Below are 113,512 nucleotides of genomic sequence, written 5' to 3' on the forward strand. Positions count from 1 at the left end.
TATTCTGACAGGTCGCCACATCTAAAGCGCCTACTGTTGGTGCCGGGTCGATGGAGGACTTTCACCACCCAGTCATCCAGCCGCCACCATGCGTACTGGAACAGCGCCGGTTGGCGCTAAGCGCCATACTCGGCGCACCATAAAAAAAGGCAACACCCTTGGGTATTGCCTTTTTGGCTTCACGCAATGTGAAGCAGTAAGCTACATTAGATGCAGCTTAGTCTTTACAGAGGACGGATGTCTTCTGCCTGAGGACCTTTCTGGCCCTGAGTCACTCGAAATTCAACCTGCTGGCCTTCTTTCAGAGTTTTGAAACCGTCGCCAACGATCTGACGGAAATGGGCAAACACGTCAGGACCGTTCTCCTGAGCGATGAAACCAAAACCTTTCTCTTCGTTGAACCACTTAACAGTACCGGTAGTAGTAGACATAGTCATATCCTGATATTTAAAAACAAATTTAGCCTTATTGTATTACAACATTAAGACACTGGAGCTAGAAGTTTTGTTATCGCTTATGAAGAACATGACGAGCTACTACACTCGGAACACTTAATCTATACATAAAGATTCAAACACACTTGTAACGTGGTGCATATTTTACATGACTTAGAGAGGTTCTCAACAGGTATAACCAATGATTTTTAGATGGAACCAGTTGCTTTATGCATGCGGTAGAAAAAAACCTTTCCAGATCAATCATTTACCTAGCAAACCATCTAAAACGAAAGCAAAAAAAGTTTGCTTCTTTAGTGCTTTAAGCATCAAAAAGTCTATTTTTTAAGACCAAATTAGCGAAATTCCAGAGGAAACATCTGGGACAAAAGGCTCTTCTCACCAAAGAGATAGCAATAGCTTTACCATAACTCAGGCTCTGTCCTGCTTGAGCCCGAGAGGGATAACTCAACACATTCCCCCTCTCGACTCCTCACCCTGATAGGAAAACCACTCTATAGAACCTATAAATCTACAAACTGAGTCATCATCACGAAGGGCACGAGGAAGGCGGGGTAAAAGAAGCAAACCCATCCCACGGATCAGTTCACTTCATACCCTATCAAGGATTTCAGCCGAAATTGGCTTTCACCCAAGGTTTATGGAGAAATCAGTTACCAGGACCAATACGCTCAAGAAGGTTCATATGGGGTGAAGCGTCCTGAGCCCTCAAACGAATGCGATCTTCATAGAGCCTGGTCTTTTCATTTCGCAGACCCGTTATCAGCGCATAACACATAAACAGCATGATAATTGAGAACGGCAATCCGGCAATGATCGAAGCAGCCTGCAGCGCTGCAAGCCCTCCGGTGAGCAAAAGAATGGCAGCCACCAGCCCCTGACCTACACCCCAGACAATTCTGTGCCGCATGGGCGGTTCATCATCACCCACAGACAATAATGTGGTAATCACCAGCGTGCCGCTGTCACAGGAAGTAATAAAGTAGGTACAGATCAACAGCGTCACCAGAACCTTTGCAGCCGGTTCAATCCACCCCGTATTCATCAAACTGATGGTTTCATACAAGGCAACAGTGACATCATTATTGACCGCATCGATCACTCCGCCAGACCCAAACAGCTCAATATGCAGAGCAGTACCACCAAAGGCCGTTAGCCAGAACATACCCAGCAGTGATGGAACCAGCAACACACCAATAGCAAACTCTCTAATGGTGCGACCTTTTGAAATACGGGCAATAAACATTCCCACAAAAGGTGACCATGAGATCCACCAGCCCCAGTAAAAGGTTGTCCAGCTGGACTGCCAGGAAGAAACCCCATCAGCTTCCGAATTCGTCCAGAAGCTCAGGCTGACAATATGCGACAGGTAATCACCAATATTCTGAACATAACTGTTGAGGATATAAATGGTAGGGCCCAGTGCCACAAAGAACAGTAAAATGAGAATACTCAACCAGAGGTTCAGCTCTGACAGAATACGAACACCTTTACCTACGCCCGATACGACTGATAGCGTAGCGATACAGGAAATCACAGCGATCAGGATCAACTGATTGGTCATAGAAACATCAATTCCCAGCAACTGATTCAGACCAGTATTCACCTGGGAGACACCCAGCCCCAGAGAAGTAGCCACCCCAAAGACTGTGCCGAACACAGCCAGCACATCTACAGCATGCCCCCAGAAACCGTAGATTCTTTCACCCAGAATCGGATAGAGAACCGACCGGATAGCCAGTGGCAATTTTCGGCGGTAGCTAAAGAAAGCCAGCGACAACCCCACCACTACATAGATGGCCCAGGGGTGCATTCCCCAGTGGAAAAACATCAGCCGCATAGCCACTTGCGCAGATTCGGGGGTACCACCCTCAGTAATAAACGGGTTCGACTGAAAATGAAATATCGGTTCAGCAATGCTCCAGAAGATCAATCCAATACCCATGCCTGCACCAAAAAGCATGGAAAACCAGGAGAAATAACTGAACTCCGGCTTCTGATCATCGTCGCCTAATACAATGTCACCAAAGCGGCTGAAAATAAGAAAGACTGCAAAAAAGAAAAACAGCGCCACTACCAATATGTAGTACCACTTGAAGCCGGCAATAATATAATCCCGCAGGCCGGTAAAAGATTCTGCCGCGAGTTCCGGGCGAAAAGCACCTGCTAACAAAAACAGGGCAATGATGGTCATGGCGGTTACAGCCATGGGTGGATTAAGGCCTCGTAATAGACCGGACTTAGCTCTCATGCCGGCTCCTTAATCTTGTGTAAAAAACTCTTCACCTACATGGTCACCTGCCCCACGGACAGCTCGATAAACCACCTCGCCCATCGCCTGCTGACGATGATCAACGAGCGTCACAGAAGGCTGTGCATTCACTGCATGGCGCTGACCAAGAAAGATCGCGACCGGTAACTCCAGATTACTGATCCCACGGGTTACCCACATGCGGTCAAAGTCATAGTTGCCACCAATAAACTCAAGTTGAGCCAGGCCTGTATTCATGCCTGCCAGGTAGAAGTCCATGGCTTGTTCATCCGGGAACGCATGAACCAGTACATAGGCAAAGCGAAGTTCATTCACGAGATTCTTAAGAGTAAAGGAGCCGGTTTTCCTGGCGCTGACGGCGGGATCCCCCCAGGACGAATGGACCGTCAGTTCTTCTGGCTGGTCGTCGTCAAAGCGAGTCGTATATCGGACCAGAGCCGAGGAGTCTGGCATTTCATAGCGAACTCGAATAATTTCAAGGCCGTTAGTGATATCTTCAAGAGCTAGCTGATTAGCACTCATACTACATCCATACACTTTTAGCGGGCTGCAATACTAACAAAATCAGCTAGACAGAGACAGCTTAATACCCAATTAATACCACAATTAGCGCCATTGGTAGTAAAAGTCACTACTATAATTCCTTGCTCAAAAAAAGAGCCCTATTCCCAGCCATCCTCTGCTACCAGACCGTTAGTGCCAGATTTAAAACAAGGCTACCTGCTTCCCCACTGTTCTCTGATTTCTCATCTGAATCAGTGCTTCGGGAATATCGTCAAAAGACAACGTACTTAACTCAGGGACCCGAATTTGACCGTTCGACAGTAACTGACTGAACACCTCTCCCACTCTTACCAATGTATTTCTGCCAACTTCGCCATGTTCATGACCTGAACCCAGGCTTAACTGATGAAAGCTGAGGCCTTTAGCGAACGCATCCGGATACTGTTCAGGCCTGACAGTCCGAACCAGATCACACATAGCCCCCTCAAAACCCAGAACAGAAGCACAGATAATATCGTTATCTCCTCCCACACAATCCAGTGCCGTATGCACCCCTTTTCCGTCTGTCAGCGTCATGACCTCAGCAATAACATTCTGTTGGGTGTAATCCAGAACATCAGTCGCGCCCAGGTCTTCAACGAATTCTCGATTACTCTCTGAACATGTGGCAATAATGGTATTGACACCAAAATTATCCGCCAGCTGAACGGCAAAACTACCAACACCGCCCGAAGCACCCGAAATAAAAAGACTGTCGGACTTATGGATATTCAGCTTTTCAGTTAATGCCCTGAACGCAGTCCAGCCCGCACAGGGAGTCGCTGCCGCCAACTCTGCTGCCACATTGGGGTGTTGAATCAAGGTTCTGCTGTCGTGAATGGCAAATTCGGCAAAGCCACCGTATTTACGGTACCTGTTCCCGTGGTAAAGCACCGGGTCTCCCACGGCCCAATCGGTCACCATGGGACCTATGGCAGTGATTTCGCCTGAAACATCCAGCCCACCCACAAAATGGTCGTCCATATCAACCACACGGGTATGCCAGGCATGTACTTTGGTATCAACCGGGTTCAGTGCTACCGCTTTAACTTTCACCAGCACATCGTAATCTGATTGCAGCTCTGGAACAGGAAGGCTACTGACCTTGAAGGAATCAGCAGAACGAGAGTAGGTTATGGCTTTCATCGTCTTGAATTCTAAAGATTAGAAACACAAGGATAATGAACATTGCGCCCACTCACCATGAAGTCCCACTCTTTCTACCCTTTTTGATGACTCTCGCCCTGCTGTTGCTGCCAAGCATGCATACCCTACAACCCCCTGCTCATCCTGAAACTATCGAAAGATGCCGGTAATGCTCTTCGAAAGTCTCAGTGCAAACGGTATGAGGTATAACGCTTGGCTGCACCAGGACCTGTAAAGATGCCCCTTCATTGTGTGATCTCAACTGCCCATAGCAGGGCATCCCAGACCAGCACTGTTTCGATCTATTTTTGTGCAGTAAAAAGATCATGCGGAATAGTTTTTCTACCCAAACCACAGAAAATCCGTTTTTTTTTCGCCGCCTAAAAAACACCTCCAGGCTCTGCATACCCCTTTAGGGATAGCCTCCCTACCACCTAATAAGCATTACTTATCCCTCTAATAAAATCATTAAAGTTTACTTAATTTGCGCACCTCATTATTGTGCCGCCGTGGATTTGAGTTAATCAGCAAAACAAAGATAAGGAATTCATTGCTCCGATGGATCGGATGACAGTGTTATTAATCAGATGACTTTTATATGGCTTCAGGCTGATATATAGCTTCAGGCTGATATATAGCTTCAGGCTGATATATAGCTTCAGGCTGATTTAGAAACTTTCTAAGTTGAGCCATCGACAGTGACTGCTTAATCAGATAATTCAGCAATCTTTATGTCGAATGTTAACCGGGGAACCAGAACCATTTAATTAAGATTGTCATTATAAATACTTTCATTTAATTGAATCGATTCTGACAAGCAACTCATTAAAAATAAAACAACTAATTAATCTATTAACTAGTTGTCATTAACAACAGGTATCAGCATGGCAGTAAAGCAGTTAATTGCCGCATCAGCATTGAGCCTTATGGCTGCAATCGCTCCTGCATCATCTTATGCAACGGGTATTATAGAACCGGAAAATAAAGACTTTACCTTACAACTGCTGGGCTCCGGCGGTCCTATTTCTGATGACCTGCGGGCCTCTTCTGGTGAATTAATCTGGTACAAAGGCAAGTCCCGGGTTTTGATTGACGCTGGAGGTGGTGTTTACCTTCGTTTTGGTGAAGCCGGTGCCAAACTGGAAGACCTGAATTTCTTTGGTATCTCCCACTTCCATACCGATCACTCCGCTGATATTCCAGCCATTCTCAAGGGCGGTGTTTTCTTTAACCGTGAAAAAGAACTGGTCATGTCCGGTCCAACCAAAAGCGATGCTTTTCCGGGTCTGAACGATTACATGGCTTCTTTGTTTAACCCTGAACATGGCGCTTACAAATACCTCTCTGGTATTTACGATGGAACCAATCAGATGTTCCCCGTAAAAATGGAAGAAGTCGATTACCACAGCACCCATCCCACCAAAGTATTTGAAGAAGACGGTCTGACGGTTTATGCCCAGGGTATCCCTCACGGTGACGTACCTAACCTGTCTTACAGAATTGAATCACCTGAAGGTGTAATCGTTATTTCTGCTGATAACAACGGCACTAACGACCATTTCATCGATTTTGCCAAAGGCGCCGACATTCTGGTTATGCCAATGGCTCTGGATGAGAACGCTGATGAAATCTCAAGACAACTGCACATGGTGCCTTCTGACATCGGTCGTATAACTGCCGCTATCAATCCCAAGCAACTGGTTCTTAACCACTTCATGGGACGCAGTCTGAAGATGAAAGACTTCTCCATTGCCATCGTCAAGAAAGCATACAACGGCCCTATTTATGCCGGTCGCGATCTTGCCAGCTTTCCAATCGCTCAATAAAAGAGCCTCGATAAAAGGTCATTGTCATGAAAAATAAAGTCATTCTTTCTATCGCCATGGGCTCCATGATTGGCATGGGCTTTAACGCAGCACAGGCTGCCGAGACACCAGCCACCGGCGGTGCAGAAAAAGTAGCCAGCAAACCAGACACCTCCAACGGCGGAAAATGCGCCAGCGGCAAGTGCGGCACAGTAAAAATCTTTGAGAAAGCCAATGTCGACGGCGATCACCAGGACCTTCTGGTGTATGCCCGTGACGGAAAATGTGGACTTTCCGGTAAAGGTGTAGGTGCGACTGAAACCGTCGATTCTGAAAAGCAGGTTACTGGGCTATGCGGTCAATAAATGACACAGCCAAAGGCATAGGTCTGCGGGTAGAACACCTTAAGACACTGTGCGAACAACCGGTCAGGGAAGACATCGACTTTCTGGAACTGGCACCGGAAAACTGGATGGATATTGGTGGCGCCAAGCGTGAATGCCTGGAGCAGCTGTCCGCGAAATACCCTCTGGTGGCCCATGGACTCAGTTTGTCCATTGGTGACGCAGAACCACTGAACATCGAATTTGTAAAAAGAGTCAGAGATTTTCTGGATCAATACAACATCGGTATTTACAGCGAGCACCTGAGTTTGTCTCGCGATCAGCAAGGGTATCTCTATGACCTGATTCCGACACCTCGCCACAGGGAAAACATTCCCTACCTGGCAGAACGAATCAAGCAGGTTCAGGACATCATCCAGAGACCACTGGTACTGGAGAATATCTCCTACTACCACCGCTACGACAACGAAATGCCAGAAGCCGAGTTTCTGTCAGAAGTGGTTGAACAAAGTCAGTGTGAATTGCTGTTGGACATCAATAACCTGTATGTCAACAGTCAGAACCATGACTACGACCCAACCACTCTGTTCAAGGCGTTGCCCAGTCAGGCGATCCGTTATTTCCACATAGCCGGTCACCTGGAGTGTGAAGACGACTTTCTGCTCGATACTCATGGCAAAGCCGTGACCGACAATGTTGTGCAACTGGCAAGACAGGTCATGGAATACCACGGTAGCAGACCACTGTTACTGGAACGGGATCATCATGTTCCTGCACTGGACGAACTGAGTCACGAACTGACATCGATTCAGGACGCCATTGGCGTTTATTGAACAAACAGGTACCCGGTATGCTGACTGCACCACCGACATTGAAACAGAATATTGAAACACTCACCCGCACGATACGTTCTCAGGGTATTCAATCGATTCCTGGAAAGAATATCAGCAGTCGATATTACCGTGAGTTTGTCCGGGGCAATATCAAAGAAGTGGTTCAACACAGCTTTCCAAAGTTCTGCTCATGCATTGATGAAGAAACAATGGATTCTCTGGCTAATGGTTTTTTAAAAAACCATAAAACTATTGAGCCAGAGTTTCATCACATCGCTACTGAATTTGTCCGCTTTATTCAGGCGCACTTTTCAGAAAACCCGGTGTTGTTATCCATGCTTGAGTACGAATGGGTACTGTTCTGCATTGAAATTGATTCTCAAACCGTGACCAACCTGGACAGAACGCTGTCCTCTGAATTGATTTCGGACCTGGATCTGACGTTAACACTGAACCCAACCCTGCAATACATCAAACTGCCCTTCTCTCTGGATGAGCCATTTGATTGCAAGGCATCGGTTAAACGTGGCGACTTTTATTACGTACTGTTTCGCAATAAACGCCACCAGATTCTGCAAAAGTCGCTGGGTGAACTCGACCATTATTTCCTGACCCGAATCAGTGAACACAATGGCGAACCCACCTCCATTATTCAACAGGCCTGTACCGACAAAAACAAACGGGACTTCATGGAATGGCTGCAACATTCCATCCAGACAGACCTGATTATTTGTTCTTAAGGGGTGAACAAAATGATACAACGTTTTATGCAAATCTATGACAACTTCTTCGAGAAGCTTCGCCGTGCTGATTTTGTAGCACTGCTACTGATTCGTCTTTATCTGATTCCGGTCATTTACACCGGAGCCCATTCCAAAGTGGTAGGCTTCAGTACTACCGTTGAATGGTTTGGTGCTTCCATAGCCGACGGCGGTCTGAACCTGCCCTTCCCTACTTTGCTGGCATTTCTGGCCACAAGTACCGAAGTAGTCGGCCTGATCTGTATTGCTCTGGGTCTGTTTACCCGTCTGTTATCCATACCGCTCATGTTCATGATGAGTGCTGCCAGCCTGCTGGTACATTTGCCTAACGGCTGGTTGGTGCTCGCCAGTAAAAGCATGGAGTCTTCCCAGCGCCTGAGCGGATTCATGACCTGGCTGGCTCAAAACTTCCCTGAGCGTTTCAACTATGTAACTGAGCTGGGCGATCCGGTCATGCTGAACAACGGCATCGAATTTGCTGCCACCTACTTCATTATGTTCCTGGCTCTGTTCTTCTACGGTGGTGGTCGTTATGTCAGCGCTGACTACTGGCTGAAGAAAAAGTTTTCAGGAAAAAACGGCAACATGCTGTAAAGCCTTCACCAACTTTTAACGGAATGATACCCGACAGCACCCTCAAAAAGCTGTCGGGTGAGCACTTCGTTTCACGATTTAATTCACTCTGACTGTACGGGCAATGGTGACTGTTCAACGCCAAGAACTTGAATAGTGACCTTTGCCGTAGCGGCTTTTAAAGAGTGACATCAGATCATCGATTAAAGGGGTTTATATGATTTCTGATGCTGTCGTCGAATTATCGCGGTTCCAATTCGCGATGACGGCCCTTTATCACTTTTTGTTTGTGCCACTGACACTGGGCATGAGCTTACTGCTGGCTATCATGGAAACGGTGTATGTCGTTACCGGCAAGCAGATCTACAAGGATATGACCCGTTTCTGGGGCAAACTGTTCGGTATCAACTTTGCTCTGGGGGTGGCCACCGGCCTGACCATGGAGTTCGAATTTGGTACCAACTGGTCCATGTTCTCCTACTATGCAGGCGACGCTTTTGGTGTAACTCTGGCCATGGAAGCCCTGATGGCTTTCTTTATGGAATCCACCTTTGTCGGTATGTTCTTCTTCGGCTGGGATCGTCTCAGTAAAAAAGCTCACCTGACCTGCACCTGGCTGATGGCCATAGGTACCAACCTGTCGGCCATGTGGATTCTGGTAGGTAATGCCTGGATGCAAAACCCGGTCGGTGCCGAATTCAACTTTGAAACCATGCGTATGGAGATCACCAGCTTTGCTGAGATGTTCCTGAATCCCGTGGCTCAGGTTAAATTCCTGCATACCGTATCTGCAGGATACACTACAGGTGCCATGTTTGTGCTGGGTATCAGTGCCTGGTATCTGCTGAAAGGTCGTGACACAGAGTTTGCCCGTCGTTCCTTTACGGTAGCGGCCAGCTTTGGTCTGGCCGTCATTCTGTCCACTGCCATGCTGGGTGATGAATCCGGTTATGAGCTGGGCGAAGTGGACCACGTTCAACAGATGAAACTGGCAACCATTGAAGCAGAATGGGAAACCGAAGACGCTCCGGCCGCCTTTACAGCTTTCACCCTGCCTTCTCAGGAAGAACAGGAAAATCATCTGTCCGTTAAAATCCCCTACCTCATGGGACTGATTGCCACCCGTTCTCTGGATACCCAGGTCAGTGGTATCAAGGATCTGGTTGAAGGCAATGTAGAACGCATTACCCGCGGCATTGACTCATACGTCATGCTTCAGAAACTGAAACATGGTGAAGACACCCCGGAAAACCGTGAAGCCTTTAAGGGTATGGTCGATGATCTGGGCTATGGCCTGTTGCTGACCCGCTATACAGACGACATTGCCAATGCAACACCTGAAATGGTTCGCCAGGCTGCTGAAGACACGGTACCTACCGTATGGCCGCTGTTCTTTGGTTTTCGCATTATGGTGGCCTGTGGCGCACTGATGGTGCTGCTGCTGGGTCTTTCATTCTTCAAGAGCCTGCGCGGTACAGAAATGAACAGCAAATGGTTCCTGAGACTCTGTTTCCTGGCTATTCCACTGCCGTTCATTGCCTGTGAAATGGGCTGGTTTGTTGCAGAATTTGGGCGTCAGCCCTGGACCATTTCCGGTGTTCTGCCCACCTATCTGTCGGCGTCCAGCAAAACAACAACCGACCTATGGCTGAGTATTGCCGGCTTTGCGATCTTCTATACCATCTTCATCATCATCGAAATGTATTTGATGACCAAATACGCACGTAAAGGCCCCAGCAGCCTGCAAACCGGTCGTTACCATTTTGAACAGGAAGTCAGACCCCAGCTGTCTTGATACTGACCAAACTCTGGGAATCTCCTCCCTGGCCGGGTGAGATTCCCAATCTACAGGATAATGTTATGGATTATGCAGTTTTAAAATTCATCTGGTGGGTGCTGATCGGCGTATTAATGATTGGCTTTGCCATTATGGACGGATATGACCTGGGTACCGCTAACCTGCTGCCGTTTATGAGCAAAAACAACGAAGAACGTCGTATTATGATTAACGCCGTAGCCCCACACTGGGACGGCAATCAGGTCTGGTTCATCACGGCTGGCGGTGCTCTGTTTGCGGCCTGGCCACTGGTTTATGGTACGGCTTTCTCCGGTTTCTACTGGGCTATGCTGCTCGTGCTTTTCGCACTGATGGGACGCCCACTGGCCTTTGAATACCGCGCAAAAGTGTCACCAAAATACCAAAAGATTTGCGACACTGCCCTGTTCTTTAGCGGTATTGTGCCATCACTTGTATTTGGTGTGGCCTTTGGCAACCTGTTTCAGGGCTTTGGCTTTGATCTGGATTACACCATGCGCTCCACCTTCACACAGGGCTTTTTCTCCCTGCTGAACCCATTTGCACTGCTCTGCGGTCTGGTGAGTGTGGCCATGCTGACCATGCAGGGTGCTTCCTGGCAAAACATGCGTTCTGGTGCACCTATCCAGAAGCGCGCAGCAAAAACAGCGAAGTTATTTGCCCTGATCACCATTGCAACCTTTGCTCTGGCCGGTCTCTGGGTTAGCAATCTGCCTGGTTTTGAAGTAGTCGGCAACATTGATATTTCTGGTGCAGCCAACCCATTGAATAAAACCGTAGAAGTCGCTGGACCAGGCGTATGGCTGGCAAACTACAGCCGCTACCCGCTGATGATTCTGGCACCTGCAATGGGCTTTCTGGGCGCCATCGGTGTCTTCTTCCTGGCGGGTAAATCCAATCAGGGGCTGACCTTCTTCTGCAGCTCTGCCACCCAGGCTGGTGTGATCATGACAGCAGGCTTCTCCCTGTTCCCATTCGTGATGCCTTCCAGCCTGAATCCTAATGTCAGCCTGACACTCTGGGATTCTGTATCCAGTGAACTGACACTGGACATTATGACGGTAGTGGCCGCGATTTATGTGCCTCTCATCATTGGCTATACCACTTGGTGTGTCTACAAAATGTGGGGCAGAATGACCGCACAGCACTTACAGAAAAACAGCCACTCACTGTACTGAGCAGAACAAATTATTCAGAAAGATCAGGAGAAAAGATTATGTGGTACTTAGCCTGGATACTCGGCATTATGTCAGCCTCTTCTCTGGCGATTATCAGCGTCATTAAATATGAGTTCAGAAGCGAGAAGAATAAACCCTCAGCGAACTGATCCATAGTTTGCGAAATCGGCAGTGGTTAACAACTGACCACTGCCATCATCTCTCCAGCCCTTACCGTCCTTCACCCAGGCCATTACTCAGTTTTCAGAAATTAGACCATAGACGTCTGTTTCATAAGCAGAAAACTTGGCAGAATCGGGCACAGAAATATAAGCAGTACTGGACAAATGGATTCATCAGTTGGTTGTAAAGGGAGTTTACCCTGCTGAGAAGGAGCTGAGGGGCGGTAGCGTGCCTGGACAGAACTTGAAAAAACGGTTTATTTAAACGGGGCTTTCGCAAGTTGGCTGATGAAAAGTGAGGGGTTGAAGCAAAAATAGCCTTCAGGGAATGATTGATTTTTATGGATCAACCTTTCTGAAGGATCAGCCATGTGTGTAACACCCTCACTTCGCCCTATGTTCGAATTTTCTGGTTGGGTAATCGACCGTATTGATATCGACTGGGATGCCTCTGAAGCATTTGTGTATTGTATCCATGGCTGCCTCTTCACAACAACCTGAGTGAGCGACAGATTCGGGAGTATGTAAAACGGCGAAAGACCAGCCGTAGAATCTGGATCAGTCTTACAGTAGAATTGACAAGCTTAAGCTAATATCTAAGAATCCGTTTAGCAAAAATTTGGGGTTTCTATGAATTTAGCTATCCTGAATTCAAGTCATAAGTGCATAACCCATGACTTTTCTTGCATCTATTCCTGTTAACTCTTTAAATGCCTCATAAGGGGTTTTGTAACCCAGGCATTTTCTAGGTCTACCATTCAGCTTATCGACCGCAATGATGACTTCTTTGTCTGTGACATTATCAAGCTCCATCGACTTGGGAAAATACTGCCTTAGCAGACCATTAGCGTTTTCATTCTGGCCTCTCTCCCATGAGTGATAGGGTACAGCGAAATAGCTGTCACAGCTCAAAGCTTTTGCTACCTCTTCATGCTCAACAAATTCTCTTCCATTGTCGTAAGTTATGGTTTTGACAAACTTCTTTAAAGGCTTGAGAGAGCTAACCATCGCCTGTTTAACTGCTTTCGCCTTCTTTCCTGGCAGTGGTACTGCAAGGCGAAGCTTGGTCTTGCGCTCATCCATTGTGACAACGGCTCCTTTATGGTTTTTGCCAATTATTGTATCGGCTTCCCAGTCTCCAACCCGTTTCCGGTCATTAGCAATCTCCGGACGGTGTTCTATGCCAACACGGTTAGGAATGCCTGTTCGATTATGGGCTGAACCATATCGTTTTCGGTACGTTTTACCTTGGTGGCGCAAGTGCTTATAAAGCGTTCCACCGGTTTTTTTGTCTTCCAGTATGAACTGGTAAACGGTCTCATGATGAAGCTTTATGACACCTTCCTGCTCGAGCCTTCCGACAACTTGCTCAGGGCTCCAGTCTTCTCTGATATCACGCTCAATCCGTTGTTTAATGTCATCAGTAAGCTTTATCGACTTGGTCTTTTCCTTATGCCGTTCTTCAGCCTTGCCGTGCGCTTGCTTGTGACGGTAGCCTCTTTGTCCTGTATTGCGGCCCAGCTCGCGGGACAAGCTACTCTGGGATCGCCCCAGTGCCTTGGCAATCTTATTTTGAGAGACTCCTTCTTTCAGTTGAAGTTCGATATAATGTCTTTCTTCAAGGCTCAGGTGTGTATAGGCCATCCTTGGCTTCCTCTGCTTGGTTTCGTCGCTAACAGAGTACCCCTGAGTCTTGATTCATTTCAAAGGTGTGTAGCGATCAGTTGATTACAGAGGTTATGCACTTATGATACGAATTCAGGTATTAAGATTTCCTTACTAACTTTGATTTTTTCTACATCCCTGATGGCTCAAGAATACACCTCAAAACTACTAGGGGGTGAAGATGAGGAAATATTCAGAAAAGGTTTATTTATTGTACCTGAGATAGAAATATACAATCCATTATTAGGTCAATACGCTATTAATATAGATCTTGTAAATAAGTTAATGTTATTTTCAGTTGAAGTACTGCAAAAAAACACATGCCTCTATTTTCAAACAGAAGTCTCTAAAGCCCCACGATATTATGCGAGAGTTTATGCACTTGCGACAAAACCAGGGACTACTACGACAATAAAACTCAGTGGTAAGACTATCGACAATATTAATTTCGGTCCCAGACTATGTATGATATGCAAAGAAGATGATAATTCAGTCACTCTTGAACCAATAAAAGGAGTACATGGGAATGGTGAAGAGTTTTCAATAAACATTTTCGAGAATATTGTTGGTAATTCAGAAGCATACTCAATCAATTTCAACTCAAATAATTGCCATTAATCCAAACAAGGCCTAAATCGGGTAAGGGCTGGCTTTTCTTCAACCCTTCCCAGTCGAGTCAACCAAGGGACCCTCCCCCTCAGCTGCTCACAGACCCGGACATGAAGGTCTCCCTTCATCCGGCTCTTCTTATCCAACCGGTGACACACAGCCAATGCGACAGTGTGCCATTAACCATGGGCTTCGTTTAGCGACTTTCCCCAAACACCGGGAAGCCCATCTTTTTCGTCCCCTCAATTTCTTGTATTTGCCCATCAACCAGCGAACCAGTGTTTCTTCCACATAGTTCAGAACTTTCTTCAATTCTGATGGGTAGAATTTCCCGTAGTAATTGATCCAGCCCTGCACATAGGGATTGATCAGCTTTGCCAGCTCATTAAGCGAGTAAAGTGATCGCTTGGTCGGAACTTCCAGCTCTCTAATTGTATCCCGGATATGCTGGGCAGAAGTTTTGCTTATCGCAGGCAGAAAGCTGACAAAGAACTTCCCATACCGGTTTCTGGCCAACCTTGGGCGAAAGGTGTAGCTCAGAAAGTAAAACGCCGTGTTTTCATGCTTTTCCGGTCGGTCTTCATCCATACAGTAGACCAGCTTCGTCTTTTCCGGATGTAGCGTCAGACCACTGTCTTTTAAACGCCGTCTGACCTGTTCCAGCACAGACTCCGCTTCCTGTTTGGTACTACTCAAACAATACGCGCTGACCGGAGACGATATGCTTTCTGACATACTCACCAAAGAGAATCTTGATAATTTCCAGTCACAGTACACCGGTGGCAGAGTCAGGGACTTCCCTCCACTAAAGACCCTCAGTTTGTTTAGGCACAAGGTGTGCCAGTGAAAAGCGGCTTAAGGAGTAGTCCTAAAATAACTTCCTTATTCAAATCTGCTCAAAATCCGTTCGGGCTGAGCTTGTCGAAGCCCAATGCCATAACCCTTCGACAGGCTCAGGGCGAACGGAGTCCGGGTGAAAATCGGGAAGTTATTTTGGGACAAATCCTAAGTCAGTGCCATTGGTTTATGGATATCCCTATGCTCCCGAACTGGAATTTTCTTGATTTTATACCATCTTGAAATACAGTTTTCCTAACACGTATTGTCATGAGTCAACCCGCTCCTGAATTTCAGATTATAGTTACCCTCCTTGCAATCGTGAGTGAGCAACAGGAGCAGATCGCCAGTCTGACTGAGCGGGTAGCAATGCTGGAAGCAAAGAACAAGGCACTAGCCAACAGGCTTAACTGGGTGCTGAATAGTTACAATTCATATCTTTTTCTGAGTTAATTAAATTCAGGTAATGCGTTTTGAAAAAACACTATCGTACGTATTTATTGGCGTTTTATATTTTATCTCCCCCCCTGATTGGCTCACCAACTCTAACAGAAGAGTCTGTTACACACTCTTCGCAGATGTCTCGCCTACTTATACTGTCGTCCCTGCTTTACCCTGTATTTGAAGCACAAACAGATTTTTCAGAGATCATAACCAATCCGGATGAAGACCTTCTGGAAGAGTGGCGCTATGACTATTCAGCGGGTGATAGTCGGATTGAGCAGTTTATCAATTGGATATTGAGCTCAAAAAAAATATCAAGCGAAGAAGAAATCCAACAATATAAACAGGAGCAACTCTTTGAAGAAACGGCCAGCCACTCTCTGATTGATGAAGCATTGCAGCAGTTTAATCAAAGCTTTTCTGACAATATTGTCGGATACGACATTGCGATTGAATCACCACCTGAAAACTCAGATGGTGTGAGCATCTATACAGTTCCTGGCGTAATCGTGGCAAACACAACTGATTCTGGTTCCACTCCGCCCCCCAACATTGACCAACCAGAAAACGGGGGGAATGATACGGATTCTGAAGAGCTGAAAGATCCAGAGGGGGTGGTTACCCTGTATTATTTTAATAAACAGAAGATCGCGGAAATAAAGGACTCAGCAAAAACTTTTCTACATAAAAATGAGGACGAAATAGTTACAGCAGCAGATACAGCAGCAGTTAAAGCAACAGAGAGGAGAAAAGCCTTCATCCACTATGGTAAATCATTGGTGGTAAAATCCGCTTTACCTAAAGGAGGTTCTCTGACAGAGTTACAAGAAGATAGCAGTAGCGTAAGACGTCAGATGGCAACCGAGGTGTACTGGCTCAAACGACTAAATCATAAAAATGTTATTTCGCTGTTTGGGTTTGCCCAGATAAAACCAACTGAACAGAAATCAAAAACAGCAAGCAACTCTGTTGAAAAGTTGACACAAGAGACAACAAGCGACTCTGATGCAGTGTTGACTCTAGAGTTAACAAACAGTGACAAATCAGAACAGGGCTCGCTTGACGAGTGGCCATATACAGTCGAAATGCTGTTTCTTCAAAACGGCGGCATAAGCCTTCAGGAATATATTAATGATTCCAAACTTAACCTTCTGAAGCCGGTAGCATTTATTATCTGCCAGCAGTTAATAGATGGAATTGCCTATCTCCATTCAGAAAACTGTGTGCATGCAGATATCAAGCCACCCAATATTGTAATTGAACACTTCTCTAAACCCAGAGGGTACTCTCAGATATCTGTTAAGATTATTGATTTTGGTATTTCTTTTCGTTGTAACGAGAGATCCAGAGTCGAATCGGGAACTCAAGGCTTCAGGCCTGCTGAAGTGTTTAGACCTTACCGTCATGGCACAGATCGCAGTCTCAGGGATGTGTATGCATTTTCTATTATTGTTTTTTATCTGCTCGCTTATGATGAGATGAAAAGAGATGATGGAAGGGAGTTTCAGGGCTTAATGGCAATACCAGATGATGAAGCCATTCCAGACAGATATCATTATTTTTTTCTTCACATATTAGCAATCACTAACAATCTGATTTATAAGAGACAAGATTACAGTCAATTATCTATTGATAAGTTTGATATTAAAAAACTGGCCTTCTCGAGAGAATATTCATGGTTTCTTGGAGTGATTATGGCTCTTGCATCACGAACCGAAAAAAAACGCCCTACTTCAGCCAAAATCAAAGAAATTTTTGAGAAATTTCAATCAGAATTTAACGCCTATGAGTCTGATGAAAGGCTATGATAGCCTTAATGGTTGCATCAAGTAATCCAAGTTCCACCAGCGTTCCTGCCTTGCCTTTGCTGATCCATTCGGTGTGGGGCTCAAAAATTGGGCTCTTCCTCAATTTGAGTGGGTGGTTTAGCATAATCTGAAGCACTTAATGCAAGGATGCATCGATGCGTGATAAGCAACTCTATTCTCAAATATTGGGTATCGAATCCCCTTGGTTCGTTTCTGAAGTTGAGCTGTCACTGCAAGAACAAAAGGTTCACGCGAAGACCGACTTTTTTGACTTTTAATAAGGCATGACTATACCAAAATCTGAGTTTATGCAGATTGGCAAATAGCCGGTGACAGCCATGCCCGCAGAAGAGTTTATCATCAATACTTATTGTCTGATCGATGATTTGTACAAAGAGCTTTTTCCCAACCCCATTCGCACCCGTGGCTATAAGCCGAAGCTCAGCGACAGCGAGGTGATTACTATGGAAATTGTTGGAGAGTGGCTCGGTTATCACAAAGACATTGAAATCTGGAAGTACTTTCGACGACACTGGTTTCACTTCTTCCCAAATATTCCCGCCAGAACCAAGCTAGCCTCTCAAGGTGCGAGCCTCTGGTCAGTAAAACAGAAAATTACAGAGCGTTGCTGAACTTCGTCATCTTTGTCCACGTCAGGGTGTGGCGCTGACTGCGCTTTCGCAGTAACCTTAACCAATAGCGAAAGATTTCTCTTCTGAAGAGGTTTACCGCTTTCAGGTTTCCGGGCACCGCAAAGTAGTTGTTGCGCCCTTGTACGATGCTTTTCAACCATTTCCCCTGTTCAAAGATATCCCTGTGGCGAATTCTCAGCAAGGTCTGTTTGACCTCCTTCAGCTTGGCCGTCAACTTTTTCGCACAGGTAAACTGTTTTATCGTAAAGCCCTCATATGAGCGCCTTGTTTAACAGATATGCGTAAAGCCCAGAAAGTCGAATGTCTCCGGTTCTGGCCGGTTCTTCTGCTTTCTGTTGCCTGCCGCAAACCGGCCAAATTCCAGCAATCGGGTTTTACCTGTATTCACCTTACAGACCAAACTTTTCCAGCCGTCAATGCAGTAGTTCCATAAAATGAAGCGCATCTGACCGATACTGGTATTCCATCACACTGTCGTCCGCAAAGCGGACGATGCATGCCTCACCTCTGGTCTGCTTCCTGCGCCACTGGTGAGCCCATAGATCCCATAACATAGTGGAGGTAGATATTCGCCGGTAATGAGGAAATAACCGTCCCTTGAGGTGTTCCAAGCATCGTCTACCCCTTTGGACGCTTTGCGGTTCAGGCGATGGCATGCCTTCACCAGCAGCTCAGGAGTAATAGGATGAAGCAGGTTGTTGAATTGCAGCGACCGATCCCGTTTTGCTGCTGTATACAGCATCTGAGGCACTGCCTCTTAACTAAACGGTTATGCGCTTCGCCAATATCAAGCTAAACTTTGTATCGTATCTATTCAGCCTCTCGGCAATTTTTAAACTGTTATAACATGGGTTTTTAAGGTATGGCTTTTCATGGTTACAATAGGTTATTTCTTGTCATTTATTTCCAGTTTAGATACGATTTAAATTGTAAAATACGATGAAAATCGGCATCAAGCCAATGATTAGGCAGCATTGTCTAAAGTTGGCCAGTGAGAAAAATCACCTAATCCATTGCAACATAAAGCTTCTGTCAAGCTACAACCTAATTGGGACAGGCATCAATAGATGCAAACTTTTCATTCACTGGTAAAGGAATGGGTTACTTGTATGGCTAAAGAGTTAAAACCAATAGTTTCATTCGAAAATTCATTAGAAAAACTAGACATTCGTGTAGGTAAAATCATCGAAGTAGAGCTTGAAGAAAAAACACCAAAAACAACCTACAAAATGATCGTTGATTTTGGAAAGTTCGGTGTAAAAACAAGCTATGGACGATTTACTAAAACTTCTGCTGATGATATTAAGAATCAATTAGTCCTTGGAGTATTAAACTTTGAACCAAGAGCAATGGGATCAGTTGTGTCAGAAGTTCTTATTTTAGGTGTTCAATACCCTAAAGCTGATAGCGGCGAAGCAACATTTATTACTCCAATGGAAAACGCAAAACTTGGAAGTAAAGTTTTCTAAAGCGCACATAAATTGGATAAGGGCTGACTTTTCTTCAACCTGATGTGAAGCAGTAGTTCTGAATATCTCTCTAAGGAATAGTCCGGAAATAACTTCCTTATTTGAACAAACCCCGTTCGGGCTGAGCCTGTCGAAGCCCAGAGCCACCACCCTTCGACAGGCTCAGGGTGAACGGAGCCCATGCTCTAATAGGGAATTTATTTTGAGACAAACCCTAAGAGAGTAAAATCACTCTGTAAGGTGACCAATAGCGTAACTGCTCAAAATCCGTAGGCAGATTTGCTCGTCAACTGAGCCGATTTTTCCTCACCACCTCTGATAAACGGGGAATAATTTCGGCTCCGGAGATTCGATCCTTCAGATACCAGAAGAATGACACACCATGAAGCCTGCAAGTCTTTTTCAGACTTGCAAATGTGTCCCGACACTTTTGACCGACCGCGCTTTGAGTACCACCACTGATCTTTCGCCATTTTACATACTCCCTTATCTATCTTCCATACAGAGTGAAGAGTGAACTACGCGGCTGACCTCAATCTCTATCAGTTCAATACCAAGACAGCCAGGCATTATTTCTGTTCGAAGTGTGGAATCTATACTCACCATCAGCGTCGATCCAATCCAGATCAATACGATATCAATGTCGCCTGCCTGAAGAATATCAATCCACTAAAGATCGAGAATACTCCCACCTATGATGGAGCGAGTCATCCTGCTGACCAATGATAATGTCTGTAAAGCCACCTGATCCGGATGACCTTTAATCATGGCTGAGAATAAGTCAGTTTTACGCCTCCACTTTTTATCTTATTGGCAAATTCTCTGCTTCTTCACAGTAGCAGTCCGTTGTAACCGACTGACACCCCTGCCCTCCTATAGCAGGTATTTTCCCTTCTTTAACTGCCTGCAAAAAATGGCTGCACTGAGCTCTCGCTTCAGGTAACTGGAAGGCGACATCATGCCCTGAAAGTACATTGTCACTTGGGTACTGGATCGCTGCCAGTGTCAGAAGCCTTCCTGTAGAATGATTCTTCCTGTTTCCGCTAACACATTTACTGTACACACCACCATAAGCCTCTATCTCAGGTAGAAGTTTTTGACTGTCGGGCAGATCGGGAAGAATCGAACCCGCCAGATCCACCTCCAGCCCTCTCAATAGTTCCTTCTGCATATGAACCGAAACCATTGAATCGAATGTCCCTTCCAAGACGAGAACATGAGTATTGAGTTGCTGCGATTGAGTCATACGATTGAGATGCAGGGCGACATTAGACGCTGACAGTCCATCTTCCGCCATAGCCCAGACGGGATGAAATAGATTGCCGGTGATTGCACCTGCACTTTCCTGAAAGAAAAAGCCTTCCTGAATAGACCCCAGTTTGTATTTCGAAAACTCTATAGCCAGTCCCAACCCGTAATTACCTGCCCCCGATAAAATCGCCCCCTGATAGGGTTTGCTGTCTGTCGCTATCAAAGCACCTGCCACCATTGAACCCAGAGACTGACCCATCAGTACATGGATGTCAGGATCAACAGAAAACTCCGATAATGGCATACCCTTACACAGCTGATGGTGACTCAAGGTAATGGATTGCACCATACGACGGAAAAGTACACGTTCCAAGACCATCTGATAGAAAGAGGCTACCATGGTGACCGGTGTCGCGGGGTTATAGGCTACAAACGGACAACCTGCTTCCAGCTGAAGAGACGGAGCCTCTTTCTTGCAATATTCCGCACCCATATAATTGGCCATGGCGGCAGAAGCGTACCCTTGCCTTGCCGCAGTTTCTGCAACATTCCCCGGACGGGGTTTCGTCAGATAATCCTTTATGCCTTCTTTCTGAACTTGCCCACGGGTACGAAACTGGGTGGCTCTGCCTTCTGTTCCCTGATTATATATGAGTAGCGGAAACCCCTTCACAGGCATTGAGTTGTTTTTCGGAACGGATAGATAGAAATCTACAGTTCTGATCTCTTTTGCCGTGACCAAACCATCTGCACCAAGATGAAGACCCGACTCGCTATAGTAAGCTGGCCCCTTTTCAACAAACAACGGCGCCTGCCAGCTTCCTTTAATAATACAGACTTCATCCGTACTCAGAGTGTCATCAGCACCTTCTATTTTGTAACTCCGATATTGTTCGCTCTGCTGAATGACGCGTTCAACCTGTTCCCGCAGATGTCGGGTAGGCTCTCCGGTTGTCCAGACCAGTGCTGCGGCAATATGGGAAGACTTTACGCCTCCGGCTTTAATAAAGTCCCTTAAAGGCTGATAGGCTTGATAAAGCGCTCCGCCGTCAGGAAATTCTTTCTCTGACAACAGTTTGCGAATGAGTGAAGATTGCTGTAATTGATAAGGTAGTAAAAGAAAGTGATCGTATACCAGGAGCACATAGGTGTTCTTCTCCTTGAGCAATGGGCCGGCAGGTCTGACCTGCAATACACTTTCGAACTGATCAAATCCCAGCTTAGACAGAGTAAAATCAACCTCCCTGCTCTGCCCGTACTCTTGACTGCCTTCTGTCAGGTTAATCAGCTCAATAGATCTGCTTTTTTTGCAGTCTGGCTGCTTGCAGACATCAGAATCTGATATCGCCTGCTGATCAAAACGCAGATAAAGCGTACCAACCGGTGAGAAACCTCCACCATAGAGCTGTGCTGAATAATAATATCGGCTTTCAATCAGGTTCATCGGCCAGGAAAAGCCCGGATAGAACCAGCTACGCCATTCAGGAGAGCCGTTGACCTTCAGATGATCGGAGGGAAATCCAGCATCCAGCAGCCCCATACTCTCGGTATTTAATTGCATTTCGACTGGAATTTTATTGTCTGAGAGAGCTGAAGTTGAGAAGAGAAAACAAAGAAAAACGACCCGGCAAAAAGTGTTGGTTTTTAACTGCATGCCAGAACCTGCCCCTTAAAAGTAAGATAAAGTCTGGTCGACAAAGGGACAATCAGCCAACAATCCGAGTCGGAAACTTTGTCATGTCGCTTGCTTCAATATCAAGAATGCATTCTTAATAAAATTTCTTGGTTGATTTTTTATTGTTCTGACCCACACTCTGCCCTGTTAATCACTCTTCTCACAAAGCGAATACTGTATACAATTCATTAAATGTATTTTCTGACAAGTTACCGATCAGGGAATACATGAACCAGTTCACAACCTCTTTAGGTGTCATGAGAACTGGTTCACTTAAATATTCAGAAGTGGATGTGATGCAGCGGGAGTTTCTGACTTTGAAAGAAGCCAAGAACAGGTATCAAAAGCCGTAAAATTGTACAACAAAGACCACCAGGAGCAGACTCATCCACTCCCGGCTTTATTTATACCCCCTTAATAATCGCCTGTGAGCACAATGGGCAACTCAAGCTTTCCTTCCAATACCAGAGCGTGGGTTAACATCCAGTTTCGGGTGTTGGATGCTGTTGCTTTCTGCGCCATACTTCTCAGAGCATTGGCTTTGACCTGCCTGGCCTCAATACTGCCGGCACGTATGGCGTAGGTAGCCAGTTGCGCCGACCACTGGTATTCACCTTTTTTCCCGGCTTTTTCAGCACGCTTAACAACGGTGTCCATACCGCCCATGGCTTCAATCATCTTGTTGGCTTCGTCGTTTCTTGGCAGAGGGTGTAGTTCAATAGAATCATTCCCGAACCAATGCATTACATGGTTGTAATAGCGTCGTGTATGGTAAGAAAACTCACCGTAGTTTTCTTCAAGGTGGGGTGACTCGGCCAGCTCTTTCGGCAGTTTAACTTGATACTGTATTTCATCCGGTGCCATACCCTGACCAATGGCTTTTTCTGTTTCTTCCACTAAAGCCTTGATAGTGCCCATCTGATCACTTAGCTGAGCCTTGAAGATTTTACCCGTCACGGGCTTACCGTGTACTTTCAAGCTGTGTTCTATATCCTGATCCAGCAACCATTGTGCCGCCTGTTCCAGCAGATCGATATCGCGCCAGCGATCGCCCCTTAATGTAGAGAAGTTAAACAGTCCATGAGCCCAGTAGGTATTATCAACACTGACCTTTTTAGACGGCACATAAATGCTAATACCATCCAGGGTATCCGTATGTCCTGCATGGGTAACAAACTCGACTCCGTCAATAATGATGGAGGTTTCTCCATCTCCCACCAGCTTGTTGGGTGCTACATATTTACTGATGTCATCTACAGTGACATCAGCCTGCCCTGTGACAGACGGAGCATCAGCGCCTTCTTTAGGCAGGAAAGCCCCCAACTGAATACTTGCTCTGACCTGACGCACCGATGACAGAGGTGACTCAGTATCTACGGCTGCATGCAGTTCTGAATTATGATTCTTATGGGCGACAACCATTGTGTCATCCGTCACATTCCACTCACCTGCACCAATAATGTAATGCCAGTGGGTATAAATCAGCCCTACAACCGGCTGTTCAGCCACTCGCTCCGGCAATAATGACATGGCTTTACGGGCGTAATCTCGAGTCATGCCACCATCAAAGACAACAATACCGTTTTCAGTTTCAATAACATTGACGTTATCCATGCCCAGACCGGTTACAGACCAGACACCCGGTGCCACTTCATAAGCACCATCGGTATATTGCTGGTCCTTGTTATTAAGACTTTCTGCCATCACAGCCCCTTTCGGGTTGACGACACTGTTCTGATCCACAGAAAGTGATGACGTATTGGCCATGGCAAATGGCACTACAGATATCATTGCAATGGCAGCAATTCGGGTAAGTTGGAACATACTTTTCCCCTGAGAGGTTCGAAGAAAGAGAGAAAAAAGATCTTAGTGATTGAGATGGACGGGACCAATCTCATCTCTGATATGGCACCTATATCAAGTCCGGTATAACGACTCAGTAGGCATAGGACAGCGACACAAGATGTAGCCGGTTATTGGCTAGGCGGCCTGTCACTCCAGGCACTGCGTAATGGACAGAGGGATTGCCCATATCCCGATATTCATAGGCAATTCCGAGTCGATGTTCATTGCGCAGCCGCCTTTCAGCCCCCATACCCACCAGCCATTGCCTGCCGACTGAAAGATCGGGTGCCATATGCCTTTGCTGCATCATTTCAGTGTCATAACGGACACCGGTTTGATAGGTCCAACGCCCCTTCGTGTAGCGAATGGCAGCCCCCAGGCTGTGTACGGATTCCATTTTCTTGCCATCGGCCTTTCCATAGGCTTTCCAGTCTTCATAGGCTGCACGCACTTTAATGTTGACCTGATCACTGAGGTCATGACTGATACCCATGTCTATGACGGCAGGCCAATAAGTATCCTTTGGCAGGTTGGGTAATGAATGGCTGGTTTTCAAACGATAATCATGGTCAATCTGACTTTTATAGTTGAGGCTGATATAAGTCAGACTTCCAAGGTCGTACATAGCGGAGAACATAAAGCCAAGAGCCGTCGATGAGCCTTCTGCCGTTAAGCGATTGCCCAGAACATTGGCTTGCAGATCAGCCTGTGCCTGCTGAATAATCAAAGCACCACCAAAAGACAGATCAGAGGTAGCCTGTAATCCTGCAGCGAAATGGATATTGATGGTACTGATGGCCATTTCATCCACCAGGCTCAAACCGTTGAGGCCATTACTGTATTCCATGCCCAGCCCACCCTCTACATGAAGGGAGCTCGCCAAAACAGTTTTGTCGTTGACCTTGCGGGCATAAGCCATACCTGGTACCCATTGATCACTGGAAGCTGAAGTGTTCAGGTCGCCCAGCTGTGGCTGATGGCCTCGCAAGTCATAGGCGGCGTTAATGTATTGAAGCCCCAGGGAATAACTCTCTGCTTTGATATGCGTCAAACCAGCCGGACTGGTCATAGCCGCTGAAGCATCATTGCGGTTCAGGGCATTGCCTACCCCAGCAGAAGAAAGACTGTCAAAAGTGGCGACTTCGGAAAGCAGCAGCCCTCCTCCAAATGCATTCATTGAAAGCAAAGGCATGACTAACAAGTATGTTTTTTTCATTGAATATAAAACGGCTATAAATAGAAAAGGAATGAATGTGATGCGAGCTCAGATCTGATAATTCACTTCGATCCGATGATCACCGTCTTGAAATGCTGTTTTATTACTCCAGTTGGCGAAATACCGAAGATTCAATCGTGGCAACAGTTGATAACTGACTGCCGCTTCATGCAAAGTCTCAGAACCGGCATTCATATAGAAATCAGCACCAGAAAGTGGTTTTACGACCATGGGGTTATAGTTAAGCCAGATGCGATCCGTAATATCGAGTTTTCCATACATACCAGCAATGGCAAAAACGCCGGGCAATGTGTACCCACTCTGCTCATCTTGCACATTATTACCAAAAGCAACGCCCATACCTGCCAGAGGGTAAAGCGTGACAGCCCCCATTTTCGGTAGCGCTTGTATGAAACTGTATGAAGCCGAGCCCATTTCCGAGCGCAGGTCATAACTCAGATCAAGCTGAGTGCCCCTTCCACGCGTCATGTCGGCGCTAAAGTTACGGAATCGAAAAGCATCGGGCTGATTGTTTCGGGTAGACTGCTGTCGCTTGTCACCCCCACCATTCCAGCCTATCAGATCCCCTGCCAGACCTTTCAGTTCAATGACATTCATCCCCATTGTCGACTCACTTCCTGTGTCGTACATTTGACCTATTTTGATATTCATTCCTTTGTCAGAATACCCCACGCCCAACTGGGTATAGACTGCCAGTGGGTCGGACATATCCTGAATGTCCTGCTCCGGAGACTCACCCATGGCCCAGGAGCTAAAAGAGACGGACAGAAACACGGCCAAAGCAGCCTGCGTTGTTTCAGAAACTTGCATATTAATCACCTGAAGCGCCATTCAGCCGGACCAGAAAACTCCCTCGCTTGTTGAGATTTGAAATCTGATTTTTAGCTGAAAAATACATTAAATAATCAGGTGGCGATTTTTAATGAATCGATGCAAGGTACCAATGTGGGAAGCGATATTCGTGATATATCAGAGGCGGTATGAGCATTAATAAACTGTTCAGAACGTTTACATCTGCCGTTTGAAGAGTTCTGTTACGAGCGACTCAAGCCATAAGTATCGGGGCGAGGATGAATGTCGATGATTGAAAATCAGAGCCAGTTTCTGTTCGAGCATAGCAGGGTCACAATCCACCTCAACATAAGCGAATCTATGATGATCCAGGCTTTCCATCAGGGAAATGGGAGCAACAAACAATGTATCCGACTGTTCAACCATGCTAAGAATAGGGTTCAACTGTTGACTGCGGAATCGTGTTTTTACCTCAACGCCGGCGTCTGCATACTTTTGAGCCACCATCATTCGGATATTATGATCAGGTATGATCATGCCTGCCAATTCATAACGAAACACATCAGACGTCGGTATCTTTTTATTGGCCATGGGATGATGGGCTCTGCAAATCAGTCCGTACCTTAATGAACCCACTGGCAACTGCCGTAGTTCCTTGGAGATATCCAGAGGGTAAAAGTTGATCGCTGCATCCATTTCTCCACTGATCAGCTGTGCAACAGTCATGGGACTATAACTGTGCAATTCCAGCTGAATATTGGGAGCTCGCTCCGCAAACTCTCTATAGATTTTATAACCGTGGCTCTCGATTAAAAAACCGTTCAGAGCCAGTGACCATTTCCCAGTCTGCTGACCAGGATCAAAAACATGTTTCTGCAGGGTTAATTCAAGGCTGGTCATAATGTCCGGCAGTTCTCTGGCCAGCTGTTCAGCTCGCGGTGTCAACGTCAGACCACGGGAATATCGGGTAAATAGAGGGTCGTCCAGTTCTTGCCGAAGTTTTGCCAGGGTTCTGCTCACAGCAGGTTGACTGGTTCCCAGACGGTCAGCTGCTCGATTGGTATTTTTTTCCTGGAGAAGCACCAGCAGGGTTTTCAGCAGGTTAAGATCAAAACGTTCAAGTTTCATGATTACATGATCGCTGACAGGGTAGGTCCATTATGAATTCATCTCGAATGATTAGTTACTCATTGGTCTGGCGTGGCGTACCTTCCAGGGCGGCGCGCACTGAGTCGGCCGAAGAATCGGACCGATCATCAATACGATTATAATCATCAAGGAGACTGACGGTGTCCTGGAGCAGGAATAGAACAATCACAGCCAACTCGATGTTCTTTATGAACTCTTTCCAGAACCGCTACTCAGATGATCCCCCCCCGGAAGACCCTACGTTAATGGCTGCTTCTGGCTATGAAGATGATGCCTTTTTAGAGTTTCCATCCAGTGTGGTTGTAGAAAGTGGTGTTGTTATTGACCTGACACATTCCCCCCTATCGAACAGATTCTATTTTTGCTCCCTGAGATACGTACGAAGACGTCTCATAGATTTAATATAAATTGTCTCCATTGTCGAACCCTCTTTCTCTTCTTTGCTGAACGTCTGGAACAACCAGTAAGCTGGAAAGTCTCTGAAAACAGCGATTTTTGTTGTAATCCATGGCAGGATAATAAACATGGATTCACAAAAAGAGTCTGACATCATGGAAAAGACGATTTTTACAGACCGATTACACCTCCGGGCTTTTACTCTGGAAGATGCTCAACAAGTGAAAACTCTGGCTGGAGAAGAACAGGTTGCCAGACTGACTGAAAATATCCCTCACCCATACCCTGACGGACTGGCAGAAAAATGGATTAGCAGCCATGAAGACCTGAGAGAAAACGACAGTGCTTTTGTCTATGCCATTACATTAAAATCATCAGGTGAACTGCTCGGTGCCATCGGCCTGAATAATGCCAGTCACACCAATGCGGAACTGGGTTACTGGCTGGGCCTGCCCTACTGGGGACAGGGGTATTGTACTGAAGCCGGACAGGCTTTAATCCAGCATGCCTTTGGACAGTTACCTTTTAATCAGATCAAAGCCAGAACCCTCACTAAAAACAAAAAGTCAGAGCAGGTCCTGTTCAGACTGGGATTTCGATCCACTTCCGAAATTCTTGAAAAAGTAAAAGGTGAGCTGGATACCATCAAATACTTTGTCATTGATCGAACACAACCCTGATGCTACTTGAACAAATCAACTCATTTATGCGGGAAGCTTTGATAGAAGGGCGCAAGGCCAGAAGATACTGCTCTCCTAACCCTCCTGTGGGCTGTGTATTGGTTCAGAACAGAAGAGTCGTTGCTCGTGGGCATACCCAATCGCCTGGAAAAGAACATGCAGAAGCTATGGCACTTAAACAGCTTCCTGCAGATGCGAAAGGGATTGTTGCTTTTGTAACACTCGAACCCTGCTCTTTTCATGGTCGCACTCCATCCTGTGCTAAAGCCTTGGTAGAAAGAGGCATAGAGGAGGTGTATGTTGGAGTGATTGATCCTGATGCAAGAAACAGTGGTAAAGGAATAGAAATTCTTCGTCAGGCGGGTATTAAAGTGACATTGGGGATTGCTTCTGAAGCTGTAGCGGAAGACCTCGATCCTTTTCTGGCCAAGACTTCAGAAACCTGCAGGACAAAAACACAGGCAATGAATCTTAAGCTGCAGTGTTAGATACTGTGGCAAAGCTGTAGATCACGGAGTAATTGCAATGACCCGTAAAGGTAAACCACTTTCCCTGCAGAAAGCCTTTTCAGAGTTGAAAGTAGCGCCTCACAGAACGCCTGAATCCAAAGACATTCAGGAAGCCTTCTGTCAACTGGCAGAATACAGAGACGGTGGCATTTTTCTTGCTCACTATGCTGGCAACAGTGAGTGGGAAAAACATCCTGATGACGAAATCGTTATCGTCATTGAAGGACAGACAAGCATTTTCATGCTTCAGAACCCTGTTGAAGAGACTCATTCTCTCTCAGAGGGTGAACTGATCGTTGTGCCCAAACAGACCTGGCATCGATTTGAATCACCTGACGTGGTCAAGATCATGACCGTAACGCCTCAACCGACGGAACACAGCCTCTGTTTTCCGGAAAAATATGACAACGTGGCAGTATAAGAATACTTATATGGAAATTAAACTAGACGACTTGCAGGGTCAGGCCATTACCCGGCTGCTTCAGGATCACCTGGATGATATGCACTCACATTCTCCTGCGGAGAGTGTCCATGCCCTGGATATTGAGAAATTGCGAGCCTCTGACATCACCTTCTGGTCCGCCTGGATTAACCGCAGCCTGGCGGGTTGTGGCGCACTGAAAGCCCTTTCTCCCCATGAAGGTGAAATCAAGTCCATGAAGACCTCCCCTGGTTTTCTCAGAAAAGGGGTGGCTTCTGCTTTGTTGAAGAATATTCTCAGTGAAGCGGAGCGCAGACAATATAAAACAGTTTATCTTGAAACAGGTTCTATGGATCATTTCAAACCCGCTTGCGAGCTCTATGAGCGTTTTGGCTTTGAACCCTGCCCGCCTTTCGGAAATTACCAGGAAGATCCCAATAGTCTTTTCTTTTCCAAAAGCCTCTGAGACAACACTCTCCCTATATTGAGCAGGCGCCAGATACCAGCAGGTTTCTGGCGTTTTTGTGACAATGAATTATATTTTTCAAATCCATTTCGCTTCTTACTTATCCATTGTTAACCCCCTTTGACTTCAAAAAGGTGAATCCCAAGATCAAACAATGATCAGAAAGTGAAGGTTATGCCCTGGATTTTGAAATCACCAGTAAAGTGTCGCGAGAAGAAGAAGAAAAAGAGTAGAGACAGTCAGCCTCAGTGAAAGCGGTTTTCTGCGTCGAGGTGACTTCAGCCTTGGCTATTTCCATCACATCACCACCCACCGTTTCGCTCACAGAGAAAGAAGCACTGGAACCAAACTCAGACGACATCTGATCAGTCGACGTTTGTTGCAGCGTGTGCTCTTGACTGTCAATCAGCAAAAGGAAGGCGATGGTTGAACCTGTGTTTGCCTATTTACGGGATGTACAGGGATTAAACCGCTTCCGTCGCAAGGGGCTGGAAAAGGTTAAACTGGAATTTGGTTTGCACTTGCTGGCTTACAACTTGAGTAGGGCTGTAAAGGCCAATATTTACGCTATTTTATGGTACAACTGGCTTCTCTGGGCGTTGTTTGAGAAGTGTCACCCATTTATAGAAAAAATGGACAGCTGGGAAAGAGTCCCAATGAAGTGTCATTCTACACCGAGCAAAGCGCCTCACTGGGTTTGAATTTTGGCTTTTAAGACACCCTCTCTACGTGCTGGGAATAAGAAAACGACCATTGGCTGAAGACAGCGAAGTATTATTCCAACCCTCTGGACAGGCACCATTAAAGAAAGAAATAGTAAACGTGGGTAATGCATCACCGGCAAACAAAACAGGTGAAACAAGCGCTGTTAATAATGCAGCCACTTTTTTTAAACGGAAGTTAATTCCAGATTTCATAAAGCAGCTCCTGATTAATTAGCCTGACAAACAAGCAATTGAATAAATGGCAATCCACTGGCAGATGCACCACTGGTTACAGACTGGGAATGACTCCCTTTACTGGTTGCCTGGCCATTACAACAACTGGATGCACCAGCGACTTGGTGAGAAGGCAAATTAACCGTCATGGTTCCACTGTGAGTATGAGTTCTATCTTCTTGATCTTTTAATGCTGTGCCAAATGTCTTACCCACATCCCCACATTGGTAGTGACTAATAACATACGTCCCGCAGCGTCAGTTGCTGCTGCACTTCCGGTAGGACAGGTTGTTCCTTCTACATAGAAAATCATCTTTGAAGGTAAAGCGGTCCCAGCCAGACTAGCCTGAACAAAAAGCAATGAGCAGCAAACCGCCGCGCAATAACTCAATGACTTTTTTATCACGGTAAAAGTCCTTATTGTTTGAGAAATTGATTAAATTCCCTGAAGGCATTTTTATTTAAATGTGTTTACTAAAATACCTTTTAATTCAATGAATGCAATCAACTACGACAGATGACTTATTAAATAACAGGTTTGCCTTTTTGGCTCTTCAGGGATAACTGTGGGTAAAAATGAACAGATTTTGAGATAAAAGCATCAGTAGCAAATTTTTGATAGTTTTTTGTTGATGGACAAAAAAACAACAAAAGTGACCACTGATGCTGATTAAAACTATCCTCAATAAAGTTCATAAACTCAAGTCATTTGTTTATCAAGATGTAAAGCTCGGCTTCTATCAAGGTTCTGAAGTATTCAATGTAACCGTTGTTCCACGAAAGAACAGTCACGCTATCTGCTCAGGATGCCAGAAGCCTGCTCCTGGCTATGATCATCTTGCTGAACGTCGCTTCGAGTTTATCCCTCTCTGGGGCATCAGGGTTTTCCTGCTCTACATAATGCGACGGGTGGAATGCAATTCATGTGGTGTAAAGGTTGAACAGGTTCCATGGGCTGATGGCAAGAAGGAGCTGACCAAAGTTTACATGCAGTTCCTCGCACATTGGGCAAAAAAGTTATCGTGGAAAGAGGTTGCCAGTAGTTTCAGTACTTCATGGGAGAAAGTCTTTCATGCTGTTGAGTACGTTGTTGAATGGGGAAAGGCCCACCGTACACTCGATAACGTCAGGGCTATTGGCGTTGATGAGGTTGCCTACCAGACAGGCCATAAATACCTGACTGTCGTTTACCAGATTGATCGCGGTTGCACACGATTATTGTGGGTTAGTCAGGAGCGTACAGAGGCTACGATTCGAAGCTTCTTCGCTTTCTTTGGTACGGAGCGTAGTCAGCGATTGGAGTATGTCTGCTCTGATATGTGGAAGCCCTACGTAAAAGCCATCGCGGAATGTGCCAGTCAGGCACTGCACATCCTGGATCGCTTCCACATCGTGGCCATGTTGAACAAGGCTATTGATGAAGTCCGGGCATCTGAACATAAGCAGCTACAGGCCGATGGTTATGAGCCTGTTTTGAAAAAAACACGCTGGTGCCTACTCAAGCGCAAAGAAAACCTCACAGAGAAAGAAGAGATAAAGCTGAACACCGTGCTTCAGTACAACCTGAAAAGCGTCAGAGCCTACCTGCTCAGAGAAGAATTTCAGGCATTCTGGGAGTACATTTCACCACATTGGGCGGAAAAATATCTGGATCGTTGGTGTACAAGAGTCATGCGATCAAAGATAGAGCCGATGAAAAAAGTTGCTAAAACTGTTCGACGACACAAGCCTCTCATCCTGAACTGGTTCCGGGCAAAAAAGGCGTATTCCAGCGGTATTGTTGAGGGTCTGAATACCAAGATAAAACTCACTACGAGAAAATCATACGGATTCAGAACCTATAAATGCGCAGAAATCGCTTTATATCATGCACTCGGCAAGCTGCCTGAACCGGAAATGACCCACAGATTTTACTGACGAGGCGCCTTTTTAGTATGTTCTTATCCAAACAGCCTGATTAAAAAAGACAACTTCCGTTTAATTATTAGAACAACCTCAACATTGACTTTTTATTACAATTAACAGGATTTTCTAATAAAGATTTATTTAAGCTTGTCGATACAAGCTTGATAAGGTGAAAGTCCGGAAAAAAAACCATGGATTCAAAACCACCCAAGCCTACACAGCCTATTGATATTCCTATAAATCCGCGTCGCGAGGCTAAGGATGATGACTCTGAACCTTCTTCCTCCGGCAAGTGGATGAAAAAGTCAGTGGAGAAGGAGCCTCAAGCAGAGACCAGTTTCACTTCAGACCCCTTTGATTCCAACAGTTCAGGGTTTGACAGAAAACGCATGCACACAATGCAGTCTGCCACATCGAGGTCGCCACACTTTTCTTCCGAGGGCTCGTCGGAACGGGTCAGAAGACACTTTTCCATGGCTACAGCCGTTGTCGACGAAAGCATGAGAGCCTATGTTGATGAAGGTTTTATGGAAGAGCTAAGGCAGAAACTGGGAGCACATAATACAGAAACCTTCAAAGAAGATATGGCCAAAAGAATGACCTTCTTCTTTGAAGATGATGATATTCCTTACGATGATGGTTACGAGAGTTTACCTACACCTTCTTCTCTTCATGAAGAGCGCGTCTTACCACCGCCTGCTCCCCTGCAAGACTCTCTGGAAGAGCCCGTTATATCCCTTGATGATCTGTTTCCGGAATTTCGTTACACCAACCTCGACGATAAGGCCTCTCTTCTTTCAAAAGCCATGAAGAGCAGAGGCCTCAAACTTGAGAAATTTTCAGAGTATGAGAAAAAACATTTACAGACATCGGCTCACGAGTACCTCTGTATCCATAACCCAAGGGAAGTGAATGAAGATACCTTCAAAGCTTTTCTGGCCGAGCACCAGACTCTGGTTGAACGACTCATGCCCGAAGCTTCCAAAGCTCTGATTCAACAGGGTAAAGCCAGTCGTCCTCTGACCCTGATTTCATTTAAACCGATGTTTACCAGTGAAAGCATTCGTGCAGATTGGAAAAAACTGGTCCAGGATACATTGCAGCTAATGGAACAACCCATTTATGAACAACAACCCGGCCTGATTAATCCTGACCAGCTGATTGAAAGAGCAACAGAGTTACTGGATGACTGGACACGATTCACTTCGTCCGATAAAAAAGGCCTGAAGCCTGAACTCGCACGCTGTCTTGAGAGTGACCTGAATTCAGTCAACAAAGCCATTCTGCCTTTTGTGGAAGCCATGCGAGTGGTAGCCAGCTTTGATTGTCGATCCGAAGAGAACTTCCTGCACAGTGTCAACCTGCAATGCTCAGCAGCCATCCAGCTTCTGATGGATGAAGCTATAGTGGCTTCAAATCCCGCTTGGCAAAAGATTATGGATTTACAAAGCAAAGCTACTGTGCGCTTTGACCCCTCTGCTCCTATGATTCCAAGATTACTGGGACTTCAAAAGAAAATACTGGCAGCTCTGTCCCCCTTAAAGCTGGGTAAAAAGTATCAGCCGACCTTAATCAAGTTCTTACAGAAAACGGAAGGCACTCGTCCAATCGATAAAGAACTGATGATAAAATATCCTGAAGGATACCAACATTGTCAGTTGCAATACCTCCCTGCAGCCCTGCTGGCGCCCCCTAACATCAGTGACGACCTGACCAGTCTGGCAGCACCTTTTGTAGACATGTTCTACCCGGGATACAAGGACCAGTTCTGTCCGTCGATGAAACGCAATGAAACCGGACACGCCGTTAATCTCATGAATATGATTTTAAGGATGACTGGCGTTGAAGCCCCGGTTTACATGGAAACCCGTCTCGGTGTGCCCTACGCCTTCGCTGTACCGGAAGCCCGTCGCAAACAAGTTACCCAGCGGCGAATGGAAGAAATGATCCTTGCCGCCCTTCTGCAAAAGAAACCGGAAGCACTGGCACAAGCCATAATAACCCCCGGTCACGACCCAATCGAAGTGGATATCTGTTACAAGCTTTTGCTCAGTCCCGACAGGCTCCGTCCTAACTTGTTCGAACATGAAAAGAACGATCCGGAGTTAATCTGGTGTCAGAAAGTCAGGGACACAGTTAAACAGATGAGAGAGCACGGCACACGAATTATCTCCGTCAGAGATAACTCCGGTGAGGAACAGAGAGTTCAGGTCAAACCCAAAATCCATCTCTTTATAGACCCCTGCAATAACATGGCATATACAAAATGGGGCGCCATGACGGGCACCTGGGAACTGGCTGACGAAATAAACAGAGAGACTCTGGACGAACTGATCGGCTCTCTGATACCTGAGTCAGAAATCGGAGGAGAAGCAGGCGCACTTCTCAGAAACGATTCAATTCCACCCGAGATTAAGCATGAGCTGAAAGAAGTCGTCGGCTATATACGTTTCATGTACGAGAAAGATCGTCACCACAAACTCACCAAAGATCCTTTTTATACCAGCAACCTCACCAGCGAGCTCTGTCGATTACTGGATTATGCCAATGTCATTGGTTGCAAGAGCGCCAAGGATCGTACCGGGCTGAAAAGCGCCATGGATATTAAGTTTTGCCTGGACTGCTTTATGGCACGGGCACGATGGCTTAGAAATGGCATGAGAGGCAGCATTACCCCCAAGCCAGGTCAGCCGGTAACACTGGCAGACATTTTCAATGCCTGCCAGTTAATCCTCAACAGTGGTCAGATGGAAAACCAGCTGAAGAACACCGGCATTCCGGGTTTTAAAGTACCCGGCTATATGCTGGGCATAGCGGATGCTGCCTACAACCTGATTAATCGTGGGGTTAGTCCCCAGACAGCCTGGCTTAAGTAGCCTTCTATACTGACAAAGTTAATGCCTAAAACAGTAATAAGGACGGTTCTACAGGGACTCCACCATGGCCACCAGCGTTGAAAACTGCCTGAATATACTCCGCCAGGATCTTCTCCAGGAAAGCATTCCAACCGATCAGCCAATACCTGAACCGGAGAGTCAACCGCTCTGGTTGGGTGGCAGGGTGGTCAAAAAAGTTAAGAATTTCGGCCTGAAGCTGGCTGATATTCTCAGAGATCAGGGCTGGCTCAGTTACAGAAGAATCAATGAAAGGGAAATTCAGGAATGCCGGTGGGCCCGAAGTGTTGCGGGAGCTGGGCTGGTTGATCAAAGTTTTATTCCTGCCAACGTTCCTGAACAAGAACTCATCGAACGAACTGCCCTTGCCCGAGAACTCTGGCAAAAAGACCCTTATAGTTTTGCCCAGTGGTGCATTGAAAAAGACCAACCCTTTCCTGATCACTTTTTGGTGGCAGAACTGGTTCCCTGGCAAATGGAACAATTCGCCCGTCTGGGCCTCAATCGCAATGATGCTGCACGCCTGTCACTTCGCCTTAGCGTAGCCGTGAAGCTGCTTAACCCATCGGACACCAGGGGGCAGAATCAAAACTTCCTGCCGATCCTTTCCACAGACACTCCTGATGAGGCTCAAGGAAAGGAACAATACAATGAAATCCTTCTCAATCTTGATCACAGCCAAGAATCAGCAGACATGTACCTGGACAGTTTTATAGGTAACTTCACCCCCAGTGAACAGATTCAGCTCTTGAAAGCCTGCCGGGATGAACTGGCCATCAATCCTGAAAGCCATCAACTCTCAGAACAGAACCTGCTGAAAAAAGTCATCAGTGACCAGCAAAAACAGGAAAACGAAGCCTTTTTCAGTCAGAGGCAAGGAAGAAACCCGTTACCTCTGGATACCGAAACACTGACAGAAGTTCCACGAACAGAAGCCTCCTGGCAAGGCAATGATGACTATCTGATCGACTTTGAGACACCTCTGGATAGGAACGGCAAACCGATTAAATAACCTGTCCACCATCCATACGTATGACTCGATCCATGCGCTCCAACATGGCTTTTTTATGAGTGATCATAATGACGGTTTTATCCTGATATGCATTGAGGATCTGGTTCATCAGATGATCTTCACTGACCGGATCAAGACCTTCACTGGCTTCATCCATGATCAACACTTCACTCTTTTTCAGTAAGGCTCTGGCAATTGCAAGCCTGCGCTGCTCGCCACCAGACAGAGCTATTCCGCCCTGCCCCAGCCAAAGATCCAGCACACTCTGATCACCTTCGGCAGCAGCCAGTTTATCCAGCCCTACCGTTTTGACTGTCTCCAGCAGTGTACTGTCCTCAGCCTCTGGCAGCGCCATTTTGAGATTCTCTCTCAGAGAGGCACTGAACACATGGGTCTGCTGTGGTATTACAGCCAGTAATTCGTAGAGTGCAGCCTCAGAATATTCGTCAATCTCAACCCCACCCAGCTCAATTCTGCCTTCAAAACCAGGTAGCTGACGGGTCAATAATCGTATCAGTGTTGACTTGCCACACCCCGTTTTACCCAGCAAAGCCAAATGCTGACCTGCAGGAATATCCAGACTGATGCCGTCCAGAATCATGGGGCCGACTGTTTCTGTACCCGCTATTGATGGGTATTGAAAGAAGACATCCTGGATAACAATATGTCCTTTAAAAGCTTCCGGAATACTTTTCTGGCCAAATTCAATAGCCTCTTCTTCCAGAACTTCTGTCAATCTGGACGCTGCAAGCTGGGTATGCCCTAAAAACTGAAAGGCTCCGGGCAAAGGCATCAATGCTTCAAAACCTGCCAGTACCGCAAAGACAGACATCACCATCACAGGTCCTGAAATCACGCCCTGTTGATATTCTCCAGCTGCCAGATAGAGCATGATGACTGCGGAAAGACCTGCAGCGGCCACCATCAACGAACCACCCAGTCCCTCCAGTCTGGACATTTTTTTCTGGGTAGCATGCAAGCTTTGCTCTGTGGCATCGGTTCGTGCTCTCATCCTGGTTTCCGAACCATAAATTCTGGACTCTGCCATACCCTGCAAATAATCCAGTGCTTTTTGCCTCAGCTCTCCCAGAAGCTCACCCTGTGACCTTCCACTACGATAACCAAGCCGATAGAAAACCACGGGCAGAAATAATAACCAGAACCCCATCAACAGCAGCGTTCCCCAACCCAATACAGGACTGAAAAAACTCAGGCCCAATGAAATCAGTGCAACCACCAGTACCGCAGCGATCACGGGGCTGAATAATCTCAGATACAGCTGATCAAGAGCATCAACATCAGCAACCAGACGATTCAGCAACTCCGCCTTTCGGTAGCGTTTCAATTGAGTCAGGGAAAGAGGAAGTAATTTTTCGAAGAACCAGCTTCGCAACCAGGCCAGTAGTTTAAAAGTGGCGTCATGACTCACCAGGCGCTCAAAATAACGAGCGGCTGTGCGACCTATTGAGAAACCTCTAACACCGGCTCCGGGAGAAAAGAAGTCAAAGGCCTGTGCTGTCGCTACTGTCAATCCGGCCAGGGCGGTTGCAGTAATAAACCAGCCAGACAAGGCCAGTAACCCGAGGCTGAAAAGCACAGTAGCCAGGGCCAGCAACATACCCACGGATAAGGCTCCCCAGTGCCTGCGATACAGTTTTAGATAGGGCAGTAACTCACTCATCATCAAGACTCCCTGCCAACCCTGCTACAAAAGCTTGCACCACTGCAGACTCCTGTTTCAGTGCTTGAGGCGCACCATCAGCTACTAATTGTCCATTATCAAGCATCAACACTCTGTCCATCGAATCAATCTGTTTAAGACGATGGGTAACGGTAATCACCGTACAATCAGGATCAATGGCTTCAAGGGCATCCAGCACAAGACGCTCATTGTAGGCATCCAGACTGGCTGTGGGTTCATCGAGGATTAACAGCTTTACAGGTTCTGCAATAGCCCTGGCCAGAGCTATTCGTTGAGCCTGCCCTACAGAAAGATTGCCACCCTGTTCCTGCAAGAGACTGTTAAGCCCCTCTGGTAATTGCTCAACAATCTCCATTGCTTGCGCTCTTGCCAGCGCCAGTTTGACCTGGGATTCATCCAGGTCGCGGCCAAAAGAAACATTCTCATAGACTGAGCCATGAATAATCAGGGGCTGCTGACCCAGCCAGGCGATTCTTTTTCGCCAGTTGTCCATCGAAAGACTCGACAGACTTTCACCTGCAACACGAATACCACCTTGATAGTTCCAGAAACCCATCAGGGTATTCACCAGCGTTGACTTACCTGCCCCACTGGGACCAATAATCGCTACCCGCTCACCAGCAGTGATGCTAAAGGAAACATCCTCAAGCAAGGCCCGACCGCCGCCACTGCCCTGCACCGTCAACGCTTCTGCGACTATCGATACTGGCGCTTCCAACGCCAGCAAATCGGCCCCCTGATGCTGTGCAGACTCTTCTCGTTCTAATAATTCAAGAATCAGCTCCGCAGCCCCTACCGCTTTTGATTTAGCATGATAATGGGTTCCGAGATCACGCAGAGGCTGATAAAACTCTGGCGCCAGCAACAGCAGGAACAAGCCGGTATAAAGACTGACGCCTGCACCGTAGCTGCCGAAGTTGAGATAGCCAAGAAAGCTCATACCCAGATAAACAGCAAGAATGGCGATAGAGACAGAAGCAAAAAACTCCAACACAGTCGATGACAAAAAGGCCAGCCTTAAAACCTGCATGGTTTTAATTCGAAAATCTTCACTGGCCCATTTCAGAGATTGGTGTTCATGACGGGTACGTTGAAACAGCCTGAGCGTTTCCATACCCTGCAATCGATCCAGAAAAAAACCACCCAGCCTGTTCAATGCCTGAAAGTTACGGCGATTCGCTTCTGCAGCCTTAATCCCCACCAGCGCCATAAAGACAGGAATGAGCGGTGCCGTTCCCAGAAAAATGAGCCCAGCTGTCCAGTTCAGTGGGAAGGCGACAATAAGAATAACCAGAGGAATTAAAACGGCCAGAGCCATTTGGGGAAGATAACGGGCTATAAAATCCTGCAGTTCTTCGACCTGCTCCACCACCATGGTGGACCAGCTGCCAGCAGGCTGCTCAGCAATCGCCAGAGGCCCCAGAGCTTTTAACTTGTTGAGAATAGCCCCGCGAATCGACTCTTTGATAATCAGTCCCGCTTTGAAGCCGGTAACTTCTCGACCCCAATGACAGAGTGCCCTGAAAAGAATAATCACTGCAGTAAGAATAAAGTCGTTGGTCAGCGACTCAAGAACTGCATTTTCCATCACTATTTGATGAATAATTTTTGCCAGCAGCGCAGCTTGCGCCAGAAACAGAAGACCATTGATCAAGCCCAGCGTGATCGATGCCAGCAACCAGCTCCGGGTAGGACTGAGCTGGCCCATCAACCACTTATAAGCCTGCTTCTCCGTGATACGACTCATAGCAGAGGGAACAACCTGAAGGGGAAAAAGAGCGCTATTCTATCTGAACTCCTGAGGTTATACAGTCAGACATACTAAACCCTTACATCATATATCTTGATCCACTATCGACCCCTACCCCCAAGCACGCGACTTAAAGTAGAGACACAACAACACATAGACCTTCCTTATAATACAACCAAATCCAGCACTGACAGGTGCTTCTCAACTAGCCACATGAAAAGAGCCTGACGGAGTTAATCAGCCGAAGCACCGTAAGATCGCGCGTTACCTATTACTCTCAGTGACATTCAATGCCTTTGCCACTGGCAACATTAACAGTCGAAACTCAAAACGACTCAACGTATAATGCCGGATTTTTAACCCTCTCTCAGTGCATATTCGGGTTACGATGCTGTCTAATATTCGCATTATTCTGATCAATACCTTTCATCCGGGAAACATTGGTTCTGCAGCCAGAGCCATGAAAACCATGGGTCTGTCGGATCTTTGTCTGGTCACTCCCCAACAATTCCCGGACTCCAACGCTGACTCGATGGCAGCAGGTGCCCAGGACGTTCTGGCGGGAGCCAGAGTATTTCAGACATTAGATGAGGCCATTGCAGACTGCTCTATGGTGGTCGGCACCAGTGCCCGCACACGAAATCACACCTTCACCCGCCCCATGCTGACGGCAGAAGACTGCGCTGAGAAACTGGTTACACAAGCCAGCCGAAACCCTGTTGCCCTGGTTTTTGGTCAGGAAACCATGGGGCTGACAAACCAGGAGCTGGAGAAGTGTCATTACCATGTTTCCATTGATGCGAATCCAGAATACCCGGTCCTCAATGTAGCTTCAGCCATTCAGATTCTCTGTTATGACATTCGCAAGGCTGAACTTCGCAAAACCCAGGCTGAATACTCAGACAACGAAGCAGATGAATACCCTTTAGCCCGTGAGTTAGAGTATTTTTACGAGCATCTGGAAGACACGCTGAACGATATTGATTTTATTATCAAACAGCACCCGGGCCTGGTAATGACCCGCCTCCGCCGTCTGTTCAATCGGTCAAGGCCTGAAGCCAAGGAACTGAATATGCTCAGAGGCATTCTTGCGGCTGTTCAGAAATCCGCTGTCAGCAAACAGACTTCATCAGATAAAGACGACTAATGACTGACGACTAATGACTGATGACTCCTACTGTCTTTCCTCTGGTCAATCGCTTCTTTAAAGAGAATGGTCACAAAGGAAAGGTGCGGCCTGATGAACGGGTGTTTATATTACGTCATGATAACACTATTGTGGCTGCGCTCAGGGCAACCCCAAAAGCCAACGGCTACTTATTAAGAAGTGTCTGGGTTCACAGAGAAATGCGCTCGAAAGGCCTTGGCAGCCGATTGATGAACTCAGTATTAGAATCCTTATCTCCTGCACCCTGCTGGTGCTACCCCTACCCTCACCTTTCAGCCTTCTATGAAAAGGTTGGTTTTAATATTACAGAACCGGCTCGGGTGCCCTCTGAAATTGCTGCGCCTTACCTGGCCTACCGGGATCGTGGTGAATCTTTTCTATTAATGGCTTTACCAGAAAAAACACAGCGCCCTTAAATCTTACTTTAGATAAACCCCATTCATCTTGACTCGGACAGATGTCTAAGAACAGGTTTTCAATGGCAGGTTGGCAAACAGCGCTGCTTTGAGTGCAGCCGGTGCGGCAAAAGATGAACCGGTCAGTAACCGCCAGAATTTCCTGGGGTATTCTGTCACGGAGTTTGAATACCCCGTCAGACGCTCCAGAGGAATATCAACACACTGATCTCCATTCAGATCATAACCCAGGGCATTCCCCTCAGAATCATCCACTCGAGTCACTTCATAAGCTGCCTGAGCATAGGTATCAACAAACGGATTGTTCGCTACGAAATACTTAAGCCCACTTTCAACCGCGCCCACCGTGACAACCTTGTCTGCGAATGAAAAGGTATTGATCATGCCAGTGCCACCATTTCCAGCAATGGTATACACCTTAATCCCCTTGGCTGTTAACGACTCCAGGGCAAGAATGATCTGATAGGTCGTTTTCCAGACGAGATCCCTTTGCCCCATCTCTTTGACTTTATCCTTATACTGCCCCACATGCTCCAACTTGAGAGAGGTACTGAATGTACTGATCAGTGTGGACGACTCCCAGGACAGGAGCATTGCATCAACCGGTGATTTTTCATAGCGGGCAAGAATATTCTGAATGTTAACCAGAATCTCCGACATAGGATTTTTCCCATCCAGAATCGGGTACTGAATAAAGGTTATCTGGGGGTGAGAAGCAATCAGTCGAACCACATCACCATGATAAAAAGGTTCCCTACGTTCATCGTCGTCCAGATCCATCAAGCCGTACAACCACCCATGAAGAACCCGCTCTTCATCATTTTCAAAACCTTCCGCCGGAGGGAAAAAGCGATCAATAATCGCTACTCGATAGACAGGCAAGCCTGCATCAGCCTGAGCTAACAGACTCAGAAAAACCATCATAAGCCCGGCAATCCATCGCATTGCAGCCTCTTCATCCTTCACTCATCCATGAATAAAGTCATCGGCTCAAGGTGTTCTTTCTCAATACAAGCTCGAGTTAAAGGCAGAGTTTAATCCGGGTTGTCATGGTATTCGTTTCGCAAGATTCGGATTAACTAGGAACGATAGTTCAGGCACAATGCTCAAAACCGGACAGCAGGAGAACGACTCGTTCGACACTTCACGCATCATCCGGGCTAACCGCCAAAAGCGGGAAGAAAGCCATTTTCATCACCACACCTGAGCGATGAGAAGCTAAATACAAGGGAAAGAGAGTGTCCGACCAACGAGATTCTTCCGGCTTTGCACTGGGTGTCATGGCCTTTACCATCTGGGGACTGGCGCCCATCTATTTTAAAGCATTGGAGCACGTGCCTCCCCTGGAAATTTTGGGGCATCGTGTTTTCTGGTCAGTTTTTCTGTTACTGGCACTGCTTAAAATTACAGAGCAGCTGCCACAGCTAAAACAGATTTTTTCCAGTATCAGGCTGTCTGGCGCATTGACCCTTTCTGCCATTCTGGTGGCCACCAACTGGCTGATTTTTATCTGGGGGGTTACCAATGACCGCATTCTTGAAACCAGTCTGGGTTATTACATTAATCCACTGTTCAATGTCTTGCTGGGATACCTGCTTCTAAACGAAAAACTAACCCCTCTGAAGCTGATTGCTGTCTTACTGGCAGCCATCGCTGTCATTTTTCAGATACTGGCGCTGGGCATAGTACCCTGGGTTGCTTTCGCACTGGCAACAAGCTTTGGCCTGTATGGGCTGGTGAGGAAAACCACACAGGTTGCAGCAGTGCCGGGTCTGGCCTTTGAAACGCTGATTCTTTTACCCGTAGCACTCGGGTACTTCTTGTGGCTGTATAAAACAGGCGACTACAGTTTCCAGATATCAGACACCCATACCAGCGGTTTGCTGGCTCTGGCCGGTCTGGTCACCACCGTTCCTCTCGTTTTATTCAACCTGGCTGCAAAGAAACTAACATTGACCACCATCGGTATTCTTCAGTACCTCGGCCCGTCCATTTCTTTTCTGGTCGGTCTGTTTATCTTTAAAGAAGCCGTCACTCAGGCTCAACTGATCACTTTTGGTCTGATCTGGCTCGCTCTGGCTATCTTCACCTTTGATGGCATGCGCAAGAAGCCCACCAACAAACCTCAGGCACAAAACTCAACCAAAACTCAAACCGCTGAATAACCTCACCTTCAGGAGATGATGGCTGTTCTGCCATCATCTCCTCTAAAATTTACGCTACGCTAAAGCCTTAAAAAACCTGCACTTTTACAGTTTGCAGGCAATCTTTACGATCTTCTTTCCAGAAGTTTCTTCACAAGCTTATTTATTACATGTAAGGTTTATTACATGTAATAAAGATAATTAAATAAAAGAGACGATCTTCTGAGGAGTAGCCCCATGGCTCCACCGAAAAATGCCGCACATTACCAGCGACTGTTCCGGGCTCGAATGCGGGAACAGGGACTGGTAAAGAAAGAAGTTTGGATCTTGCCCGAAAACGCCGGTCGTTTGCGAGATGTAGAGCGCGATCTGAGATTAACCGAAGCAGTCAACGCATCAGGAAACTCTAAAATGACAGCAATCGAAAACAAACCACACGATATCTGGACTATTCAGACCCTTCATCAGGCGCTGATCAATGACCCACTGTTCAGCAACGGTAATGCCACTCTGCAACTGGTAGACGGAACAGATCCTTGTCTGGAAGTCACTATGAATGAGTTTGGTGATCTGCCTATATATATCACTGTTTCAGGTGAGCAGATTATTGCAGACGCCGTACTGTGGCCACTGACCCATGTGAAGGATTTTCATGCTCTGAATGATGAAATCCTGCGTACTCACAAGCTGTTTCCACTGTCGACTATCAGTCTGGACCGCTTTCCCGGCGGCGAAGATTACTACACCATTTTTGGTGCTTTGAGCTCTGCGTCATTGCTCCAGAATGTGGTTCTGGAAATTGAAACCCTGGCTGCCAACGCCATCAAGGCTACTGAAGCCTACAGCCAGCACCTGGCCTGATAGCTGAAGCGTTCCAGCCAGCAGCCATACAAAGATTATTTTTAACGATTAAAAGGAAACAACATTATGAGTATCTGGGGAAAAGTCATTACGGCCCTGAAAGGTGCTACCAACGAAGTGGGCGAATCCATTGCTGACAGCAATGCCCTGCGTATTCTGGATCAGGAAATCCGTGAAGCCAGCGATCAACTGCAGCAGTCCAAAACCCAGCTGGCTGGCATCATGGCCAAACAAAAGCTGTCAGACCAGAAGTGCAAGGAGCTGAAAGAGAAAGTCGCTGAGTATGAAAGCTACGCGATGAAAGCGCTGGAACAGGGCGATGAAACACTGGCCACCGAAGTCGCTACAAAAATTGCTGACTATGAAGCCCAGCTGACGTCTGAACAGGAAATGGAAAGCAGCTTTGCCAGCAGTGTCACCAGCCTGAAAAAAGCCATTGCCGACGCTGAAGCCAACCTGCGCCGTCTGAAGCAACAGGTTGATACCGTCAAAGCGACAGAGTCCGTACAGAAAGCTCAGGCGGCCTGCGCTGCCAAGCACAGTGGTGTGAACTCTAAAATGGCTACAGCGACTGACTCTCTTGAACGTATCAAGCGCAGACAAGCCGAACGTGCAGCACAGATGGAAGCCGCCAGCGAACTGTCTGGAGATACCGTTGAGTCAGACCTTCAGAGCAAACTGAAAGCAGCCGGCATCACCAAAACAGACTCTGATGCCAGCAGCGTGTTGGAACGACTGAAAGCCAAGCAGCAGTAAGAGCTGGAAAGCTGGAAAGCTGGAAAGCTGGAAAGCTGGAAAGCTGGAAAGCTGGAAAGCTGACTCTAAAAGCACTTTCACAAATGGGAAGTGCTTTATGCGTTTATTTTAGGGAACACTCTGCTCACGGCTGTTTAGTGGAATCAAAAAGATGATCTTTGACCTTTTTAAAAAAAACAAAGCAGAGGAAGACAAGCCTTCTCTGCCGACCCCTCTCAATCTGAGATTAGGCAGTGCTGTAGAGTTAGACCTCCTGCCCTTCCAGATGATCCGGCAGCAGTTGAACCTGACACTGCCTTCAGGAGTGCAAACCATTGAAGCAGTCGGCACCATTGACCTCGGGGGCGGTTCATCGCTCTGTCGCTTCTACACAGCGGACGATGGTTTTTTTCAGATCTCAACCACTGGCGGATTTGAAACCCAGCACATCAATGACATCAAACTGTTTGTTTTCGAGCAGACCGAAAATCTGGCCTCACAAAGCGGCGTCAATCTCTGGGTCAGTGACCATGGAAAAATCGGCCAGCCTGGTTTCACTTTAAATTCCACTCAATATGAGCGAGCCTGGGACAGCGAGGTGACAGGCAAAATAGAACCTGTCAGATTCACAGAAACGGTTTATTCACGAGATAAAAACACCGCCACCTATGACGTAGATCATCTTGCCATGCTCTATCAAAGACGTCTCTCAAACAGCGGGCATTACGAATATCTGCTGAGCTCACTGGAGTTTACCAGTGACGATGAAGCAACCGCTGTGATCAGCGTGGGCATTGACCTGGAGATTTCCTCCATGAGCATTATGTAAACGACGGAGATTGCAGTATTCTACTGGCAGACAACTTTGAGCTTTTGACATCGCTTTTCTTCAGCCATCAATGATAAAAAAGCGACTCATGATAAATAGCCATGAGCGAAAAATATTTTGTATCACCCAAGAAAATAAAAAATGGTCATGCAAAATATTTTTCACGGTAGAAGCATCAACCCCTTTAAACCCTAAAACCATCGGACACGACAATGCTAGCTATCACTGACTACCTGGCAGGCTTGCCTCTCTTTCTGGGCTACTTTGGTATCGCTCTGGTACTGACTACGATCTATGTATTCATATACACCATGATCACGCCCCACAAGGAAATGACTCTGATCAAGGAGAACAAGCCCGCCGCCTCCATTGCCTTTGCCGGTAGCCTGATCGGTTTTGTCCTGCCATTGTCCAGCGTTATCGAAAACTCCGTGGATATTATCGACATGGCTCTTTGGGGCGCAGTGGCTCTCATTGTTCAGCTCGCCACATTCTTTGTGCTGAGACTTTTCATGCCTAAAATTTCAGAACGCATCACCAACAATGAAATGGCCGCCGGTATCTGGCTGGGTGCCGTATCAGTCGCAGCCGGTTTGCTAAACGCAGCCAGCCTGACTTACTAAATGGAGTTGAGAGAATGAAACGCTCAAAAAAACTCCAACTGGCTTTTTTAGGTGCCACCCCACTGGTACTGGCCGGATGCGGACAGTCCTCCAAAGAAGCCCTGGTCTACAAAGATGCCCAGAGCTGTACCCGGGATGGTGTTGTCTCGGAAGAAGTCTGCAACTACGAATACAATCGTGCCCTGCAAAGTCACCTGTCGACAGCGCCTCGATACCAGTATTCCTCTGACTGTTACTCTGACTTTGGCCAAACCTGTCAGAGAACCTCATCGGGAGAATATATCCCGACCATGCAGGGCTTTATGCTATCGCCCAACCAACAGTCATCGAACCGCAGTTCTTTCACTATTATCCCTCTCTATCTGGGCAGTAGTGGTTACTATCGTACTGGCAGTTACGATCGCATTGGCAGCAGTTACAAACAAGGTAAAGTGGTGGTAAACAAGAGTGCAACGGTTAAACCGACGTTGAAAAGCACGACCATGAAACGTGGTGGATTCGGCAGCCGTTCTGCTGCGAGGGGCAGCTGGGGAGGCTAACTCATGCAACGTATTCTGTCTGCTCCCAGAAAGAACTGGAAACAGCAAGCTGACTCTCTTGGCTTCAAGTTTCATACCATTGAAGGTGAAAAGTACTGGGACGAATCCGCTTATTACCGCTTCAGCCTTCAGCAGATAGAGAACGACCTGGAAGCCCCTACCGAAGAGATTCATCAGATGTGCCTGCAACTGGTGGATAAAGCGGTTCAATCGGAAGAAATTATGACCCTTCTGCGTATTCCCGAGCAGTACTGGGATTACGTGCAGCAGTCCTGGGCCAACAGCGAGCCACATCTATACGGTCGCATGGACTTTGCCTATGACGGTAAGGGGCCGGCAAAATTCTTTGAATACAATGCTGACACCCCCACCTCCCTGTACGAATCGGCATTTTTTCAGTGGCTCTGGCTGGAAGAAATGGTTTCCAACGGACAACTGCCTGCCGAAACAGACCAGTTTAATATTATTCAGGAAATGCTGATTGAAGCCCTGGTGCTTCTCAAACAGAAACATGTCCGTAATGAACCTTTATACTTTGCCAGCTGCAAAGATACCGATGAAGATTACGGAACCGTTGAATACTTCCGTGACTGTGCGACTCAGGCAGGTCTGACGACTAAGTTCATTTATGTGGAAGATATCGGTCTCAGCCCAAAGGGTGCGTTTACAGACCTTGAGGACATGACCATCCCCGCCCTGTTCAAACTGTACCCCTGGGAGTTTATGTTTGAAGAGGAGTTCGGTCCCGGCATTGAAGGTTCTGAAACCCTGTTTGTAGAACCTGCCTGGAAATCCATTCTCTCAAACAAGGCTATTCTGCCCCTGCTCTGGAAAGAATTTCCTGGTCACCCCAACCTTTTACCCAGTTATTTTGAGGAAGGTAAAATCGGCGATGACCTGGGCTCACACTTTGTTAAAAAACCCGTATTTTCCAGAGAGGGTTCAAACATCAGTGTGATAGAAAACGGCCAGCAGACAGACTTTGTGGACGGCCCCTACGATGACAGCGGTTATATTCTTCAACGCTTTCATCCAGTGCCCAGTTTTTCAGGTAATTACACTCTGATAGGTAGCTGGGTCGTTGGCGATCGATCAGCAGGAATTGGCATTCGTGAAGACTCATCCGTAATTACCAAGGACAGTTCTCGGTTTCTTCCTCACATCATTCTGGACTGAATAAAAAAGCCAGAGTAAAACACCGAGACTCACCCCCACACTGAAAAACAGATACAGGACCGGTGGCAGCCCAATTACGCTCCAGCGATTGTAATGCGCCTCCTTACCTTTGGGAGCCAACTCAACCAGATAGAGCATAGCACCAGAATATTCCCCCCCCCGGTAGAGACTCCCTGAAGAAAACGAAACAGTATGATGGCCGCCGGAGCATACCAACCCACTACGGAGAAATCTGGAAGAAAACCAATAGCAAGACTGGCAACACTCATCAAAGAAACAGACGCTAAAAGGGCCATTTTTCTTCCATAAGCCTCACCGATCATCCCAAATACGACTCCGCCCAGAGGCCGACCCAGAAAGCCAATAGCAAAGGCACCATAGACATAAATCAAACTCAACAACGGATCTCCGACAGGAAAAAAAAGCTCTCCCATCAACAATCCAAGATTGGTATAAACGACAAAATCATACCATTTCAGAGTACAGGCAAATCCTGCAGAGAGTTTGTTCCGAAGCTGAAACGAAGGTGACGATTTGGGAACCATGAAAGGCAACTAACATTTTTCAGAACACTACAGAAGACTTTAGTTTAACCCCTGATCAGAAAACCGCTTGATATGACAATTCGGTTTAAGCGCTCCTCACAATATAAATTAGATTTAATATCCACTTTCATAAAAAGAGTATGCGGCCATGCACACCTGTGCGATACCCGTTAGCCCGCAAGCTTTCACAAAAGCTCTAGCCCTGATCAGTTTGCTTTTTTTATCCCACCTAGCCTATTCGGGCGATGCTGAGAAGTCCGCCATTCTGGTTATGGACTGTCCTGCCTCTCACTTTACCAGCCCGGGCCAGGCCCGAATTTCTACCGAATGCAAAGCTGTACCCGGCATTATCGTAGGCCTGCACTGGATTGCAGTTCCAACTAGCCAACTCGAACACTGCCATCCAAAAGCCAACGGAAAACCCAATGGCGTATGCGCAGCCCTCCCTAAAGGCATTGAAGGCATTGCACTGCTTGCTTCCAGTGTCTGGGAATATAACGTCAGTTCATCCTATATTTACCCCATCGTCACACCGGAGCAAGGAGGCTTTCCCATTGAACGTAAAGCCCTGCAGTTGACCTTGCTGGAAATGGACGGACTGCATGAATTCCTTGGCTACAACCGGGATTTGAAAGTCGCCTCCCTTGATTTTAATGAAACGCAAAACCTGTCTGGCACCCTAGTCACACTGAACGCTCCCGATTGCAGGTGTCATTATTATCCTGCTGCCCATCCGGCCAAAATCCCAGCTTTTCATAAATTTTCACCAGGACTCCTTGGTCTGATTACGCCGAGACTCGGCAAAGTTGAAAATCAGCTCGGCTACTTTGGCGCATACAGTGCTCCCTCAAAAAAGAAAAAAACACAGGACCCCAATGCACTTGAACCCATTAACACCACTCATGAAACGTCCATCTTTTTCTACCCGGACATGGATGAGAAATTCAAACGTGCACTCATGACCCGACAAGACTTTCTCGGACACATTGCTTATACCAGCTACATGGATGGCCCGGATTCGATCTACTTCGCTCGCCTCAAGTACAACGAAACTTTTATGAAAAGAGTCATGAGTCCCTGGTACTGGGAACCCTATACCGAGAAGAAAAAGCCTCCCAAAAAAGGTCTGTCTCTGGCAAAGGATACAAAGACCCTGCCCAAAAGCCGACCCGCTCCCTGCAAGGATTTGAGCGGAAATCTGGGAACTGTAAACAGCCTCTCCAGAGACCAATTCTGTACCTTTATATCCAGGCAGGGAGAAATCATTCACTTGTCAGAAGGATTTCATGCTCTGACTGGCAGCCCTGGTGACTCACTGCAATGGATACGCTGGCAGGACACCATACCCGGTGCCAGCAAAATACTCTGCGATTTCAGTGCTGAACCTAACTGTGATGGTGGTATACACATTTCCGTAGGCAAAATGGATTGCCTGTCAGAAGGACTGACCCGGTTTGGAGATCAGAGACTGTCCCATTGGCATGACCCTCATGTCGCCATGCTCTGCAGAGTGGCAATCGATGAAGAATACTTTATTGGGAGAAGAAGTGAGGTGAACGACCAGTGCACTTATATACGCCCCGTCATTGAGGATGGAGAAGTGAAAGAATTGATTGAATATTCGGAAGAGTTTGAGGTGGTCAGCTTTAAGAAGCGTCCGGATCCAAAGACTGAACAAAAAGCTATTGATAAACACAAGACAGAGTACAAGGCTATTGAAAAACAATAGCCTGTGAATTTTTCTCAGGATTTGTCTGGGAACAAACTCCCGGTTAAAACATGGACCCCGTTCACCCTGAGCCAGTCGAAGGGTCATGACTCATGGCTTCGACTGGCTCAGCCCGAACGGGGTTGGGTCAAATAAGGATATTACTTCCGGACTATCCCTTATAGGGAAAGGCGGTCAACTGACTTTCCCCTTTTGCCAGTAAGCTTCCATCTCGTCGAGGGACAACTGCTGAAATTCATACCCTTCTTCAGCAGCCCGCACTTCCATAGAACGAAAACGCTTTTCAAACTTGTCACTGGCTTTGCGCAGTGACATATCCGGATCCACAGATAAATGACGGGCAAGGTTGACGCAGGCGAACAACAGATCACCCACTTCTTCTGAAACGCGATCATTGCCCTGATTTTCTGTCACCGCTTCACGTATCTCTTCCATCTCTTCATGAATTTTATCGAATACGGGCTCCATTTCCGGCCAGTCAAAACCGACTTTGGCAGCCGCTTTTTGCAGCTTGAAAGCCCGTGTTAGCGAGGGCAGAGCTGCAGGTAACTTTGATGGCATGACAGACTCAGAAGCCTTCTCACCTTTTGCTAACTTTTCTTTCTGTTTGATGGCCTGCCAGCTCTCAACCACCTGCTCAGAAGTTGTGTCATCCTCGGCAGATTTTCTCGATGTCAGGGTTCCGGCAGGAAATACATGAGGGTGACGGCGGACCATTTTCTCAACCAGTCCGGCAGCCACCTGATGAAAGTCAAAATACCCCTCTTCTTCTGCCATTTTTGAATGAAACACTACCTGAAAGAGCAGATCGCCCAACTCTTCCCGGAGGTTATCAAAGTCTTCGTTCGCAATAGCGTCGAGCACTTCACAGGTTTCTTCCAGCGTATAGGGGGCAATGGTTGTAAAATCCTGCTCCAGATCCCAGGGACAGCCGGCTTCAGGATCCCGAAGCCGACTCATGAGATACAACAGGTCTTCCAGACTGCTCTGACTCATTTCCCTTCCTTGCGATGACGCGCCACTTCAATCACATTGGGCAATTGATTAACTTTGGCAAGAACCGTACTTAATTGTTGAAGGCTCTGTACCTCAACTGTCAACAACATATTCGCAATATTATCTTCCTTGCTGGTACGAGTCTGAACCGACAGAACATTCACCCGCTCATTGGCCAATACAATGGTGATATCACGTAGCAAACCAGAACGGTCGTATGCTGTAATGATAATCTCCACCGGGTACATGTATTCCGGAGAATGCCCCCAGTTCACCTCTATCAGCCTTTCTGGCTCTTGCTCCTGTAAATTCAGGGCGTTATTACAATCTTGCCGGTGTATCGTCACACCACGGCCCACCGTGATATAACCAATAATGGGATCACCCGGCACCGGATGACAACACCCTGCCATCTGGGTTAGCAGATTACCAACGCCATCAATGGTGATGGTGCTGTCGGACACTTTTTCCTGGGGTGTGCGAGTTCGAATTTCAAACGCTTTCTCTGCTTCCGGTTCCAGCTCTCTCTGAGCCAATGCCACCGCCTGAGTGACACGATAATCACCTGCACCAATGGCTGCATGCATATCATCGAGCTCTTTAAAAGGCGTTTGAGGCAGCAGTTCGTTGAAATTTATCCCAGTCAGAGCCAGTCGTTTAAGTTCTGCATTAAGCTGATTGCTGCCATCAATAATATTGGAATCACGATCCTGCTTTTTCAGCCAGCTGGTGATTTTTGCCCGGGCCCGGTTGGTGGTGACATAACCAAGATCCGGGTTAAGCCAGTCACGACTGGGTTGTGCGTTAGGGCCGGTCAGAATTTCTACCTGATTACCGGTTTTAAGACTGTGATTCAGTGGCACAATACGACCACCGACCTTGGCACCACGACACTTCAGACCGACTTCAGAATGAATTCTAAAAGCAAAATCGATGGGCGTAGCCCCCACAGCCAGATCCACCACATGGCCTGCTTTGGTGAAGACATAAATGCGGTCTGGCTCAACATCTGAGCGCCACTCTTCTGCAATTCCCCCCAGGTCACCCAGCTCTTCATGCCACTCCATGACATTACGCAGCCAATTCAGCTTTTCTTCGTAACTGTCACTCTTGGTATTAACGTCGGTGCCCTTGTATTTCCAGTGCGCACAAACACCCAGTTCAGCTTCTTCATGCATGGCTTCGGTACGAATTTGCACCTCAAGTGTCTTGCCTTCTGGTCCAAATACCGCAGTGTGCAAGGATCGATAACCATTTTCCTTGGGCGTCGCGATGTAATCATCAAACTCCTGAGGAATATGATTAAAAAGCGAATGCACCACACCCAGAGCCGCATAACAATCCCGGACTTCCCTGGTGATGACCCGAAAAGCACGAATGTCATAAAGATCTCTAAAGTCCAGCCCTTTGCGCTTCATTTTGCGCCAGATGCTATAAATGTGCTTGGCTCGACCGTAAACGTTAGCTTCTATCTGCGCCTCACCCAAGGCATCTTTTAGCTGATCCACCACATGGTCAATATACTGCTGACGATCCGTTCTCTTTTCGTCCAGCAGACGGGCAATTCGTTTGTAATCCTGCGGATTCAGATATCGGAAAGAGAGATCTTCCAGCTCCCATTTGATGTAACCAATACCCAGACGATGAGCCAGTGGTGCATAGATCTCAAAGACTTCTCTGGCTACCCGCCGACGTTTGTCTTTGTCTGCGTCTCTCAACGCTCTGATGGCACAGGTCCGTTCTGCCAGCTTGAGCAGCGCGACCCGGACATCGTCGATAATCGAGACCAGCATCTTGCGGACTTTTTCCAGCTGATCCTGACTCTGGTCCAACACCAGAGCTCTGGCGGGATTCAGCAATTCACTGATAGCCGCCATGCCCTGGACGTCCTTGATCAGGCGAACCACGGTCTTACCGAAGTCTTCTTCCACCTGTTTCATGGACAATTTACGCTCACGCACTGCACGATAGAGTGCTGCGGCAACCAGTGTTTCGGTATCCAGTTTCAGCTCTGCAAGGATTTCGACCATCTCAAGACCGGTACGAAAACAGCCTGGCCCTGTCGGCCAGACAGTATCTGCCTGCTGACGTGCTTCCTCTTCAGCCCAGCGACTGAGTTCACAGGCGGCTCTCAGGCGATCCGTTCCGGTCACACCAAAGCTTTCCTGCATTCGCGTCAGCCAGGCTTCCAAATCAACGGAGCCATCAAAGCGGACGGGATGATCTTCTCTAACCTTTACCATGAAAGTTTTCCACTTATTACTTTGGAGGTACGGCCTGACTGAAGGGCAATACCTCAAGGCTCACAGCTGCAGAGCAGAAGCCTGCCCGAAAATGGACAGCCTCTAAAACTTATCATTTATTAAAACAGTCTCTGCAAACCATGGCACCTATTCACTATATAAAAATGTGTTATATGTGGTGTTTTTACTGTTAAAACCTTTCATCGTTACAGAATCCAGGCTTTTAGCTCAGAGTTTTCTGAACAGCGCCATGGATTCGACATGCCCGGTTTGCGGGAACATATCCATCACACCCAACCTGACCAGCTCAAACCCCTGCTGCGCAAGAGCACCGGCATCCCTTGCCAGAGTTGCCGGGTTGCATGAGATATACAACAACCGATCCGGTATATGACCTTTCATCTGTTCAATAATTTCGAGGGCACCGGTTCTTGGCGGGTCCAGCAACATGGCATCATAGCTCTGATGTAGCCAGCCTTCTCCGGACTTATTACCTGCAACCAGTGCGGACAGATCAGCCTGATAGAACTGACTGTTCTGCAGCCCATTGAGTTCGGCATTGAACGCCGCTCTTTCAACAGAAGCTGCACTGCCTTCAACACCAATAACAGATCCTGCTTTTCTGGCCATAGCCAAAGAAAAGTTACCGAGACCACAAAAGAGATCAAGCACCCGATCCTCTGGCTTCAAATCTAGCCAGTCCAAAGTCTGGGCGACCATTTGGCAATTAACAGGCCAGTTCACCTGGGTAAAGTCAGTGGGTCTGAACTGAAACTTGAGATCTAACGCTGGTATCCGGTAATAAAGCCAGGGATCACCTACTGGCGAAAACAGACAACTGACGTGCTTTTCATCACCCATCAGATAGAGATGTAATTGTTGTTCCTGAGCAAAGCGTTCCAGCCTGTTCAAATCAGCTGGCGGCAGAGCTCTGATATGCCTGAGCAAGAGTGCCCGACCCGAGTCTGCAAGAAATAGCTCGGCATGACTGATCGCCTCTCGCTGTTTCAACTCAGGAAGCAGTGCTCGCAGTTGCTCTGGCAAAGGTTGTAGAGGCTCTGCCAATACAGGACACTCGGTGATATCAACTATCTGCTTGCTTTGCTTCTCTCGAAACCCCAGAGATAAACGCCCCTTTTTCCAAAGAATGGACAGCCGTGCACGATAGCGATAGCCATAGGGTTGAGAAACCAGAGGTTCGGCTATTTCAGCCGGTGTCAGTGATGAGAAGCGCTGTAACTGGTCCAGCACAATACTCTGTTTGCCCTGCAATTGCCCTTCATGGGACCAGTACTGCAGGCTACAACCGCCACAGACTTTAAAATGCCGGCAGGGAGGAGAGATACGCTCATCTGAAGCAGATTCGATATCGGTTACCCGACCGTTGCTATATCGACGTCGATCATCTGTCAGCAGGACTGAAACCTGCTCGCCGGGAAGCCCTCCTTCAACAAAGAGGGTTTTGCCCTGTAATCGGGCAAGACCACGGCCATCATGAGACAGGCCGTGTACAAAAACCTCTCCAACTACACGGCGCCTGCCGCCTAGAGAAGCCTTTTGAGATCGCATGAAACTGTATCCTTCAGATTCAGAAATACGCAAGCAGTTTGGATTAGAAAAGACATTCACTCAAACAATAGAACTATTATTGAGATGAATAAAAACGTATTTTCAGATACCAGACTGCGGAAAGAATAATTTTCGCTGCGCATTATACCTACAGCTGTATAAAATTTCAGTGTCCCAGAGCAATGTCTGTGTAAATATTTTTTGACCCATCAGATGAGTGCATCGAGCTAGCCAAGGAAGGTTTACCAGAAACCTTCACAAGTTAAAAATTAGCTTACACTTACACATCCCAGCGATCACTTGAGTGGGCTCAACCGAGGTGCTAATGAAGCTTTTCCAGACAAGTAATATTATCTACTTTACCATCTTGTTTGGCGGGTTACTGATCGGTATTCCTTTAACCGCAAAGCCTGCCCCAACATTTGAAAGATCAGCCATCCTTTCAGAAATCAGAGCACTGCAGGAAACGCTGGAGCAGCAAAAAATCGTACTGGCGGAACAAGAGCAAGTATTGATTAAATACAACAATAACTATTCTGACATGCCTCTCTACGAAACATGGGATGCAACCCTGTATCAGAACCCCGAGAACTGCACCAATACCACACGCAAAGAGCACGAGAAACTGGTCTATAAAGTGGCCAGTTACACAACTCTTGCACTGGCATCCATCCCTGCAGTCATTGGCCCTGCTGTCGAAGGCTATCGCCACCACATCACGTTTAATGTGAAAAAAGAGTCCGTGCTTTTGACCGCTTTTACCTGGCCCATTGCTTCAGCCTTTGGCAACACCTTTTTTGATCTCCACATTGCCACCAATCAGGAAGAAGACCTGCTACACAAGATACTCAATGCGGTGCCGACCACAATGATTGTATTAACCAGTCTCTATACCGCAGCCTCTCTGGTCCATTTCGGCAGAAAATACGGATTTCAAGGTGGCTGGTAAGTACATGAAGTTATTCGCAAACTTTCTCAGCCAACGATCAGCGCTCTCGCATCGAGGCTTCCTCAAAGCATTATTCTTCTTTCTTTATTTTGCATCACTCAACCTACCCGCCGCCGTATTCGAAGCGGACTTTAATGACTGGAATATTGATGAGCTCATTGAGTTCAGAGATAAACTGAAATCAGAGGTGTCACACTATGCATTTCAGATCGCTGAAAATGAGCGACAGATATACAAAACAAGAACAAACGAAGCCCAAAACACGGATTACACAGGCAGTGGCCTGACGCCTCTCAACTGCTCCAATGCAACCCAGCCTGTTATTAATGAGAAACTTCAAACATTATCAAAAGCTTCATCTTACATATCAGGCGTTTCCACCGTCATAGGACCGGGTACAGAAATTATTCATAACTATGTTGCCCACTACCGAAGAAAACTACCTGTCCCCCTGAGCAGCTACGGCTGGCTGGTGCTGGATGAAGTCTGCAACCTCTTTTTTATAGCGCACTTTACGTTTGACTGGCTGAACGGCGATGACACCCTCGGCTCGTACATTGGCAACATTGTGCCTTCTATGATGATGATTACCATAGATAATGTCGGACTGCTTACACTGTTTATTATTCACACCCGACTGATACAATTGAAGACTCCTGAGCGGCAATCCTTGCTGAATGGGATAAACTGATACAATTGACTCACCGCTACTAAAAACCTACGACAATCACTGATTATCTGGGTTTATCTACACCGTCAACACGGCTGCATACCGAAGTATGTCTTACGCCACTCTTGTGTAGGGTTTAAGGTCGAGCTGTAACGTGTCTCGACCATATCTATCTAGTGCCCGAACGGAAAATGCTCTTTTCTGTTCGAAGTTCAGCCTTCATAAGCCAGATATTTGAATAATCGATCAATAGGCTTTCTGATTTGTCAGTTTCATCGTAATTTTCTTACCAAACTCGTCATTTCTGCAATTTCAAGACAAGCGACGCTGGATTCAAGCAATAAGTGCAAGCAACTCCCCGGTGTAGACTTCGAGCGGAGTTCGCCCACCTAATACTTTTCTCGGCATGGTATTGATTAACAATTCAGTTTCTCGAATCTCTGCTGCTGTCAGACCCCCGAGAGCCATTTTCTTAGGCCAGGTTCGACGGATGATGCCATTAGTATTCTCGTTCGTTCCTCTCTGGTAACTGGCATAAGGCTTGGCAAAAAATACATCAGCACTCACTGCTTTAGCTACCTTTTCATGAGCGGCAAACTCACCCCCGTTATCCAGTGTGATGGTGCAAACAGATGATACCCGTCCCAGCAATTTAATCATGCTATCTGCAACCGTTTCTGCTTGCTTGTTGTCCACTTTATCAATCAGTGTGAAGCGGCTTTTTCGGTCAACCAATGTCACCAGGTGAGCGTCCTGTCCAAATACCGTGTCACCTTCCCAGTCTCCCAGGCGAGACCGAAGATCTACAACCTCAGGACGTTCAGTAATATCAACGCGATTGGGTATCAGGGAACGTCCCGCCTTGCGTTTACCGCCCTTGCAGCGTCTCTTTCCAAAACGAGGCAGCTTCTTGTACAGTGTGCCTCCGCTGGCCTTGTTATCAGCGATACGAGCGTAAATAGTGGTATGGCTCAAGGTGATTTCAGGGATCTCGATTTTCATCCTGCAGCTGATGTTCTCAGGTGACCAGCCAAGCAGCAGACCATTTTCTATAATCGGCATTTGTCGTTCATCGACTTTACTGTATTTTCTGGCTGACACTCTACGATGAATAGCCATACTGTGAGCTGTCTCGGCACAATAACCGTTGCCATCAGTATTGCGTTGAAGCTCCCGAGATAAGGTGCCTGCACTGGTGCCAATTCTCTCTGCAATCTCTTTCTGCGTAAGACCTGTCCCAAGAAGAGCTTCGATCTGGTATCGTTGCCCCTGAGTCAGTTGCTTGTATAGTTTGGTTTGTGTATTCATTCCTGACTTCCATTTCTGAGTGTGAGAGCTACAGAATGTACCAGCAGCTGGCTCACATCTGAAATATCAGTCGATTGCACTTATTGTATTAATCCAGCATCACTTTTCAAAAGATTTAAAGTTGTTGGTATACCTTCTGTACCAAATTGATACATAGCAGAAATTATTGCAGCCCGCTCATTAGATTCCGGAACAACAAATCCAGCCATTTGCTTATCCAATGACTTTTCATAGCTATCAACAACCTTATTTAGAAGTTGTGTTGCAACTTGCTCAGAAGGAAGGAAGTAAGTAATTCATATCCTTCGCAAAAACCTTCATGATCTCTGTGTATTTTTCTTCATTAGATAAAGGTGAGGATATATTAAATCCATTATCCACTATTGTTTTATCCAATATCGTCCTATACAAGAATTCTGCACTGCTATTTTCATCCAGATTCAAGCCCAGAGATATAGCAATAGCGTGTAATTCACTAGCACTACCAGACTTACCATTAATAGCACTTAGATCTTTGGCTTTATTTAGTATCGCAACTTGTTCATTATTTAATGTCTCTGCACCAACAGAAGAAAGCGTATTATTAATTGATTCAACACTTCTAACAAGAAAATCAAAACCGTATCCTACTGCAAGATTTTTTTTACCATCATAATGTGCAGAAAGATCAATTTCTCTAGCTGGGCTATTTTTAAACAAGGGGGCATTTTCTTGTATTTTTATCTCACTATTTCTTGTTTCAATATAGCTTTTTGAAGTTATATTAAATGTAAACGACACAATAAAATTCCTTTTCAACTAATATCTTTTTAATTAACAGTATTTTCATTCGAAAAACACTCTGCACCGATGATAGTTACCTATATCACCTTTAATTAGCGATTTAGCATGCAAAATACTCACACTTGAACCACTCCACAAGTATTTACCAGGATATCTCTTCACTAAAGCAAATACATAAATTTCACCTTTATATTTAAGGCTCTTCAGGGATAACTGTGGGTAAAAATGAACAGATTTTGAGATAAAAGCATCAGTAGCAAACTTTTGATAGTTTTTTGTTGATGGACAAAAAAACAACAAAAGTGACCACTGATGCTGATTAAAACTATCCTCAATAAAGTTCATAAACTCAAGTCATTTGTTTATCAAGATGTAAAGCTCGGCTTCTATCAAGGTTCTGAAGTATTCAATGTAACCGTTGTTCCACGAAAGAACAGTCACGCTATCTGCTCAGGATGCCAGAAGCCTGCTCCTGGCTATGATCATCTTGCTGAACGTCGCTTCGAGTTTATCCCTCTCTGGGGCATCAGGGTTTTCCTGCTCTACATAATGCGACGGGTGGAATGCAATTCATGTGGTGTAAAGGTTGAACAGGTTCCATGGGCTGATGGCAAGAAGGAGCTGACCAAAGTTTACATGCAGTTCCTCGCACATTGGGCAAAAAAGTTATCGTGGAAAGAGGTTGCCAGTAGTTTCAGTACTTCATGGGAGAAAGTCTTTCATGCTGTTGAGTACGTTGTTGAATGACTCGTTCCCACGCTCCAGCGTGGGAATGCATACCTAAACTCACCATAACCGATCCACCTCTAACAAACCTCAACACCAAGGTAATTCCTCGCGCTGGAATAACGCCAGTGTTCTGCTCTATCCACATAACCACGCTTCACCGGGTTTTGATGAATATATTCCACTTTCTGTCTCATCGTAACTTCACCCTGGATTAACTCGGGGTGAACACCTTCCTGCCAGAACTGAAAAGCCCTGTCATTTTTATACGCCTTCTTGTAAAAAGCCAGCTGGTCGAGTACTGTTTTTGCTTTTCTCTCACTCAGCCACTGGATTAACTGCTTGGCGGTGTAAGCTTTAAATTTTGCTATATCTTTATCCAACTCTGGACTCTGCGCCAGAATGTGTAGATGATTTTCAAGAATCACATAGGCATGTATTTTCATGCCTTGGCTCATCAAATGTCTCATTGAGTCCAGTAGTATGGCGACAGTCTCTGGCCTGGTAAAAACAGAGATCCAGTGCAGTACGGTTAACGTCATAAAATGCGGTTGATCCGGTTGAGTGAATTTATATCGACTTCTACCCATTTCTTATTCCGAGTGTTTTATTAGTCAGATCGGGATAGGGCGTAGCCTCACGGCTACGCTCCTCCCACAACACCCAGCATACGGGTCCGTACTGGGCGTTTCGGCCAGTTAAGCGGCCAACAATCTGATTAAACCTAACTTATCAAACCAACTATTGGGTAGCGCCATGTGTAACGCAGGACTCCGGCTCACTCGCCAATGTCCTTTTCCTGAAGCTACCGTTTGCCTTGTCAGTTTGTCACTGATTCCCTGCTTTCGCAGTTCCTTGTACCGCTTTGGGCTTCTCTTCCATTGATACCAGAGCAGACTTCGCAACCGCCTTCTTATCCAACAGTCAAAGTGTTCAAACTCTGTGCGGGTTTCTACTTCTCGGAAGTAGTTCTTCCATCCCTGCAAGTACCTGTTGAGTCCTTCCAGCCTCTGCTCAAGGGATCGACCTCCCTTTCGGGTTAGCTGTCTGATTTTATCCTTGAAGCGCTTGCCACTCTTTGTCGCAAGGGTTTTCCTGCCGTCTCGGGTAAAACTGTACCCCAGAAAGGGGCGCTTCCATGCCCGATCAACCGCGCTCTTTGTGTGATTGACTTTCAGTTTCATTTTACCCTCGATCAGCTTGACCAGACTGGCCATCACCCTTTCCCCTGCCTTCTTACTTTTAACAAACACACGACAGTCGTCAGCGTACCGAACAAATCGCAGACCTCGATTTTCGAGCGTTCTGTCAAGTTCGTCCAATACTATGTTTGAAAGTACAGGAGACAGGGGACCTCCCTGTGGCACACCCTCCGCTTGCGGTTTTACCAGCCCGTTTTCCATCACTCCGGACTTCAGGAATCGACGAATCAAACGCAATACATCCTTGTCCTCTATATGCTCTGCCAACTTTGCCATCAGTCGATCATGGTTGACCCGGTCGAAAAACTTCGACAAATCAATATCCACCACCCAGTTGTAACCATCCTTCATATACAACTGAGCCTGACTGATAGCCTGATGTGCAGACCTATAGGGCCTAAATCCGTAGCTGTAAGCCGAGAACCTTGGCTCCCACTCTGCCTGCAATACTTGTTGTATTGCCTGCTGCACCATTCGATCAAGAGCTGTTGGTATACCCAACTTTCGCTCTCCTCCGTCCGGCTTGGGAATCAGAACTCTTCTTACTGGAGTGGGTTTCCACAACCCTCTGCTCAAACACTGCCTCAGTTGACGACCATGCCCTTGTAAATACGTGAACAGGTCTTCCACTGTCATGCGGTCAATGCCTGCCGCTCCTTTGTTGCGTTTTACTCGCTGAAAGGCTTTCTTCAGATTATTGGGGTGGGCGATACGTGCCATCAAGCCTGTATCGCTTGCCGGGCTTTCGTAATCCTGTGATGCCGACACAACCTCAGCCCTCATAACGTCGCAGCCTCCGGTTCCGCCGTGACCACTTGGCATGAGTTCCAGTGTTTGCTGGATTTGTCTGCGTCCGGTGTATCGAATAACAGAAACTATTCACCACTCTGTACCGTTCAGGCCTTCACTGACATTCGCCAGCTACTATGCCGTCTGCTGACTTCTGTATGGCGATCAGGCCACCTTACGATAGCCTCAGTCCGAAATATCAGACACCACACAGACCTCCCGAGGTAAGTCACACCGCCTTCGCCGCACAACCGCCAGATCTACTGCCTGAATGTCCGGATGAGTATGGACTTCGTCATCATACGCTGACTCGTCCTCACGCAGACAGCCTCATATCTGATTTCTGTTCGTCGGCTCGCGGTTTTGCTCCACACTGCCTTCAGCCTGCATCTCACGATACAAACCTTGTGCTTCGCTAGTCCTTCGCCCTCATCTGGCTGGACAGGGGACTTTCACCCCCAAGCTGTGTGACATGCTCGGCACACGTATGCATTCCCACGCTGGAGCGTGGGAACGAGTCAAAGTACCATCACCATTAAACTCTGAATAGGCCGTATTTAAATGCTCCCAGTACTCATTGTATGCAGGGTCAGCATTGATGTAGCCAGAATTCACCATATACTCATGGAGTTGGAGCATAGCCTGCTGGGAGTAGGCAGAATTTTCAAAGTTTGCAGGATCAAAAACCTGTGCAGGTTTATCAAACAGCACAGCCATCAAAGATGCCAGACCACCACCCAAGGAGTGGCCGGTAAACGAGATATTTGCGTCTGGGTATTTTGCCTTGGTTGCAAAATACAAATCAACGGCTTGCTCTAGCTGCTGACTATAAGCTCCCGTTGCCAGTGGTGCATTTGCAACAATAGTATCATTGAGAACATTATCGGTACCCGAGAAGGCAATAACAACTTCCGTTCCATTCGTATAAACAGCTCCGATGAAGTCGCTTTCTTCATCAATTACCCTCTTCCCATCCATTTGCCAGCCATCTTGCAAAACAATGGTATTCGACTCATTTGTCTTATATACATGCAAAGCAAGTTGTGCGTAAACACTAGTTTCTATTGTCATTATTTCACTTCCTTATTAATAGTATTTCATGGGTTACTGCTTATAATTCACAACCACCTCGTGAATACGGCTTATCGGTGACACACCGATACTTTGGTGCACCTCTAGGCCTTTTTAACCATCGTTCCTTTTTCTTTTTCAGAGACAGGTTTCTTTCACCACTGTATCTGACTCTCACCAACATATTAGGTGACGTTCTCTGTTCGATATATTTCATGGATATAGGATAAGGAACCCATTCACCCAGTTCATAACGGAATTCTATGTACTTATATTTTGGATCGGGTAGGCCAAGCAGAGTCACTCTTCTAGGGCCATCCGTCGTATACCAGGTAGCAATCACAAACCACTGACCAGTCTCTGGATTTTTGTCAAAAACAACAGGTAAGAAGCTGGAACTCCACTCTTTTGGCTTATCAGATATATCATCACCTATGATACTCAAGGTCATATTCTTGACCTCTATAAACCCAGGCCCTGCAATTTGCCCTCCTTTTTTAAAATAGGCAGCCCTTTTTACCCACACCACTTCACCAGTCGACAAAGCTACCTCTTCCTTCCATGAAAAACGATTCTCACCATCCCAATCGACGTACCAGTAAACCGCTACTATCGTTAAGACGAAGAAGGAAAACACTTTATGTTTTTTGATAAAAAGCCAAAGCTTTTTACTCAACCCAGCAATAAATTTCATCATTCCATTTCAACCTCTCAAAGCTAGCGCTCCCTGATACTCTCCTGCTTAAACCTCAAAAGCGGACTCAAAAAATACTCAATCAACCGCCGCTGTCCCGTTTTAATTTCCACCGCCACACTCATTCCTGGCGACAGGTTCACTTTCCTTTTCTCCACCAACATCCAGCCCTTCACAATCTGAACGTTGGCCAGATATCTCAACCCCTGCTTTTCATCCGGTACAGCATCATTGGAAATATTGATCAATTCACCTGATATCTGACCGTACTTGGTGAAGTTGAAGGTATCGATCTTCACTTCAGCCTTCTGTCCTTCCTGCACGAAGCCAATATCTTTGTTCAGCACCCAGGCTTCCACTTCCATCTTTGCTTCTTTTGGGACGATCTGCATCAGTGCCTGTGCGGGTTGTACGACACCGCCAATGGTATGTATTTGCAATTGCTGAACGGTGCCATCTAACGGCGCTGTGATCAGTTGTTGATTGTGCAATTCCTGTGCCTTGATACTTTCCTGTTTCAGACTGGCGAGCTGTCGGTGCAGTTGTTCTTGTTGATCCAGGCTTTCGCGTCGGGTTTGGGCGTGGAGGCTGAGGAGTTGGTTCTGAATCTCTTCCTGCTCGGCTTCCAGCTGTTGAACTGCTGCTTGCTGGGCTTTGATGTCTTCTTCCAACTCGATACGTTGCTGTTCCAGTTCGAGATACTGCACTTTTGATCCGTAGTTCTTTTTATACAGACCTTCCAGCGCCTGGGTGCGCTCCTCGATAATAGGCAGAACCCTTTGCAGTTTGGTGACAATGGCCTTTATAGTGCGCTGTTCTGCGGCTTTGCTCTTTAACTGACTCTTAAGGGTTTCAGAAGCTGATACATAATCTTCTATCTGTTGCAGCAACAGTTGCTCTTCAAATTCATGGTTACCTTCAACCATGCCTTGTGGGTAATAAGTCTCCAGATTGATTACCGCTGGTCTTGAGTGACTATCAATATCAAGATAATCAGTAAACGCCTGCTGTCGTGCCAGCTGAAGAGTATAAGCAGTCATCTCTTTGGTCAGCCTGACCAGCTCAGCCTCAGTGACAGTACCCACCAGAGTGACCAGAGGGTCACCGGTTTTCACTTCATCACCTTCACGAATATGAATCGCCTGTACTTCTCCAATCACCATGGGCTGAATGGTTTTTACCCGTTCACCGGGTACTATCTTGCCCTGAGCAGTAGCCACAATATCGATCTTGCCCACACAGGCCCAGATGATGGCAATAATAAAGAGCACCACAATGGCTTTGACTATGGCTCGACTAGCCGGATTGGCTGGGTTTCTTCCACTTCCAATGCAGCGGGTAAAAACTGTCGTCGAGTGTTTTGCAGCGCTTCCTGCTTTTCTGTTCTGGACAGCAGAGCTTTTGTGGCCTTCTCAAAGAAAGACTTAATCATTACACTGCCTCCCTTACGCCATGCTGATGAGCATTCAGTCGAGCATAGTGCCCACCCAGTTTAACGAGCTGATCATGGCTGCCCTCTTCTACGATACGCCCTTTATCCATCACAATAATCCGGTTAGCATCCCGTACGGTCGAAAGCCGGTGCGCAATAATAAACACAGTTCTGCCCTGGCTGATGCGTTTCATATTCTGCTGAATAATATGCTCGGACTCATAGTCCAGGGCACTGGTGGCTTCATCAAAAATCAGGATTTTTGGATTGGTAAGGAGTGCACGAGCAATAGCGATACGCTGTTTCTGTCCACCTGAAAGGGAACTGCCCTGCTCCCCCACCTGAGTGTCATAACCTTCAGGCAGCTCCAGAATAAATTCGTGGGCACCTGCCAGTTTCGCGGCAGCCATAACGCGTTCAATAGAAGCACCGGGATCGGCCAGGGCTATATTGTCCCGAACAGAGCGGTTAAACAGAAAGTTTTCCTGAAGCACTACCCCCACCTGCCTTCGTAACCAGGCTGGCTCCACCAATGCCAGATCCACACCATCGACCAGAACACGACCAGACTCAGGTACATATAGTCTCTGTACCAACTTGGTCAGTGTGCTTTTGCCAGAACCGGATCGACCGACTATGCCAATGATTTCACCGGGTTTAACTTCCAGGGAAACACCATTAAGCACTGCCGGTCGATCCGGCTGATAGCGAAAGCTGACATGCTCAAACTTGACGAAACCATTAAGCGCCGGAAGGGTTGTACGGTTTGGATCATGCCCAGGTTCTGTAGGCGTGTTTAATATGTCACCCAGCCTCTGAACAGAAATACCGGCCTGCTGAAAATCCTGCCAGAGTTGCACCAGTTTCAGAATAGGAGCGCTGACACGACCGGCAATCATGTTAAAAGCAATCAGCATACCCACTGACAGTTCGCCATTAATCACCAGCGTAGCGCCCACCCAGAGAATAAGAACGGTAACCACCTTATTAATCAGCCCTGCGGTCTGGCTGGCAATATTGCCAAGATTCATAGCCCGGAAGGATGCCGAAACGTACGCCGCCAGCTGATCTTCCCAGACTCGCTGCATCTGGGGCTCTACTGCACTGCTTTTAATGGTTTCCATGCCAGTAACAGATTCCACCAGAAAGGACTGGTTTTCAGCGCCCCGCTTGAACTTTTCATTCAAACGGGCACGTAATATCGGCGTGACGATCAGCGATAGAATAATGTAGAAAGGAATCGAACCCAGTACGATCCAGGTCAACGTTGGGCTGTAGAAATACATCACCACAAAGAAGATGATCGTAAACAACAGATCAATGCAGAGTGTTAGTGCAGAACCGGTAATAAACTCCCGAATCGTATCCAACTCTCGAACACGGGCTACCGTATCCCCTACTCTGCGCGCATGAAAAAAGGCCACCGGCAAACGCAATAGATGATTGAACAGCCGGGAACCCAGCACCACATCCACCCGGTTGGTGGTGTGGCTGAACACGTAATTCCGCAGACCATTGAGGACAATATCAAAGACAGACAGCACCAACAAACCAAAGGCCAACACATCCAACGTCGTTAATGCCTGATTAACCAGTACCTTATCAATAATGACCTGGAAGAACAGAGGGGTAATCAGAGCAAATAGCTGAATAAAAAATGAGGCCAGAAACACTTCATAAATCAGCTTCTTGTGCTTAAGAATGGCGGGTATGAACCAGCTGAAGTCAAACTTCGCCATCCCCCCCGGCAGCATGGAGCGCTTGGTAAAGAGGAACAGTTCACCGGTGAACAGGGTTTCCAGAACATCCAGCGATACTGTTTCTGGCTTATCCTTCAGCGGGTCCTGAATCAGCGCCTTGCCCTCATGAAAGCGGGCAATGATAAAGTAATGGCCATCGGTATGACGGGCTATAGCGGGTAAAGGAAGATCCTGAAGTTTTTCGCTGTGGGTTTCTACTCGCCGGGCTTTTAGTTTTAAAAGCTTTGCCACACCGAGTATATCAATGGCTTCAATAGCCTTTGTTGAATCACCCAACTGATGCTTGATCTGCTCTGGTTGAGCGGCCAACCCATGAAAGCGGGCAAGCATAACCAGGCAGGTTACGGCTGAATCCGAACTGCGTACGCCATCCATCGGACGTCTACTCCCTGTTTTTTTTATTCCTTTAATGGCAGCTATTAAACGTCACTTACTGTTTATAACTCAAGAGAAACCGGTCACACTTTCAAACAAATATACGGGAGATTACAAGCTGAATGTCAGAACACTTGTATTCACCTCCCTCTCAACCTGTTTTATCAAAGTAAAGTCAGATAAATACTTTTAGGCACAAAAGTATTTATCATCTATATTTATTAATAATATATATCCGGAATGAATCATCATGGCCAAAAGCACTACGACTGTCACGATCGATGAGGCTTTACTGCAGCAAGCTCGTAATATGAATATAAATATATCCGCTGCGGCAGAACATGGGCTCAGGGCTGAAGTAAAAAGCCTGGAGGAAGAGAAGCTGAAAAAACTCTACAGGAAAGCAGCCAAAGAGCTGGATGAGCATGCAGAAAAGCATGGACTGTTCAGTGAGGGGATGAGGCTATTTTGATGGGTCAGTTCGATATTTATCGCAATGCAGGGGATAGCAAAGAGCAATACCCTTACTTGATAGTCCTGCAATCTGATCTGATACCCACCCAAAAGAGCCAAATAGTAGCTCCGCTGAGCCATTCAAATCAGTTTGAACATGCTTTGAGAGTATATCCTCAGGTTGAAGTGAACGAAGAAGAGTGGCTCATAATCATCCCTCAATTGGCCTCGGTACCCGTCACAGCCTTAGGCGAACAAGTTGCTAATGTAGAATATGAGCGCAACAGTATCCTATCCGCCCTTGATCGTATCTTTACTGGCTTATGAGACTACCCTCTGCCTTTATGGTGACTCAAAGGATGAGCCACCCAACAGTAACTTAAAGCAGGGTCAGGAATTAAAAACCCCGGTAGAAAGATAACGATCTCCCCGGTCGCAGATTATGCAAACAATCGTTGCATTCTCTACTTCTTCAGCCAGCCTTAATGCGCCTGCCACAGCACCACCGGATGATACCCCACAGAAGATACCTTCCTTTTTCGCCAGAGTTTTCATGGTTTCTTCGGCTTCGGTCTGATTGATATCCATGACCCTGTCTACACGACTGTCATCAAATATTTCCGGCAGATACTCTGGCTGCCAGCGACGAATACCGGGAATACTGGCTCCATCTGCAGGTTGCAGGCCAACAATCTGGACATTCGGGTTTTGCTCTTTCAGGAATCGGGACGTTCCCATAATAGTCCCCGTAGTACCCATGGAACTGACGAAGTGGGTCACCTCTCCACCTGTCTGCTGCCAGATTTCTGGCCCCGTTCCGGTGTAATGAGCCAGCGGATTATCCTGATTTGAAAACTGATTAAGGACCACACCCAGGCCATCCTTTTCCATGTCCAGCGCCAGATCCCTTGCACCTTCCATACCTGCTTCCCGGCTCACCAGTTTAAGCTCAGCACCATAAGCCGCCATGGCTGCCCTGCGTTCTTCGCTCATATGATCAGGCATGATCAGAATCATTCGATAACCCTTGATCGCCGACGCCATGGCCAGTGCTATACCCGTATTACCACTGGTGGCTTCTATCAAAGTGTCTCCTGGCTTAATCGCTCCAGTCGCTTCAGCCTCAGAAATCATGGAGAGTGCCGGACGATCTTTGACCGATCCAGCAGGATTATTCCCTTCCATTTTCAACAATATGGTATTGCCTCGCCCGGCAGATAGCCTCTGCAACCGGATCAGTGGAGTATTGCCTACCAGGGACTCGATTGTGGGGTAATCCATAGCGCTCCTTCTCTAAGATCTCTTAACCATAACTTCCAAAAAGTACATATAACTCTTATGATGCGTCAGTAGCCTGTCCGAGCACAGTGGTCTGACGGCTCCCAGCATAAATGAAAATAATCCAGCCTGTACAATAATTAATTATGAAAACATCTTCCCAGACTGTTCAGCGCAGGATTCTGGTTCTGGCACTGCTTCCAGGTGCTCTCATCTCTGTCCTTATGTGCAGCCTTTACCTCTGGGCGCGCTTTACTGAACTTGATCAGCAGCTGATCACCAAGGCCGAGGAAATGACTCGCAGGCTTGCGACGCTTGTAGTTTACTCCATGGAAAGTGGTGAAATGCAAAGCACTCAGGATCTGGCCATTCAGACACTGGATGATACCGATATCAGAGCGGTAAGCCTGCTTGACCGGAACGGCAGGGAATTATTACATGCCGGACCCAACCTGCTCCCTATTGGCATGGCCCAGCCACTGCCCGGATCGGTTTCTCTTTACACTACACACGACTCTCTCAGGGCAATCGCCCCTGTCGTTCGTCTCAATGGAGATTCATCCGAAACCATTGGCTGGTTACAACTGGAATACGCTTACTCGGAAACGCGCATTCAGAAGTACCGAGCCATGCTACTGGGCATTATCTTATTGGCACTGGCCATCGGTATTGCCTTCTCTCTCTGCATGAAACTGTCGCGCGCTCTGATTAACCCCATGCAATCCATTGCCGATGCGATGGATGAAATAGACGCGCACGACCTGGCCAGCCGGCTTGATGCTTCTCCCAGGAGTATCTATGTCACTTTGGAGCTGGCGATCAATAGACTGCTGGAGAGGTTGACTCACTCACGAGAAGAACTGCAAAGAAGTGTAGATCTATCCACTAATGAGCTGCAGGAAACACTTGAGACTATAGAAATCCAGAATGTTGAGCTGGATCTGGCCCGTAAAGAAGCCCTTGAAGCCAGTCGTAGTAAAAGTGAGTTTCTGGCCAACATGAGCCATGAAATTCGTACGCCCCTGAATGGCATTTCTGGCTACACCGCTTTACTACTGGAAACCGAACTGAAATCACAACAGCGGGAATATCTGTCTACCATCGAGAAGTCCGCTCAGGGGCTGATGACCATGTTGAACGACATTCTCGACTTTTCCAGAATTGAAGCTGGCAAGTTGGAACTGGATAATCAACAGCTCAGTATCCGTGAAGTCATCGATGATGTTCTGGCTATTATGGCTCCTGCTGCTCACCAGAAATCACTGGAACTGGTCAGTTTTGTTTATGAAGATACCCCTGAAGAAATTATTGGCGACAAACAGCGCCTGTCTCAGATTCTAACCAACCTGGTCAGTAACGCCGTTAAATTCACCAATTACGGCAGTGTGGCGATTCGAGTAATGCTGGAGCAAGTGGACGACTCCGATGTCCACACGCTCAAGTTTACCGTCACCGACACAGGATCAGGTCTGACTTCCGAGCAACACTCCCGTATTTTCAAAGCCTTTTCACAAGCTGATTCCAGCAGAACACGACAGGCTGGAGGGACCGGACTGGGTCTGGCCATCAGTAAAAGCCTTGTTGAACAAATGCAGGGAGAAATTGGTCTCGATTCCGACCTTGGGAGAGGCTCAACCTTCTGGTTCACCATTCGAACCTGGCCCGTCAAAGATGAGAATGTGCTGTTTAAGCCAGAACCTATACCAGGCTGTAAACATGTATTGCTTTATGAACCTCAAGAACTCTCCAGACTGTCCATTGGCCATCAAGTACAAAGCCTGGGCCTGACTGTCACCTCGTTTCAGTCACTGACAGAGCTGCAAAGTTACATCGAAAAGCATAACAATCACGAACTTCTGTTACTGAGCCAGGGTGACGACCATCTGCAACGAACCATAAGACTTGCTGAGAATTATCTTCAGCAGAGTCCCGTTCTGATTTTAGCCATGGCCGGCAGCAGCAGCCATGCAGAACACCTGCCCATGGGTATTCACTGCCTGCTTAAACCCGTGGCCAGAAACAAACTGTTGCTGGCCATACAGGGCATGACATCAAACAGCCCTCAAGGCATGGATGTCATGCAGCCAGCCAAAGCGGTTTTTGAGAAGCAACTGGACATTCTGGTCGTGGATGACAACCCGGTCAACCTGAAGCTGCTTGAAACCATACTATTGAAAATGGACCAGTCCGTAGCCACTGCCAACAATGGCTTTGAAGCTATTGAACTCTGCCACCAGAAAGCTTTTGACCTGGTGCTGATGGACGTTCAAATGCCTGAGATCGATGGCCTTGAAACCACACTGCGGATCAGGAACATTAATAATATATACAAGCGTATTCCCATCATTGCCGTTACCGCTCATGCACTCCCCGAAGAACGTAAGCAGATTCTGCAAAGCGGTATGGATGACTATATGACCAAGCCGGTGAATACCCGCCAGCTGGTTTCCACTATCAGTCACTGGACTGGTAACTCTGTTCAGGCACCTGACGAGCCTTCGGAGGAGAAATTGCCCGGACAGCTACAACCCACGTCTTCCCCAGTTGATGAAGAGAAAAGCATACAACTGGCGGCAGGCAACCAGGAACTGGCCAGAGAGATGCTGGACATGCTGCTGGATGGCCTGCCAGATGATCTTAAGACAATAGAAGACAGCTTCAGAAATAACCTCCACGACCCTCTACTGGAGAGAGTGCACAGATTGCACGGTGCCTGTCGCTATTGCGCAGTACCGAAATTACTGGACGCCTGTCTCGAACTGGAAACCAGCCTCAAACAGACGGCCCACCTGAATTCGCCCAACATTATTCATGGCGTCGAAGAAGTAATTAAAGCCATTAAAGAACTGCTTGAATGGCAGTCATCAAGAGAAGCAGAAGTGATTGTCTGATGCACGTCACTGACTGCCAATAGAAATCGGAGACTAAAGAGGGTGTGAACAGCTCCTGTCACACCCTGACCTGCCAGAGGGATTCAGGATCAAGGCCGCAGAGTACGAACAGGACGGTTCAAATCTTCATTAACATTCAAGTACGACAAACGCCAGGGCGTGTTCAATCTCATCAGAAAGACTCAGATGAATCGCCTTGATGCCCCTTTCAGTTTGCAGCTCCAGGGCATACCCTAAAAAACGCATATGAGGCGCACCCAGCTCATCACTGAAGGTCTCCAGATGCTGAAATGAAACCTTGCCAATCCCTGTCCCCAACGCTTTGGAAGCAGCTTCTTTGGCGGCAAATCGTTTGGCTAGCCAGGCTGCCTGCTGCGGATGCGATTGAAAGATACTCAGTTCAGAGTCTGTGAGAATACGGCGGGCAAAAGTATCTGACCGCCGTTCGAGTATTTTTTTGAATCGCGCAATACTGGCGATGTCCGTACCGATACCCGCAATCATTTATGAAGAGCAGCTCTCAGCATTAATGTCTGCATTTCTTTAACGGCTGTTTTCAGACCCGTAAAAAATGCTCGCCCCATAATGGAATGACCAATATTCAGTTCATTAATACCCTCTATAGCTGCAACAGGCTCAACGTTCTGATAATTCAATCCATGCCCGGCATTAACAATTAACCCTTGGGACAAGGCAAATTCAGTGGCTTTTTTCAGCCTTTGCAGCTCAGCTTTCATCACTTTTGCCGTTTGGGCTTCAGCATAGGCGCCGGTATGCAGTTCGATCACAGGTGCACCGGCTTCGACAGAGGCTTTAATCTGTGCGAGATCCGGATCAATGAACAGAGAGACTTCAATACCCACCTTTGCCATTCGAGCACAGGCAGACGAGATGGAAGACATTTGCCCAACAACATCCAGCCCACCTTCAGTGGTCAGTTCTTCACGCTTTTCTGGCACCAGGCATACCGCTTGAGGCAAAACGCCTTCTGCAATCAACAGCATCTCTTCAGTGACGGCCATTTCCAGATTCATTCGTGTCTGCAGGACATTCCGAATCAATCTGACATCGCGATCCTGGATATGACGACGATCTTCTCGCAGATGCAGGGTAATGCCATCGGCACCCGCCTGCTCAGCCTCAATCGCTGCCTGAACCGGATCAGGATAGCCCCCCCCACGAGCCTGACGGAGAGTAGCGATGTGATCAATATTCACACCCAGCAGGATGCGGTTATGAGGAATCATGAGACAGACTTCTCCCTGGTACGGAATAATTCCCGACTTTTCAATGGTTTCTCACCCAGCAGGGGAGCCATTGCCAGACGGGTTAATCGTTTAAAACCCGGAAAATACTGAACGTTGTCAAAACGTCTTTCTGCCAGAGACAGCAGCAGATCCCCGGAAAAATATCGGGACCGGTCTCTTTCCCTGGGCGTCATCACAGGTAAAAAGCCCATTCCAGCTTTGAATTCATAAAGACGATCAGACTGAATTCTTGCCCCTGATACCGCATCAGAAGTAAACGACGGTGCATAGCCTGTCATTTCCAGCAATTCCAGCTCAAACACTCTCAGCAAGGGTTGCACAGGTGCATCCGAGGAAAGCTGTTCCAGCACAACACTGTAGAGATCATACAACCCCTCAATATGCTGACCAGGCAATACTGAACGCATCAGCAACTCATTCAGATAAAAGCCACAATAGAGTGACTTACCCTTTAAATGAATAGCGGCTGCAGTTTCAAAGCTATTGAGTGTTTTCAATTCTGACCGCCCTCTCCAGCTGACATAAACCCGGGTGAAGGGCTGCACAGCTGAAGAGCGGGATTTGGCCTGGCGAACACCTCTTATGACCATGGCAATACGACCATGATCTTTCACCAGAAATTCAGCAATAACAGAACGTTCCTTGTATGGCCTGCTGTGCAGCATCCAGGCTGCGCACATTTCGTTCATCAGTCGAAGTCGTAACCCAGACTTTTCAGAGCCCGGTCATCATCAGACCAGCCACCCTTGACCTTGACCCAGAGATTCAGCATGACTTTCGAGTCAAACATCTTCTCCATATCAATACGGGCTTCCTGGCCAATTTGACGCAGCCTTGCCCCTTTGTCACCAATAACAATGGCTTTCTGACTGGTGCGCTCCACCAGAATCAGAGCACTGATGGTCAAAAGAGGTCCTTTTGGACGCATTTCCTGCTTGAACTCTTCAATTTCCACCGTCATTTCATAGGGCAGCTCATCACCAAGCTGACGCATGATTTTTTCACGAACCAGCTCAGAGGCCATGAAGCGGGAACTGCGATCGGTCACCTGATCTTCCGGGAAAAAATGAATCCCTTCCGGCATCAGGCCATCAATCATGACTTCCAGCTCTTTCAGGTTATGACCGTGCAAGGCTGAAACAGGCATAATCGCTTTGAAATCCGCCTTTCCAGACACTTCCTGAAGAAACTGCATCAGTTCTTCCTTGCGTTCCTTGAGACGATCGACCTTGTTCAAAACGAGAATAACAGGGCATTTAGCATGACTCAGCTTACTGAGCACCAGCTGATCTTCTTCAGTCCAGATCAGACGGTCCACCACAAAAACGACCGCATCAACACCGGTCAGGGCGCTGCTGGCAGCACGATTCATATAACGGTTGATCGCCTTTTTTTCTGCCTTGTGCATACCCGGAGTATCCACAAAAATGGTTTGTACATTGTCTTCCGTCTTGATGCCCAGAACCTGGTGACGGGTCGTCTGGGGGCGACGGGAAGTAATGGACAGCTTCTGCCCCAGTACATGGTTCAGAAGCGTTGATTTACCTACGTTGGGGCGTCCGACAATAGCCACATAGCCACATCGCTGACCTTCAGTTACTGCTTCAGATCCGGTCACGGCTGAGTTCATTGGCTGTCTACTCCCAGTTTTTCCAATGCAAAACGGGCAGCCTGTTGCTCTGCCCCACGACGACTTGGTCCCTGACCCTCACTGCTGAGATCCAGACTTTCCAGCTCACAGACAACAGTAAACACCTGATCATGAGCATCGCCTTCGATGTTCAACACCCGGTATTTAGGCAGAGGATTCTGACGAGCCTGAAGAAACTCCTGCAGGCGGGTCTTTGGATCTTTGTTTTGTTGATCCGTTGTAGAAAGCCCTGCCAGTCGATCAGTAAACCAGCTGCGAATACGCTCACGGCAAGCTTCCATGCCAGCATCCAGATAGATGGCTCCAATGATGGCCTCTACCGCATCAGCCAGAATAGATTCGCGGCGATAACCACCACTTTTCAGCTCACCCGAACCCAACCGCAGACAGTCTCCCAATTGAAACTCACGACCAATTTCCGCCAGTGTCGCACCCCGCACCATACGGGCACGCAAACGACTAAGCTGACCTTCCCGGGCATCGGGAAAACGCTCGAACAGAGCTTCGGCGATCACAAAGTTAACAATGGAGTCTCCAAGAAATTCGAGACGTTCATTATTACGGCTGCCACAGCTTCTGTGAGTCAGAGCCAGCTCCAGCCGGCTGCGATCAGAAAATGTATAGCCCAGCCGGCGTTCCAGCCGGGCAAGTTCATCAGTCTTCACTGAGATTTAGCGTTCCAGTTATGTTCAAAAGTTAATACGAGATCAATGTTGTACATCAGGTGCACACGGCGTTCATAATCAATTTCGACCGCTACCGACTTACCCTCGTCCCGGAGAACCTTTGATTCTCCCTTGGCCAATTTGATCCGGTTGGTCATCAGCCCTTTATTGAGCCATTCTCTGACTTGCGGAACACCTGCTTCCTTGACACCAGTCTTGGTATCCATGGAAGTTAACACTTTCGATATGGCATAATCATCCAGATAGATGGGCGCCACCTTGAAAGTCAACATGATCATAAAACCACCGACCAGTATAGCTACCAGCCAGCCCAAAGTACTCAGTCCTTTTTGTCTGCTTTTTGCAACGGTCATTCTCCCTCCCGCCGGGTTATTATTATTTCCTGGCTAGCCTCCTGACAGAAAGCATCACGGCCATTTTCCTGCAAAAATACTTTTTACTATTTCAGAGAAACCTGAATCCTGCATTCAGACATAGACTCAAAGCTTTCTGAAATGATAAAGAGCACTCTGATTTTCTCCAATACCAAGACGACTTCTGCCCGCTAAAAGCGGGCAGCGCCAGGCCGAAAAAAATATTACTCTATTGTGCCATTATTTTTAAAGCTGGGCAGCTGGGTCCAGGTTGGCCAGTGCATCCAGATATAAATAGCCTTACCCACAATATTTTTTTCAGGCACAGTCCCCCAGTAACGACTGTCGTTACTACGATCCCGGTTATCACCCATCATGAAGTATTGTCCTTCCGGAATCACCCAGACACCTTCAGCACGCAGACTTCTGAGCCCTAAATCTTTGCGAATCTGGTGGTTTTTACCATCAATAGTTTCTTCAAACAGCTGATAAGGCCCACCTTCATCTCTCAGTTCTGCGATGTACTTCTCAGGAACTGGCTGACCATTAATGGTCAGTTTCTTGTTCATATAACGAACTTTGTCGCCCGGTATACCAATCACTCGTTTGATAAAGTTGATATTCGGGTTTGCAGGCTCCTTGAAGACCATCACATCACCTCGTTGAGGCTCGTTGATGGAGACCACTTTAGTGCCAATCACTGGCAGACGAAGCCCGTAATCGAACTTGTTCACCAGAATGAAGTCGCCCACCTGAAGGGTCGGAATCATGGAACCAGAAGGAATCTGAAACGGCTCAAAAAGAAAAGATCTCAGCACCAGCACCAGGGCCAGGACCGGAAAGATAGACTTGGAGGTTTCAATAATACTGGGCTCTTTCTCCAACTTTGCCAGTGCATCCTGATCAGGTTCTGAACCTGTACTGGACTTGAAACTCTCTATCGCTGCTTTTCTTTTGGGCAACAGAACCAGCCTGTCGAACAGTGCAATCAGACCTGTTATAAAAACCGCCAGCACCAGCAGCAGGGGAAAATTAATATCCATGGTTATTTGTTCTCAGAAACCCGTTCTCTATTGTACCGATAATCTGTTAAAACAGATGACATCACTGTTTTAACAGGAGAAGTTAGCACTTCCAGAAAAGCCTGCCAGCAAAGGCAGGCGAATCCTCTTTTATTTATCAACCTTCAATACAGCCAGGAAAGCTTCCTGAGGAATTTCAACCCGACCTACCTGCTTCATCCGCTTCTTACCTGCTTTCTGTTTTTCAAGCAGTTTCCGCTTACGAGAGGCATCACCACCGTAACACTTGGCCGTTACATTCTTGCGCAGAGCCTTAACAGTGGTTCTTGCACAAATCTGACCACCCACAGCAGCCTGAATAGCTACATCAAACATCTGTCGTGGAATGATCTCTTTCATTTTTTCAGCCAGTGAACGTCCACGGGAAACCGCATGATCCCGATGAGCAATCAATGCCAGAGCATCAACTTTCTCACCATTAATCAGAATATCCAGTTTCACCATGTTAGCGGCTTCGAAACGATCAAAACTGTAGTCCAGTGAAGCAAAACCCCGACTGACGGACTTCAGCCGATCAAAGAAGTCCAGTACGACCTCGTTCATGGGCATATCATAGGTGATCGCCACCTGAGTGCCAGTGAACTGCATGTCTTTTTGAACACCTCTACGCTCAACACACAGGGTAATTACATTACCCAGATAATCCTGTGGCACCAGAATATTGGCTTGAACAATAGGCTCTCTGACTTCCTGAATACCGGCTGGATCAGGCAATTTGGATGGGTTATCAACCTCAACCAGATCACCATTTTTCATCTCAACTTCATAGATTACTGTTGGCGCTGTGGTAATCAGGTCAAGATCGTATTCACGCTCCAGTCGTTCCTGGATGATCTCCATGTGCAGCATGCCCAGGAAGCCACAACGAAAACCAAAACCCAATGCGTCACTGCTTTCTGGCTCGTAGAACAGGGAAGCATCGTTCAGGCTCAATTTTTCCAGCGCTTCACGGAATGATTCAAAATCATCAGAGCTTACCGGGAACAAACCGGCATAAACCTGTGGTTTGACCTTCTGAAAACCAGGCAGTTCCGGAACATCCGGTGTTTTTGCCATTGTCAGGGTATCACCCACAGGGGCACCGTGGATGTCCTTGATACCGGCAATAACGTAACCTACTTCACCGGCTTTCAGCTCGCCGGTCGCTATCATTTTGGGTGAAAAGATACCAATATTATCTACGCCATGAGTCTGACCAGTAGACTTAACAAGAATCTTGTCGCCCTTCTTCAGAGTACCGTTTTTAACGCGTACCAGAGACACAATGCCCAGATAATTATCGAACCAGGAGTCAATGATCAGCGCCTGAAGATCACCGTCGATATTACCTTCCGGAGCCGGAATGGTCTGAACCAGACGTTCAATAACTTCTTCGATTCCCAGACCACTTTTAGCAGAACACCGCACGGCATCCAGAGCATCAATACCAATAATCTCTTCAATTTCCTGGGCTACCCGCTCAGGCTCAGCCTGGGGCAGATCCATTTTATTGAGGACCGGCATCACTTCCAGCCCCTGTTCAATAGCGGTGTAACAGTTCGCTACTGACTGGGCTTCAACACCTTGCGCTGCATCAACTACCAGCAGTGCACCTTCACAGGCAGAAAGAGAACGGGACACTTCATAAGAGAAATCTACGTGTCCCGGCGTGTCGATAAAGTTCAACTGGTAAGTTTTACCGTCTTGAGCGGTATAATCCAGCGTAACGCTCTGCGCCTTGATGGTAATACCACGTTCACGCTCAAGTTCCATGGAGTCAAGAACCTGAGCTTGCATTTCACGATCACTTAATCCTCCACAGTTCTGGATAAAGCGATCTGCCAATGTCGACTTACCGTGGTCGATATGGGCAATAATGGAGAAATTCCTGATATGACTTAAGTCGCTCACGATTGCATCACTACAAAAAATTTGTCCCCGCTCAGAGTTCAATCTCTTTCACGAGGACAGTTGTTCAGCTTGCAGGGTCTTCACTGACCTGTATGACAGGCGCGAAGCTGCTGTATATTCAGACAGATTCTACAGCATCTGAAGATTCAGATCACCCCTGAAGACTTGAAACACCGGCTGTATCTTCAGCGGGAGCGGCATGAAACGACGTTTTTCCAGAAAACAGCCTGCTGCCATGATCGGTAACAGGCTGCCTGCAAATTACTCAGCCAGACGGAAAGAGATGTATCCTGACTGCCCGCCTCGCAGCACCCTCATGGAGATAGAACGATCCTTGGGCAGACCCGAGACGACCTTATTGAAATCCTTGACGGACTCAACTCGATTGTTATTCAGATCGGTTACCACATCCCCCTGACGAAGACCTATTGAACGAGCTACACCAGAAATAACCCCGGTAACAACAACGCCTTTGACGTCCTGCTCAAGACGCAGTTTATTGCGATAGTCTTCATTCAACTCTTCCACCTGAATACCCAGACGGTTCTTCTTCATATCGGGCGACGTTGGACGCTCTGCGCGCTGCCTCTGTTCATCAGGCAACTCTCCAACCTCAACCTTGACGGACTTTTTCTTGCCATCGCGAATCAACTCCAGCGTCGCCTTGTCGCCTGGAGTAATGACGCCAATGGCCATAGGCAAACTACCCGATCTCATAATCTCGCGACCATTCACCCGGGTAATAATGTCGCCAGGATGCAGTTTGGCCTTATCAGCAGGACCACCAGGGACCACCTGACTGATCAGAGCACCCATCGGTTTTTCCAGACCAAAGGACTCTGCCAGATCACGATCTACTTCCTGGATAGCCACTCCGAGCCAAGCCCGGGTGACATAACCTTTTTCTTTCAGCTGCTCAACCGCCCACTCAACATGATCGGAAGGGATGGCAAAAGACAACCCCATGAACCCGCCAGAACGGGTAAATATCTGAGAGTTGATACCCACCACTTCACCTTTCATATTGAACAGTGGACCACCAGAGTTACCTGGATTGATAGGCACATCGGTTTGAATGAAGGGTACATAAGCATCACTGGGCAGACTTCTGTTCAGCGCACTGACAATACCCTTGGTGATGGAATATTCGAAGTTAAACGGAGAACCAATAGCAGCCACCCATTGGCCTGGCTTCACATCATCTGAATCTCCCATCTTCACGACAGGAAGCTTGCTGTTACTCTCGATTTTCAGCAGAGCCAAATCAGAGCGTTTATCGGCACCAATCAGCTCAGCAACCTTTTCACTGCGATCATGCAATCGCACCATAATTTTTTCTGCCCCTTCAACCACATGATTATTCGTCAGAATGTAACCATCCTTTGAGATGATAAATCCGGACCCTAACGACATAGGCTGAGGCTTGCCAGAAGGCGCCTCTGGCATAGGTACACCAAAGTAACGACGAAATATCTCCGGCAGTTCTTCACCACCCGGGCCATAGACCTGGCTGCGCCCCCGCTTCGGGGTTGATAGTGTACTGATATTGACTACAGCCGGCGAGGCATCCTCAAACAACCGGGAAAAGTCCGGAAGATCACTGGCCTGAACCAGTTGTACCGAAAGCAGCGAAAGACTCAGAAAATAAATAAAGTTCCTGAAGAGAAGGTTGACCCTGTTCATGAACCTGACTTCTCCTTACATCCTGTGGCCAGGAGCCCAGAATGGAGTATTGTGTGAATGAATGATTTGGACGATTAAGCGGACCAGGACTGACTGGTTGTTATTAACTCAGGTCCGACCACCTTCCGGGGCAGCACCTTAATCACTTTAACGCGACACATGTCGCTGGTTGATTGGCCCAGCATACGCACAGGTATAAACCCGGCAGCCAGGCCTGCCGTAGCAGACAAAGCGATAAGCAGTTCATTCCAGCCGACAGCACTGGCCAACCAGAGTGAACCCATCATACATATCAACGGCATAAGATAAACCAGAAGAGAAGCTCTCATCAGGGCACTTTCAGGGATACCAACCACCACCTGGTCGCTCTCTGCAACCAGGAAGTTATTGCTTGCCCGAATATAAGACTGCTGCTTGCTGGCCCGGTACTTCTCCAACAAATTCTGACCACAGCCATTACGTGCACTGCAACTGGAGCAGGTGCTTTTGCGAATAGTTTCTACCCACACAGCGTCCTGCTCAACGGCCACAACCCTGCCTTCTTCCTCAATCATTTATCTGCCTGCTGACTCTGTTCCCTGGGGCGAACTGAAACCGCGATTCTCTCGGCAGTACCCAGAGGAATCTCACCCAGGACAGTGACATGAAAATATTTTTCACCGTTACGAAACACTTTGGAAACTGCCGCCATAGAACCAATCTGCTCGGTTGCCTGACTCAATACCCGAGTTTCATCCGGCTCAACAAAAACTGAAAAACTCGCCAGACCATCAGAGAAGTTCAACGTATCAACCTTCTGATTGCTTACGGCTGAATTTCGACTGCTGTGACCTCTAGGCGAAAAACCTTCCGGCACCCAGCCTGCTTCCCAATTCCATTCAACTTTCTCTGGAACCGAGTCGCTGTTCAGTTTTACTACATTCTTGTCTGCTGATTCTGGCAGTTTACGCTTTAAACGCTCCAGCTCATCCCGGGTTAACTCCCCGGGAAACTCAAGGTGGGTGAACTGCATTCTCTCAATGATCCTGCCTTCACTGTCCACCATGACAGACTTGAGTAAAAGACCGGTTCGACGATCCAGCCATAACTGGTAGCCATACCGGAAACGATCTGTCGGCACTACCAGAAGCTGTACAGTCTCACGATCAGCTACCCGATCCAGAGCAGCGGGCTTCAGCTTATAATGCTTATCAAAGTGACCGGAGGTAAAACGACCCACCATGGGAACCAGAGACTCATGCTCAAATCTTGCTGGCTCTCTTCCGGCACTGGTGAAAGTAATATTGCTTCCCTGACGAACCATTTCTCTGGGCAGTCCATCAAGAAAGGCAATTCTTTCCAGTTCCTCTGACTTGCCATTTACTTTCTGAAGCGTATGCGTTACTGCCAGGGTTTCTAGGGTAGCACCCTGTTGGTAAACAAAGTGTCCGCGATAGGTAAGATTTTGAGTGGCCTGAATCATGGTTTCTAACCATTTATCAGGCGTATCGGCGGGTTCAGATGTCTGGCCGGCAGCAAAAGCCTGACCACACATAGCTGCCAGCATTACCAGCAGCAGTGGGAATAAGCGCCCCCTGTTCAATCGGATTCCTTTCATAAACTCATTGTGATTCAAATGTGGTCAAGCGTGCAAAAGGGAGAATTCCCTGCCCCGAATTCATGGCACTCATTTCAGCATGCTGAAGCGCATAAGCCCTGAAACGTTCTTTAGTTGCTCTGTCGGCAACACTCTGTGCCTGTGCCAGCTGCTCTGGAGTAATGCTGTCATGCTGGCGAGAGTTATAGCCCGCCTTAATGCCTGAAGCACCATAACCATTCTGAGCCACTTGCAGAGGCTGAGACAACGTTGTCTGATCATTGATAGTGGCTACCAAAGGTTCAGCATCCGGGCTGGTATTATAATTCTTCACACCCAGCAGCACAGCAAACGCTACAGAAGCAGCAACAGCCACACGACCGGCTTTTGACCACCATTGATCAACAACCGCCAGAACCCCCTGCCTGGAAACCGATACTGCTTCTGTCACAGAGTGCGGAGCTTCTGCTTCCAGCCTGTCTCGAATACCCGCCGACAGGTCAATGTTCATAAATTCATTGGATTCGTGCCGAAGCGCGTCCCCCATCATCTGATACCTGCGGGCTTTATCCCTCAGGTCTTCATCACTGCCGATATTATCCAGCACACGACGAAGCTCAAACTCTCCGGCCTCACCATCCATCGCTGCGGACAGTGATTCTTTTAACCTTTCCTGGGCATGATTGTGAGATGCTTTCTCACTCATAGGCATACCTCTGGTCATCCAGTCTGGCTGATACCTGATGCAAAAAGTATCAGCAGTTTCAGTCAATATTTACCCTGAAAATGATTCCCTCCAGGAGTGATGAAATCATTTTCCTTGCTCATGGCAATTACTGTCTGCCATCAGTCAGCCACGACGCAGCAGTGGCTCAACTTCTTTGTCAATCGCCTCTCTGGCCCGAAAAATCCTGGATCTTACGGTACCCACAGGGCAATCCATGACATTGGCAATTTCGTCATAGCTGAGCCCATCAAACTCTCTCAGCATGACAGCGGTTCGCAACTCATCCGGTAGACGACGGATCACATCGTGGATCACCTGCTCAATCTCATCCCGGTACAGATTCCGCTCAGGAGTATCAATCACCCTGAGAGCCGCTGCAGTATCCAGAAAGTCAGCATCATGAACATCAATGTCAGACTCCGGAACCTTACGCCCCTTGGAAACCAGATGATTCTTGGCAGTATTCACGGCAATCCGATACAACCAGGTGTAAAACGAACTGTCGCCACGAAACTTGTCGATCGCCCGGTAAGCCTTGATAAACGCTTCCTGGGCGACATCCTGCACTTCCTGATAGTCAGAAATATAACTGCCTACCAGACCCAGCACCCGGTGCTGATATTTAAGCACTAGCATATCGAAGGCCGCTTTATCGCCCTTCTGTACGCGTTCTACCAGCTGCTGATCTGCCTGTGGATGCTCTACCATAGAGGGGGTCTCCCGCTATTGCAGAAAATACACGGGCGAACAGGAAAGGAAGGAACAGATGCCATAGTAAGCCCACCATAAAGTTTATGGTGCCTTTTATGGCATTCTGGCTGACCAGAATCCCCCCCCTTCCACAGACACATGCCTGTGTTGCGAATTCTATCTGCTTCTATATAGACCATGTTGCGGCCAGAAAGTTCCCGAACTCATTCAAAAAAATTTCACAGTATCGGCTGAAAACTGATTCGGATCATCACAGCGTACTATAGTGCTCACCATAATTTCTATATACTTGATACCGATTTCTCAGTGTTTTATAACGCCGTACGTTGAGTCTGCTTCTAAACAGCCATGAGCGGAGACCTGATTACGCACCTTTCGGAACGCAATAATTTTCACTGTAAAGGCGAGTGATATTCTCCGTACAATCCATCGGCAACCTATGACGCAGCTTTAGATTGAAGTGAGTTTAAACGCCATCGTTCTGAGTTCCAGTTTCACCTGTAAAACGACCAGAATCACTTCATACTCATCAGGCTCGACAAGAACACCCGAAGAAACAACGATTTGCCATGAGCATAGAAAAACATTATGCAGTAACCACGCATACAAAAATGGTAAAACATAATATTTTTCACGATAAAAACACCTGAATGCCAACGACGTCGTTAGGCTTTCAGTAGAGGAAGCTGCACCACCTGGCCTGAACACTCACCCAACATGGATAGCATGTCTAACCGTGTTCATGATTATTTCCCGTTCTGAGCCAGTCGTGACAGATTCCTGATACAGACCCCGCAGTCTGTCATTAGAAGGACCAGGGAACATATGCACCCAACACTAGACTATGACGTAGTAATCATTGGCAGTGGCGCAGCCGGACTCACTCTGGCACTGCATCTGGACAGCCATCTGAGAGTGGCCATTCTCAGCAAGGGAGAGTTGACAGCGGGCTCATCCGCCGGCGCCCAGGGCGGTGTTGCAGCGGTTCTTGATACCCAGGAAGACAGCCTGGGCAAACACATAGAAGACACTCTGGTTGCTGGCGCAGGCCTTTGCCGCGAAAGCACCGTTAAGCACATTGTCGAGCAGGGTAATGCCAGCATCCAGTGGCTGATAGACCAGGGCGTTCCCTTTACCCGCGAACCAGAAGATGAAAAAAACTTTGATTTTCACCTGACCCGGGAAGGCGGGCACAGCGCCAGAAGAATCATACATGCGGCTGATGCCACCGGCAGGGCAATATCCAACACCTTGATCGACAAGGCCAGAAAACAACCCAATATTGACCTCTTTGAACACCATCTGGCCATCGATGTTGTTTCTACCAGCAAGCTGGGCCTGAATGAACAGAGATGTGTAGGCGTTTATGTTCTGGACATTCATTCTGACCAGGTGAAATTATTCCGGGGACGAGCGCATGCTATTGCCAGCGGCGGGGCCAGCAAAGCCTACCTTTTTACCAGCAATATCGACGGAGCCAGCGGAGACGGAATTGCCATGGCCTGGAGAGCGGGTTGCCGGGTTGCCAACCTCGAGTTCAACCAGTTTCACCCCACCTGCCTGTTTCACCCCAAGGCAAAATCCTTTCTGATATCTGAAGCCGTCAGAGGAGAAGGCGGGTTACTGGTTCGGCCGGACGGCACTCGCTTCATGGATGACTACGACCACCGGGGTGAACTGGCTCCCAGGGATATAGTCGCCAGAGCCATCGACCATGAAATGAAGAAGCTCGGTGCAGACTGCCTGTTTCTGGATATCAGCCACAAGCCCCGGGATTTCATTATTTCCCACTTCCCTAATATCTATGAACGTTGCCTGGAATATGGCATCGACATGACCCGGGAACCTCTTCCTATTGTCCCGGCAGCCCATTACACCTGCGGTGGTATTCTGGTCGACCTGAGCGGACAAACCGATGTCCCGGGGCTTTACGCGATCGGAGAGTGTTCATTTACCGGCCTGCATGGAGCCAACCGTCTCGCAAGCAACTCACTGCTGGAATGTTTTGTCAGCGCCAGAAGCTGTGCCGAAGATATTAATCGCACCATTGCCAACCAGCACCCCTGCCCCGTCATCCCCCCCTGGGATGACAGTCAGGTAACGGATTCTGATGAGAACGTTGTCATTGCTCATAACTGGGACGAACTCAGACGATTCATGTGGGACTATGTTGGTATTGTCAGAACCACCAAACGACTGCTTCGGGCCAGAAACCGCTCCAGGTTGCTGCAGCATGAAATTCACGATTTCTACAGCCATTTCAAAATCAGCAATGACCTGATTGAGCTGAGAAACCTATCCCAGGTGGCGGAGCTGATTATTGATTGCGCACTCTCTAGACAGGAATCCAGAGGGCTGCATTTCAACCTGGACTTTCCATTTACAAGGGAAGACAGCAAAGAGACTGTTCTGATACCAGAAAACTTTGCTCCAGAAAACGCCATCCAGTTTTAATGCTTAAGCACCGGGATTCACGGCTTTCATTGCAACGCCGTGGATTCCAGTTCCTTATTGACCGGCAAGGCATTTCGTCTTTGTTCAGGAGAAATAAGCAAAGCGCCCAGACATCCAGCCAGACCACTGACAATCAAATAAAAGGCCGGTGCTGCCTGCAGCTCAGTCACCTGAATCAGCCCCATGGAAATGACCGGACCAAAACCGACAAAGAACATGGCACCCACGTTATAAACAGAGGCCGTTCCGGTAAACCGGATACCGATCGGAAAGGCTGAAACCACCAGCAATAAAGCAATACCTTCAATACTTCCCCACAGAACAGCACCCAGCAGAGCTGTCACCAACAGATTGGCTTCGCCCGAGGCATACCAGTAAAACAACGGCCAGGCCGTCACAACAATCAGCAAGGATGACCCCAGCATCAAATAGCGCCGGTCTACCCGGTCAGCCAGCCAGCCCACCAACAGGCAGACGGGCACACCCGCAAACATACTCAGTCCGTTCGCCAATGCAACTTCTCTGGCCGGGTAATCGAGCAAGCGGGTAAGATAACCCGGAATAAATAGCACCAGGACCGTCACCGAAACCAGCACTGGCATCACCAACAACAACCCCGTCAGTATTTGCGCTTTGTAAGCCTTAAGCATGGTCAGCACAGGCACCCTTTCCACACCGCCAGAAGCGACAAGCTCTCTGAAAACCTCTGGCTCGGAAAATCGTCTTCTGATGATATAACTGACCGCTCCCAGCGAACCGCCCAGAATGAAAGGCACTCTCCACCCCCAATCCACTACCTGCTCCATGGTCAGAAGATGAATTAACACCCCATGTACAACGACGCCCAGCAGTATTCCCGCCAGCGACCCTGCGCCCAAAATACTGACAGCAAAACCTTGAGTACGGGCAGGTACCGTTTCATAGAGATAGGTAAAGGCACCCGAGAATTCTCCCGCGAAAGAAAAACCCTGTATAAAACGAAATAAAGCAAGCAGGACTGGCGCCATCAGCCCCAACTGAGCATAACCAGGCAATAAGCCAATCATCATTGTCGATAGAGCCATTAACAATATAGTGATGGTAAAACTGGCTTTACGGCTATGTCGATCTCCCCAGTGACTAAAGGCTATAGCGCCCAAAGGCCTTGAAAGATAACCCACGGCAAAAGTGATGAACGTATTAATGAGTGAGCTTGTACTATCCGAAGCAGGAAAGAAAACCAGGGAGATATATGCAACCAGATGTGCATAAACAGTAAAATCGTAGGCTTCAAGGAGTCCACCCAGGGATGTAATCGCTATCACCTTTCTCTGAGGCAAAGCCATATCTGTTACCTTTCTTATTGATGAATAACCTAATTTAAAAAGAATATTTACAAACGAACCTCTAACTCTGAGCCGCTTGTGAAATACCGCCGGAAAACAAAAGCTGCTGCGTCTCAACTAACTTGCTGACAGCAACAGCTTTGTTTGACCCGCTCAAGCAGAACTCTATCCCTTGATCTTGGATCGCCGATCAGTTCGCCATAATCATGGACAACTGCTTGAGCCGGAGGGTGGGAGGCAGGAAATCATGACAGCCCACTGAAATCGCAGCTTCTATCAGCTGGGCAATAGAGTGAACCTCAAACTTTTTTTTCAAATGCTCAATGTGGGAGCGAATAGTGTTCTCAGACAGTGACAGGATACCGGCAATCTGCTTGATCTGCTGATTACAGATCAGGAAAAACAACACTTCGGATTCGCGAGGACTCAGCTTGGGCATAGCCCCCACCCTGAAAGATGACTGACCACTGGCCCTGCAATCAAGCTTCATCAGGCAACGAATATTCATGGCTGCCTTCATCCAGGACTGAGTCACTGAATACCCATGACTGATAACACCGTCCACCTGGTTCAGGCGGTTATAGTGTGGCTTTTTCTTGGAGATGTAAGCGAACCAACCATTCCCGCCCGGATGAACATTCAGGACGGTGATCTCTTTCTTATCTTTAATACAAATATTGTTTTGTTCAACAATCTGGTCAGAGCAACGACTGAAAATAGGAGCAGGAATATCAGTAAATCGTTTACCACACACTTTGTAACGGTGGGGGATACCAAACAACCATGAGGAGTGCTCATTCAGGTAGAATGCTCTGGCATGACAGTCATGCACACCCCAAGCCTGCACCCGGTCATGTTCCATAAAATGCATGAAGTCACTGGAGAGCTCTGGAGCAGAAGGTACGTTATCGATACAGGTCATTTTTTTATCACAATCGGTATGACTCAATTCACAAGGCTTGCTCTTGCCTGCCATGGCTATTAATGATGAATTACTACTTTCAGAGTACTCTGTTTTACATGCCCAGAAATCTGGTACAAAGCAACATCCGTCCCAATCCATTCAGACGTAATTCAAGGCAAACCCAACCTACGAATGAACAAGAATAGACCAATATCGACCATGTCTGTTCGTACGATCATATTTTAAAAAAAAATGAACATGAGTACTATTTTACAGGGCTAAACAGGGCATATTGATAGCCATTTAAAGGAACAGCACTACCACAAAAGTACTCATACCAATCGTGCTTTCTAACTACCGTAATGAGCATGGCAAACTGGACGGCAGAACAAGGCGGAACGACGAGTAATAGCTAGCTATTGCGAAGAGTTCCAACGCAGGGCTGGTGTTCAGATTGCCAGCGCAATAACGTAGTTAGAGAGTACGATGGGTATCACTACTCTCTGCTCTTTCCCATTAATATCAAGCGCAGCCTCAGAGCATGAAGTGCTTCAGGATCGTCGGAGTCTTTGAAGAAATTCACCGAGTAGTTTCTTTCATCTTCACCTCGAAAACTGAGACACATTAACCACGGCAGCACTAACCATTCTCCTTTGGGCCAACAGGGCTGCCAGCCTGCCCGAGTTTCGATAAACCAGCGATGATTATGCCAGCGAACAGCAAGCACACTGGCACCAAGGCTCTTATTTAACCGCAACCGATAATAATGAATTGAATAGACAGTCAGAGCAGCCAATAAACAGAAGGAGTAAAGCCAATTAAGGGAAGTGCAAAGTAATGCCAGAACAGCAAGAAGATAACAGAACAAAGACAGCATGAAGTGGCGAACAGACGCTCCTGCCCGCACTTCAATCAGAGGATCACTGGACGCCGGGCGCACCCTTTAAACCATCGTGCAAACCATCGTGCAAACCACCACGGGCATGTTGCAGAACCTTGTCCACCAATCTGGCCAGGTCAGGTTCCTGAGGACGACTCTCTCCCATGAACCAGGCAAACAGGTCCGGATCTTCACAATCGATCAGTTTCAGATAGGCAGACTGATCTTCTTCAGACAACGCTTTAAACGCCTGATTGGTAAATGGTTCGAGCAGGACATCCAGCTCCAGCATACCGCGTCGACTGTGCCACTGCAGGCGTCTGAAATCATCAGCGCTCAACATTATCGGAATACTCCCTTGATTGAGTTCGATAAACCGGACCAGAACAGAAAGTCTTGATTCAGCGACAGGCATTATACGGTTTAGTTAGAGCCCTGAATACTCTATATTATGACGACTAACGTCCACCCGCTCTTATCGGTATCCATTGGCCTGCCAGCCAGGAATACTGAAGGGGCATCAGCTATCAGCCAGATCAAACAACCATGAGCGAAGCAAAACTTCTCAAGGTAAAACAGTAGACTGGCCTGCAGATATCTGAAACAAGAACATTGTAGAGTATTGATCATGACTACCGATCGGGAAGAAAGGTTCCAACAGTTTTTTACTGAGCGGGGCGCTCGTTATGAACAGGGCAAACTGCTTGGCTTCGGTGAGACCTCTGCCATGTCTGAACCGGAAAGCTCGATATTATCTGTTCTGGACCAGAAAGCATGTTTGGACATTTCTGGCCCGGATACACTGAAGTTTCTCCAGGGACAACTGACCTGCAATCTGGATACTCTTACTACAGACCAGTTTTCGGGGGGAGCAGCCTGCACGCCCAAAGGCAGAATGTTTACCAGCTTCACACTGCTCAATGCGGGTGAAAATCAATTCGTAATGGCTATGCATCAAGGGCTGGTTGAAACTACCAGAACAACCCTGGGTAAGTACGCTGTCTTTTATAAAACCGACCTGCTACCCGACCAGAAGTACGTCTGCCTTGGACTCTCGGGAAAAAATGCAGAACAGAAAATTGCCCACCTGTTTAATGACGTACCCGACGGCAACACTGCACTCAATATCAATCAGCAGGGCTGGCTTCTTAACGTTTCTGGAGCGATTACACGTTTTGAACTCTGGATTACCCTGGAACACCTTGAGTCACTCTGGGCTCCACTTACAGAAGCATTTTCTCCTACTGGACAGCAACACTGGCAAATGCTCAACTGCCTGTCGGTAGAAGCCAGCCTCTCGCCAGACACGATCGATAAATACATACCGCAACACCTGAACCTGCCTTCACTGAAAAGTGTCAGCTTCAGAAAAGGTTGCTATACCGGACAGGAAATCGTTGCCCGTATGCAAAACCTGGGGCAATTGAAAAGCCGCTGCTACCGCCTCAGTTCAGACCAGCAACTGACGCTAGAACCGGATACACGACTGTTCAACAGTGCAGGAAAAGCAATAGGCGAAGTCATTGAAAGCGTTCAATCCTCACAGGGCACTGAACTGATGGCAGTCATTCGAGTAGAAGCTGCCGAAGAGAATGATGCACGACTGGAAGGAGCAGAAGGACAAAAACTGCACTGCCATCCACTGCCTTACGAAGTTGACCCTAAACAGGAACTGCAATTTTAAACGTCACCGGGAGAGCATGCTCTCCCGATATGGCTCATTCCCAAGTGACTGAGGGTGGGAACGAGCCATGATTGATTTCAAATCAAGGTTCGTTTAGTGCTTTAATCCCAAACTTCATTGAACTAGAAACTCAAACCATTTCATTCTATTGCAAGTTACTTTTGGGGGTTTTGAAACAAAAATACTCGACTTAAAGTCTGAGAAATCCTTTTCTATACTCTTAATGTCAATTACAGCTGTATATTTACCTGGATCTAAATAGGCTCTTCCGACAATCAGTAAAAGTGGATCTGGCCCATACCTGTATCCAGATACAGCTCCACCGTAGTTTTTTACTGAAATAATTTCTTCACCAAAACTATGGTAAAGCGACATATCTATAATTGCGGAAAGTTTTATATCCTGAGCATGGCCAAAAAAACTTTGAATCGTCCTTTCTTCATTTTTAGATTCAAAAATAACTCCCAACTCATAGGTACAGTGATCACGAACATCAACTTCTACATATTTCACTCCTTTATTGAAGTCTATCTTTTTTGAAATAATTTGAAGCTTTGGAGTGTAGAGCGAAAGAGCTAGAAAACTGGCCAACAGGATACAGCAGAAAAACTTAATTAAACTGCTATAGTTTAGTTTTCTATCTTTCAAAATCTTCATTCTTACCCTCACTCATCGTTCCCTCAAACTCTCCTGCATAAACCTCAAAAGCGGACTCAGAAAATACTCAATTAACCGCCGCTGCCCCGTTTTTGATTTCCACCGTTACACTCATCCCAGGTGACAAATTTACTTTTCTCTTCTCTACCAACATTCAACCCTTCTCAATCTGAACACTGGCCAAGCATCTCATCCGTCAGTGAGTCATTCATTATGAGTTATCTACTCGCTTTTTTCCAACAACTCTGAATATTCCGAAAGCATATGCATCTTGAATAAAAAAGTGCACACTATAAAAGAAAAGAAAGAACCCAAGTTATATAATGTTAGAAATGAGGAATCAGAGTCTTCTACTCCTCCACATCTTATTGAACAAGACTCAGATGAAACCAAACTAAAATTAAAACCGTACAACAATCCCAAGCTAAAAATAACAATAACAAACTTCATCTTATGATCTATAACTGCTTTAGAGTACTTTCCTTGAGCAATATCTTTTTTTTGATTAGTTGAAAGACTTATAGAGTGAGAACAAATCATATATGAACTTAGAAAAGTCCATAAACCCACAAAAACAAAATTATGACGGACCTCTTCAATACGTCTATACAATTCCATACTTATCAGGTCATTCTCAGTTTTTGCCATCGCCGGAATAATAGTATTGACAACCTCTTCAGCAAATCTGAACGAAGAAATATATTTCAAATACATCTCATAGAAAGAAGCTCGAAAAATAATAATGAAAAAGTAGTAAAATATTGGAATACCTATCACACAATAATACAGCCAGCGCTCACGATAATTAAGAACACCTGTACTCCTTAAATGCGCTATCGCAATACACAGTACACAACACAATAGAACATAGATAACCACACTAACTGAATGCACTGTAAAACCTTTCAAAGAAAGGAATATAGCTAACATTACTACTGTGAATAGTATTACTTGATAGTATCTATTCAACACTCTCTTATCGCTCACAAACACTCTCCTGCTTAAACCTCAAAAGCGGACTCAAAAAATACTCAATCAACCGCAGCTGCCCCGTTTTTTTAATTTCCACCACCACACTCATTCCTGGCGACAGATTCACTTTCCTTTTCTCCACCAGCATCCAGTCTTTTTCTATCTGAACATGGGCTAAATATCTCAACCCCTGTTTTTCATCAGGAACAGCATCATTAGAAATATTGATCAATTCAACTGAAATCTGACCGTACTTGGTGAAGTTGAAGGTATCTATCTTCACTTCAGCTGTCGGACCTTGACTCGTTCCCACGCTCCAGCGTGGGAATGCATACCTGTACTCACTCAAGGTACTCTACTTCCAGACAGATCTGATAAGTCCTATCCTTTCTATGGTTTTTTTGTAGAAAAAATAATTGATCCGATTAAGTGAACTTGCATCAATTTCTTCCCATCTACTGCTCCGTGCAATCAGCCATGAGCTCCAACGCTGGGTCTGGGAATAACTATCGCTATGATGGGATAGAATGGGTAAAGGAAGATCCTGGAGTTTTTCGCTGTGGGTTTCTACTCGCCGGGCTTTTAGTTTTAAAAGCTTTGCCACACCGAGTATATCAATGGCTTCAATAGCCTTTGTTGAATCACCCAACTGATGCTTGATCTGCTCTGGCTGAGCGGCCACCCCATGAAAGCGGGCAAGCATAACCAGGCAGGTTACGGCTGAATCCGAACTGCGTACGCCATCCATCAGACGTCTACTCCCTGTTTTTTTTATTCCTTTAATGGCAGCTATTAAACGTCACTTACTGTTTATAACTCAAGAGAAACCGGTCACACTTTCAGATAAATGTATGAGCGGTTAAAGTTTGGAGATCAGGCATCTCATGGGGCGGTATGCATTCCCACGCGGGAGCATGGGAACGAGAAACTCCTTAGAAAAATATGCGAACGAGTCGTTTCGTGATAATTGTTCTGATAATGAAATCGGGATAGGGCGTAGCCTCACGGCTACGCTCCTCCCACAACACCACAGCATACGGGTCCGTACTGGGCGTTTCGGCCAGTTAAGCGGCCAACAATCTGATTAAACCTAACTTATCAAACCAACTATTGGGTAGCGCCATGTGTAACGCAGGACTCCGGCTCACTCGCCAATGTCCTTTTCCTGAAGCTACCGTTTGCCTTGTCAGTTTGTCACTGATTCCCTGCTTTCGCAGTTCCTTGTACCGCTTTGGGCTTCTCTTCCATTGATACCAGAGCAGACTTCGCAACCGCCTTCTTATCCAACAGTCAAAGTGTTCAAACTCTGTGCGGGTTTCTACTTCTCGGAAGTAGTTCTTCCATCCCTGCAAGTACCTGTTGAGTCCTTCCAGCCTCTGCTCAAGGGATCGACCTCCCTTTCGGGTTAGCTGTCTGATTTTATCCTTGAAGCGCTTGCCACTCTTTGTCGCAAGGGTTTTCCTGCCGTCTCGGGTAAAACTGTACCCCAGAAAGGGGCGCTTCCATGCCCGATCAACCGCGCTCTTTGTGTGATTGACTTTCAGTTTCATTTTACCCTCGATCAGCTTGACCAGACTGGCCATCACCCTTTCCCCTGCCTTCTTACTTTTAACAAACACACGACAGTCGTCAGCGTACCGAACAAATCGCAGACCTCGATTTTCGAGCGTTCTGTCAAGTTCGTCCAATACTATGTTTGAAAGTACAGGAGACAGGGGACCTCCCTGTGGCACACCCTCCGCTTGCGGTTTTACCAGCCCGTTTTCCATCACTCCGGACTTCAGGAATCGACGAATCAAACGCAATACATCCTTGTCCTCTATATGCTCTGCCAACTTTGCCATCAGTCGATCATGGTTGACCCGGTCGAAAAACTTCGACAAATCAATATCCACCACCCAGTTGTAACCATCCTTCATATACAACTGAGCCTGACTGATAGCCTGATGTGCAGACCTATAGGGCCTAAATCCGTAGCTGTAAGCCGAGAACCTTGGCTCCCACTCTGCCTGCAATACTTGTTGTATTGCCTGCTGCACCATTCGATCAAGAGCTGTTGGTATACCCAACTTTCGCTCTCCTCCGTCCGGCTTGGGAATCAGAACTCTTCTTACTGGAGTGGGTTTCCACAACCCTCTGCTCAAACACTGCCTCAGTTGACGACCATGCCCTTGTAAATACGTGAACAGGTCTTCCACTGTCATGCGGTCAATGCCTGCCGCTCCTTTGTTGCGTTTTACTCGCTGAAAGGCTTTCTTCAGATTATTGGGGTGGGCGATACGTGCCATCAAGCCTGTATCGCTTGCCGGGCTTTCGTAATCCTGTGATGCCGACACAACCTCAGCCCTCATAACGTCGCAGCCTCCGGTTCCGCCGTGACCACTTGGCATGAGTTCCAGTGTTTGCTGGATTTGTCTGCGTCCGGTGTATCGAATAACAGAAACTATTCACCACTCTGTACCGTTCAGGCCTTCACTGACATTCGCCAGCTACTATGCCGTCTGCTGACTTCTGTATGGCGATCAGACCACCTTACGATAGCCTCAGTCCGAAATATCAGACACCACACAGACCTCCCGAGGTAAGTCACACCGCCTTCGCCGCACAACCGCCAGATCTACTGCCTGAGTGTCCGGATGAGTATGGACTTCGTCATCATACGCTGACTCGTCCTCACGCAGACAGCCTCATATCTGATTTCTGTTCGTCGGCTCGCGGTTTTGCTCCACACTGCCTTCAGCCTGCACCTCACGATACAAACCTTGTGCTTCGCTAGTCCTTCGCCCTCATCTGGCTGGACAGGGGACTTTCACCCCCAAGCTGTGTGACATGCTCGGCACACGTATGCATTCCCACGCTGGAGCGTGGGAACGAGAACCGGATTTGTCCCAAAATAACTTCCCGATTTTCAACCGGATTCCGTTCGCACTGAGCTTGTCGAAGTGCATTACCTACATCCTTCGACAGGCTCAGAATGAACGGAGTAGACTCCTCCGTTCTTCTTTAGACTGAAAGCTCTCTACTTAAAGCTCTACTTCTGACTGAATATCTTCAAGAATCCGCTCGGCCTCTTCAAAATCATAGGACCTCATACTCCTCTGAAGTCCTTCCAGTTTTTGTTTTTCAGCTTTGCCTGCCAGTCCACCCACCAGTTCTGATAATGACTCGGTAGCGGAAACATCACCTTCCTGAAGCTGGGTAATCATTGCACTCATGAGATAAGACAAGCGCTCTGTCTCAACCATGCCCTCACCGATCAGCTCTTCTTCTGTATCTTTTTCAACGAGGTGTTTCAAACTCTCCATCACCTCGTTGAAAGCATGCTCAAAGCTATCTACCAGCTCTTTTGAAGGTAACTCGTCCTGAGTTCTCAGAGCGGCCTCCAGTCGGGCCGCCGTGATCTGCAATTGTTCTGCTCCCAGACTGCCACCAGCCCCTTTGACGCCATGAACAACAAAGCGGGAACCTTGCCAGTCACGCTTATCAAGACAGTCAAACAGCTTTTGTAAATCTCCTTTCTGATCCAGATAGAAATTCACCAGCAGTTGTCGGTACAGACCAATATTCCCTCTCACTCGACTAAGACCGTTATGGAAATGGATCCCTTCCAGCTGTTCAAGATCTTCTGAAAACTCCAGTGGTTCTTCGCTCCTGGCAGGCAATAATTCCACTGACCTGCCTTCTCCCTGCACATCCAACCAACGACCCACCATCTCTTGCAGTTCAGAGGGATTCAATGGTTTGGAGATATGATCATTCATACCTACCTGCAGGCAACGTTCACGGTCACCCGTCATGGCGTGAGCGGTCATAGCAATAATCGGCAAGTCATTATTACCAAGATTACGTCGTATGACTCGTGTCGCTTGGTAGCCATCCATCTGAGGCATCTGGATATCCATAAAGACCAGATCGAAGGTGCGGGACTCCAGAATATCGACAGCTTCCTGACCATTATCTGCCAGCGTCACTGTCAAGCCCATTCCTTCCAGTAGTTCCCGTGCAACCTGCTGGTTAATTTCATTATCTTCCACCAGCAGGATATCGCCATTAAACGTCTCTTTTTTGGCAATACTGTCCACACCTTTACTGCTTCCTCCAGTGCTTTTGTAGTCCAGCGTCCGGAGAATCGTTTCAATTAGCACAGAACTGCTAGCCGGTTTAATCAGGAAAGCATCCACCCGACCCGAAGCCCTGGCCATTACTTCTTCACGACCATAGGCTGAGACCATGATTAATGCAGGCATGGGCGCCAGGTTAAGTGATCTGATCTGGTCTGCCAGTTCAATACCGTCCGTATCTGGCATTCTCCAATCCAGGAGGGTCACAGCAACCGGGTTGTCTGAATCAAGATTATTCTTTTTCAGAATTCTCAAAGCGGTTTCGCTGTCTTCGGCTTCCAACGTTTCACAGCCAAAACTATTCAGCTGACTAACCAGTATCTGTCGTGCTTCTTCGGTGTCATCAACAATCAACACCCTGGTACCTGCCAGAGCCTGATCTGTCAGGCCAATGGATTCTCCCAGCCCCAGTTCAACGTCAAAACGGAAGGTACTGCCGCGATCAATTTCAGACTCTACTTCAATGTCACCGCTCATCATATTGACCAGACTGCGGCAGATTGCCAGCCCAAGACCCGTACCGCCAAATTTGCGGGTGGTTGATCCATCCACCTGAGAGAATGATTCAAATAATCTGGCCTGATGCTCAGGGCTGATCCCTATCCCGGTATCTTGCACTTCAAAACAGATTCTGGCTGTTTTCGAGTTAAGCGATAACAGCTTGACCGATATCCGGACAGCACCATCATGGGTAAACTTCACGGCGTTGTGGGTCAGATTGATCAATACCTGTCCGAGGCGCAATGGGTCTCCCTGAAGGTGGCGGGGAACATCCGGCGCAATATCATAATTAAGCTCAATCCCTTTCTCTTCTGCCCTGACATTTGTAATGTCATAGACATTGTCAAAAACATCGCCCAGGTCAAAATCAATGGTTTCCATATTGAGCTTGCCAGCTTCAATTCTTGAGAAATCAAGGATGTCATTGATAATTCCCAGCAAGGCATGGGCAGAGGACTGAATCTTGGTGACATAATCCTGCTGCTTGTTGGACATAGCCGTCTGTAAAACCAGATGACTCAGACCAATAATGGCATTCATCGGGGTACGGATTTCATGGCTCATGTTCGCCAGGAAGTTACTCTTGGCCTGATTGGCCTGATCTGCAGCTTCCTTGGCTTTGTGAAGTGTTTCCTCTGCATGCTTGCGATCAGTAATGTCCCGACCCGTTGCAAACAGATAACCTTCTCCTTCGTACTCCATGTAGTTGGCCGTGATTTCAACCGGAAAAACCCGGCCATCATGGGTTTTGCGCAAGGTTTCATAGGTCATGGCCTTACGCATAGTCAGTTGATCCCAGAGTCGCTCCCAGGAGGTTTCTGTTACCGCCGGATTAATATCCATAATACTGAGTTCCATCACCTGGTCGGTGCTGTAACCCAGGGCACGGCTGGCAGATTCGTTAACATATTTATGACTACCGTCATGACGGAACCAGTGAATGTGGTCAGCGGCTCTGTCCAGAGTAAAGCGCGCCATGGAAAGCTCACGCTCGCGCTCCTTCTGCTCAGTGATATCCACCATGATGCCTACCGCACGCAGCGGGTGACCACGACTGTCCCTGAAAACGACCTTGCCCTTATTCCTGACGGTGGCATAGCTGCCGTCTTTTCGTCTCATTCGATACTCATAGACGAAGGCTTCATCCGAATAGGCAAACTGGTCATTAAAGAAATCAACCGTGTCAATCTTGTCATCGGAGTGGATCAGTCGCCGCCAGGCTCCCGGTGTATTCACCAGCTCCCCTGCTTCGTAGCCCAGCATACTTTGGTATCTGGGACTGAAGTAGATGCGTTCATTGGCCACATCCCAGTCCCAGAGACCATCGGAAGCGGCATCCATTGCCAGTTGATAACGCTCTTCACTGGATCGGAGGGCATCTTCAGACAACTGTCGTGAACGAGCAACTGCCACCAGCTCACTGGCTCTTCGCAGGAGATCCATCTCATCACTCAACAACTCGTCTTCGGTCCGACGGTTGAGAAAGACCACGCCACCAATTTCTTCACCAAATAAAGACATTGCGACATGAATACCGGTCACGACCCCTTCCCGGCAAAGACTGGCTAATGACTGACGGCTTGCTAACAGACCAGCATCAACCTGCAGGTTCAGTGCAGCAATCCCTTCTTCTGAAGCCGGGTTTTCCTGCATCAATACATCCCTGAGCAGCTCATTCAGATCGCCGACTTCAACCGATTCCTGGTTGGACCAGCAGTGCTCAATGGCAGAATGTCCTTCCACCCTTGAATAGACCAGAGCCACGTCATAACTCATAAAGACGGCCAGCTTACGAAGGAAGTACTGAACAGCTTCCTCAAGCGGCTTATTCATGAATTTTCTGGAAATATCACTGAGCAGTCGGTCCAGGTCTGAGCGGGCTTTCAACTCTTCTTCAGCTCGCTCACGTTCACCGATTTCCAGAGTCAGCCTTCGGTTCCAGTAAATGATCAGAATCAACGTTACCAGAACCAGCAAAAGCCCGATGAACAACTCTTTATTAGGCTGCCAGCTCAACTCGGTAATCGACACCCAGCGACTGTTAATCTGACTTTTTTCAGCCTCACTCAGGCTGTCTACTGTTTTCTGAAGGATGGAGCCAAGCATAGGCCAGTCGTTGCGACTGCCAAGGGCATATTCATATTCAAAACCGGCCTCGCCGACCACATGAAGATTGGTCACTTTAAGACGGTCAAGCTCAAAGCTGGAAGCCGCAATATTGGCAATAACTGCGTCCAGAGCACCGCTGGAAACCCGGTTGATACCGCTGCTCAAACTGGGTACCGGCTTGAAATGGATACCCGGGTTTTTCGCCCTGAAATATTCTAAAGAAGCACTGCCCGGTACATAACCGACGTTTCGTCCCCTCAGGTCACGAATATTTTCAATGGTTTTATCGGAGGTTCTGGCCAAAATGACCGACGGAACTTTAAACAGCGGGCTGGTAAAGTCCAGATAACGGCTGCGTTCATCGGTCTTCTGTACCATGCCCAACACATCGGTTTCATGCCGATAAGATCGCCCCAGTGACTCAGTCCAGATTTTGGAAGGGTTAAGGCTGAAGGTGACGCCCAGGCGATTCTCCAGAAGACGGATATAATCGATGGCAATGCCCTGATAATTCCCCTCTTCATCCTGAAAAAGAAACGGAGGGTTATCCGTCTGCACATCAATCCGAATAATATGATTAAGGCCCAGCCAGCGGCGTTCCTCTTCTGTCAGATTGACGTTGGTGACTCCCTTGCCAAAGTACCGGTTGTCACTGTTTACAATCCAGCTTTCTTCAATGGTTCGGTACTCTTCCGGTGAGATATCCCCCAGCCCTTTGTTCACCAGAGTGACCAGGTCATTACTTCTATCTGCAGCGACGCCAGCCCCAATCGCCTCATTCATATTGAAGTATTTACTGCTGCTGACTTCTCCAATCAACCCCAGAACACCCAAGGCAGATTCGACCACCACAGGCTCACCCATGAATGCGTCAACATCGCCTTTAAAGAGACTTTGAATCAGCTCGGTAACATTATTACGGGTGACCAGCATGACGCCCGGAAGCCACTTGTTCACAAACTCTTCGTGACTCGAATCGGTCACTACTCCCAGCTTTCTGCCTTCCAGTTCAGTGCCCAGATCATTCAAAGACTGGCTGCTTCGGTAGTAAATTCGGGAGTTGATGCCATAAAAAGGATTGGACATTCGCATCCATTCGCTTCGGGCACGGGAGGGAGAAATACTGCCGAGAATATCGGCTTTGCCACTCTTCAGTGCTTGAATGGTCTCAGCTCTGTCCCCCATTCTGAAGCGGATAGATGTCCCGGTTTTCTCAGACCACTTCTGCCAGACATCCACGTACATGCCGGCCGGTTTACCCAAAGCATTCACAAAAGACAGGGGGGCCGATGCCGTTTCCAAGGCAACCACCAGCTTGCCCGAGGTATTTCTGCCGTGTCCCAGCCAGCGTTCGAACACCCGACTCTTTCGATCTTCCGGTATCATTTCCATACCGCTTTCGATCAAAGAACCCAGAGCTGAACGTTTGCTGTTCACTCCGGCAACCAGCGAAACCGTTGGATCTAGCGGAGATTCATAAGGCGAGTAGTCAGAACTGATCCCCCTGCTTTCGAGGTAATAGCCCAGTACATCAGCATTGCCGGCAAACAGCTTAACCTTCTTGGAAGCGATGTCATCAATCATCAGCCGCTGGTTGTCATACTCCTTCAGACTGACACCAGGCAATAGCTTGACGATTTTATCTTTAAGAGACCCTTTACCGAGAATGGCAATCTGATTTTCTGAGAGCAGCTCACCAATTGGCTTTGATGAAATATCGTTACGGATAAACAGAGCCCTTTGACTCTGAAGGATTTCACGGGTCAGAACCCCTTTTTCAACCACCTCGTCTGCAGGCCCCAGCAAAGCGACCACATCGATTTCATTCTTTTTGAGGCGGTCGATAGCCTGCTTGCGTGCCATCGGATAGAACTGGACGGGCACGCCCACCTGGTCTGACCACTCCCGCCAAAGATCCAGAATCAAGCCGTCGGGCTCACCAGCATCATTGGTGAACGTCCAGGGCAATGAATCCTGGGTATAGGCAATCTTTAAAGGCTTGTAGTAATTGGCACCGGACTTGGGCTTTGTGTCTTCAGCCCATGTAGACAAAGACAGAGACAAAGCCCAGAAAAAAAGCAGGCTAAAGAAGAAGAAAATCAGGCCACGTTTTCTTTTTATTGTGAAAACAGACTCATGACCGGAAGCTGTCAGGGCTTTCTCCGGTTCAGGACTGTTTTCACGCTCAAGGCTGTTTAGAGCGTATGACATAAGAGCTCGTTCTGGATCTATACAAGGCTTAGCACGGGCATTTTACCCTGAATCATCAGGTATGCCACTGAGGGAAATACGCAATTTCACACACAAGAACCTAGAATAAGTAAAGGAACCCCCATTCTGGATAAATAATGGATATCGAAAAACAATCCCAGCAAAGCCTCGATGAGAGCAAGAGCAGTATTCTAGAGGCTCAGAACCTGATGGACAAAATGGCCGCTCTGCGAGGAAAACTGAACATCAAGGATGGCGCAGGTCGGCGTTATCTGCAAAGAATCAAACCCAATGAAGCCAGCCTGAAAGCCGCAGAGAAAGAAATTGTCAGCCAATATAACAGCAAAAGCAGCAATCCAGACCAAAAGAAAAAGAAGCACAAAAACCTCATGAATGCCCTGCACAGACACGGAAGAGCGTAGCTAACAGGACAGGTCAGTCCTCATCACATGTGTGGAAATGGGTATAAATTATTATCTTTTTTGTCTCAGGGCCTGTCGTAACCCTCATTTCTGTTGACATCCCTCGCTTGAGCATTAACAGTTAGAATCATCATTGATACAGGCTGATTCTCCTTTCGTGTTCACCATTTATCACTCTAACCAGCTTGACCTGCTCAAAGACCTGCTGATTGACCGAATACAACGGGATCCACTTCCCAATCCTTTGGAAGACGAGCAGATTCTTGTTCAGAGCCCGGGCATGGCACAGTGGCTTCGGCAGGCTCTGGCAGAATCCATGGGCATTGCAGCGTCGCTCAATTTCCCCCTGCCGGCCAGCTTCCTTTGGGATATGTTTGTCAAGGTTCTACCGGAAGTGCCCAGGCGTTCGGCATTTAACAAGGAGGCCATGACCTGGAAGCTGATGTCATTGTTGCCAGAAATGCTGGATCAGGAAGCCTTTCAGGCTCTACGACATTATCTGGCCGATGACAACGATACTGTGCGTTGCTACCAGCTGGCCGGTAAGGTCGCCGATATTTTCGATCAATACCTGGTCTATCGTCCTGAGTGGATGGCTGACTGGGAACAGGGAAAAGACGAAACCGCAAGAGATCAGCTCTGGCAGCCCATGCTCTGGCGGGCACTGGTTGCCAGAACGGCTGAAGCCGGTCAATCCCACTGGCACCGAGCCAATATGCACCAGAGTTTTCTGAATGAACTGGAGAATGGCGCTCACCAGCAGCGACTGCCCCGCCGGCTTTTTGTCTTCGGAATCTCTGCACTCCCTCCCCACTTTGTAGAAACCCTGAAAGCTTTGGGGCAGCAAACTGAAGTCCACCTGATGGTGTGCAACCCCTGTCAGTATTATTGGGGAGATGAGAAAGACCCCAAATACCTGGCCAGGCTGGCAGCCCGGCTCTTTAGCAAGCAGATCAGTAAACAGGCAGCCCCCACTCTTTTGGAAAAGAGTTCACCCCAACAGGACGATCTGTTCGAACCGGCAGTTGAAGACCCTCTGTCCCTTGAAAGCAGTAACGCTTTACTGGCCTCTATGGGCAAACTGGGCAGAGACTACATGCATCAACTTCATGGTCTGGACGCCACAGAAATTGTTGCCTTTGTCGAAGGCCAGGAAGATTCGCTGCTGCATCGTATTCAGAAAGATATTCTTGATCTCACGGACAGGAGCCAGCAAAGTCCTGCCACTGTCGACTCTGCAGACCATTCACTGGTGTTTCATAATTGCCACAGTGCTCTGAGAGAAGTGGAAGTACTGCATGATCAACTGTTAAAGCTGTTTGAAATGAACCCGGACCTCACACCCAGAGATGTGGTGGTCATGTTGCCTGACGTGGATCAATACAGCCCATGGATTCACGCTGTTTTTGGCGGTCTTCCCGAGCATCACAGCGATCCACGCTATATTCCTTTTGCCATTTCTGACCGCAGTGCCAGTCAGGAATTCCCACTTTTAAAAGGACTGTTACAGCTTCTGGACCTGGATAATCAGCGTTGTGGCGCTCAGGAAATGCTCGAGCTTCTTGAAATCCCGGCTATACAAAGGCGATTCAAGATCGATGAAAAGGGCTTTGAGCTGTTGCGCCGCTGGATTGATGAGTCGGGAATTCGCTGGGGTCTGAGCCCCGAGCACCAGAGCGGTTTTGGTGTTCCCCCCAGAGAAAGCAACTCCTGGCTGTTTGGTCTGAAGCGCATGTTACTGGGCTATGCCCTTCCGGAAGAGAATGGTCTTTTTTCTGGCATACTGCCACTGGACTCGTCACAGGGAATGAATGCCGTCCTGAGCGGTCAGCTCGCTGCCTTTATAGAAGAAGCTTCTGAGCTGATTCTGCAACTCAATGAATCCCGCTCCATAGAAAGCTGGACACTGTTCATCAATCAGATACTGGATAACTTCTTTGAAGCCGACGAAGAAGATGAATACGCTCTCAAGCTGGTCAGAAGTTCACTGGAACACCTGACCGAGCAATTGCGTGATGCCGGGTATACCACTGAGTTGTCCCGACCGGTTTTGCTGGACTACCTGACAGAGCGACTCACCAGTGAACGAAGCAGCCAGAAATTCCTTTCGGGTCGTGTTAATTTTTGCACCCTGATGCCCATGCGCTCCATCCCCTTCAAAGTCGTGTGTCTGCTGGGCATGAATGATGGTGCTTATCCCAGGAGCATTCCCCCAGCCGGCTTTGACTTGATGACTGAGACACCCAGACGAGGTGACCGGTCTCGACGTGAAGACGACCGATACCTGTTTCTTGAAGCTTTACTGTCTGCCCGAGAGACGTTTTACATCAGTTACACAGGCCGCAACATTAAGGACAACAGTGAACGTATACCTTCGGTACTGGTCACCGAACTGCAGGAATATTGCAGCCAGTTTTTTCAGGATGAAAACTCTTTACAGTGTCTGATCACCGAACATCGACTGCAGCCATTCAGTCAGGAAAATTTCAATCCGGGAAGTGGCCTGTTCAGTTACGCCAAAGAGTGGCTGCCTGCGGCCAGAAAGCAGACTGAAACCTCAACACCTTTTCTGACCTCAACGCTGAAACAACGTGAATTGCCGGAAGCACTCGAAGTGCCTGAATTATTGCGTTTTTTCCGAAACCCCAGTCAATATTTCTGCAACCGAAGGCTGAAAGTCTACTTTGAGCAAGAAGACACCCTGCTGTCAGATACTGAGCCCTTTTCCATGGGCCCTCTGGATACTTACTGGCTAAAGACCTCATTGCTGGAAACCCTGATGGCAAAGAGCAGCCTGGACAGTTTCAAGGAGAAATTAAACGCCACCGGAACATTACCTCACGGAGCCTTTGGTGAGTTACTGCTTGAAGATCAACAAAACGCGGTCTCCCCTCTGGTAGAAAAGCTCCGTGACTCTACCCTCGCCCCTCTTGAGGACGTGGAAGTCAACCTGTCATTGGCTGGTATCAAGGTCACAGGCTGGCTGAAACAGCACTACGCCTTTCCTGGCCAGAATTCAGGACTGCTGCGATACCGGGCAGCCAAACTGAAAGCCAGAGACAAACTGTTCGCCTGGATAGAACACCTTTTATATTGCGCCTGTCAGGGAACCTCTAAAGTCATACCAGGCCATACCCGACTACTGGGACTGGATGGCGAGATCCTGTTCACACCTCTACCTGCTGAGCAGGCCATCACCTATCTGGATGACCTGGTAGCACTGTATTTGCAGGGCCAGACCAATCCTGTGCCCTTCTTCCCCGGCACATCCCAGGCCTGGCTGGAAAAAGTCGAAGATGATGAGAAAGCACGTAAAGCCGCAGAAACGGCCTTCTACGGCGGCTATATGCATCATGGCGAGGCGGAGGACCCCTATATCCACCGAATTTTTCCTGAACTCGATCCCATCTATGATGACTTTACAAACCTGAGTCGTCTGATTCTTGAGCCCATGAGCAAGACTATGGAAGTCATGATGGAAGGAAGCCGGAAATGACTGTAACCACTCCAATGTCCATAGCAAACGAACAGCTGCAGCTGGATGCCCGGATATTCCCGCTCCATGGAAACCGATTGATCGAAGCCAGTGCAGGCACAGGTAAAACCTACACCATCGCCAACCTTTTCCTCCGGCTGGTGTTGGGACATGGCCCTGAACATGATCAAGTAGTATCAGCCCACTGCCAGCCTCTGACAGTAGACCAGATTCTGGTAGTGACCTTCACTGAAGCAGCCACTGAAGAACTAAGGGATCGTATTCGAGCCAGACTTCATCAAGCACGGGAAGCGTTTGAAAACGCAGAAACAAATGATCCATTCATAGCCACTCTGATGAACGACCTTGATCGGCACCCTGAAAGAGCCCGACTGCTTCTCGCAGCAGAACGTCAGATGGATGAAGCCGCCGTTTTTACGATACACGGCTTCTGTCAGAGAATGCTGAAACAACATGCCTTTGAAAGTGGCACCTTGTTTTCCAACGAGTTAATCACGGACGAAACCCATTTACTGGAACAGGCTGCCGCTGACTTTTGGCGGACTGAGCTATACCCACTCAGTAAACCTCTGGCCAGACTGGCCAGATCCGTCTGGAAGACGCCAGGCGACTTATTGAATGACATTCGAGGATTACTGGGCAAACCGGCCTTGCAAGTTAAAACAGGGAGCATGCCAGACACCCTTGAGCGGTTTACCTCATCCTATGTTGAACCGGCTCAATCCATAAGAAATCTTTGGCGTGACGAGCGTTACGCTATTGAAGAGCAACTGCTATCCTGCGGGCTTAAAAAAACCAGTAAGCCCTTCAAACGAATAGCCGATATGGCTGCTTTTGCCAACAGTGACGCATTATTTCCAGATCTGGGGCGTAATGACAGCTGGGAAATCTACGGCAGAGAAAGTCTTGAAAAGTCGCTTTCCAAAAAAGGTGTGTTACCCGATCATCCGGTTTTCTCCCTGATCGAGAACCTGCTGGATCAGCCTGCCAGCATTAAAGACGCCTTTAAAAGCATGATGCTGGCAAGATCGCTTTCCAGCATTCAGCTGAGAAGGCTCTACATCAAAAATCAGAAACACCAAATGTCTTTTGATGACCTTCTGATCCGGCTTCATCACGCTCTTTATCAAGATCATGGCGAACAACTGGCTGAGACGCTTCAACTCCAGTTTCCGGTTGCCATGATTGATGAGTTTCAGGATACCGACCCACTGCAGTATGCCATTTTCAACCGGATCTACCCCAACCACTCAAGCCCGGATCGTACATCCGGATTATTTATGATTGGTGATCCCAAACAGGCTATTTATGCGTTCCGTGGTGCGGATATCTTTACTTATATGCAAGCCAGAAGGCAGGTGTCGGCACACTACTCGCTGGACACCAACTGGCGCTCCAGCAGTAATATGGTACACAGTGTTAACCGGGTTTTTGACCAATGCCTTCAGGAGCCCAATCACGAAAGTCGCCCTCCTTTTGTTTATAGAGACATTCCCTTTTTATCGGTCAAACCTTCACCTAAGGCCGATCACCAGAGTCTGTTAGAGGCGGGCTCTCAGGTGCCGGCGCTGTCTATCTGGTGGCAGAATAATGAAGGAACTGCTGTTGGCAAGACCGACTATGAGCAAACCATGACCCAGGCGACAGCCAGCGAAGTCAATCGTTTACTCAGTCAGGCTCAGGCCACCATTCAGTCTACAGTTCCCTCTGATGAGAGCATTGAGCCTTTAAAAGCCGGTGATATTGCCATATTGGTAAGAACCGGAAGACAAGGGCTAATGATCAGGGAAGCCTTGTCAAAACAGGGTATTTCCAGTGTTTACCTGAGCAGTAGTGACTCTGTTTTTGCGTCTAATGAAGCCGTGGATGTTCTGAGAATACTCACGGCATGCCTGCACCCTGGTCACGACAGAACCCTGAGATCTGCCCTCGCAACGCCACTGTTAAACCTCTCTGCCGAAATGCTGGATGCACTGAACGAAGATGAAATGGCCTGGGAACAGGCTGTTGAAGAATTTTCGGAGTATCACCAGATATGGATGAAACAGGGCGTCCTTCCCATGCTCAGAGTACTGGTTCAAAAGCGTAAGCTGGCCGAACAGCTGCTGGCAAGAGACAACGGGGAAAGACGCCTGACCGACCTGCTTCATGTCGGAGAACTGTTGGCTGCCGCGAGCCTTGAACTTGAAAGCCCTCATGCATTGCAGAGATGGCTGTCTGAACATATTCGTAAACCCGACACCCATGCCGATGAACAGCAGCTGCACCTGGAAAGTGAACGAAACCGGGTACAAATCGTCACTATTCATAAGTCCAAGGGGCTGGAATACCCCGTCGTCTTTTTGCCATTTATCTGCAGCTTCAGAGAAGCCGGGGAGCCGGTTTATCATGACAGTCAACACACCACTCTGGACTTGTCCGGTGATGATGAGGCACTGATTAAAGCCGATGAAGAACGATTAGCCGAAGATATCCGATTGCTTTATGTCGCCCTGACACGCTCTGTTCATCGATGCTACCTGGGCATGGCGCCTGTCAAAAGTGGCTCTGGCCGAAAGAATGATCAAACCGATCTGCACAGAACGGCTATTGGCTGGTTGCTCAACGGCTCTGACATTCTTGATTCTGCGACTTTGGAACAAAAACTGAATAATCTGGCGGCAAGTCATCCAGCCATCGATATACAGCAGATTCAGGACCATCAACTCCCTGTCTTTCAAAGCGAACCCGAAGAAGCGTTACAGCTTGAAGCTTCAGAATTTAAGGGCAGTATTCAAAGAGACTGGTGGGTCACCAGTTACTCGGCCCTGTCCCGAACTGCTCATAATCAGGGACACCGGACGGTTCAGGAGCCCGATGCCTCTCTGGAAACAGCGGGCCTGGACATGGAGGTTCTGACTGAGGCTGAAGATCCCTCCAATACCGAGCTGCAGCCCGACGCAGAAATTATCGATATTTTCACCTTCCCAAAAGGTGCTCGTCCCGGAACGTTTTTGCACGCTCTGTTTGAAAATCTGGAGCATCTGGAATCAGAGACACTGAATGCCATCACTCAGGATTTATCCGGTTATGTGCTTGAACAATTGCAGGCAGAGGGCTTCGATGAAAAGTGGTGCCCTACCCTGGCCAACATGCTGGATCATTGTCTGAACGCACCATTGAACGACAGCAATGGATTAACTTTGGGAGATCTTCCCCGTCATGCCAAAAAAGTGGAGATGGAGTTTTACCTGCCGGTTAGCAGGCTCAGATCCAGCGAATTGAACGCAATTTTAAAATCTGAAGACAGACTTTCGGCTCAGGCAGGATTACTCGACTTTGTGACGGTAAAGGGCATGTTAAAGGGATTTATTGATTTGACCTTTGAATACGATGGCCGCTGGTATGTTCTGGACTACAAGTCGAACTGGCTGGGTGAGCAGCTCAGTGATTATACCCATGAGAGCATGCAGAGAGTGATGGTTGAACACCGATACGATCTTCAGTATCAGCTTTACTCACTGGCACTGCATCGACTGCTGAAGAGCCGGCTACCGGACTATGACTTTGAGCAGCATTTTGGCGGGGTCTACTATCTGTTCCTCAGAGGCATCAGAAAAGATGAGTCTGAAAAAACGGGCATTTTCCATTGCCGCCCCAAGCAATCACTGATAGAGAAACTGGATCGTCTTTTTTATGGAGAATCCGCAATGAGTGAAGAACCCTCTACCCAAGCGGGAGTTTCTTCATGATCACGGCCATTAAACAGCTGTACCAACAAGGCCGGATTCGCCCTCTGGATTATCAGTTTGCCCGCTTTACTCATGAACTCGATCACACGCCCTGTGTCGTGCTTGTGGCGGCTCTTATCAGCCATGAACTGGGCCGAGGCAACCTCTGTCTGGAACTGAATCATTTATACCATGACCCATTATTTGAATTGAGCCTGGCTGAGAGTAATAAACTCAGAACTCTGGCTGATATTGATGGTATGGCAGAAGGCCCGTTGATCAGCTCATTACTCTCCAGCCCCGTCATCAGCGATGGTGAAACCAACACACCGATGGTTCTGGACGGTAAAAGACTGTATCTCTATCGCTACTGGCAGCATGAATGCCGGGTTGCCCAACAGCTACTGAAAGGACGTACAAAATCAGAAGACCTTCAGGAAACCCGCAGGATTCTTGATCGACTGTTTCAAAGAAACTATGTCACACTTTTTGAGAACCGCCCTGATACTGGCGATGCCAACGTCCTGCAGGAATACCTGATCAAGTGGCTTGATATAGAACTGACGAAAGCCATTGACTGGCGCGCCTGCATACAGACTCTAACGTCTGCCGGACTGCCTGACGATCTTCATTCGCTTGATCAGCTGATCCCTCCTCAATATTGCCTGAACTGGCAGAAAACAGCGGCATCCATGGCAGCCACTCAACCCTTAGTCGTCATCAGTGGTGGCCCCGGAACGGGCAAAACAACAACCGTTACACGACTGCTGGCCATGCTGGTTGAGAAAGGTTTGAATCAAGGCAAAATACCCGACATCCGGCTGGTAGCTCCAACAGGCAAAGCCTCTGCCCGCCTTACCGAATCTATTGGAGGTGCGCTGTCTGATCTTCACTGCGGTGAAGATGTCCGTGATCTGATTCCCAGCCAGGCTGGCACCATTCACCGATTACTGGGCGTGATCCCCAACAGGCCAGAGTTTCGCCATAACGCCAGTAACCCCCTGCATCTGGACATTCTGGTCGTGGATGAAGCGTCAATGGTTGACCTGCCTCTGATGCGGCACTTACTGGATGCACTGCCTGACCATACCCAGATCATTCTTCTTGGCGACAGGGACCAGCTAGCCTCTGTAGATGCGGGCAGCGTACTGGGTGATATCTGCTCTGCCGCAGAAGGTGGCTTTTCTCTGGAACAGGCTGACACACTGGAACAATTGACGGGCTTCAATTTTAAAGGTTGGGCGACATCACAAAGCCAACCCATTAATGATCGCTTCTGCCAGCTTCAGAAAAGTTACCGATTTGATGCTCGTTCAGGCATTGGAACACTGGCCAAGGCCGTCAACCGAGGGGATGCCAAACAGATACCCCACATTTTTCAACAATCTTTTTCTGATATTGCCCTGCACCCCCTGGACGAGAACAGCTACCAGCAACTTATGTCGCTTTGCGTGCAAGGCTATAGCCCCTACCTTCAGGCTATTCAGAATCAGCGTGATGAAAAATCGGTACTCCATGCCTTCAACCGTTTCCGTCTGCTCTGTGCATTACGGGAAGGCCGCCTGGGGGTGGAAGGGTTGAATGACCGTATTCGTCAGGCATTGGCTCGAAAAAACCTGATCCCTTCAGAAGGTTTATGGTACTCGGGACGCCCGGTTTTAATCACCCGTAATGCTCACGATCTGGGTCTTTACAATGGTGATATTGGCCTGACTCTGCCAGATAAGAATGGCCGTTTAAAAGTAGTCTTTGAATTACCCGACGGCAGCCTTAAACATCTTCTGCCCAGTCGACTGCCTGAGCATCAGACGGTTTTCGCCATGACTGTTCACAAAAGTCAGGGATCTGAATTCCCCCATACCGTCATGGCGCTGCCAGAACAAATGACACCGATTTTAACCCGTGAGCTGGTTTACACAGGCATTACCCGTGCAAAATCCAGACTGGATCTGTTTGCACCACCGCAGATTCTGATCAAAGCCATTCGCCAGAAAACCCAGAGATCGTCCGGATTAAAGGACAGACTCATAAACCACGCCCGTTAAGATTAAGAGGAAATTTGAAAGCTTTAATCTTGGATGCTTAAGTAAAAGCACTTTAAACGTCACTACCCTTTCGATAGACTCCCTGAAAGTAAAAAAATAGATAAATTATGCTGTTAAAAGGATTTCTATGGGTATCAGTCAGACAGGGAAGCTGCTAGGTCAGCATAATATTCAGTCTTATTCTTACAATAGTGGCTTTTTGCTTTTCGATCAGGATACCGATGGCCGTTGTGGCAGGCGTATTCTGATCGATGCCCGCCTAGCCAACAAGTTTTCCGCTCTCATCAACCATGACAGCAAAGGCTCACTGGTTATCCACGGTATCAAGCAGCACAAATCCAGGGGCGGGGGTATCAATAGCCACAGCGGTATCGGTAAAGCCCAGAAACATATGGACGTCATTGGCCATGTGGTGGTGACTTACGAAATTCATCAATCGTCTCCGGATGACCCCTATGGCGGTATCCGGATTACAGATATTGATATTGCTGACTTTGCACGAGCTAGAGAGCCTGGGTACTACCATGTCCAACATAATAACGATAAATGGACTACTAATGAAAAGCCGGGCAGCTCGATAACCACCAAAAAAGTAGCCATTAATGGTAAAATTGACAAATTCGAACAAGCAGCTGAGGAATTAATCCCTGAAATGGTGGAGAAAGCTTATGGCGATATCGACGCTCAGGGCTTTGATTTCTTCTACCAGCCTAAACCTCTGCTGTATCGCGGCTTACGATTTAAAACCCCCGCCCAAAAACGCACCAATATTTTTGTTGCCTGCGACCGACTGGCCAGAGGCTTACTGCAGACCCAGAACCAGGGCCAAACAATCCAATGGGTAATCCATGGCGACGGCCTTTCACTGTTTGAAAAAGCCCTGGATCGATTGAACGGACAAACATTGGATAAACACCAAGTGTTGATTGCAGGCCTACCTAAACAACAGCTGGGTTCAGTGATTCAGAAAATGCGTGGGTATGGCATTCAGTTTCACGACGATGTTATCAAATACAATGGTCATGACTGGAGCTCTTTGAATAATCGGGTTTTGGGTATGAAGCGCATGTATCAAGCCATAGAATCTCTGGGTGAAGGCTATCAGGATCGTTTGGGAGAATTGAAAGACCAGGCCAGGGATGACCGGTTCAAAGCCATTAGTGGCTCTGCCGGTGCTCTAAGCAATGGTTTTCTGGCGGGCAGCCTGATGATAGGTTCGATGAGTTCTGACACGTTAATGGCAGCAGGACTAACCTCAACCGCCTACGGCCTTTATGCCTTTACTCACAAGCTTCGCTCACTGCGAAATATCACCGCCAATAAGCTCGACAACGCTGGCCTTAATCCCCATATGCACCCTTTTAAAAGTACAGCCCGCTTCAACAGTCATGTAGAGCGTACCTATGGCAGTCAAACCCAAAGCTTTCTGGCACTGGTGGGTTATAAACGAGGGAATGTCTGATGCTGCTTTGGTTAAAACGGTTATTCGCCTCCAAAAAACGGCTGGTGGGTAGCCCTCATTTTGATCAGGCTCCCTGGCGTACCCTCGACATTTCCGGCACTGTAGTTCGTTTCAAAAACCCGCCAAAGAGCGTGAGGATTGCCAATCGACACTGGCCGGAGAAAGTCGATCTTTATGAGGAAGACTACAAGGAGTGGCCCGATGGTGAGGGTCTATCAAAACACATTTTTAAAAATTTCTGGTCTTACTATGATCACCTGCTCTGGGGAGAAGGCCATGTAGGGAGTTGCAGTATTTCCATATCCATACAGCGCCGAGCACCCCATAACTGGAGCATTCGATCTATGCTGCACCCAAAAGATTGCCGGAGCTGGATTCTTAGCCGACGCAAGAAAAAAGTTGACGAGTTTGACTTCAAGACCCCACTCACAAACGATGACCTTGATCGAATCTGTGTGAATGACCATTACTTGTATAAAGAGAGAACCTATAGGGGTAATAGAGGTTGGTACGAAAAATATCATACCCCTCTTTCAGACGATCACCTGCTGACCTTTTACTTCAACCCTGGCAGTAATCAAAGCTTGGTGAATGACGAAGATAATCTCGAAGCTGAGGTTGAAAACACCATTCAGTCTTTTATGGAAAACCTTCATATTACTCTGTCACCCGATACCCAAAAACGAATTGAGGTGCTGAAACGGAATGAAAGTGTCTGAAGAAACGATCGCAATCAATGGACTGGATCTGGATGCCATTATTGATGAGCTTGAACAGTGGTTCAGCTTTCTCAATACGGTCATTGGCATAATGTCTTTTACTCTGGCACTGGCCTGCCTTGGCACTAACACACCTGCCTTCAATGCCTTATTATCGGTCATTATTGTTATTCTGGCAGTGGAGCAGCAGAAACGATTCTATCTTGAAAAAGTACGAAAGCTGAGAAAATCGGCAAAGAAAAATGAAACAGCAGACCTTATTTTA

General features: G+C 47.5%; 104 protein-coding genes. 47 read left to right on the forward strand and 57 right to left on the reverse strand.

Going from position 1 to position 113,512, the window contains the following annotated elements:
- Positions 1–224: 224 nt before the first annotated feature.
- The 4 genes from GZ78_RS08945 to GZ78_RS08960 form a co-directional block, all read right to left on the reverse strand.
- Entirely contained in the window at positions 225–431 is a 207-nt protein-coding gene (locus tag GZ78_RS08945) for a cold-shock protein (RefSeq protein ID WP_034834851.1), read from the reverse strand.
- Between the two features lie 673 nt (positions 432–1,104).
- Positions 1,105–2,706, reverse strand: coding sequence for a BCCT family transporter (locus tag GZ78_RS08950; protein WP_034834853.1), 1,602 nt, complete (start codon positions 2,704–2,706; stop codon positions 1,105–1,107).
- 9 nt (positions 2,707–2,715) lie between these two features.
- Complete coding sequence (locus GZ78_RS08955; RefSeq protein ID WP_034834855.1) at positions 2,716–3,249, reverse strand: hypothetical protein; 534 nt, start codon at positions 3,247–3,249, stop codon at positions 2,716–2,718.
- Positions 3,250–3,432: 183 nt separating this feature from the next.
- A complete protein-coding gene (locus GZ78_RS08960; protein ID WP_034834858.1) occupies positions 3,433–4,416 on the reverse strand; it encodes a zinc-binding dehydrogenase in 984 nt (327 codons plus the stop codon).
- Between the two features lie 884 nt (positions 4,417–5,300).
- On the opposite strand from GZ78_RS08960, the gene GZ78_RS08965 reads away from it, so the two are divergent.
- The 8 genes from GZ78_RS08965 to cydX all read left to right on the forward strand — a co-directional run bounded on the left by GZ78_RS08965 (position 5,301) and on the right by cydX (position 11,875).
- Positions 5,301–6,242, forward strand: a complete 942-nt coding sequence (locus tag GZ78_RS08965; RefSeq protein ID WP_034834859.1) for an MBL fold metallo-hydrolase — start codon at positions 5,301–5,303, stop codon at positions 6,240–6,242.
- 26 nt (positions 6,243–6,268) lie between these two features.
- Positions 6,269–6,586 (forward strand): hypothetical protein, encoded by a 318-nt coding sequence (locus tag GZ78_RS08970; protein ID WP_034834861.1) that lies wholly within the window; start codon positions 6,269–6,271, stop codon positions 6,584–6,586.
- Entirely contained in the window at positions 6,574–7,398 is an 825-nt protein-coding gene (locus tag GZ78_RS08975) for a DUF692 domain-containing protein (RefSeq protein ID WP_034834863.1), read from the forward strand. The genes GZ78_RS08970 and GZ78_RS08975 overlap by 13 nt, the downstream gene beginning before the upstream one ends.
- Positions 7,399–7,415: 17 nt before the next feature.
- Positions 7,416–8,138: an HvfC/BufC family peptide modification chaperone gene (locus tag GZ78_RS08980; RefSeq protein WP_034834864.1), complete on the forward strand. Its 723-nt coding sequence runs from the start codon at positions 7,416–7,418 to the stop codon at positions 8,136–8,138.
- 12 nt (positions 8,139–8,150) lie between these two features.
- Positions 8,151–8,753, forward strand: a complete 603-nt coding sequence (locus GZ78_RS08985; protein ID WP_034834866.1) for an HvfX family Cu-binding RiPP maturation protein — start codon at positions 8,151–8,153, stop codon at positions 8,751–8,753.
- A gap of 196 nt (positions 8,754–8,949) precedes the next feature.
- Positions 8,950–10,527: a cytochrome ubiquinol oxidase subunit I gene (locus GZ78_RS08990; protein WP_034834867.1), complete on the forward strand. Its 1,578-nt coding sequence runs from the start codon at positions 8,950–8,952 to the stop codon at positions 10,525–10,527.
- A 65-nt stretch (positions 10,528–10,592) separates the two neighbouring features.
- Entirely contained in the window at positions 10,593–11,726 is a 1,134-nt protein-coding gene (gene cydB / locus GZ78_RS08995) for a cytochrome d ubiquinol oxidase subunit II (protein ID WP_034836236.1), read from the forward strand.
- Positions 11,727–11,764: 38 nt separating this feature from the next.
- Positions 11,765–11,875: a cytochrome bd-I oxidase subunit CydX gene (gene cydX, locus GZ78_RS30960; protein WP_081869755.1), complete on the forward strand. Its 111-nt coding sequence runs from the start codon at positions 11,765–11,767 to the stop codon at positions 11,873–11,875.
- Positions 11,876–12,538: 663 nt separating this feature from the next.
- Here cydX and GZ78_RS09000 read toward each other — a convergent pair.
- Positions 12,539–13,531 carry an IS30 family transposase gene (locus tag GZ78_RS09000; protein ID WP_034832016.1) on the reverse strand — a complete coding sequence of 331 codons (993 nt, stop codon included), beginning with the start codon at positions 13,529–13,531 and terminating at the stop codon, positions 12,539–12,541.
- Between the two features lie 162 nt (positions 13,532–13,693).
- Between GZ78_RS09000 and GZ78_RS09005 the strand changes: the two genes are divergently transcribed.
- Positions 13,694–14,170, forward strand: a complete 477-nt coding sequence (locus GZ78_RS09005) for a hypothetical protein (RefSeq protein WP_152558632.1) — start codon at positions 13,694–13,696, stop codon at positions 14,168–14,170.
- 129 nt (positions 14,171–14,299) lie between these two features.
- Here the strand turns inward: GZ78_RS09005 and GZ78_RS09010 are convergent, their stop codons facing one another.
- On the reverse strand, positions 14,300–14,857 hold the full coding sequence (locus GZ78_RS09010; protein WP_236631516.1) for a group II intron maturase-specific domain-containing protein: 558 nt from the start codon (positions 14,855–14,857) through the stop codon (positions 14,300–14,302).
- 614 nt (positions 14,858–15,471) lie between these two features.
- Here GZ78_RS09010 and GZ78_RS09020 point away from each other — a divergent pair.
- From GZ78_RS09020 to GZ78_RS09025, 3 genes are all read left to right on the forward strand, one after another.
- Positions 15,472–17,250, forward strand: a complete 1,779-nt coding sequence (locus GZ78_RS09020) for a protein kinase domain-containing protein (RefSeq protein WP_152558633.1) — start codon at positions 15,472–15,474, stop codon at positions 17,248–17,250.
- Between the two features lie 155 nt (positions 17,251–17,405).
- Entirely contained in the window at positions 17,406–17,528 is a 123-nt protein-coding gene (locus GZ78_RS30640) for a hypothetical protein (RefSeq protein ID WP_269078753.1), read from the forward strand.
- 60 nt (positions 17,529–17,588) lie between these two features.
- On the forward strand, positions 17,589–17,882 hold the full coding sequence (locus GZ78_RS09025) for a hypothetical protein (RefSeq protein WP_034834876.1): 294 nt from the start codon (positions 17,589–17,591) through the stop codon (positions 17,880–17,882).
- Here GZ78_RS09025 and GZ78_RS28845 read toward each other — a convergent pair.
- Together GZ78_RS28845 and GZ78_RS30265 are read right to left on the reverse strand one after the other, a co-directional pair.
- On the reverse strand, positions 17,866–18,084 hold the full coding sequence (locus GZ78_RS28845) for a hypothetical protein (protein WP_152558634.1): 219 nt from the start codon (positions 18,082–18,084) through the stop codon (positions 17,866–17,868). The genes GZ78_RS09025 and GZ78_RS28845 overlap by 17 nt on opposite strands.
- An 87-nt stretch (positions 18,085–18,171) precedes the next feature.
- On the reverse strand, positions 18,172–18,348 hold the full coding sequence (locus tag GZ78_RS30265; RefSeq protein ID WP_236631517.1) for a hypothetical protein: 177 nt from the start codon (positions 18,346–18,348) through the stop codon (positions 18,172–18,174).
- A 664-nt stretch (positions 18,349–19,012) separates the two neighbouring features.
- Between GZ78_RS30265 and GZ78_RS09035 the strand changes: the two genes are divergently transcribed.
- Both GZ78_RS09035 and GZ78_RS28295 read left to right on the forward strand, forming a co-directional pair.
- Positions 19,013–19,372: a t-RNA-binding domain-containing protein gene (locus tag GZ78_RS09035; protein ID WP_034836239.1), complete on the forward strand. Its 360-nt coding sequence runs from the start codon at positions 19,013–19,015 to the stop codon at positions 19,370–19,372.
- A gap of 513 nt (positions 19,373–19,885) precedes the next feature.
- Complete coding sequence (locus GZ78_RS28295; RefSeq protein WP_081869757.1) at positions 19,886–20,098, forward strand: GFA family protein; 213 nt, start codon at positions 19,886–19,888, stop codon at positions 20,096–20,098.
- A 76-nt stretch (positions 20,099–20,174) separates the two neighbouring features.
- Here the strand turns inward: GZ78_RS28295 and GZ78_RS09045 are convergent, their stop codons facing one another.
- The 5 genes from GZ78_RS09045 to GZ78_RS09065 all read right to left on the reverse strand — a co-directional run bounded on the left by GZ78_RS09045 (position 20,175) and on the right by GZ78_RS09065 (position 27,300).
- Positions 20,175–22,277: a hypothetical protein gene (locus tag GZ78_RS09045; RefSeq protein WP_034834879.1), complete on the reverse strand. Its 2,103-nt coding sequence runs from the start codon at positions 22,275–22,277 to the stop codon at positions 20,175–20,177.
- Positions 22,278–22,712: 435 nt separating this feature from the next.
- A complete protein-coding gene (locus tag GZ78_RS09050) occupies positions 22,713–24,122 on the reverse strand; it encodes an alkyl sulfatase dimerization domain-containing protein (RefSeq protein ID WP_034834880.1) in 1,410 nt (469 codons plus the stop codon).
- Positions 24,123–24,234: 112 nt separating this feature from the next.
- The gene (locus tag GZ78_RS09055) at positions 24,235–25,359 is read right to left on the reverse strand and encodes an OmpP1/FadL family transporter (protein ID WP_081869758.1); all 1,125 of its coding nucleotides are present in this window, start codon (positions 25,357–25,359) and stop codon (positions 24,235–24,237) included.
- A gap of 48 nt (positions 25,360–25,407) precedes the next feature.
- Positions 25,408–26,190 (reverse strand): hypothetical protein, encoded by a 783-nt coding sequence (locus tag GZ78_RS09060; protein WP_034834882.1) that lies wholly within the window; start codon positions 26,188–26,190, stop codon positions 25,408–25,410.
- A gap of 198 nt (positions 26,191–26,388) precedes the next feature.
- Positions 26,389–27,300: a LysR family transcriptional regulator gene (locus GZ78_RS09065; protein WP_034834883.1), complete on the reverse strand. Its 912-nt coding sequence runs from the start codon at positions 27,298–27,300 to the stop codon at positions 26,389–26,391.
- Between the two features lie 545 nt (positions 27,301–27,845).
- Between GZ78_RS09065 and GZ78_RS09070 the strand changes: the two genes are divergently transcribed.
- From GZ78_RS09070 to GZ78_RS09085, 4 genes are read left to right on the forward strand one after another with little or no spacing between them, the layout of a single operon-like run.
- Positions 27,846–28,397, forward strand: coding sequence for a GNAT family N-acetyltransferase (locus tag GZ78_RS09070; RefSeq protein WP_081869759.1), 552 nt, complete (start codon positions 27,846–27,848; stop codon positions 28,395–28,397).
- Positions 28,397–28,885, forward strand: a complete 489-nt coding sequence (locus GZ78_RS09075) for a bifunctional diaminohydroxyphosphoribosylaminopyrimidine deaminase/5-amino-6-(5-phosphoribosylamino)uracil reductase RibD (RefSeq protein WP_051785986.1) — start codon at positions 28,397–28,399, stop codon at positions 28,883–28,885. Before GZ78_RS09070 ends, GZ78_RS09075 begins: the two co-directional genes overlap by 1 nt.
- 37 nt (positions 28,886–28,922) lie before the next feature.
- A complete protein-coding gene (locus tag GZ78_RS09080; protein WP_034834884.1) occupies positions 28,923–29,327 on the forward strand; it encodes a cupin domain-containing protein in 405 nt (134 codons plus the stop codon).
- Between the two features lie 10 nt (positions 29,328–29,337).
- Positions 29,338–29,793, forward strand: coding sequence for a GNAT family N-acetyltransferase (locus tag GZ78_RS09085; protein ID WP_034834885.1), 456 nt, complete (start codon positions 29,338–29,340; stop codon positions 29,791–29,793).
- A gap of 172 nt (positions 29,794–29,965) precedes the next feature.
- On the opposite strand, the gene GZ78_RS09090 is transcribed toward GZ78_RS09085, so the two are convergent.
- On the reverse strand, positions 29,966–30,205 hold the full coding sequence (locus GZ78_RS09090; protein WP_034834887.1) for a hypothetical protein: 240 nt from the start codon (positions 30,203–30,205) through the stop codon (positions 29,966–29,968).
- 10 nt (positions 30,206–30,215) lie between these two features.
- On the opposite strand from GZ78_RS09090, the gene GZ78_RS09095 reads away from it, so the two are divergent.
- Positions 30,216–30,494 carry a transposase gene (locus tag GZ78_RS09095; RefSeq protein ID WP_034834893.1) on the forward strand — a complete coding sequence of 93 codons (279 nt, stop codon included), beginning with the start codon at positions 30,216–30,218 and terminating at the stop codon, positions 30,492–30,494.
- A gap of 24 nt (positions 30,495–30,518) precedes the next feature.
- On the opposite strand, the gene GZ78_RS09100 is transcribed toward GZ78_RS09095, so the two are convergent.
- Together GZ78_RS09100 and GZ78_RS28850 are read right to left on the reverse strand one after the other, a co-directional pair.
- Positions 30,519–30,710, reverse strand: coding sequence for a hypothetical protein (locus tag GZ78_RS09100; RefSeq protein ID WP_034834894.1), 192 nt, complete (start codon positions 30,708–30,710; stop codon positions 30,519–30,521).
- Positions 30,711–30,724: 14 nt separating this feature from the next.
- A complete protein-coding gene (locus tag GZ78_RS28850; RefSeq protein WP_152558636.1) occupies positions 30,725–30,946 on the reverse strand; it encodes a hypothetical protein in 222 nt (73 codons plus the stop codon).
- Between the two features lie 448 nt (positions 30,947–31,394).
- Here GZ78_RS28850 and GZ78_RS09105 point away from each other — a divergent pair, with 448 nt between their 5' ends.
- From GZ78_RS09105 to GZ78_RS09115, 3 genes are all read left to right on the forward strand, one after another.
- Positions 31,395–32,648, forward strand: coding sequence for an ISL3 family transposase (locus GZ78_RS09105; RefSeq protein ID WP_034834897.1), 1,254 nt, complete (start codon positions 31,395–31,397; stop codon positions 32,646–32,648).
- A gap of 179 nt (positions 32,649–32,827) precedes the next feature.
- Complete coding sequence (locus tag GZ78_RS09110; RefSeq protein ID WP_034834899.1) at positions 32,828–35,512, forward strand: inositol phosphate phosphatase SopB; 2,685 nt, start codon at positions 32,828–32,830, stop codon at positions 35,510–35,512.
- Between the two features lie 64 nt (positions 35,513–35,576).
- A complete protein-coding gene (locus GZ78_RS09115; protein WP_034834901.1) occupies positions 35,577–36,542 on the forward strand; it encodes a hypothetical protein in 966 nt (321 codons plus the stop codon).
- Here GZ78_RS09115 and cydC read toward each other — a convergent pair.
- Entirely contained in the window at positions 36,535–38,226 is a 1,692-nt protein-coding gene (gene cydC / locus GZ78_RS09120) for a heme ABC transporter ATP-binding protein/permease CydC (RefSeq protein ID WP_081869760.1), read from the reverse strand. The genes GZ78_RS09115 and cydC overlap by 8 nt on opposite strands.
- Positions 38,216–39,991, reverse strand: coding sequence for a heme ABC transporter permease/ATP-binding protein CydD (gene cydD / locus GZ78_RS09125; RefSeq protein ID WP_034834903.1), 1,776 nt, complete (start codon positions 39,989–39,991; stop codon positions 38,216–38,218). The genes cydC and cydD overlap by 11 nt, the downstream gene beginning before the upstream one ends.
- Before the next feature lie 391 nt (positions 39,992–40,382).
- Between cydD and trmJ the strand changes: the two genes are divergently transcribed.
- Complete coding sequence (gene trmJ, locus GZ78_RS09130; RefSeq protein WP_034834905.1) at positions 40,383–41,141, forward strand: tRNA (cytosine(32)/uridine(32)-2'-O)-methyltransferase TrmJ; 759 nt, start codon at positions 40,383–40,385, stop codon at positions 41,139–41,141.
- Positions 41,142–41,161: 20 nt separating this feature from the next.
- On the forward strand, positions 41,162–41,578 hold the full coding sequence (locus GZ78_RS09135; protein WP_034834907.1) for a GNAT family N-acetyltransferase: 417 nt from the start codon (positions 41,162–41,164) through the stop codon (positions 41,576–41,578).
- A gap of 45 nt (positions 41,579–41,623) precedes the next feature.
- Here GZ78_RS09135 and GZ78_RS09140 read toward each other — a convergent pair whose 3' ends face one another.
- Positions 41,624–42,523, reverse strand: a complete 900-nt coding sequence (locus tag GZ78_RS09140; protein WP_051785987.1) for a hypothetical protein — start codon at positions 42,521–42,523, stop codon at positions 41,624–41,626.
- 293 nt (positions 42,524–42,816) lie between these two features.
- Here GZ78_RS09140 and rarD point away from each other — a divergent pair, with 293 nt between their 5' ends.
- From rarD to GZ78_RS09175, 7 genes are all read left to right on the forward strand, one after another.
- Positions 42,817–43,743 carry an EamA family transporter RarD gene (gene rarD, locus GZ78_RS09145; protein WP_034834909.1) on the forward strand — a complete coding sequence of 309 codons (927 nt, stop codon included), beginning with the start codon at positions 42,817–42,819 and terminating at the stop codon, positions 43,741–43,743.
- 216 nt (positions 43,744–43,959) lie between these two features.
- The gene (locus GZ78_RS09150; protein ID WP_034834911.1) at positions 43,960–44,583 is read left to right on the forward strand and encodes a YjfI family protein; all 624 of its coding nucleotides are present in this window, start codon (positions 43,960–43,962) and stop codon (positions 44,581–44,583) included.
- Between the two features lie 66 nt (positions 44,584–44,649).
- Positions 44,650–45,339, forward strand: coding sequence for a PspA/IM30 family protein (locus GZ78_RS09155; RefSeq protein WP_034834912.1), 690 nt, complete (start codon positions 44,650–44,652; stop codon positions 45,337–45,339).
- 151 nt (positions 45,340–45,490) lie between these two features.
- Complete coding sequence (locus tag GZ78_RS09160) at positions 45,491–46,147, forward strand: DUF2491 family protein (RefSeq protein WP_034834915.1); 657 nt, start codon at positions 45,491–45,493, stop codon at positions 46,145–46,147.
- A gap of 212 nt (positions 46,148–46,359) precedes the next feature.
- The gene (locus GZ78_RS09165; RefSeq protein WP_034834920.1) at positions 46,360–46,770 is read left to right on the forward strand and encodes a DUF350 domain-containing protein; all 411 of its coding nucleotides are present in this window, start codon (positions 46,360–46,362) and stop codon (positions 46,768–46,770) included.
- A gap of 14 nt (positions 46,771–46,784) precedes the next feature.
- Positions 46,785–47,309, forward strand: a complete 525-nt coding sequence (locus GZ78_RS27315) for a DUF1190 domain-containing protein (protein ID WP_051785988.1) — start codon at positions 46,785–46,787, stop codon at positions 47,307–47,309.
- Between the two features lie 3 nt (positions 47,310–47,312).
- Positions 47,313–48,485, forward strand: a complete 1,173-nt coding sequence (locus tag GZ78_RS09175) for a glutathionylspermidine synthase family protein (protein ID WP_034834921.1) — start codon at positions 47,313–47,315, stop codon at positions 48,483–48,485.
- A gap of 74 nt (positions 48,486–48,559) precedes the next feature.
- Here GZ78_RS09175 and GZ78_RS09180 read toward each other — a convergent pair whose 3' ends face one another.
- A complete protein-coding gene (locus GZ78_RS09180; RefSeq protein ID WP_034834922.1) occupies positions 48,560–49,030 on the reverse strand; it encodes an MFS transporter in 471 nt (156 codons plus the stop codon).
- Positions 49,031–49,178: 148 nt separating this feature from the next.
- Between GZ78_RS09180 and GZ78_RS09185 the strand changes: the two genes are divergently transcribed.
- A complete protein-coding gene (locus tag GZ78_RS09185; protein ID WP_034834923.1) occupies positions 49,179–50,759 on the forward strand; it encodes a hypothetical protein in 1,581 nt (526 codons plus the stop codon).
- Between the two features lie 174 nt (positions 50,760–50,933).
- On the opposite strand, the gene mazG is transcribed toward GZ78_RS09185, so the two are convergent.
- The 3 genes from mazG to rlmD all read right to left on the reverse strand — a co-directional run bounded on the left by mazG (position 50,934) and on the right by rlmD (position 55,567).
- Positions 50,934–51,755: a nucleoside triphosphate pyrophosphohydrolase gene (gene mazG / locus GZ78_RS09190; protein ID WP_034834929.1), complete on the reverse strand. Its 822-nt coding sequence runs from the start codon at positions 51,753–51,755 to the stop codon at positions 50,934–50,936.
- Entirely contained in the window at positions 51,752–53,998 is a 2,247-nt protein-coding gene (relA, locus tag GZ78_RS09195) for a GTP diphosphokinase (protein ID WP_034834935.1), read from the reverse strand. The genes mazG and relA overlap by 4 nt, the downstream gene beginning before the upstream one ends.
- Before the next feature lie 228 nt (positions 53,999–54,226).
- Entirely contained in the window at positions 54,227–55,567 is a 1,341-nt protein-coding gene (rlmD, locus tag GZ78_RS09200; protein ID WP_051785989.1) for a 23S rRNA (uracil(1939)-C(5))-methyltransferase RlmD, read from the reverse strand.
- Positions 55,568–55,892: 325 nt separating this feature from the next.
- Between rlmD and GZ78_RS09205 the strand changes: the two genes are divergently transcribed.
- Positions 55,893–56,516 (forward strand): hypothetical protein, encoded by a 624-nt coding sequence (locus GZ78_RS09205; protein WP_034834936.1) that lies wholly within the window; start codon positions 55,893–55,895, stop codon positions 56,514–56,516.
- Positions 56,517–56,520: 4 nt separating this feature from the next.
- On the forward strand, positions 56,521–57,207 hold the full coding sequence (locus tag GZ78_RS09210) for a hypothetical protein (protein ID WP_034834938.1): 687 nt from the start codon (positions 56,521–56,523) through the stop codon (positions 57,205–57,207).
- 312 nt (positions 57,208–57,519) lie between these two features.
- Here the strand turns inward: GZ78_RS09210 and GZ78_RS09215 are convergent, their stop codons facing one another.
- The 3 genes from GZ78_RS09215 to GZ78_RS09220 form a co-directional block, all read right to left on the reverse strand.
- Complete coding sequence (locus GZ78_RS09215; protein WP_034834940.1) at positions 57,520–58,494, reverse strand: IS30 family transposase; 975 nt, start codon at positions 58,492–58,494, stop codon at positions 57,520–57,522.
- An 80-nt stretch (positions 58,495–58,574) separates the two neighbouring features.
- Complete coding sequence (locus GZ78_RS30270) at positions 58,575–58,715, reverse strand: hypothetical protein (RefSeq protein WP_236631518.1); 141 nt, start codon at positions 58,713–58,715, stop codon at positions 58,575–58,577.
- Between the two features lie 52 nt (positions 58,716–58,767).
- Positions 58,768–59,274, reverse strand: coding sequence for a hypothetical protein (locus GZ78_RS09220; RefSeq protein WP_034834942.1), 507 nt, complete (start codon positions 59,272–59,274; stop codon positions 58,768–58,770).
- Positions 59,275–59,589: 315 nt separating this feature from the next.
- Between GZ78_RS09220 and GZ78_RS09225 the strand changes: the two genes are divergently transcribed.
- Positions 59,590–60,024: a transposase gene (locus GZ78_RS09225; protein ID WP_034834944.1), complete on the forward strand. Its 435-nt coding sequence runs from the start codon at positions 59,590–59,592 to the stop codon at positions 60,022–60,024.
- 59 nt (positions 60,025–60,083) lie between these two features.
- Here GZ78_RS09225 and GZ78_RS09230 read toward each other — a convergent pair whose 3' ends face one another.
- From GZ78_RS09230 to GZ78_RS09255, 7 genes are all read right to left on the reverse strand, one after another.
- Positions 60,084–60,593 (reverse strand): REP-associated tyrosine transposase, encoded by a 510-nt coding sequence (locus GZ78_RS09230; RefSeq protein WP_034834946.1) that lies wholly within the window; start codon positions 60,591–60,593, stop codon positions 60,084–60,086.
- A gap of 108 nt (positions 60,594–60,701) precedes the next feature.
- A complete protein-coding gene (gene ltrA / locus GZ78_RS09235) occupies positions 60,702–62,027 on the reverse strand; it encodes a group II intron reverse transcriptase/maturase (protein ID WP_201772648.1) in 1,326 nt (441 codons plus the stop codon).
- A 396-nt stretch (positions 62,028–62,423) separates the two neighbouring features.
- A complete protein-coding gene (locus GZ78_RS09240; protein ID WP_034834947.1) occupies positions 62,424–63,065 on the reverse strand; it encodes a lipase family protein in 642 nt (213 codons plus the stop codon).
- Between the two features lie 40 nt (positions 63,066–63,105).
- Positions 63,106–63,762 carry a hypothetical protein gene (locus GZ78_RS09245; RefSeq protein ID WP_034834949.1) on the reverse strand — a complete coding sequence of 219 codons (657 nt, stop codon included), beginning with the start codon at positions 63,760–63,762 and terminating at the stop codon, positions 63,106–63,108.
- 20 nt (positions 63,763–63,782) lie between these two features.
- Positions 63,783–65,030, reverse strand: a complete 1,248-nt coding sequence (locus GZ78_RS09250; protein WP_051785990.1) for an HlyD family type I secretion periplasmic adaptor subunit — start codon at positions 65,028–65,030, stop codon at positions 63,783–63,785.
- Positions 65,031–65,044: 14 nt separating this feature from the next.
- Positions 65,045–65,191, reverse strand: coding sequence for a hypothetical protein (locus GZ78_RS29405; RefSeq protein ID WP_161787351.1), 147 nt, complete (start codon positions 65,189–65,191; stop codon positions 65,045–65,047).
- The gene (locus tag GZ78_RS09255) at positions 65,191–67,326 is read right to left on the reverse strand and encodes a type I secretion system permease/ATPase (RefSeq protein WP_081869762.1); all 2,136 of its coding nucleotides are present in this window, start codon (positions 67,324–67,326) and stop codon (positions 65,191–65,193) included. Before GZ78_RS09255 ends, GZ78_RS29405 begins: the two co-directional genes overlap by 1 nt.
- Before the next feature lie 250 nt (positions 67,327–67,576).
- Here GZ78_RS09255 and GZ78_RS09260 point away from each other — a divergent pair, with 250 nt between their 5' ends.
- Together GZ78_RS09260 and GZ78_RS09265 are read left to right on the forward strand one after the other, a co-directional pair.
- On the forward strand, positions 67,577–67,798 hold the full coding sequence (locus GZ78_RS09260) for a type II toxin-antitoxin system CcdA family antitoxin (protein ID WP_034834952.1): 222 nt from the start codon (positions 67,577–67,579) through the stop codon (positions 67,796–67,798).
- Positions 67,798–68,106 (forward strand): CcdB family protein, encoded by a 309-nt coding sequence (locus GZ78_RS09265; RefSeq protein WP_034834954.1) that lies wholly within the window; start codon positions 67,798–67,800, stop codon positions 68,104–68,106. The genes GZ78_RS09260 and GZ78_RS09265 overlap by 1 nt, the downstream gene beginning before the upstream one ends.
- 63 nt (positions 68,107–68,169) lie before the next feature.
- Here the strand turns inward: GZ78_RS09265 and cysM are convergent, their stop codons facing one another.
- Positions 68,170–69,060 carry a cysteine synthase CysM gene (gene cysM / locus GZ78_RS09270; RefSeq protein ID WP_034834955.1) on the reverse strand — a complete coding sequence of 297 codons (891 nt, stop codon included), beginning with the start codon at positions 69,058–69,060 and terminating at the stop codon, positions 68,170–68,172.
- A gap of 143 nt (positions 69,061–69,203) precedes the next feature.
- Between cysM and GZ78_RS09275 the strand changes: the two genes are divergently transcribed.
- Entirely contained in the window at positions 69,204–71,948 is a 2,745-nt protein-coding gene (locus GZ78_RS09275) for a response regulator (protein ID WP_034834957.1), read from the forward strand.
- A 129-nt stretch (positions 71,949–72,077) separates the two neighbouring features.
- Here the strand turns inward: GZ78_RS09275 and acpS are convergent, their stop codons facing one another.
- From acpS to rpoE, 13 genes are all read right to left on the reverse strand, one after another.
- On the reverse strand, positions 72,078–72,452 hold the full coding sequence (acpS, locus tag GZ78_RS09280) for a holo-ACP synthase (protein ID WP_034834959.1): 375 nt from the start codon (positions 72,450–72,452) through the stop codon (positions 72,078–72,080).
- Positions 72,449–73,195 (reverse strand): pyridoxine 5'-phosphate synthase, encoded by a 747-nt coding sequence (pdxJ, locus tag GZ78_RS09285; RefSeq protein ID WP_034834960.1) that lies wholly within the window; start codon positions 73,193–73,195, stop codon positions 72,449–72,451. The genes acpS and pdxJ overlap by 4 nt, the downstream gene beginning before the upstream one ends.
- Entirely contained in the window at positions 73,192–73,896 is a 705-nt protein-coding gene (gene recO / locus GZ78_RS09290) for a DNA repair protein RecO (RefSeq protein ID WP_161787352.1), read from the reverse strand. The genes pdxJ and recO overlap by 4 nt, the downstream gene beginning before the upstream one ends.
- An 8-nt stretch (positions 73,897–73,904) precedes the next feature.
- On the reverse strand, positions 73,905–74,846 hold the full coding sequence (era, locus tag GZ78_RS09295) for a GTPase Era (RefSeq protein WP_034834961.1): 942 nt from the start codon (positions 74,844–74,846) through the stop codon (positions 73,905–73,907).
- Positions 74,843–75,532, reverse strand: coding sequence for a ribonuclease III (gene rnc, locus GZ78_RS09300; protein WP_034834962.1), 690 nt, complete (start codon positions 75,530–75,532; stop codon positions 74,843–74,845). Before rnc ends, era begins: the two co-directional genes overlap by 4 nt.
- Positions 75,529–75,906: a DUF4845 domain-containing protein gene (locus tag GZ78_RS09305; protein WP_034834964.1), complete on the reverse strand. Its 378-nt coding sequence runs from the start codon at positions 75,904–75,906 to the stop codon at positions 75,529–75,531. Before GZ78_RS09305 ends, rnc begins: the two co-directional genes overlap by 4 nt.
- Positions 75,907–76,130: 224 nt before the next feature.
- On the reverse strand, positions 76,131–76,949 hold the full coding sequence (gene lepB / locus GZ78_RS09310) for a signal peptidase I (RefSeq protein ID WP_034834966.1): 819 nt from the start codon (positions 76,947–76,949) through the stop codon (positions 76,131–76,133).
- A 129-nt stretch (positions 76,950–77,078) separates the two neighbouring features.
- Positions 77,079–78,878, reverse strand: a complete 1,800-nt coding sequence (gene lepA, locus GZ78_RS09315; protein WP_034834968.1) for a translation elongation factor 4 — start codon at positions 78,876–78,878, stop codon at positions 77,079–77,081.
- 261 nt (positions 78,879–79,139) lie between these two features.
- Positions 79,140–80,561 (reverse strand): DegQ family serine endoprotease, encoded by a 1,422-nt coding sequence (locus GZ78_RS09320; RefSeq protein WP_051785993.1) that lies wholly within the window; start codon positions 80,559–80,561, stop codon positions 79,140–79,142.
- A 74-nt stretch (positions 80,562–80,635) separates the two neighbouring features.
- The gene (locus tag GZ78_RS09325) at positions 80,636–81,115 is read right to left on the reverse strand and encodes a SoxR reducing system RseC family protein (protein ID WP_051785994.1); all 480 of its coding nucleotides are present in this window, start codon (positions 81,113–81,115) and stop codon (positions 80,636–80,638) included.
- On the reverse strand, positions 81,112–82,143 hold the full coding sequence (locus tag GZ78_RS27320) for a MucB/RseB C-terminal domain-containing protein (RefSeq protein ID WP_236631519.1): 1,032 nt from the start codon (positions 82,141–82,143) through the stop codon (positions 81,112–81,114). The genes GZ78_RS09325 and GZ78_RS27320 overlap by 4 nt, the downstream gene beginning before the upstream one ends.
- A 19-nt stretch (positions 82,144–82,162) precedes the next feature.
- Entirely contained in the window at positions 82,163–82,843 is a 681-nt protein-coding gene (locus tag GZ78_RS27325) for a sigma-E factor negative regulatory protein (RefSeq protein WP_161787353.1), read from the reverse strand.
- A 144-nt stretch (positions 82,844–82,987) separates the two neighbouring features.
- Complete coding sequence (rpoE, locus tag GZ78_RS09340) at positions 82,988–83,572, reverse strand: RNA polymerase sigma factor RpoE (RefSeq protein WP_034834972.1); 585 nt, start codon at positions 83,570–83,572, stop codon at positions 82,988–82,990.
- Between the two features lie 828 nt (positions 83,573–84,400).
- Between rpoE and nadB the strand changes: the two genes are divergently transcribed.
- Positions 84,401–86,029, forward strand: a complete 1,629-nt coding sequence (gene nadB, locus GZ78_RS09350; RefSeq protein ID WP_034834977.1) for an L-aspartate oxidase — start codon at positions 84,401–84,403, stop codon at positions 86,027–86,029.
- A 26-nt stretch (positions 86,030–86,055) separates the two neighbouring features.
- On the opposite strand, the gene GZ78_RS09355 is transcribed toward nadB, so the two are convergent.
- The 4 genes from GZ78_RS09355 to GZ78_RS09370 form a co-directional block, all read right to left on the reverse strand.
- Positions 86,056–87,354, reverse strand: a complete 1,299-nt coding sequence (locus tag GZ78_RS09355; protein ID WP_034834979.1) for an MFS transporter — start codon at positions 87,352–87,354, stop codon at positions 86,056–86,058.
- A 190-nt stretch (positions 87,355–87,544) separates the two neighbouring features.
- Positions 87,545–88,417, reverse strand: a complete 873-nt coding sequence (locus tag GZ78_RS27330) for a LuxR C-terminal-related transcriptional regulator (RefSeq protein WP_081869764.1) — start codon at positions 88,415–88,417, stop codon at positions 87,545–87,547.
- Between the two features lie 337 nt (positions 88,418–88,754).
- A complete protein-coding gene (locus tag GZ78_RS09365; protein ID WP_152558638.1) occupies positions 88,755–89,198 on the reverse strand; it encodes a protein YgfX in 444 nt (147 codons plus the stop codon).
- The gene (locus GZ78_RS09370; RefSeq protein ID WP_081869828.1) at positions 89,179–89,481 is read right to left on the reverse strand and encodes an FAD assembly factor SdhE; all 303 of its coding nucleotides are present in this window, start codon (positions 89,479–89,481) and stop codon (positions 89,179–89,181) included. Before GZ78_RS09370 ends, GZ78_RS09365 begins: the two co-directional genes overlap by 20 nt.
- Before the next feature lie 285 nt (positions 89,482–89,766).
- Here GZ78_RS09370 and ygfZ point away from each other — a divergent pair, with 285 nt between their 5' ends.
- Positions 89,767–90,822 (forward strand): CAF17-like 4Fe-4S cluster assembly/insertion protein YgfZ, encoded by a 1,056-nt coding sequence (gene ygfZ / locus GZ78_RS09375; RefSeq protein WP_051785998.1) that lies wholly within the window; start codon positions 89,767–89,769, stop codon positions 90,820–90,822.
- Positions 90,823–90,936: 114 nt separating this feature from the next.
- Here the strand turns inward: ygfZ and GZ78_RS09380 are convergent, their stop codons facing one another.
- The 6 genes from GZ78_RS09380 to GZ78_RS27335 form a co-directional block, all read right to left on the reverse strand.
- The gene (locus GZ78_RS09380) at positions 90,937–91,479 is read right to left on the reverse strand and encodes a hypothetical protein (RefSeq protein WP_034834983.1); all 543 of its coding nucleotides are present in this window, start codon (positions 91,477–91,479) and stop codon (positions 90,937–90,939) included.
- Positions 91,480–91,701: 222 nt separating this feature from the next.
- Positions 91,702–92,466, reverse strand: coding sequence for a hypothetical protein (locus tag GZ78_RS09385; RefSeq protein WP_034834985.1), 765 nt, complete (start codon positions 92,464–92,466; stop codon positions 91,702–91,704).
- A complete protein-coding gene (locus tag GZ78_RS09390; RefSeq protein ID WP_152558639.1) occupies positions 92,456–92,734 on the reverse strand; it encodes a putative HlyD family type I secretion protein in 279 nt (92 codons plus the stop codon). The genes GZ78_RS09385 and GZ78_RS09390 overlap by 11 nt, the downstream gene beginning before the upstream one ends.
- 72 nt (positions 92,735–92,806) lie before the next feature.
- Entirely contained in the window at positions 92,807–93,199 is a 393-nt protein-coding gene (locus GZ78_RS09395; RefSeq protein ID WP_034834988.1) for a cysteine peptidase family C39 domain-containing protein, read from the reverse strand.
- 316 nt (positions 93,200–93,515) lie between these two features.
- Positions 93,516–94,841: a group II intron reverse transcriptase/maturase gene (gene ltrA / locus GZ78_RS09400; protein WP_201772648.1), complete on the reverse strand. Its 1,326-nt coding sequence runs from the start codon at positions 94,839–94,841 to the stop codon at positions 93,516–93,518.
- 633 nt (positions 94,842–95,474) lie between these two features.
- Positions 95,475–101,393 carry a transporter substrate-binding domain-containing protein gene (locus GZ78_RS27335; RefSeq protein WP_051786000.1) on the reverse strand — a complete coding sequence of 1,973 codons (5,919 nt, stop codon included), beginning with the start codon at positions 101,391–101,393 and terminating at the stop codon, positions 95,475–95,477.
- Between the two features lie 137 nt (positions 101,394–101,530).
- Between GZ78_RS27335 and GZ78_RS09410 the strand changes: the two genes are divergently transcribed.
- The 7 genes from GZ78_RS09410 to GZ78_RS29410 all read left to right on the forward strand — a co-directional run.
- Positions 101,531–101,815 carry a hypothetical protein gene (locus GZ78_RS09410; RefSeq protein WP_034834990.1) on the forward strand — a complete coding sequence of 95 codons (285 nt, stop codon included), beginning with the start codon at positions 101,531–101,533 and terminating at the stop codon, positions 101,813–101,815.
- Between the two features lie 157 nt (positions 101,816–101,972).
- The gene (recC, locus tag GZ78_RS09415; RefSeq protein WP_034834992.1) at positions 101,973–105,311 is read left to right on the forward strand and encodes an exodeoxyribonuclease V subunit gamma; all 3,339 of its coding nucleotides are present in this window, start codon (positions 101,973–101,975) and stop codon (positions 105,309–105,311) included.
- Positions 105,308–109,042, forward strand: a complete 3,735-nt coding sequence (gene recB / locus GZ78_RS09420; protein WP_051786001.1) for an exodeoxyribonuclease V subunit beta — start codon at positions 105,308–105,310, stop codon at positions 109,040–109,042. The genes recC and recB overlap by 4 nt, the downstream gene beginning before the upstream one ends.
- The gene (recD, locus tag GZ78_RS09425) at positions 109,039–111,066 is read left to right on the forward strand and encodes an exodeoxyribonuclease V subunit alpha (protein ID WP_034834994.1); all 2,028 of its coding nucleotides are present in this window, start codon (positions 109,039–109,041) and stop codon (positions 111,064–111,066) included. The genes recB and recD overlap by 4 nt, the downstream gene beginning before the upstream one ends.
- A gap of 127 nt (positions 111,067–111,193) precedes the next feature.
- Positions 111,194–112,528 carry a hypothetical protein gene (locus GZ78_RS09430; protein ID WP_034834996.1) on the forward strand — a complete coding sequence of 445 codons (1,335 nt, stop codon included), beginning with the start codon at positions 111,194–111,196 and terminating at the stop codon, positions 112,526–112,528.
- A complete protein-coding gene (locus GZ78_RS09435) occupies positions 112,528–113,247 on the forward strand; it encodes a hypothetical protein (RefSeq protein WP_034834998.1) in 720 nt (239 codons plus the stop codon). Before GZ78_RS09430 ends, GZ78_RS09435 begins: the two co-directional genes overlap by 1 nt.
- On the forward strand, positions 113,240–113,512 hold a 273-nt coding region (locus GZ78_RS29410), incomplete at its 3' end, for a hypothetical protein (RefSeq protein ID WP_201772691.1). The genes GZ78_RS09435 and GZ78_RS29410, both read left to right, overlap by 8 nt.

The sequence above is a fragment of the Endozoicomonas numazuensis genome, assembly GCF_000722635.1.
Classification (GTDB): Bacteria; Pseudomonadota; Gammaproteobacteria; order Pseudomonadales; family Endozoicomonadaceae; genus Endozoicomonas_A; species Endozoicomonas_A numazuensis.

What these genes read in the sequence shown, in the direction of transcription:
- GZ78_RS09380 (WP_034834983.1), bottom strand. Translation starts at nt 91,479, where the DNA reads ATGAAGATTTTGAAAGATAGAAAACTAAACTATAGCAGTTTAATTAAG.
- GZ78_RS08955 (WP_034834855.1), bottom strand. Translation starts at nt 3,249, where the DNA reads ATGAGTGCTAATCAGCTAGCTCTTGAAGATATCACTAACGGCCTTGAA.
- GZ78_RS09205 (WP_034834936.1), top strand. Translation starts at nt 55,893, where the DNA reads ATGAAGCTTTTCCAGACAAGTAATATTATCTACTTTACCATCTTGTTT.
- GZ78_RS09150 (WP_034834911.1), top strand. Translation starts at nt 43,960, where the DNA reads ATGGCTCCACCGAAAAATGCCGCACATTACCAGCGACTGTTCCGGGCT.
- GZ78_RS09025 (WP_034834876.1), top strand. Translation starts at nt 17,589, where the DNA reads ATGCCCGCAGAAGAGTTTATCATCAATACTTATTGTCTGATCGATGAT.
- GZ78_RS09035 (WP_034836239.1), top strand. Translation starts at nt 19,013, where the DNA reads ATGGCTAAAGAGTTAAAACCAATAGTTTCATTCGAAAATTCATTAGAA.
- GZ78_RS08965 (WP_034834859.1), top strand. Translation starts at nt 5,301, where the DNA reads ATGGCAGTAAAGCAGTTAATTGCCGCATCAGCATTGAGCCTTATGGCT.
- recD (WP_034834994.1), top strand. Translation starts at nt 109,039, where the DNA reads ATGATCACGGCCATTAAACAGCTGTACCAACAAGGCCGGATTCGCCCT.
- GZ78_RS09210 (WP_034834938.1), top strand. Translation starts at nt 56,521, where the DNA reads ATGAAGTTATTCGCAAACTTTCTCAGCCAACGATCAGCGCTCTCGCAT.
- nadB (WP_034834977.1), top strand. Translation starts at nt 84,401, where the DNA reads ATGCACCCAACACTAGACTATGACGTAGTAATCATTGGCAGTGGCGCA.
- GZ78_RS09410 (WP_034834990.1), top strand. Translation starts at nt 101,531, where the DNA reads ATGGATATCGAAAAACAATCCCAGCAAAGCCTCGATGAGAGCAAGAGC.
- GZ78_RS09060 (WP_034834882.1), bottom strand. Translation starts at nt 26,190, where the DNA reads ATGCAAGTTTCTGAAACAACGCAGGCTGCTTTGGCCGTGTTTCTGTCC.
- GZ78_RS09435 (WP_034834998.1), top strand. Translation starts at nt 112,528, where the DNA reads ATGCTGCTTTGGTTAAAACGGTTATTCGCCTCCAAAAAACGGCTGGTG.
- cydB (WP_034836236.1), top strand. Translation starts at nt 10,593, where the DNA reads ATGGATTATGCAGTTTTAAAATTCATCTGGTGGGTGCTGATCGGCGTA.
- GZ78_RS09095 (WP_034834893.1), top strand. Translation starts at nt 30,216, where the DNA reads ATGGTTGAACCTGTGTTTGCCTATTTACGGGATGTACAGGGATTAAAC.
- GZ78_RS09080 (WP_034834884.1), top strand. Translation starts at nt 28,923, where the DNA reads ATGACCCGTAAAGGTAAACCACTTTCCCTGCAGAAAGCCTTTTCAGAG.
- GZ78_RS09050 (WP_034834880.1), bottom strand. Translation starts at nt 24,122, where the DNA reads ATGTTCCAACTTACCCGAATTGCTGCCATTGCAATGATATCTGTAGTG.
- GZ78_RS09215 (WP_034834940.1), bottom strand. Translation starts at nt 58,494, where the DNA reads ATGAATACACAAACCAAACTATACAAGCAACTGACTCAGGGGCAACGA.
- GZ78_RS09100 (WP_034834894.1), bottom strand. Translation starts at nt 30,710, where the DNA reads ATGAAATCTGGAATTAACTTCCGTTTAAAAAAAGTGGCTGCATTATTA.
- recB (WP_051786001.1), top strand. Translation starts at nt 105,308, where the DNA reads ATGACTGTAACCACTCCAATGTCCATAGCAAACGAACAGCTGCAGCTG.
- GZ78_RS09155 (WP_034834912.1), top strand. Translation starts at nt 44,650, where the DNA reads ATGAGTATCTGGGGAAAAGTCATTACGGCCCTGAAAGGTGCTACCAAC.
- GZ78_RS30640 (WP_269078753.1), top strand. Translation starts at nt 17,406, where the DNA reads ATGCGTGATAAGCAACTCTATTCTCAAATATTGGGTATCGAATCCCCT.
- GZ78_RS09175 (WP_034834921.1), top strand. Translation starts at nt 47,313, where the DNA reads ATGCAACGTATTCTGTCTGCTCCCAGAAAGAACTGGAAACAGCAAGCT.
- GZ78_RS09075 (WP_051785986.1), top strand. Translation starts at nt 28,397, where the DNA reads ATGCTACTTGAACAAATCAACTCATTTATGCGGGAAGCTTTGATAGAA.
- cydX (WP_081869755.1), top strand. Translation starts at nt 11,765, where the DNA reads ATGTGGTACTTAGCCTGGATACTCGGCATTATGTCAGCCTCTTCTCTG.
- GZ78_RS09140 (WP_051785987.1), bottom strand. Translation starts at nt 42,523, where the DNA reads ATGCGATGGATTGCCGGGCTTATGATGGTTTTTCTGAGTCTGTTAGCT.
- GZ78_RS09260 (WP_034834952.1), top strand. Translation starts at nt 67,577, where the DNA reads ATGGCCAAAAGCACTACGACTGTCACGATCGATGAGGCTTTACTGCAG.
- trmJ (WP_034834905.1), top strand. Translation starts at nt 40,383, where the DNA reads ATGCTGTCTAATATTCGCATTATTCTGATCAATACCTTTCATCCGGGA.
- GZ78_RS08975 (WP_034834863.1), top strand. Translation starts at nt 6,574, where the DNA reads ATGCGGTCAATAAATGACACAGCCAAAGGCATAGGTCTGCGGGTAGAA.
- GZ78_RS09110 (WP_034834899.1), top strand. Translation starts at nt 32,828, where the DNA reads ATGGATTCAAAACCACCCAAGCCTACACAGCCTATTGATATTCCTATA.
- ltrA (WP_201772648.1), bottom strand. Translation starts at nt 94,841, where the DNA reads ATGCCAAGTGGTCACGGCGGAACCGGAGGCTGCGACGTTATGAGGGCT.
- GZ78_RS09105 (WP_034834897.1), top strand. Translation starts at nt 31,395, where the DNA reads ATGCTGATTAAAACTATCCTCAATAAAGTTCATAAACTCAAGTCATTT.
- GZ78_RS27315 (WP_051785988.1), top strand. Translation starts at nt 46,785, where the DNA reads ATGAAACGCTCAAAAAAACTCCAACTGGCTTTTTTAGGTGCCACCCCA.
- GZ78_RS08970 (WP_034834861.1), top strand. Translation starts at nt 6,269, where the DNA reads ATGAAAAATAAAGTCATTCTTTCTATCGCCATGGGCTCCATGATTGGC.
- era (WP_034834961.1), bottom strand. Translation starts at nt 74,846, where the DNA reads ATGAACTCAGCCGTGACCGGATCTGAAGCAGTAACTGAAGGTCAGCGA.
- GZ78_RS08985 (WP_034834866.1), top strand. Translation starts at nt 8,151, where the DNA reads ATGATACAACGTTTTATGCAAATCTATGACAACTTCTTCGAGAAGCTT.
- GZ78_RS09265 (WP_034834954.1), top strand. Translation starts at nt 67,798, where the DNA reads ATGGGTCAGTTCGATATTTATCGCAATGCAGGGGATAGCAAAGAGCAA.
- pdxJ (WP_034834960.1), bottom strand. Translation starts at nt 73,195, where the DNA reads ATGATTCCTCATAACCGCATCCTGCTGGGTGTGAATATTGATCACATC.
- GZ78_RS09255 (WP_081869762.1), bottom strand. Translation starts at nt 67,326, where the DNA reads ATGGATGGCGTACGCAGTTCGGATTCAGCCGTAACCTGCCTGGTTATG.
- GZ78_RS09370 (WP_081869828.1), bottom strand. Translation starts at nt 89,481, where the DNA reads ATGTTGAGCGCTGATGATTTCAGACGCCTGCAGTGGCACAGTCGACGC.
- GZ78_RS09165 (WP_034834920.1), top strand. Translation starts at nt 46,360, where the DNA reads ATGCTAGCTATCACTGACTACCTGGCAGGCTTGCCTCTCTTTCTGGGC.
- ygfZ (WP_051785998.1), top strand. Translation starts at nt 89,767, where the DNA reads ATGACTACCGATCGGGAAGAAAGGTTCCAACAGTTTTTTACTGAGCGG.
- GZ78_RS09225 (WP_034834944.1), top strand. Translation starts at nt 59,590, where the DNA reads ATGCTGATTAAAACTATCCTCAATAAAGTTCATAAACTCAAGTCATTT.
- cysM (WP_034834955.1), bottom strand. Translation starts at nt 69,060, where the DNA reads ATGGATTACCCCACAATCGAGTCCCTGGTAGGCAATACTCCACTGATC.
- GZ78_RS09240 (WP_034834947.1), bottom strand. Translation starts at nt 63,065, where the DNA reads ATGACAATAGAAACTAGTGTTTACGCACAACTTGCTTTGCATGTATAT.
- GZ78_RS09230 (WP_034834946.1), bottom strand. Translation starts at nt 60,593, where the DNA reads ATGGGTAGAAGTCGATATAAATTCACTCAACCGGATCAACCGCATTTT.
- GZ78_RS09135 (WP_034834907.1), top strand. Translation starts at nt 41,162, where the DNA reads ATGACTCCTACTGTCTTTCCTCTGGTCAATCGCTTCTTTAAAGAGAAT.
- GZ78_RS09320 (WP_051785993.1), bottom strand. Translation starts at nt 80,561, where the DNA reads ATGAACAGGGTCAACCTTCTCTTCAGGAACTTTATTTATTTTCTGAGT.
- GZ78_RS09180 (WP_034834922.1), bottom strand. Translation starts at nt 49,030, where the DNA reads ATGGTTCCCAAATCGTCACCTTCGTTTCAGCTTCGGAACAAACTCTCT.
- GZ78_RS08950 (WP_034834853.1), bottom strand. Translation starts at nt 2,706, where the DNA reads ATGAGAGCTAAGTCCGGTCTATTACGAGGCCTTAATCCACCCATGGCT.
- GZ78_RS09005 (WP_152558632.1), top strand. Translation starts at nt 13,694, where the DNA reads ATGGCTCAAGAATACACCTCAAAACTACTAGGGGGTGAAGATGAGGAA.
- GZ78_RS09245 (WP_034834949.1), bottom strand. Translation starts at nt 63,762, where the DNA reads ATGATGAAATTTATTGCTGGGTTGAGTAAAAAGCTTTGGCTTTTTATC.
- relA (WP_034834935.1), bottom strand. Translation starts at nt 53,998, where the DNA reads ATGGTAAAGGTTAGAGAAGATCATCCCGTCCGCTTTGATGGCTCCGTT.
- GZ78_RS09305 (WP_034834964.1), bottom strand. Translation starts at nt 75,906, where the DNA reads ATGACCGTTGCAAAAAGCAGACAAAAAGGACTGAGTACTTTGGGCTGG.
- GZ78_RS09085 (WP_034834885.1), top strand. Translation starts at nt 29,338, where the DNA reads ATGGAAATTAAACTAGACGACTTGCAGGGTCAGGCCATTACCCGGCTG.
- rlmD (WP_051785989.1), bottom strand. Translation starts at nt 55,567, where the DNA reads ATGCGATCTCAAAAGGCTTCTCTAGGCGGCAGGCGCCGTGTAGTTGGA.
- GZ78_RS09045 (WP_034834879.1), bottom strand. Translation starts at nt 22,277, where the DNA reads ATGCAGTTAAAAACCAACACTTTTTGCCGGGTCGTTTTTCTTTGTTTT.
- GZ78_RS09070 (WP_081869759.1), top strand. Translation starts at nt 27,846, where the DNA reads ATGGATTCACAAAAAGAGTCTGACATCATGGAAAAGACGATTTTTACA.
- GZ78_RS09000 (WP_034832016.1), bottom strand. Translation starts at nt 13,531, where the DNA reads ATGGCCTATACACACCTGAGCCTTGAAGAAAGACATTATATCGAACTT.
- rpoE (WP_034834972.1), bottom strand. Translation starts at nt 83,572, where the DNA reads ATGGTAGAGCATCCACAGGCAGATCAGCAGCTGGTAGAACGCGTACAG.
- GZ78_RS09275 (WP_034834957.1), top strand. Translation starts at nt 69,204, where the DNA reads ATGAAAACATCTTCCCAGACTGTTCAGCGCAGGATTCTGGTTCTGGCA.
- GZ78_RS08960 (WP_034834858.1), bottom strand. Translation starts at nt 4,416, where the DNA reads ATGAAAGCCATAACCTACTCTCGTTCTGCTGATTCCTTCAAGGTCAGT.
- GZ78_RS09430 (WP_034834996.1), top strand. Translation starts at nt 111,194, where the DNA reads ATGGGTATCAGTCAGACAGGGAAGCTGCTAGGTCAGCATAATATTCAG.
- cydC (WP_081869760.1), bottom strand. Translation starts at nt 38,226, where the DNA reads ATGATGAGTGAGTTACTGCCCTATCTAAAACTGTATCGCAGGCACTGG.
- mazG (WP_034834929.1), bottom strand. Translation starts at nt 51,755, where the DNA reads ATGAGTCAGAGCAGTCTGGAAGACCTGTTGTATCTCATGAGTCGGCTT.
- GZ78_RS27330 (WP_081869764.1), bottom strand. Translation starts at nt 88,417, where the DNA reads ATGGATTGGGACGGATGTTGCTTTGTACCAGATTTCTGGGCATGTAAA.
- lepB (WP_034834966.1), bottom strand. Translation starts at nt 76,949, where the DNA reads ATGGATATTAATTTTCCCCTGCTGCTGGTGCTGGCGGTTTTTATAACA.
- GZ78_RS30265 (WP_236631517.1), bottom strand. Translation starts at nt 18,348, where the DNA reads ATGCGCTTCATTTTATGGAACTACTGCATTGACGGCTGGAAAAGTTTG.
- GZ78_RS09065 (WP_034834883.1), bottom strand. Translation starts at nt 27,300, where the DNA reads ATGAAACTTGAACGTTTTGATCTTAACCTGCTGAAAACCCTGCTGGTG.
- ltrA (WP_201772648.1), bottom strand. Translation starts at nt 62,027, where the DNA reads ATGCCAAGTGGTCACGGCGGAACCGGAGGCTGCGACGTTATGAGGGCT.
- GZ78_RS09115 (WP_034834901.1), top strand. Translation starts at nt 35,577, where the DNA reads ATGGCCACCAGCGTTGAAAACTGCCTGAATATACTCCGCCAGGATCTT.
- GZ78_RS09325 (WP_051785994.1), bottom strand. Translation starts at nt 81,115, where the DNA reads ATGATTGAGGAAGAAGGCAGGGTTGTGGCCGTTGAGCAGGACGCTGTG.
- GZ78_RS09055 (WP_081869758.1), bottom strand. Translation starts at nt 25,359, where the DNA reads ATGAAAAAAACATACTTGTTAGTCATGCCTTTGCTTTCAATGAATGCA.
- recO (WP_161787352.1), bottom strand. Translation starts at nt 73,896, where the DNA reads ATGTGCGCAGCCTGGATGCTGCACAGCAGGCCATACAAGGAACGTTCT.
- GZ78_RS09160 (WP_034834915.1), top strand. Translation starts at nt 45,491, where the DNA reads ATGATCTTTGACCTTTTTAAAAAAAACAAAGCAGAGGAAGACAAGCCT.
- GZ78_RS09395 (WP_034834988.1), bottom strand. Translation starts at nt 93,199, where the DNA reads ATGGATGGCGTACGCAGTTCGGATTCAGCCGTAACCTGCCTGGTTATG.
- GZ78_RS08980 (WP_034834864.1), top strand. Translation starts at nt 7,416, where the DNA reads ATGCTGACTGCACCACCGACATTGAAACAGAATATTGAAACACTCACC.
- GZ78_RS09185 (WP_034834923.1), top strand. Translation starts at nt 49,179, where the DNA reads ATGCACACCTGTGCGATACCCGTTAGCCCGCAAGCTTTCACAAAAGCT.
- cydD (WP_034834903.1), bottom strand. Translation starts at nt 39,991, where the DNA reads ATGAGTCGTATCACGGAGAAGCAGGCTTATAAGTGGTTGATGGGCCAG.
- GZ78_RS08945 (WP_034834851.1), bottom strand. Translation starts at nt 431, where the DNA reads ATGTCTACTACTACCGGTACTGTTAAGTGGTTCAACGAAGAGAAAGGT.
- GZ78_RS27335 (WP_051786000.1), bottom strand. Translation starts at nt 101,393, where the DNA reads ATGTCATACGCTCTAAACAGCCTTGAGCGTGAAAACAGTCCTGAACCG.
- GZ78_RS29405 (WP_161787351.1), bottom strand. Translation starts at nt 65,191, where the DNA reads ATGATTAAGTCTTTCTTTGAGAAGGCCACAAAAGCTCTGCTGTCCAGA.
- acpS (WP_034834959.1), bottom strand. Translation starts at nt 72,452, where the DNA reads ATGATTGCGGGTATCGGTACGGACATCGCCAGTATTGCGCGATTCAAA.
- GZ78_RS27325 (WP_161787353.1), bottom strand. Translation starts at nt 82,843, where the DNA reads ATGAGTGAGAAAGCATCTCACAATCATGCCCAGGAAAGGTTAAAAGAA.
- GZ78_RS09355 (WP_034834979.1), bottom strand. Translation starts at nt 87,354, where the DNA reads ATGGCTTTGCCTCAGAGAAAGGTGATAGCGATTACATCCCTGGGTGGA.
- GZ78_RS08990 (WP_034834867.1), top strand. Translation starts at nt 8,950, where the DNA reads ATGATTTCTGATGCTGTCGTCGAATTATCGCGGTTCCAATTCGCGATG.